We start from the raw sequence: 112360 nt of genomic DNA, 5'->3' as shown, positions 1-112360 counted from the left end.
GACGTCCAGCTTGAGGGCGTCGGTGTACTTGCGGCCCAGCTGGAAGATGTGGCCGATCTCGATGGCGCGGTCCAGCTTCAGGCCGGTGCCGCACTTGGGGCAGGGGTCGCCCTCCTGGACCACGACGACGTCCACGTACGCGTCGACCTCGAAGTCACGGCCGGCGACGACGTTCCTGGCGTGCGTGTGCTCCTTGTTGGCGCCGGTGATCCAGGCGGTGCCGGGGGCCACGCGCGGGTCGGCGATGTACGTCACCTTCTCGCCCAGGCCCTGCGGGCCGACGTAGCCGCGGACCAGGTCGGGGCGGCCGGTGAAGTCCGCCTCGGTGACCATCTCGACGACGGCCGGGGCGAAGTGCGCCTCGACCTTGTCCAGGTCCACCTCGCGGTCGCCGGGCACGCCGACGGCGACGATCTCGCCGTCCACCTTGACCAGCAGGTTCTTCAGCGTGGCGGAGGCCGGGACGCCGAGGGAGGCGGCCAGGGTCTCGATGGTGGGGGTGTCGGGGGTCGGGATCTCCTCCAGGGCCGGGACGGCCGAGCCGTCCACCGGCTGGAGCGGGTAGGTGATCGCCTCGGTGTTGGCGGCGAAGTCGCAGTTCGGGCAGTCGGCGAAGGTGTCCTCGCCGGCCTCGGCGGGGGCGAGGAACTCCTCCGACTTCGAGCCGCCCATGGCGCCGGCGGTGGCCGCGCAGATGCGGTAGTCCAGGCCGAGGCGCTCGAAGACGCGCTGGTAGGCCTGGCGGTGCAGGGCGTAGGACTGGGCGAGGCCCTCGTCCTCCAGGTCGAAGGAGTACGAGTCCTTCATCAGGAACTCGCGGCCGCGCAGGATGCCGGCGCGGGGGCGGGCCTCGTCCCGGAACTTGGTCTGGATCTGGTAGAGGATCACCGGCATGTCCTTGTAGGACGTGCACTGGTCCTTGACCAGGAGGGTGAAGATCTCCTCGTGGGTGGGGCCGAGGAGGTAGTCGCCGCCCTTGCGGTCCTTGAGCCGGAACAGCTCCTGGCCGTACTCGTCCCAGCGGCCGGTCGCCTCGTAGGGCTCACGGGGCAGCAGGGCGGGGAGGGTGACCTCCTGGGCGCCGATGGCGTCCATCTCCTCGCGGACGATCCGCTCGACGTTGGAGAGGACCTTCTTGCCGAGCGGCAGCCAGCTCCAGATGCCGGCGGCCGTGCGGCGGACGTAACCGGCGCGGACGAGGAGCTTGTGGCTGAGGACCTCGGCGTCCGCCGGGTCGTCGCGCAGCGTCTTCGCCATCAACTGGGACATGCGCTGGACCGGTGCGTTCGCCATGGTTCTCGTACTCCTGCCGGGTAAGGGTGATGGCATAGGAGGTTAGCCGGGCCGACTGTGCCGGTGGAAATCGGATATGACCCCGGCTTTGTCTGCGTTTATCTGCGCCGCAGCGGCAGGGGGGCGCCCATCACCACGTACGGCCGTGGCGCGCTCGGGAAGTGGACCTGGCGGGCGAGGTCCGTGTAGCCGAGGGAGTAGTAGAGGCCGCGGGCCGGGCTGTCGGTGTCGATCGCGGAGAGGATCGAGCGGGGTTCGGTGGCGGTGTCGGTGATCGTGGTGATCAGGCGGCGGCCGATGCCGCGGTTCTGGTGGTCGGGGTGGACGTGCAGCTCCGTGATCACAAAGGAGTCGTCCAGCCAGAAATCGTTTCCGCCCGCGCGGAGGTAGGGCTCCACGACGGTGGACCACCAGTGGGTGCGGGAGTTCGGCATGCCGTAGACGAACCCCACGAGGTGACCGCCCACGGTGGCTCCGAGGGCCCTCGCGCCCTGGTACTGCATGTGGCGCTGGACGATCTGACGGCGTACGGCGACTTCGTCGGGGCCGAGGCCGAAGGCGACGGCCTGGACGGCGAGGGCCTCGTCGACGTGGGCTGCGAGGTCCAGGGGGCCGATCACGAGGTCCATGACGGGAGCGTACAGGGGTGTACAGGGCTTCAGAACAGCACGCTCATGAAGGCGCCGACCTCCTGGAAGCCCACCCTGCGGTACGTCCTTCTCGCCGCCGTGTTGAAGTCGTTCACGTACAGGCTGACGACCGGGGCCACGTCGGCGAGCGCATACCGCAGGACGGCCGCCATGCCGGGGGCGGCGAGCCCCCTCCCCCGGTACTCGGGGGCCACCCACACACCCTGGATCTGGCAGGCCTGGCGGGTCGCCGCGCCGATCTCCGCCTTGAAGACGACCTTGCCGTGCTCGTCCAGGCGTGCGAAGGAGCGGCCGGCGCCGACCAGTTCGGCGACGCGGGCCTGGTACAGCAGCCCACCGTCACCCGCCATCGGCGACACGCCGACCTCTTCGGTGAACATCGCCACGCACGCCGGCATGATCGTCTCCATCTCGTCCTTGCGGACGCGGCGGACGTAGGGGTCCGGGGCGATGTCGGCGGGCATGCGGTCGGTGACCATCAGGGGCTGGTGGGCGCGGACCTCGCGGGCGGGGCCCCAGTGGGGCTCCAGCAGGCGCCACAGCGCGGTGGTGGGTTCGGCGGGGCCGACGATCGAGGAGCAGCGCCGGCCGGTTCTTCTCGCCCGGTCCGCGAAGGCGCGTACGGCGCGCGGGGTGGCGCAGACCGGGACCAGGTTGGCGCCCGCGTAGCACAGTGACGTGAGCATGCCGTCCTCGTACCAGCCCCACATCTCGCCGCCCAGGCGCCACGGGTCCAGCCCGGCGACCTGGACCCGGGCGGCCACGAAGGCGTTCGCCACCGGCTCGCGGTCGAGGACGGCGAGCGCGGCGTCGAGGTCACTCGGTTCGAGCACCCGAGAGGTGGTCTGGGTCAACACGTACGGGGCCTCACCCTGGGGTTCTGCTGGTCTCGGAACTGTACCCCGAGGGCTTGCGGAACGCTTCCGGGTGAGAACGGCTGCGGCGCCGGGCCGGTGCAGGTCCCGGCCGGCCGCGGGCATCCGGCGAGCGCGTCCTCGCCCGTCTCGCACAAGGGTGGATCTTCCAAGCTCGGCCGGAGGGTCACCGCCGACCACGCCGTCGAGACCGCCCGGCGATCAGGGTGCCGCCCGAGGAGCAAGCCCCCCAGTTCCGAGCCTTCTTCCCCTTGCCGTGCGCTGACGCGTCGGCAGTTGGTCAAGAACGTAAATAAGTTGGCCATAAGATGGCGCCTCCCCAACTCGTTTGAACTAAGGAAACAGATGGGCAGACAGATACGGCGCTTGGCGGCACTCCTCGCCCCTCTCGCCCTCGGTGCGGCAGTGCTCGCTCCGGCCACCGCTCAGGCGGAGACCGTCGTCTCCGGGAACTACACCGCGGTGTTCAACTACCCCACGCCCACGACGTACGACTCCTCGATCAACACCTCGGTCGGTGACCTGATCGATCTCGCGGCGCCCAACTCGACGCTGTACATGGGCATGTACTGGTTCAACAGCTCGACTCTGCAGGCGAAGCTCTCCGCCGCCCAGAGCCGCGGCGTCACGCTGCGCATCATCTCCGAGTCGGCGAACCGGCCCAGCAGCAACCTGGACGGTCTGACGCTGACGGGCAACTCCAGCCTCACCTGGTGCTCCCGCGGCTGCCTGGGCAACGGCTCGGGCGACACGAACGCGATCGACCACGACAAGTACATCGTGTTCGACGCGCTCACCGACGGACGCACGAACGTCGTCTGGCAGAGCTCGCAGAACCTCGCGGGCGGTCAGGACGGCGAGATCAACAACGCGGTCGTCGTGTCCAACAACGCGACCCTCGCCTCCCGGTACCGCGCGCACTTCAACGACCAGATCAAGCATGCCGGCGACAGCCTGCACACGACGTACAACTACACCACGGGCGACCCGAGTTCTCCCGTCGAGGCGTTCTTCTTCCCCCGCGACACCGCCTCGGACGCCACTCACTACGGCAACGCCGACATCCTCGCCTCGTTCATCGACAAGGTCGACTGCTCGATCGACGGAAAGATCAGGATCTCGGCGGCCGAGCTCGACCAGCGGTCCACCCGCCCGGCCGTCTACGACGCCCTGCAGGCCAAGCGGTCCCAGGGGTGCAGCGTCGACGCGAACATCCGCGATCTCAGCAACGGCGGCGGCAACAACGGCGTCAACGACCTGACCGCCCTCGACATCGCGGCCTACGGCAACCGCCCCGGCGGGTGCCGCTACAAGTCCTCGGCGACCGCCTCCTGCAACCACGGCACCACCCACTCCAAGTACCTGCTGACGGAGTGGACGAAAGCCGACGGCAGCAAGGTCCAGCATGTGTACACGGGCTCCCACAACTGGACCTCGGGCTCGCTGAAGACGAACGACGAGACGCTGCTGCGTATCGACGACCCGGCGGTCTACCAGGCCTACGTCGCCAACTTCACCAAGGTGCACTCGGGCGCCGTCGACATCGACGCCTCGAAGTACGGCTCGACGTCCCAGCACTACTCGCGGGTCAACGTGCAGGCCGACGGCGACCAGCACTACAGCGCCATCGCCTCCGGCGGCACCTCGTCCGTCTACACCGCCGTGGTGTACGAGCAGGGCGACCGGCACGACTCCTCGGACACCGAGCTGGGCACCGACGTGTACATCCGCATGTACAAGGACGGCGTCGCGCTGTGGAACGAGAAGCTGCTGAGCAACAGCGGCACCGCCGGCAACACGACCTGGTCGCACCAGAAGCCCGACGTCGGCGTGGACGACCAGGGCAACGCGATCGTCGCGTGGGCCAAGGACGACGACGGCAACAAGTTCGCCGACATCGCGGTGGTCAAGGTGGCCCCCGACGGCACGGTGACCGCGCTGCCGCGCCCGCACGCCTCCGGCAGCGGGGACCAGCTGCGGCCGACGGTCGCGGTGGCCGGCGACGGCTCCTACACCGTCGCCTGGGAGAGCACGGCCGACGGCTCCACGCTCAACCAGATCTACGCGAGCAGCTGGTCCGGGACCGGTGCGCTGCGCTACCAGGACGTCCAGGTCAGCACGATCAACTCGGGTGCAGCCGGGTCGAACCGCCGCCCCGACGCGGCGATCGACGACGCCGGTAACACCGCGATCGTCTGGGAAGAGGACGCGGACGGCAACGGCGGCATCAACATCGGTCTCGCGAAGCTGAACGCCTCCGGCGGCTTCGCCGTGGCCCGCAAGGTGGCCAACTCCCTCACCGACGGGCAGCAGACCGTTCCCGCGGTGGCGTCGGCCGGCGACGGCCGGTTCGTCGTGGCGTGGACGGACGAGTACACCACTGGCACCGGCACGCTGGTGCGGCCGCAGCGGATCTACGACCGCGTCTTCTCCGCGACCGGCAGCGCCGCGGCGGCCGAGCAGCGGACCACCGAGGACGCCACCAGCAGCGGCCCGTACGTCGACAGCGAGCGGCCGATCTCCGACCAGGACACCGCCGATGTCGCGGTCGCCGACGACGGCAGCTTCGTCGTCGCGTGGAAGGAGGCCTTCGACGTGAACGTCGGCGGGACCCTGTACGCGGGCAAGGACGACGTGTGGGCCCGCGGCTTCAACGCCGACGGCACGACCACCGGTCGGCTCCCCGCCTACCGGATGAACGTGGTGACCGGCGGCGGCCAGGGCGGCCCGGCCGTGACCCTCGCCTCCACCGGCCGGCTCGCGCTGACGTACTCGGACGACTACGACGGCAACGGCTTCAATGAGATGCGCCTGCGGGACGCGTTCAGCAACTCCTGAGCGCCCGAGGGCGGCACCCTGCAAGGGGTACCGCCCTCGGTAGCTGCACTCCTCCGCGCATGGATTTCAGACTTCGTTCACATACGCCGACAGTTTTGAGACGAATGCAGTGGCTGCGACGGCTCGGATGCGAGTCCCGGACGAGATGACGTTGACAAGGATGCCCTTGCCGTCACCTTCCCCGCCGAGAGAAACATCTGCCGCGATGTGAGTTCCGAAGCCCTCCAGAGTGACCGTTTCGAGGCCGCTCAGGGAAAGCTCAAGCTGCACCGTGTTGAAACCCTGCGCGGTCCACTTGCGCGGAGGCCGGTCCGGGTAACGCGGGAGATCCAAGCGCAGCCGCAGCGTCGGTCCGTCCTCCTGCAGAGCCACCTCGTGCAGATGAACACCGACGAGATTCGGGGGGACGCCTTCATAAAGAGAGGCAATTCCCTCCGGATTGCGCAGCAGCGAGGTCCATGACATGTCGACTCACTCTTCACTGAAACAGTAGACGTGACCGTCCGATCCTCCTCTGACGGCCGCCTCGATATCGCCAAGCGCGGCGAACCGGGAGCGCACGGGCCGGCGTACATCCCGCGCCCGGCCTAGACGGAGTAGGGGTAAACCTCGATCCGGGGTGTCGTGAATTCGATGAAGTCACCGACTCCCGGCCTGCGGGCCTGATCGGGCTGCGTGGAGTTCAAGGGGTCCGCGAACTCCACGAGAACGATGTCGGCGCCGACCCGGACAGCCGTCACGGAGTCCTCGTCCACAGCGGCCACGGCACCCCTGATCCGGACCGGGGATCCCGGTGCGTCCGATGCCACCACGGCCGGTCCGTCGACGACGGCCCACTGGGCGATCTCATCCGGAATCTCGATCTCGACATCCACAGGCGTGCCCACCCGTGGCATCTCGGACCCACACCACTGGGCCCATGCTCGTCCGCAGGCGCTGCTGAAGGCGACCATGGGTCCTTTCTCGGTCTCCCCGCCGGGTGAAAAGTTCAGAATCTCAATGTGCACTACTTCAGCCCCAGTGGTACTCGAACCATGGTGTTGTCCACAATCCACGTGTTGGTAGGCGCTTCGAACGTCCAGGTTTCCATATGGAAGTGGAATTTCGTCGGCTTGCTGTTCATTTCGTGTGGTCCCAGTCGAATGCTGCGCCGACCGTCGGCGGAGACCAGACGATCCGGATCCGGTAGTCCAGTGCGCGGGTGGACGTTCGTATAGGGGCCGTCGCCCAAAAACTTCTCCCACTCGTCCAACACCTGGTGCGGCTTGAGGGGTTTGGGTGCGACGACCTCCGGGGTCTGGACAACTTGTTGTTGCGGAGGGTAGGGCGCGAGCCCGAAGGGGTCCGACCAGGTGTGTGGATTGTCGACGTACGCAGAGGGATTGGGCGCCGGTGCGAGACCGAGGGGGTCGGGGCTGAGATACCGGGCGGCTTCGGCGTCGTAGTGGCGGAAGTAGTTGTAGTGGAGGCCGGTCTCGGGGTCGTAGTACTGGCCCGGGAAGCGCAGGGGTGTGTAGGTCGTGCTGTTTGCCGCCCATGCCGTGGTGCCCCAGAGGGTGCTGCGGGTGCGCCAGGCGATGTCGCCGTGTTCGTCTATGAGTTCGTTGGGGGTGCCGACGAGGTCGGTGACTATCGCGAAGAAACGGGAGTCGATCTCGTCCTGGGGTGCATCGGCCGCGGTGATGCGTTCCGTCTGGGCCAGGGGGCGCAGGCCTTCGTGGTCCCAGGTGAGGGTGACCGGGTTGGGGAGGGCAGGAGAGGTGGTCGTCTGCTCGCAGAGAGTGGTGCCGTCCCAGGTGAAGTCCACCCGTTCCAAGACCGTTTCGCCGTCTTCCGCCAGGCGGAGTTTCGCGGTGCGGCGGCCCAGGGGGTCGTAGGTGTAGCGCCAGCGGGTGCCGTCCGGCGTGGTCACCGAGGTGAGGCGGTCTTCGGCGTCCCATTCGTAGTGCCAGGTGTCCGGCTTTCTGGACAGGCGGGTCTTCTGGCGGAGGGTGATGCGGCCGAGGGCGTCGTGTTCGTAGCGGACGTTGCCGGCTCGGGTGATCCGGGTGCCCGTGTAGGTGCGGGGGCCGGTTGCCTCCGCGCCCGGGTGGTTCGCCGGCCAGACGGCCTCTGTCTGGTTGCCCGCCTGGTCGTAGGCGTAGCGTTCCGTCCAGCCCGCCGCGTGGACCGCCGTCACCCGGCCCGTCGCGTCCAGGTCGAAGCGGCGGGTGCCGGAGAGGTGGTCCGCTACGGCGGTCAGATTGCCGTCGGCGCGGTAGGTGTACGCCCGGCTCTGCAGCGTGCGGCCCTCTGCACCGGTCACCGACTGGGTGGTCAGGCGGCCGAGCGGGTCGAAGGTGTGCTGCAGGGTGATCGTTTCGGCTATGTGGCGGGTCAGTTCGCGGCCCGCCTCGTCGTAGGCGAAGTCGATCGTGCGGCCGTTGGTGGTCAGCCGGGTGCGGTTGCCCGCCGCGTCGTACGACCACGTGGAAACGGCACCGGTGGGTGTCGTGCGGCCGGTGCGGCGGCCCAGGGAGTCGTAGGCGTACGTCAGCGTGCGGCCGTCGACCGTTTCCGAGTGCAGGCGGCCGTAGCGGTCGCGCAGCAGTGTCAGGGTCGTGCCGTCCGGGCCCGTGGCCTGGGCCAGCTGGTCGGTGAAGTCGTAGGCGTACGTGGTGACGGCGCCCGCGGCGTTCTTCGCGGTGATCCGCCCCAGCGCGTCACGCTCGAAGGACGTCACCTCACCGAGGGCGTTCCGGCATGAGGTCAGGTGGCCCGCCGGGTCGTACTCGTACGTCAGCGTGCGGTCGTCGAAGTCCGTCTCCGACAGCAGGCGGCCTGCGGGGTCGTAGGCGTACTCCCACGTCAGGCCCTGCGGGTTCGTGACCTTCGTCAGGTGCAGTTCGGTGTCGTGGGCGAATTCGTAGCGGACGCCGTCCGGGCCCGTGCGGGCCGACAGGAGGTCGAAGTGGGTGTACTCGAAGTGGGTGACGCCGCCCAGGGGGTCGGTGTGGCTGGTGCAGTTGCCCTCGCCGTCGTACGTCCAGCTCTCCGTCGTGCCGTCGGGGGCCGTGCGGCGGGCCAGGTGGCCTTCCACCGTCCATTCCAGGTGGGTTGTCGCGCCGGTCGGGTCCGTGATCGCGACCGGACGGCCGAAGGCGTCCCTGTTGTAGCGGGTGACCGCGCCCAGGGGGTCGGTGACCTCGACGGGGAGGCCCGCGCGGTTGCAGATCACCGTCGTCGTGTTGCCCAGCGGGTCCGTCACCGAGGTCAGGTGACCGGCCTGCGAGTAGGTGAAGCGGGTGGCCTGGGACGCGGGGTCCGTCACCGATGTGCGGTTGCCCCGCTCGTCGTAGGTACGGCGGTGGGTGTTTCCGTCCGTGCCGGTCACCTTCACCGGCAGGCCCAGGTCGTTGTACTCCGCCCTCGCCTCACGGCCGTCCGGGCGGATGACCGAGACGAGGTTGCCCTCGTCGTCGTAGCGGAACGTCGTCGTGTGGCCCAGGGGGTCGGTGTGCGACAGCAGGCGGTTGTAGCGGTCGCGGGTGAAGTGGGTGGCCGCGCCCAGGGGGTCGATCTCGGTGACGACCTGGCTGTTGGCGTTGATGAGGTAGCGGCGGGTGTGGCCCTCGCCCGTCACCGTGGTGGTGATCCGGTGGCCGGTCGCCGGGTCCGTGTCGTCGTACGACAGGCGCAGGGCCATGTGGCCGTGTGAGCCGCTCTCGGCGATGCAGCGGTCCCGGTCGTCGTACTCGTAGGTGTAACTGCGGTCGTTCGTGTCCGTCCAGGACACCACCCGGCCGCGGTCGTCGTAGCCGAAGCGCAACGGGAGACCCGAGGCATTGAAGACCTCTGTCAGGTGGCCCTCGGCGGAGTAGCCGTAGCGCTTGATCTCGACATCGGTGCCGTCCGGGGCCGCGCCCGCCAGATGCAGGGCCGTGATCCGGTCACCCGCTGTCGTGATCTTCAGGCGGTAGCCGGCGGAGGAGGCGATCGCGAGCGGGGTGCCGTCGGTGTCGTACTCGAAGGTCAGCCAGTTGCCATTGCGGTCGTCCATCTGCTCCAGGACCGCCCTCGTCCCGGACTGGTCGGCGAAGTGCCGGACCCGCCCGGTGCGGGGATCGCTGATCGTGTAGCCGCCGTCCACCCTGTGCAGGGGCCAGCGGTTGCTGCCGTGTGTGGGGAGCGACGGGGCGCCCGGCTGCGGGTGGGGATAGGTGAGGAGGCGGCCGTCCTCCGTGACGAAGATGATTCCCTCGGCGTCGATCGCCAGGTGCTGGTCGACGGTGGAGGACCAGGACGGGCCGAACCAGTGGCCCAGGTGGTAGCCGGACTCCACGCGGCGGGTGAAGGTCAGCGGGAGAGTGCCGGGGAGTACGACATCCGTCTGCGGCAGGTACATCTTGCCGGTGACCAGGTCGACCGGGTCGGTGTTGTCGTCCTGGACCTTGTTCTTCGGGTTCTCCGCCACGCCCTCCGGGTCCTCGCCCGCGGCCCGGCGGGCGTCGCCTGCCGCGGCCCGCTCACCCGCGCTCAGGTCGGAGCCGAGGCCGTCGAGTTCGCTGGGCAGGGCGCGGGCGCCGGGGATGGAGATGCCGTCGAAGAGGGCGCGGAAGCCGCCCGCCTCGCCCGCCGCCTTGGCGAGGGCTCCCCCGCCGCCGAACATGCCGCCGAACACCATGCCGGTCGTCGCCGCGTCGCTCGCCTCGTCCAGGCTGAAGCCCTTGCTCTCGCCGGTGGCGATGGCGACCGGCTGGGTGACGGCCAGGTCGACGGCGACCGACTCGACACCGCCGAACGCGGCCGTGGCCAGGGTGGTGCCCGCGATCGTGGCGACCTCGGCGGAGACCTCGATACCCAGCGTCCCGGCGAGTTCCACGATGCTCGCCGTGGCCGCCGCCGCCGCGCCTTCGGAGATACCGGCCGTGAAGATGGCGAGCGCGGTGCCCGCGACGATGGTCGCGCCGACGATCTCCAGCTCGTGTTCCAGCTTCTTGACCGCCTTGTGCACGACGTCGGCGTACTTGTCGAGCGCCTTGGCCATGCCCCGGGCGGCGTCGGCCATGTCCTTGAGCCAGCCATGGCCGTTGTAGTAGTAGCGGCGCCAGTACGGGTCGTCGAAGGCGGAGATCGCCTCGCCCTTGTTGTTGTCGATGATGCCGCGGGCCGACTTGTTCGCCGCGGACAGTACGTCTTCGATGTCGTCGGCGAACTGCCGCCAGGCCTTCGCCGCGTCCCGCAGTCCGTCCTCGTCGGCGTCCGGCCACCACATGCCGGTGAGGTCCTGGACGATCTGCTTCGCCTTGTCGGCCGCGCTCACTTCGGCTGGCCCCCGCCCTCGCCGTGGCCGTCGTGCTTCACCTGGATCCGGCTGAACATCGAGCGGACGAGCTGCTCGTTGTCGATGTGGCCGTCCGCCATGTCGGTCATCGCCTGCTCGATGCTGGCGAGTCCCTGAGCGAGGATGGTCGCGGCCTTCTCGATCTTCGTGACGTTCGGGCCGTAGACCTTGTGGAACTCCTTGCCCTGCTTGTCGTCGCCCCACGGCGAACCGGCCGCCGCGAGCGCCGTCTTGAGCTTGGTGAGCGCCTTGGTGAGATCAGTGCTGTGCGTGTGGAAATGCGGAGCCGTCTGCTTCAGATCGGCCATCTTGATGTCGAGTATCTTGCCGTCGCCGCCGCTGCCGCCCTGGTCACCCATGGTGCCGCGCTCCTCCCCGTCAGTCTGCTCACCAGCCCGAAGACCCTAGTGGGCAGGACGAGTTCGCAATCGGAAGCCGAACCAAAGGGACGGTAAAGTTCCGTTCAGGATTGCGCAATCCTGAGGAACGTCTGCTCGGACTCCCCCTCCGCCTCCGGCACTTCTTGCTCTGCCTGTACTTCCTCGCTCACGTACACCCCCAATGCCCTCGCGCCACCGTCGGTCACGGCGCGCCCGCGTACAGCGGCACCCCACACTCGTACAACGCATGGACAGTCATGGTGCTGCCGCTGTTCAGCGTTACTGAGCGTGCGGAGGCGTAAGCGGCAGGAAGCCAGAAATCTCCACCCGCGAGTTCGCCATGCGCTTCACCTCCACCCCCCGCGGCGCACGCCTCACCCGGCGGCTCGTCTCGCACCGGCTGGACGAATCCGTCTGGGCGGAGGTGCACGTGAGTCCCGCCACCAAACGGTGACGGGACTCACAGGACAGTGTCGAAGGGATCAGCCCGCGACCGACACCGACGGCTCGCCCGACTCCACGCCCTCGTCCTGCATCTGCTCGGCCAGCTTCATGGCCTCCTCGATGAGGGTCTCGACGATCTTGGACTCGGGGACCGTCTTGATGACCTCGCCCTTGACGAAGATCTGGCCCTTGCCGTTGCCGGAGGCGACGCCGAGGTCGGCCTCGCGGGCCTCGCCGGGGCCGTTGACGACGCAGCCCATGACGGCCACGCGGAGGGGTACGTCCATGCCCGTCAGGCCCGCGGTGACCTCCTCCGCCAGCTTGTAGACATCGACCTGGGCGCGACCGCAGGACGGGCAGGAGACGATCTCCAGGCCGCGCTGGCGCAGGCCCAGCGACTGGAGGATCTGGAGGCCGACCTTGACCTCCTCGGCGGGGGGCGCTGACAGGGACACGCGGATCGTGTCGCCGATGCCCTGGCTCAGCAGCGCGCCGAACGCCACCGCCGACTTGATCGTGCCCTGGAAGGCGGGACCGGCCTCCGTCACACCGAGGTGGAGCGGGTAGTCGCACTGCGCCGCGAGCTGCTTGTACGCCTCGATCATGATCACCGGGTCGTTGTGCTTCACCGAGATCTTGATGTCGCGGAAGTCGTGCTCCTCGAAGAGGGACGCCTCCCACAGGGCCGACTCGACCAGGGCCTCGGGGGTCGCCTTGCCGTACTTCTGGAGGAGGCGCCTGTCCAGGGAGCCCGCGTTGACGCCGATGCGGATCGGGGTGCCGTGGTCCTTGGCGGCCTTGGCGATCTCCCTGACCTTGTCGTCGAACTGCTTGATGTTGCCGGGGTTGACGCGGACGGCGGCGCAGCCGGCCTCGATGGCGGCGAAGACGTACTTGGGCTGGAAGTGGATGTCCGCGATGACCGGGATCTGGGACTTGCGCGCGATGGTCGCGAGGGCGTCGGCGTCGTCCTGGGTGGGACAGGCCACACGGACGATCTGGCAGCCGGAGGCGGTCAGCTCGGCGATCTGCTGGAGGGTGGCGCCGATGTCGGACGTACGGGTCGTGGTCATCGACTGGACCGAGACGGGCGCGTCTCCGCCGACCGCCACGCTTCCGACCTGGATCTGCCGGCTCTTCCGGCGCTCGGCAAGCTTGGTCGGAACGGACGGCATGCCGAGAGAAATCGCAGTCATCTGCTGTGCAACCCCAAGTCGTTGATCAAGGTCCGGGCCCGTCAGCAGCGGGCTCCGGGCTTCGAGATTACGGCACGGACGTGAACGGAGGCACGTGGCGTCCCAGCAGTCCACCCGATGGCGTCGCGTCACAGGGGGCCTGGCATGGTGCGAGGCCCGGAGGAGCAGGGTTTCCGGTTGATCGCCGTGCCCGGCCCGCGACACGGCCTGCGCCGCTGAGCAGGGCCGGGTTAGGGTCGGATGATGATCTCCCTCCGTGAGCCCGTCTTCTTCACCCGCCTGCGCACGGCGGGCCGGGTCCTCGTCGCCGGGGCGGGTGGGGGTTTCGATGTCTACGCCGGGCTGCCGCTGGCCCTCGCGCTGCGGTCGGCCGGTGCCGAGGTGCACCTGGCCAGCCTGTCCTTTTCCGACCTGTTCGGCCTGGACCTGGACTCATGGGTCGCGGAGGACGTCGCCGCCATACGCCCGGACACCCCGCTGCGGGGCGACTACTTCCCCGAGCGCGCCCTCGCCCGCTGGCTGCAGTCGCAGGACCTGCCCGACACCGTGTACGCCTTCCCCCGCACGGGTGTCCGGCCGTTGCGCGCCGCCTACCGGGCGCTGCTGGAGCACCTGGGCGGGGTGGACGCGGTCGTACTGGTGGACGGCGGGACCGACATCCTGATGCGCGGTGACGAGCACGGGCTCGGCACCCCGGAGGAGGACATGGCCAGCCTGGCGGCCGTCGCCGGGCTGGACGAGGTCACGCACCGGCTCGTGGCCTGCGTGGGCTTCGGCGTGGACGCCTATCACGGCGTCAACCACTCGCTCGCGCTGGAGAATCTGGCCGCTCTGGACCGCGTCGGCGGATATCTGGGGGCGTTCTCGCTGCCTCGCGAGAGCGTCGAGGGTGCCGCCTATCTCGACGCGGTGGCCCATGCTCAGCGCAGCCATGCGAGTCATCCGAGCATCGTCCACGGGTCCATCGCCGCTGCCGTGCGAGGGGAGTTCGGCGACGTACGGTTCACCGAGCGCACCCGTGGCAGCGAGCTGTTCGTCAACCCGCTGATGACGCTCTACTTCTGTGTCGACCTGCCCGCCCTGGCGCGCGCGAACCTCTACCTCGACCGGCTGGAGGACACGGTTCTGATGCGCCAGATCAGCTCCGCCATCTCCGGTTTCCGCGAGGAGCTGCCCCGGCAGCGGCCACCCCGGGCTTTTCCGCACTGAGCCCTCTCCCGCACTGAGCCCGGCAGCAGCGCGAAGGCTCCTGCGCCGAGGTGCGAGGTCACGATCCTCACCCGCAACGGCGCAGGAGCCCTACGTGTGCTGCACGGTCTCAGCGGTGGGCGTCGACCTGCTGGAGCATCAGCTGATCTTGACGGGGTTGACGATGTCGGCCACCAGCACGAGCACGGTGAAGCAGACGAAGATTCCGGCCACCACATACGCCACCGGCATCAGCTTCGCCACGTCGAACGGACCGGGGTCCGGGCGGCGCAGCACCCTGGCCACATTTCGCCGCAGGGCCTCCCACAGGGCGCCCGCGATGTGCCCGCCGTCGAGCGGGAGCAGCGGGAGCATGTTGAACAGGAACAGGGAGAGGTTGAAGCCGGCGAGGAGCATCACGAACCCTGCGACCTGCTGGGAGGCGGGGATGTCGAGGGTGGCGATCTCGCCGGTGACCCGGGCCGCGCCGACGATGCCCATCGGGGAGTCCGGTTCGCGCGGGCCGTCGCCGAAGGCGGCGTCCCACAGGGCGGGGATCTTGCCGGGCAGGGCGGCGAGGGAGTCGACGGCGTCGCTGACCCGGTCGGTCATCCAGGTCACGGACTGGCCGAAGTCCTGGTGGACGACGCCGGTGGCGGCGCTGAAGCCGAGGAAGCCGGCCTCGACGTACTTGCCCTGGACGTACTGGCCGCTGGAGTCCTTCTTGGCGACCCTGTTCGACGCGATCGTCGTGTGCAGGGTCAGCTCCTGGCCCTTGCGGTCGACGACGATCGCGACGTTCTTGCCGGCGCTGTCGCGGATGAGGTCCGAGAGCGTGTTCCAGTCCTTGGTCGGCACGCCGTCGAAGGAGACGATCCTGTCGTGCGGCTTCATGCCGGCCTGCGCCGCAGGGGACACCGGGTCGGACTTCTTGCAGGTGTCGCGGTGCTGGCTCTGGTCGATGGAGCACGGCGAGACCGAGGCGACCGTGGTGGTCTGCTGCTGGATGCCGAAGCCCATGAGCACGGTGAAGAACAGGCCGATCGCCAGGATCAGGTTCATGAAGGGGCCCGCGAACATGACGATGACGCGCTTCCACGGCTTGCGCGTGTAGAACATGCGCGTCTCGTCACCGGGCTGCAGCTCCTCGAAGGCGGCCGAGCGGGCGTCCTCGATCATGCCGCGCCACGGCGAGGTGGAGCGGGCGGAGACCCGGCCCTGTTCGTCGGGCGGGAACATACCGATCATGCGGATGTAGCCGCCGAGCGGGATGCCCTTGATGCCGTACTCGGTCTCGCCCTTCTTCCGCGACCAGATGGTCGGGCCGAAGCCGACCATGTACTGCGGGACTCGGATGCCGAAGAGCTTGGCCGTGGACAGGTGCCCCAGCTCGTGCCACGCGATCGAGACCAGCAGGCCGACCACGAAGACCACTATGCCGAGGATGAACATCAAGGTCGTCATGCACGCGCCTCCGCGGTCGCCGTCGTGGCAGTCAGTTCACGGGCCCGGGCTCGCGCCCAGGTCTCCGCTTCGAGGACGTCCGACACAGTGAGTGAAGTTCCCGTGTCCGGGGTGCCGTGCTCCTCGACGACCCTGGTGACGGTTTCCATGATCCCGTTGAAGGGCAGTGCGCCGCTGCGGAAGGCCTCGACGCACTCCTCGTTGGCCGCATTGAACACCGCCGGAGCGGTCCCCGCGAGCTGCCCCACGTGCCGGGCGAGGTTCACCGAGGGGAAGGCCTCGTTGTCCAGCGGGAAGAACTCCCAGGTGGAGGCCCTGCTCCAGTCGAAGGCGGGCGCGGCGTCGGGGACGCGTTCGGGCCAGCCCAGACCGATGGCGATGGGCCCGCGCATGTCGGGCGGCGTCGCCTGGGCGATCGTGGATCCGTCGGTGAACTCGACCATCGAGTGAACATACGACTGGGGATGCACGACCACCTCAATGCGGTCGAACGGAATGTCGTAGAGGAGGTGGGCCTCGATGACCTCCAGACCCTTGTTGACGAGGGTCGCGGAGTTGATCGTGATGACCGGGCCCATGGCCCAGGTGGGGTGGGCGAGGGCGTCCTCGACGGTGACGTGCGCCAGCTCGGCCTTGGTACGGCCGCGGAAGGGGCCGCCGGACGCGGTGACGACCAGCCTGCGGACGTCGGCCCGCGTCCCCGACGCCAGCGCCTGGAAGAGGGCGGCGTGCTCGGAGTCGACCGGGATGATCTGGCCGGGCTTGGCGAGCGCCTTGACCAACGGCCCGCCGACGATCAGGGACTCCTTGTTGGCGAGGGCGAGGGTGCGGCCGGCCTCCAGGGCGGCGAGGGTGGGGGCGAGGCCGATGGAGCCGGTGATGCCGTTCAGCACCGTGTGGCAGGGGGAGGCGGCGACCTGGGTGGCGGCGTCCGGTCCGGCGAGGATCTCGGGGAGTGGCTCGCCGGTGCCGTACTCGGCGGCGAGCGCCTCGCGCAGGGCGGGCACGACGTCCTCGCGGGCGACCGCGACGGTGCGCACCCGCAGCCGGTGCGCCTGCTCGGCGAGGAGGGCGATGCGGCCGCCGTTCGCGGACAGGGCGGTGACCCGGAAGCGGTCGGGGTGGCGCAGCACGAGGTCGATGGCCTGGGTGCCGATGGATCCGGTGGAGCCGAGGATCACCACGTCCTTGGGGCCGTCGCCCGCGAGGGGGTCGTAGACGAGGTGCGGGTCGGCGAGGGGTGCCGGATGGGCGGGGCTGTCGGTCATCCCTCCATTGTTGCCGCAAGCGGTGACGGTCAGGACAGGGCGTCCCCCGGGCGGGTGCGTGAACAGGTTTCATCGCCGGATGGAGTGATTTTCCCCTTGTGAAGTATCGGTGAAGATCATGTGATAACACTTTGGCGGTATCACTTTCGCGGACGACATCCTTGGGGGGATCTCTCCATGCGTACTGTGCGCATTCGCGCCGCCCTGCCCGCCCTCGCCGGCGCGGCCCTGCTGACCGGCACCCTGCTCAGCACCCCGGCCCAGGCGGCCGGCGGCGTGCAGATCCACCACGTCTGGTTCGACAGCCCGGGCAGCGACAACCGCTCCAACGCGAGCCTGAACGCCGAGTGGGTGCAGATCAGGAACACCGGCGGCACGGCCGTCTCGCTCCGGGGCTGGGTGCTGAAGGATGCCTCCAACCACCGGTACGTCTTCCCGAACGTCAAGATCGGCGCCGGGAAGTACATGAAGATCCACACCGGTCGCGGCTCGGACACCGCGTCGGACAAGTACCAGGACCGCCGCGCCTACGTCTGGAACAACGACAGGGACACGGCCACCCTCACCAGGGCGAGCGGCTCCAAGGTGGACTCCTGCTCGTGGACCACGCGGGACCCCAGCGACAAGTACTGCTGAACAAGTCCTGCTTAAATTGCGCACGTCGGGCCCCGGGAGATGGCATCCTTCTCTGTCGGGGCCCAGTCAAGAAGGGCCAAAGGGGGGAGTACCACCATGAACAGCAAGCGTGCGACCGCGGCCGTCCTGGCCACCGCCGGAGTTCTGACCGCCACTCAGCTCGGACTCGCCGGAGCGGCATCGGCCGCCACCCGGACGTCGACCAGCGCCGGTTGCCCGATCAACATCGTCTACCCGAGCCGCTTCTACGTCGACTCGCACGGCTGGGTCACGAACGGGGGCCTGTACTTCGGCATCAAGAGCAAGACGTCCCAGAGCTTCAAGAGGGTCACGTTCAACGTCACGAACGTCAAGAACCTCCGCTTCGGCAAGGCGAAGCCGACCGGCGGCCGGATCACCCGCAACTCGTCGACGTCGGTGTCCGTCTACACGGGGACGTTCAAGGGCAAGGCCAGCCTGGGCTTCCGGGTGCCCTCGCACCTGCTCAACACGCACTCCTACCAGCTGAAGTTCAGCCTGTACGGCTCGGGCTGGAACTGCGCCGTGAAGCAGGGCACCTGGGGGGCGTGACCCCAGGCGCCCTGCCGGCCGACACAGGAGCGGCTCAGTCGCTGTAGGAGCGACTCAGTCGCCGTAGGGGCGGCGCTCACTCGGCCGGGTGGCCGGTCCGGGGGTCGCGTCGGCGATCCACGGACCGTCCCCGGACGGGTCGACGATCCCCTCCTCCAGCCAGGTGTAGGCACCGCCGAGCACGCCCTTGACCACACTGCGGTCGAGGGCGTCGGTGTTGGTCCACAGCCGGTCGAAGAGTTCCTCGACCCGGATGCGGGCCTGCCGGCAGAAGGCGTCGGCCAACTGGTAGGCCTCACGGCCGTGTTCGTCGCGGGTGCGCAGCAGTTCGGCGCGGACACAGGCCGCGCTCATCGCGAACAGTTCGGCGCCGATGTCCACGATCCGGCCGAGGAAGCCCTGCTTGGTCTCCATGCGGCCCTGCCAGCGGGACATGGCGTAGAAGGTGGAACGGGCCAGTTTGCGGGCGGTGCGTTCGACATAGCGCAGATGCCCGGACAGGTCGACTCCGTGCCTGAATTCGCCGTAGGACCGGGGCAGTTGTCCTGGTCCGGCGACCAGCTTGGGCAGCCACTTGGCGTAGAAGAGGCCCGCGTTCGCGCCCGCCTTCGCCTTGTCGGACAGGGACTTGTCGGGGTCGATGAGGTCGCCGGCGACCGCGAGGTGGGCGTCGACGGCCTCGCGGGCGATCAGCAGGTGCATGATCTCCGTCGAGCCCTCGAAGATGCGGTTGATGCGCAGGTCGCGCAGCATCTGCTCGGCCGGGACCGCCCGTTCGCCGCGCGCCCTGAGGGACTCGGCGGTCTCGTAACCGCGTCCGCCGCGGATCTGGACCAGCTCGTCGGCCATCTTCCAGGCCATCTCGGAGCCGTAGAGCTTGGCGAGGGCGGCCTCGATGCGGATGTCGTTGCGGTCCTCGTCGGCCATTTGCGAGGACAGGTCGAGGACGGCCTCCAGGGCGAAGGTGGTCGCCGCGATAAAGCTGATCTTGGAGCCGACGGCCTCGTGCAGCGCGACCGGCTTGCCCCACTGCTCGCGCTCCGCCGACCATTCCCGGGCGATCTTCAGGCACCACTTGCCGGACCCGGCGCACATCGCGGGCAGGGACAGCCGGCCGGTGTTGAGGGTGGTGAGCGCGATCTTCAGGCCCGCGCCCTCCGGGCCGATGCGGTTGGCGGCCGGTACGCGGACCTGGTGGAAGCGAGTGACGCCGTTCTCGATGCCACGCAGGCCCATGAAGGCGTTGCGGTTCTCGACGGTGACGCCCTCCGAGGTGGCCTCCACGACGAACGCGGTGATGCCGCCCTTGTGCCCCTCGGACTTCGGTACGCGCGCCATGACGACGAGCAGGTCGGCGACCACGCCGTTGGTGGTCCACAGTTTCACCCCGTCGAGGACGTAGTCGTCCCCGTCCGGTACGGCCGTGGTGGCGAGCCGCGCCGGGTCGGAGCCGACGTCCGGCTCGGTGAGCAGGAAGGCGGAGATGTCGGTGCGGGCGCAGCGGGGCAGGAAGGCGTCCTTCTGCTCCTGGGTGCCGAAGAGCTTCAGCGGCTGCGGTACGCCGATCGACTGGTGGGCGGAGAGCAGGGCGCCGACGGCGGGGCTCGCGGAGCCTGCCAGGGCGAGGGCCTTGTTGTAGTACAACTGGGTGAGGCCGAGACCGCCGTACTTGGGGTCGATCTTCATGCCGAGGGCGCCGAGTTCCTTCAGGCCCGCCACGACCTCGTCGGGGATGCGGGCCTCGCGCTCGATGCGGGCGGAGTCGATCGTGGACTCGCAGAACGCGCGCAGCTTGCCGAGGAACTCCTCGCCGCGCCGGACGCTGTCGGGGTCCGGGAGTGGGTGGGGATGGATGAGGTCGAGCCGGAAGCGCCCGAGGAACAGTTCCTTGGCGAAGCTGGGCTTGTGCCAGTCCTGCTGCCGGGCGGCCTCCGCCACCTGGCGTGCCTCGCGTTCGGTGACGGTGGTGCGTGACTGGGTGGGGGCGGACATGAGGCTCACCTCGCCGCGAAGAGGGATGATTGCGGACCGTTCGTTACCGACCAGTGCTACTGGATCGTTGGTACCCGAAACGGGCCGACCCCACCACCCCTCGCGCGTCCGAACGGCCGAAAGGTCTGCCGCAGCCGGGCTCCGGGGTGCGTACTGCTCCCCGTGGCTCGTTCGGCATCGCGACCGCGCCCACCCGTCCAGGAGAGCTGCCGAGCCTGCGGCCGGGCCCCCCGGGGGCGGGCCCGGCCGGACGCGTCCGGGTCAGGCCCGGCAGACGGATGCCACGGAACGCACGAGCGCGCCCGTGTGCAGCAGGTCGGGGTGCTTCTCGTGGTGGACCTCGACGACGGCTACGACGAGCTCGGGCCCGCAGGCCGGGGTGGTGCGCTCCGCGGTGGTGTCGGCGAGGGTGCGGACGAGGTCCGTGTTGATGCGGTTGATCGTCTGCCGTACGACGTTCAGGTCCGGCCTGATGGTCGGGGCCTGCTCGGGATGGGCCGTCCACCGGGCGAACAGGCCGCGCTGGACGATCTTGTTGGCTGCTATCTGGTCGCGGAAGACACGCCGGGCGTCGTCCGGATCGGCGCCGAGCTGCTCGGCCTGCGCGGCCACGGAGTCGAGGACCTGCTGTTCCCGGGCCGGGTCGTCGATGGGGCTGTCGGTGCCCCACTTGGCGGCGGCGACCAGGTCGGCGGTGGCGAGCCGTTCGGCGGCGAGCGAGGCCATGGGGCGGAGGGGCGAGGACGTGGGAGCCGCGGCCGCGGTGCCCGGCACGGCGAGCAGCGCGCCGGCGGCGGTCAGGGTGCAGATGAGGGGGGTGGAGATTCGCATGGAGTACATGGAACCCCATCCCCCGGCTTCTCAACTGCTGTTGACGGTCTCGTGGTTGCTCCTTCCCCGGGGACTAGTACCTCTGGAACCAGTGGGCGCGGAAGTGACGGGCGGTCGAGAAGGGCTGCTTCGGATCGGTGAGCAGGCGATGGACGTACTCCCCGGTCGACCCGTCGAACCGGTAGGCGGTGCCGTCGTCCTCGTACGCCAGGACGGGCCATCTGTCGGGGTCGGGGCCCTCGGTGAGCCAGTAGAACGAGTCGGCCTGCACGCTGTCCGCCCATTTCAGCAGCCCGCCCGGAGCGGGGTACGGCCAGTGCGGTTCCCACAGCCGGTTGCCGTGCACCTCGGCCCACCGGGCCAGCCACTCGCTGTGCTCGACGAGGTCGGAGTGCCGGTCGCCGGGCAGGTAGAACTGGAGGTAGCCGTCGAAGGCGCCGCGCCCGAACAGCTCGGCCAGCCGCTTGTAGTCGCGTGGCAGCGCGGTTCCCAGCCGGGCCTCTGCCGCTGCCCAGTCGACGGTGTGCGGTCGGTCCGCCACCCATCCCGTGACGGCGACGACCCGGTCCACCCAGGAGGCGTCCTCCGGCAGGTCCGCCGACGACGGTACGACCCGCTCCGCGATGACGACGACGGGGCGTATGCCGTCGCGGGTCCGGGCGGTACCGCAGCCGGCCCACCGCCCGCCGACGGCCCATGCGCACATCTCGATCACGTCGTCGCCGAACGGAGCGAGCAGCGGCAGCCCGGTCCGCTCGCAGGCCACCGGATCGACACGCCCGTCCGTGACCAGCGTGCGCGGCTCTCCGTACCGGTCGCTCAACTGTTCGCGCAGCGCGGGCAGACCGGTCCCGGCGGACGCCGTCAGGCACACATGTCCCTTCGGGTGCCCGGCCTCCCCGCACGCCAACTCCTTCGTGTCCGGCCAGACCAGGGAGTGGATGGCCGCGAGCAGTTCGTGTGTGTCCATGGCGGGGAAGTGAAGCACATGCGTACTGCGGGGCGGAGTGCCGTACCGGAAAGCCCTCCGGCCCCGCTTCGTCACGCGCCACGACGTCCGCGGCGCCGCCCAGCACCGGCTCGACCAGGTCCGTACGGCCGGTGATCCCAGGACGATTCCGCCGAAGTGACGCCATGCTTCGAGGAGTACGGGGACGTTCCCGGCCGTGCCGCTGCAGAGCGTCGGGGCCGGCTCGTCGTCCGAGGGCCTGGTCGTCCGGGTGAGGCCTGCGGAGGAGGTTTCCCGCGCCGCAGGTCCCTCTGCTCGCCGTGTGCGGCACGCGCCGACGGCCCGGGTCGGGGACCCGGGCCGTCTGGGGCTTCCCCCGGTGAGTGGCGGGGCGTCAGCTGTGGTGGGCTGCCTTCGCCAGGGCCGGGACGAAGCGGAGGGCGTCCAGCGTGCCCACGCCGGTGGCCATGTCGTAGCCGTTGACGGCCTTGTAGCCCTTGACACCCTGGTAGGTGTTGTCGGTGCCGTCGTTGACGTCGACGACGCCCGGGTTCTTCTGCTTGAGAAGGGTGTAGAGGGCCCCGTTGATGTCACCCAGGCGGTGGCCGGCCACCTGGTCGGCGAGGGCGACGATGCCCGAGAAGAGCGGGCTGGCCTCGCTGGTGCCGCCGCTGACGTCCCAGCCGGTGGCGGTCGGGTCGTAGCTGGAGTACACCCAGGCACCGCCGTTGACCGCGGCGGCCATCGAGATGTCCGGGGTGCCGCGCCGGGTGCCCACGACGTTCTTCACGCCGTCCTGGAAGGACGGACGCGTGAACACGTGGGACTGGCCGCCGCCGCCCGCGCCGTAGTCGTTGTAGACGCTGTCCGGCTTGACGCGCTCACCCTTGTCGTTCAGGTGGAGCTGGGTGCCGCCGATGGAGGTGACCAGCGGGTCCGAGGAGGGCCAGGAGTTGACCCGCTTGTTGTAGTACGTCTTGCCGTCCAGCTTCATGTCCGTGGCGCCGCCGTCGCCGGAGGAGGCGAGGACGGTCACGTTCTTGCGCCGGGCGTCCTCGAAGGCGTACCGCAGCTTCTTGATGCTGGAGAAGTCGCCCTTGCCGAAGCCCGGGAAGGTGTTCTCGGTGGCGCCGAAGCTCTGGGTGATGACATCGCCGACGCCCTGGTCGATCAGGTGCTTCTCGGCGGACATCATCTCCGGCAGACCGGTGGTGCCCTCGGTCTCCGCGACCGCCGTCTCCACCAGGACGATCTTGGCGCCGGGCGCGACGGCGTGGGCCATCTCGACGTCCAGGGTGGTCTCGCCGGCCCAGCCGGTCATGTCGGAGTTCTTGGGGTCGAACTTGGGGACGTGGCCCCACTTGACGACCTTGACCTTGGTGCTGGGCAGCCCGAACTGCTTGCTGTAGACGTCCAGGTCGTGCTGGACGGTCGGGGAACCGAAGGAGTCGACGATGACGATCGTGCGGCCCTTGCCGGTGATCCCCTTCTTGTACAGGGGGTTCAGGTTGTACGCGGTGCGGTACTGCAGCGGGTTGTAGCAGTTGATGTGCCACTTGGCCTGGCACTGCGCGATGGGCAGCGGGCTGGCCACGCCGTGGACCAGGGTGTGCCCCGCGATGGCCGGTGCCGCGAAGGTGTGCGGTACGCCGGCGGGCGCGGCGGTGGTGGCGCCGGCCTGGGAGGTGGCCGCCAGTGCGGCGGCGGCGAGTGCGACGGTGGCGGCGGACGCCGCGACGCCGCGCCCGGTACGGGCTATGTGCATGTGGTCCCCTGAGAGATCCTGGGACGTCCCGAGTTGGGCGAACCAACTGGACGAAGTGGTCAGGCGCATCTCATCGGGAGAGTCATGGACAGAACAAGACTCTTGAACCGCCGATATCAAATCCTTTACCAGCAGGCAGAAAACGGGTGAGCGTTCTCCTCGGATCTCGGCCGGATGGTGATCGGCGGCACCGTGCCGGGTCACGAGGCCGGACGGAGGGTCATCGAGCAGACGGGGCGGTCCGGCGGGCCCATCGTGGTGTCGACGCGGCGCAGCGACCGGCGGCCCGGGTCGGCAAACTGCTCGGCGACGGCGGCGGGCAGGTCGGTGCGGCCGGAGACGGAGAGTTTGCGGTACACGCGGCTGAGGTGGAGTTCGACGGTACGCCGGGTGACGTACAGGCGGTCGGCGATCTCCTTGTTGGTCAGGCCCTCGGCGGCCAGCAGCGCGGTGCGGTGCTCGGCCGGGGTGAGGGCGTCGAGGCCGGTCTCGGCGCCGCGCCGGGGACGGGCGCCCGCCGAGGCCAGGTCGTCGCGCAGCGCGGCGACGAGGGCCCAGGCGCCGCACTTCTCGGCCAGAGCGAGAGCGGCGCGCAGTTGTTCGCGGGCCTGGCGGTTCTTGCGCAGCAGCCGCAGTTCGTGGCCCAGGGAGCGCAGCACACGGGCCTGTTCCAGCCACGCCCCGGAGTCCTGGAGCAATTCGGCCGCCTCGTTCAGGAGGGGGGCGCGCCGGCCGCCCCGGGTGACGAGGGCGAGCGTGTGCAGGGCGGCGGCGACGGCGTGCGGAGCGCCCCAGGCGCGGGCCAGTTCGAGTTCCTCGCGGGCCAGCCGTTCCGCGGTGGCAGTGTCGCCCGCCTCGGCGTAGAGGGCGGCGGCGGCCGAGCGCCACGGACAGCGGGCCTGGTGGTACATGCCGTCCGGCAGCTTGCGCCCGCATTCCTCCAGGTCGGCGAGTGCGGCCTGGGTGCGGCCGAGCGTCCCGTTCAGCCGCCCCCGGTGGAACAGCAGGTCGGGCAGCGCCGTCGCGGGCAGTTCGATGAGCGCCAGGTCGTCCAGCAGCAGCCGGCGCGCCCCGTCCAGGTCCCCGGTCTCCAGGAGGATGCCACCGAGCCGGCAGCGGGCCATGCCGCTGCCCACCCAGATCCCGGGCGGCCCTTCCGCGAGGGCCGTGCGGGCCGCCCGGGCGGCCTCGCTCAGCCGCCCGGCCTTGTAGCCGCACGCGGCCAGGACGGTCTGGGCGAGGGCCGCCATGGTGTGGGCGCCCTCCTCGCGGGCCTCGGCGGCCAACACCCGGCAGGCGTCCAGGGCCTCGTCGTGGTGCCCCGCATCGCACAGCAGTTGGGCGAGCAGCAGCCGGAGCGGGGTGGTGGGCACGTCGGAAGGGTCGTCGGGTTCGCTCAGCCCGGTGCGGGCGTACCGGACGACCTCCTCGCGGCGTCCCCCGTGCGCCCAGGCGGCGAGCGCCGACAGCGTCGCCTGGGCACAGCGCACCCATGGGGTGCGGACGGCGGTGGGGTCGACCGGGACGGGCAGCGGCGTGCCGTTGCCACCGGTGATCAGGGTGAGGACGCCGAGGAGAGCACGGGCGCCGGCGGCCGGTTCCTGGGCCGGGTCGAGTGGGCCCAGGTCCGCGAGCGCGGTCCGCAGGGCGTGACGGGCGCCGTTCAGGTCGCCGTCCAGGGCGGTGGCCTGGACGAGGTTGACGAGGGTGGCGAGGGCGGCGGTGTCGCCGCCGTTGCGGGGCCGGGGCAGGGCGCGCAGCCGGCTGACGGCGGTGGCGGGCGCGTCGGCGGAGAGCAGGACCCGGCTGAGCCGGCGCAGCAGTTCGGGCTGGTCGCCCGCTTCCCCTTCCTGGAAGCAGCGCTCCAGCAGGGTGCGGGCCTCGCCCAGGTCGTGCCGGGACAGGGCGGCGCAGGCGGAGTCGAACAGCAGCCGGTAGGCCCAGCGTTCGCCGATGCGTGTGGCGTGCCGCAGGTGGTGGACCACCTCGCGGGCGGGGGCGGCGGAGGCGTGCAGGGCATGGGCCGCCGCCGTGTGCAGCCGGGCGTGTTCGCTGGGCGGCAGCGCGGCGAGGAAGGAGACCCGCATCATCGGCTGGGCGAAGGCCACGCCCTCGCGGGTCCGCTGGAGCACACCGCAGAGCACGAGGGTATGGAGCATGTCGGCGGCTTCGGTGCGGGAGATACCGACGAGGTCGGCGACCAGGGCGGCGGTGCCCGCCCGCACGCTGACGGCGACGGAGTCCAGGGCCCGGCCGACACCGGGGAAACGTTCCTCGAACCGGGCGGCGACGGTCTGCGCGACCTCCACCGAACCGAGCGAGCCGATCTGCTCGCAGGTCGGTTCGGTGACGGTGCCGGCGCGTCTGAGTTCGCGCAGCAGGGCGTGCACCAGAAGCGGGTTGCCGCCGGTGGCCCGGTGGCAGGCCTGCACCAGGGCATCGGCGACGGGGCGGCCGAAGAAGGAGTTCAGCAGGTAGCCGACGGCGTCGAGGTCCAGGCCGGACAGCACGGTGCGCTGGTGGAAGTCGGAGACGACGCGGGCGAGGGCAGTCGTGCCGTCATCGCCGCGCGCGGGGTCGTCGCCGCGTGCCGTGGCGGCGCGGCGCGGGGCCAGGCCGGGGGCGATCGTGGCCAGCAGCGCCACCGGCAGCCCCTCCAGACGAGCCATCAGACGTTCCAGCCAGCACAGCGAACGCCGGTCGGCCCAGTGCAGGTCGTCCACCGCGATCAGCAGCGGAGTGCGTGGGGTGAGCGCGCCGATGAGCTGGTCGAGCCGGCCGGCGGCGGCATCGGGGGTGTCCGGTTCCCCGGCAGGCGGCCCGGCCGACGCGCCTTCCGCTGTCTTCAGTTGGCGCAGTACGTCGCAGGTGAGGGCGGGGCCGGACGGGCGGGCGCGGAGGGAGATCGTGTCGAATCCGGCGGCGCGCGCGGTTCTGACGGCGACGCGCATCAGATAGGACTTGCCGGACCCGATGCCCCCTTCCAGCAGGAGGCTGGCCCCCGCGCTGGACGCCGCCGACGCCAGAAGCCTTTGTAAACCGGACGCTTCACAATCGCGGCTCAGCACATCAATCCCTTCTTCGTACCGTTCGCCCTGGACTCCGTGTCACCCGGTGCGGTGTCAGACGCCGTCCACGGCCTGGTGCTGGCTGCGCCACTGCGGCGTGGCCACGCCGGTGAGGACCAGCTCCACCACGTCCTCGGCCAGAGTGGGCGTGAGCGGCAGATGCCCGAAGAGCACCCGGTAGTAGACGGTGGCGCCGAGCATGTCCAGCAGCAGGTCGATGTCGGCGTCGGGTCGGATGTCACCGCGCCGGATACCCCGGCGCAGGGCGGCGGCCGTGGCGGCCCGGCGCGGGTGGAACAGCCCGTTCAGGAACTCCGACTCCAGTTCCTCGTCGTCGGCGAGGTCCGCGATCAGCGCGGGCAGCGCGCGCCGCCCGACGGTGGTGGTGAACGCATGACTCAGGGTGCGGATCCCGGCGATCAGGTCGCAGTGGGTGCAGCCGGTGTCCGGGGTCGGTGAGGTGCCCATCGTGTGTACGAGCGCGCTGACCACGAGGTGCTGCCTGGAGCGCCAGCGGCGGCGCAGGGTGGGCTTGCTGGTGCCGGCCCGGGCGGCGACCGCCTCCAGCGTCAGCCGGCCGTAGCCGACCTCGTTGAGGATCTCCACCACGGCGCGCCGTACCGCGCCGTCGATGCGTTCGTCGCGCGGGCGGCCTCGCGACCGCTGATGCGCCGTCATGGGGGAGGCGCCCGCGGCGCCTTGTGGCGTGCTCACCATGCTCCTAGTATATTTATAATTCCGTTCCGGATCGGAACGTAATTCTCACACGAGGAGACCTGATGTCTCAACACGCCGACGAGTTACCGGAAGCACCGGGGCGGCCCGCGACCGTCGCCGAGCCCGCGCAACCGGCGCAGGCCGAGAGCGTCTTCTCCGGCCCGTACCGCGCGCTGAGTCTCGGCGTGATCCTTTCGGTGAGCATGGTCGCGTTCGAGTCCCTGGGCGTGGCCACGGTGCTGCCCGACATCGCCCGCAGTCTGGACGGCCTGGGCGCCTACGGGTGGGGCCTGTCGGCACTGATGCTCGCCAATATCATCGGCACCGTGCTCGCGGGCCGGGCCGCCGACCGCCGGGGTCCGGGGGGGCCGGTGGCCGTGGGGATGGCCGTCTTCGCGGTGGGCTGCGTGGTGGCCGGCGCGGCCGGCTCCTGGCCGCTGTTCCTGGTGGGCCGCTTCCTCCAGGGCCTGGGCGTGGGCGCCGTGATGGCCATGGCCTACACGGTGATCGGTCTGGCCTACCCGGAGCACCTGCGGGCCCGGATGTTCGCCCTGCTCTCCTCGGCGTGGACGATCCCGTCGCTGATCGGCCCGGTCATCGCGGGCACGCTGGCGGACAGTGTCAGCTGGCGGGCGGTGTTCCTCCTGATGCTGCCGATCGTGGCGATCGCGGCGCTGCTCACGCTGCCCGGTCTGCGCCGCCTGGAGCGCCCGCGGGCCGAGGAGTCGGCGGCCCCGCCCGAGCCGTGGTGGAAGGGCCCGCTGGCCAGTGCCGTGCTGCTGACGGTGGGCACCGGAGTGCTGCTCCAGGCGCTGCTGCTGAAGAACATGGTCCTGCTGGTCGTGTTCGCGGTGGTCGGCATCACCGTCGCCCTGCCGGCGCTGCGCCGGGTCACCCCGGAGGGGACCCTGACGGCGCGCGCGGGGCTGGGTGCCGGTGTGGTCATCCGGGGCCTGCTGTGCGGGGTGTACTTCGGGAGTGAGGCGTATCTGCCGCTGGGCCTGCAGGAGTTGCGCGGGCAGAGCGCGTGGGCGGCCGGCCTCGGCCTGTCGGCGGGTGCCATCGCCTGGGTGGTGGGCTCGGCCTGGCAGGCCAAGCGGGACGCCCGGGCGGGCGGGCGGACCGGCAGCGTGGTCCTCGGCTTCGTCGTCCTGCTGCTGGGCGTGGCCGTGATCGCCCTGTCGATCCTGACCGAGTCGGTCCCGGCGTGGCTCGCGGTCGTGGGCTGGGCCGTCGGCGGCATCGGCATGGGTGTGGCGTTCAACGCCGCCACGACCGACACACTGGAGCAGACTCCGGCGGAGCGGCAGGGCGAGATGAGCGGGGCGCTCCAGCTCGCCCAGACCCTCGCCACCGGTGTGGTCGCCGGGCTCGGCGGCGCGGCGCTGGCCATCGCCGAGCACTACGACTCGACGACGCGTACGGCGCTGGGCGGCCTGTTCGCCTTCACGGCGCTGCTGGCCGTGATCGGCGTCCTGCTCTCCCGGCGCCTGCGGCCCGCGGCCACGGCGCAGTGAGGTTTCCCGGCCGGGCCCCCGGGTCCGGCCGGGAAACGGCCGGTGCCGGTCTTTGGGGATCGCCGGCACCGCGCCGAAGGGTGCTCCACTGCTTGGGCTGCGGTGGAAGCATCGCTGTTACAAGGCGTCCGGCACGGGGACGGCTCACCGTGCCGGACGCCGAACGGCCCGCCGCATGCACCGTGTCGACGGGCAGGCGGGCCGGGTGTCCCTCCCCCAAGCTGCCGTCGGGGTGATCCGGGCGGACGGTCGGCGTATCCATTCCCCCGTCGCGCCACACCGGACCGAGCCGGACACCCCGGCGGCACAAAGGAGTCCTCGTCCAGCCGTTCAGCACGGCCGGACGAGGACTCCCGTCCTTCCCGCTCCCCGGATGCGCGCGGTCAGGCCCGGCAGTGGAACATGGTCAGCGGCGGGTTGGCGAGGAAGTCCGCCCAGTAGTCGGCGCCCCGGTCCCGCAGGCCGTCCTCCGGCACGTGCAGCGGCACCCACGTGAGGTCGTGGAAGCCGGCCTTGCGCAGGCTCTGCTCGTACACCTCGCGCCGCGGGTACGACGTCACGAACTCCACCGGCGGGTCGAGCAGCGCGGTGATACGCACCCGGGGGCCGATCGGGCCCTCCCCGACCGGCTCGTACGTGAAGCCGTACTTGGCCATGTCCGGGCCGTCGAAGCGGTAGGCGGGCGCCTGGGTCAGCACACAGAAGCGGGCGCCGGGCCTCAGGCTGCGGTGCACCGACTCGCACATGCGCTCCATCGCCGCGGCGTCCTCGGCGTAGTTGAGCAGGTACACGGCGCTCGCCACGTCGAACGGGCGCTCCGGCTCGGGCAGTTCGGCGATGTCGGCGACGTCGTACCGCACGCCGAGCGGGGCGCGCTCCTCCATCGCGCGGGCAGCGGCGACCATCTCGGTGGAGATGTCGACGCCCAGCACGTCGGCGGCGCCCAGGCGTTTGATCTGCCGGGTGTAGAAGCCGGTGCCGCAGGCCAGGTCCAGCACCGACGCGCCGCGGACGTCCCCGAGCATCGCGAGGAAGCTCGCGGACTCCGCGTAGTGGGCCATCGGCAGCGACTTGAAGCCCTCGTAGGTCTCGCCGATCTCGTCGTACTGCTGCACGCTCATGCCGTGCTCCTTCCAGTGGTGCGGGTGACAAACCGCTCGGGGTCGGTGCGCACGGTGTCCTGCCGTACCGTGCGGCGCGGGCGCGGGGCGCGGCGGAGCAGGTCGCCCGCGAGGGCGGTGCGCCGGCCCTGGTGGGCCACGGCGGCCCTGGCCTGCGGAGTGGGCACGTCGCCCGCGGTCCGGGGGTGGCAGGTGCCGTAGGGGTTGCCGCCCGCCGCCTCGACGGCCGGGTCGGTATAGCCGGGCGGGACCAGCACCGCGCCGGCGTGCAGCAGCATGTGGCCGAGGCCGAGGACGGCCGTCTCCGAACCGGCGTGCGTCGCCGGGCTGGTGGCGAAGCCGCTCGCCGGTTTGCCCCAGAGCGGGCTCCGGCCGCCCTCGGCCGGCTCCAGCGCCTGTACGAAGTCCAGCAGCGGCGCGGCCAGGGCGCCCAGCCGGACCGGCGCGCCGAACAGCACCGCGTCGGCCCAGGCGATGTCCTCGGGGGTGGCGGGCACGGCCCAGGGCCCCAGCCATGTCGCGGGACGGCCCCCGCGCCCGCCCGGCACCCGCCGCAGCCGCACCCGTGAGCCGAGGGCCCGCCCTGCCGCGGCGGCCTCCTGAGCGAGGATCCGGGTGGCGGCGTCCTCACCGTGGTAGACGACGGCGAGTCGGACGGGACGGGGCGTGGCGTCGAGTCGGCCGGAGCGCGCGCGACGGGCAACACCGTCCACCCGACCACCGGCCGGCGCCCCGCCCGGCCCCACTCCGCCAGCGACCCCGGAACACGCGGGGCGGACAACGCTGTCCGTCCGGCCTTCGGGCAGCGCTCCGTGCGGCCCGGCTCCGGGGGCGGGCTCGCCCGGGGCGGTGGCGTCGGCTTGCCCCGCCGGTGCCGGCCGCCGGGCGGGGACGGTGGTCAGCAGGGGTGACATGGCGGGTGTGGCGCGGGCCCGGGCCGTGAGGTGGGCCAGGCGGCGGCCCAGGGCTCGGGCAGCCGCGCGCTCGTGCGGGGCCGGGTCGCCCCGGTGGTTGTCGGCGGCCAGCCCGTACGGTGTGCCGCCCGCCGCGCGGGTGACCGGGTCGGCCGGGTCGGCCCCGGCCACCCAGCAGCCCCAGTGGTAGAGGGTGTGCTGAAGGGCCGTCAATGTCGCCTCCCGGCCGCCGTGCCGCTGGGTGGAGACGGTGATGCCGGTCGCCACCCGGTCGGCCAGCAGTCCCTGCCGCCACAGCGGTGACGTGGACTCCAGGAACCGTTTGAACGGCGAGGACACATTGCCGTAGTACGTGGGACAGGCCAGCACCAGTCCGTCCGCCCACAGGACGTCCTCCGGTTCGGCCGGCCGCTCGGGCCATCCCGGATCTGCGGCTCCGTCGTCCGCGACGCGCAGCAGCCGCACCTCGGCGCCGGCCTCCCGCGCCCCCTCGGCGGCGAGCGCGGCCAGCGCGCGCACGGTGCCGTGCCGGCTGTGGTACACCACCGCGATCCGGTGGCTCATGCCCCGCCTCCCTCCGCCGTACGGCTCTCCGCGCGCTCCGGATCCGGTCCCGTGCGGCTCCCGGCGGCGGCTGCCGTCGCGCCGGCCGGCAGGTCCCGCGTGCGCAGCAGCAGCCGTACGTCGTCGCCGAGGCGGGTCACCTCGCCCAGCCGCAGCCGCAGGCCCGCCAGGAGGGTGCCGGCGCCGAAGTCGCCGAGGACGGGGCGGGCGGGGGCGCCCAGCACCACGGGCGCCACGTACGCCACGACCCGGTCCAAAAGGCCCTGGGCGACGCAGGACGCGGCGAGTCGGGCGCCGCCCTCCAGCAGGACCGAGCGCACGCCCCGGCCCCACAGATGTCCGAGCAGGGCGGCGAGGTCGAGCGCACCCTCGGTGACCGGCACCCGCAGCACCTCGTGCCGGCCGGGCAGCGTCGGCCCGGGCGTGTGCGGCCCGGTGACCACGAGGGTGGGGGCCGTGTCGTCGAGCACGCGCGCGTGCCGCGCGATGGTGCCGTCGCGGTCCAGGACGACACGCAGCGGAGGCGCGCCCGCCACACCGTGCCGCAGGCCCAGGTGCGGGTCGTCGGTGCGCAGGGTGCCGGAGCCGACCAGCACCGCGTCGTGCTCGGCGCGCAGGGTGTGCGCGTCCTGCCGCGACTCGGGGCCGGTGATCCACCGGGAGGTGCCGTCCGGCGCCGCCGCCCGGCCGTCCAGGGTGCCGCCGAACTTCCATGTCACGCACGGCCGTCCCCGGCGGACGGCGGTCAGCCACAGCTCGTTGCCGCGCTCGGCCTCGGCACGCAGCACCCCGCCGGTCACCTCGACCCCGGCGTCCCGCAGCCGCCGCGCGCCGCCCGCCGCCGTCGGGTCGGGGTCCGGCACCGCGTACACCACGCGGGCGATGCCGGCCCGCAGCAGCGCCTCGGTGCAGGGCCCGGTGCGGCCCTGGTGCGAACAGGGCTCCAGGGTGACCACAGCGGTCCCGCCGCGCGCCCGGTCCCCGGCCGCGGCCAGCGCCTCGACCTCGGCGTGGGGCCGGCCGGCACCCCGGTGGAAACCCTCCCCCACCGGGGTGCCGTCCGCGCCGAGGACCACGCAGCCGACGACGGGGTTGGGGCTGGTCCGGCCCAGCGCCGTCGCGGCCAGCTCGACGGCCCGGCGCATGGCGGATTCCTCGGCCGAGGACGCCGGCGGCGGGGTCGGCTCCTCGGCCGAGGAGCCGGGTGCCGGGACCGGCTCGTCGGACGGGTACGGACTCCGAGTGGCCGTCACCCGCCCCGTCACGGCGTCTCCGCGAGCCGGAAGCCCATGGCGTAGATGTCGCGGTCGTACCAGCCGTGGCGGCGTCGGGTGCGGGCCAGGTCGCCGAAGCGGGTGAAGCTGCCGCCCCGGGCGATGCGGTACCTGCCCCGGGTGACGGCCAGATCGTCGGCGACGGCGCTGCCGCCGGGGTAGGGCCGGTAGTCGTCGGCGGTGTACTCCTCGACGTTGCCCGCCATGTCGTGCACTCCGAACGGGGAGCGTCCGGCCGGATGCACGCCGATCGGGGTGGTGGACAGCGGCCCGGCCTCCACGGTGTTGGCACGGTCCCGCTCGAACGACTCGCCCCAGGGGAACTCCCGCCCCTCGGGACCGGCAGCGGCGTACTCCCACTCCGCCTCGGTCGGCAGCCGGAAGGCGCGGCCGGTACGGGCCGAGAGCCAGGCGGCGTAGGCGTCGGCGGCCTCGGGCGACACGGTCCACACCGGGTGGTTGCCGAGTCCCTCGGGGTAGCCGCCGAACCGCCAGGAGGTCGGCAGCGCCGTGCGGCCGGTGTCCTCCAGGAAGCGCCGGTACTCGGCGTTGGTGACCGGGTGCAGCGCGATACGGAACGCCGGGAGCTCCACCTCGTGCACGGGGCACTCCTTGGCGATCCAGTCCTCGATCACCCCGGCGTGCCGCCAGCGCGCGGTGACCCGGCCGACCTCGTCGGGGTCCAGGCCGAGCCGGACGCGGGCGGCGGGGACGTCCGCCATCGGCGGGTCGTCGGGACGGATGCGGGGGTCGCCGATCAGGCCGAGCACCCAACCGGCCGCGTAGCGGCGCGGAAAGGACAGCTCGGGGTCCTCCGCGACCGCGACGAGGGTGTCGGCGGGCGCGCCCAGCAGGTCACGGTGGTCCCGCAGCAGCCAGGGGCCGGTGCGTGCCACGAAGGAGTCGGGCAGACCCATCGCGGCCCGGTCGGACAGGGTGTTGGGGTTGGCCATCGCCGGGGCGCCGGTCACGGGTGCCTCCCATCGGTGTGCGCTACGGAGTCCGCCGGGGCACCGGCGGTGAGCAGGTCGGTCGGCACGGCGCCGGCCACCGCCCGGTAGCCGGCGTCGTTGAGGTGGATGTGGTCTCCGGAGTCGTAACCGGAGCGCACCCGCTGCGGGTCGGCGGGGTCGCGCACGACCGCGTCGAAGTCGGCGACGGCGTCGAAGTCCCGGGAGGTGCGCAGCGCCGCGTTCAGCGCGACCCGCTGCCGCTCGGCGTCGGCCGTCCACAGCGCCGAGTCCCTGAACGGCGTGAGGGTGCCCACGATGACCGGTATGCCGCGCGCGTGCAGCCGGTCGGCGAGAGTGCGCAGCCCGGCCAGGACCTCATCGGCGCTCGCGCCGGGGGTGAGCTGGAGGTCGTTGATGCCTTCGTAGAGGACGGTGGCACGCACCCCGGACTGGTTCAGCACGTCCCGGTCGAGCCGGCCGAGTGCGCTGGTGCCGCGCTGCGGACGGTCGGTCTCGGCGCCGTCGCGCAGCACCCGGTTGCCGCCGATGCCCTTGTTGAGCACGCCGAGGCCCCGGGTGGCGGGGACGGCGGCGAGCCGGCGGGCGAAGGCGTCGGTCCAGCGGCCGTTGCCGTTGTCGGTGGAACCGCCGCCGTCCGTCTGCGAGTCGCCGAGCGCGACGACGGTGCCGCGCGTGGCCGGGCCGCGCACGTCGACGCCGGTCAGGAAGAACCAGGAGGTGGCGGCGTCGGTGAAGGCAGCCGCGCCCTGGTCACCGGTGTGGTCGCCGGGCTCGGAGAGGTAGTTGGTCTGGTGGGCGAGCCAGTGCCAGGTGGTGGGGCCGGTCGCCTCGGGCAGGTGGACGCTGACCAGCAGGTCGGCGTCGGCGGGCACGTCGTAGGGCAGCGGGTCGCTGACGGTCTCCGTCCCGGCGGGCACGACGGTGCCCGGTGCGCCGCCGAAGGTGACCGGGCGAAGACTGCCGGGGACGGCTGCCGCCGAGGCGGGCGACTCGGCACGGCCCACCGTGACCCGGCCGAGCACCAGGTCCCGGGTGCCGTGGACGGCGGACAGCCGCAGCCGCAGCGCACCGCCGCCGACCGAGGTGTGCACGATCATGCGTACGGTGCGGTCCTCGATGCCGGTCTGCGAGACGCCGTCCGGTGCGGCGGGTGCCGGTGCGGTGCCCCAGGTGCCGGACCAGGTGCCCCCGGCGGCGCCCGCGGTGGGACGGGCGGCGGCCGAGGGGGCGGTGCCCAGCAGGGAGCCGCCCAGCAGCGCGGCCGTGGTCAGCGCCGCGAGCACGCCGGACAGCCGGCCGCCGCGTCGGCGGGCCGGCACCGGCTCGCCCTCGGTGCGGACCGCGCTCATCGCTCCCCGTCCCCGGAGGTGCCCGAGCCCGTTCCCGTGCTCGCGTCGGCGGCGCGGTAGGTGCCCACCAGGTAGTGCAGCCCGCCCGTCCCGCGCGGCACCAGCCGCACCTCGGCGGGACTGAAGCCGTGCGCGGTGACCAGCTCGGTCAGCTCCGCCTCGGTGAACTCCCGGTACAGGCGCCGCGCCCCGTTGGCGAAGAGCCGGCCCGGGCCGTCCGCCGACTGGAACACGGACACCGTGAACAGGCCTCCGGGGCGCAGCAGTTCGTGGATCCGGCCGAGGTAGCGGCCGTAGCCGTCGGGGTGCTGGTGGTGCAGGCAGCCGTTGTCGAGGACGGCGTCGTAGACGGCCGTGCCGTCCAGGTCGGGCAGCGAGGACACCTCGAACCGCGCCCGCCCCTGGCTGCGGGCGGTGATCTCGGCCCACTCGGGGGACTCGACGAGGTCGATGCCGGTGACCCGGCAGCCCGCGGCGCTCAGGACGGCGGCGTCGCGGCCGTGTCCGGTGCCGATGTCGAGGATGTGCGCGTCGGCACGGTCGCCGAGGGCGCGCAGCAGCAGGCGGGGGGCCTCGCGCATGGCCTCCTCCGCGGTCCACACGTCGCGCCCGTTGACGTAGTGGTCCTGGAAGTCGGAGCGCAGCACGTCCGCGTACGCCGTCTCGTCGAGCGGCGGAGCAGGCGTGGGAGAGACGGAGTAACGGTCGGCTATCCGGTGGCTGGGCATGGGTCATTCAGTCCTGTCGTGTGGGGCGGACGAGGGCGGCCGCGAGCAGGAGGGGGCCGCACGCACGGACGGTGCCGCGCGGACGCGCTGCCGCGACACCGCTCGTGTCGGGCGCCGGGCGCCGCGTCGGGTGGGGCCCCGCTCCCGCTGCCGTTCAGCCGGCGACCGTGTAGACCTGCCCGTCGTAGGAACCGGCGACGAAGAGCTTGCGTGCCGCGTCGTAGGCGAGGGAGGAGATGCCGGAGGTGGTGGGCCGCTCGGTCACGGACCAGCGGTCGTCGGTCCGGTCGTAGACCGCGATACGGCCGTCGTAGCTGCCGGTGGCGATCAGGCGGCCGTCGGTGTCGGCGGCGACGCACTTGACGGAGTGCGTGTGCGGCGTCGACAGGACCTGCACGGTGCGGTCGGGGCGCCAGATGCGCAGCTTCAGATCGCGGCTGACGCTGGCGAACCAGCCGTCGCCGAGGCCCGTGCACCCGTTGGCGATCTTGTCGTGGGCGTCCTCGACGGTGGCGACCTTCTCCAGCGTGGAGATGCGGTACCAGGTCGCGGAGGCGTCGGCGGCGACGGAGAACAGCAGGTCGCCGGAGACCGCGACGTCCTTGACGGCGTTGACGTTCAGCGCCAGGTCCGTGATGTGCTCGACGGTGTCGCCGGTCAGCTTCAGCAGCAGCCCCTCGCCGGTGTAGGCGCCGACCACGGCGTAGCTCAGGCCGTCTCGTTCGAAGGCGACGCCGCAGTTGAGCGGCGAGCGGTGCTGGTGGAGCTCGCGGCCGGTGAGCGCGTCGAAGACCTTGCCGAGCTGGCCGCCGGAGAGCACCAGACCACCCAGCGGGGTGAGGAAGTTGCACAGACTGCCGGTCTCGGCCACCGGCTCGCCGCCGCGCCGCACCACGCCCGCGTCGCCGACGGTGAGCGTCGAACCGCCGCGCTCCGGCAGCACCGCGTTGACGCCGCCGGTGACCGGTACGACAGCCGTGTCCCAGGTGCGCGCCTGGTAGTCGTAGCCTCGGTACGTGGCGCCGAAGGTGGCGAACACCAGGCGGGTGCCGCCCGCGAAGGCACAGGAGCGGGGCCAGACGTCGTCGGGCAGAGCGGTGGTGTCCCGGGCCTCGGGCGCGCCGGAGGAGACGTCCCACAGCCGCATCGTGCGGTCGTAGGAGAGGCTGACCAGCAGGTTGCGGGCGTCGTCGAGGACGAGGCGCTTGATGCCCGCGTCGTGCGCGGGGACCGTGGTGCGTCCGGCGGGGTCGACCACGATGATCTGGCCCTCGTCGTTGCCGGCGAAGATGGTGCCGGAGGAGGAGATGGCGACGGTGTCGGTCTCCACGCCGTCCATGTCCAGGTCGGCGATCATGCCGCCGGTCTGCAGGGACCAGCGCTTGATGGTGCCGTCGTCGCTGGAGGAGATCAACTCGTCGGCGTCGCGGGCCCATTCGACGGAGATGACGTCGGCCGTGTGCCCCTCGAAACGGTGCAGCAGCCGGCCGGTGAAGTCGTAGACCCGCACCCGGTGGTCCCGGGAGGCAGTGGCGATGAGTTCCTCGCGCGGGTGGAAGACGGACATCTCCACGTCGTCCTCGTGATCCCCGAGGACCGCCACCAGCCGCAGGTCGGGCACGGTCCACAGGCGGGCGGTGTAGTCGCTGGAGGAGGTCAGCAGATGTGTGCCGTCCGGCGCGAACTGGCACTGGTTGGCCAGGTGGTCGTGGAACGAGCGGGCCACCGCGCGACCGGTCCGCTGGTCCCAGCAGATGACCTGGTTGTCGTAGCCGGCCGTGGCCACGTACTCGTCCCCCCAGGCGGCGATGCCGCTGATGGGTCCACGGTGCTGGATCATATGGACTCCCCCAGAAGCTCTATGGTGTGTCCGCCCTGTTCGGCCTTGACCCGCAGATAGTCGTGGTTGCGTTCGGTCCGGTGGATGCCCGTGGGGATGACCTCTTCCACACCGATGCCGTAGCCCCGTAACTGGCCGACCTTGTCGGGGTTGTTGGTGCGCAGCCGGATGCGCGGCACGTCCAGGGCGCGCAGCATCTGCGCGGCGACGAGGTAGTCGCGCAAGTCGTCCGAGAAGTTCAGCTCACGGTTCGCGGCGAAGGTGTCCAGGCCCTGGTCGTCCTGGACCCGGTAGGCGTCCAGCTTGTTGTACAGCCCGATGCCGCGCCCTTCCTGGCGCAGGTACAGCAGGATTCCGCCGGACTCGGCGAACAGGTCGACCACCTCGGTGAGCTGCGGTCCGCAGTCGCAACGGGCGGAACCGAACACGTCACCTGTGAGGCATTCCGAATGCACACGCACCAGGGGTACGGACCGTGCGGACGGGAACACTACGGCGATGTGCTCCCGTCCGTCGGCGAGTCCGGAGAAGCTGATCATTTCGGCGGTGCGCCAGGAACCGTCGCTGAGATTCACCGGTACCTCGACCCGGGTGCGGATCGCGGCTTCGGTGGTGAGCGGGCTGGTCCCCGCTGGCGGCATCTTGCTGCCGGACGTACTCAACATGGATCGTCCCTCCGCTTGTAAGGGTGCCCTTACGTAATCACACCGTTACCGCAGCGCACAGTACGGTCCGACCGAGACACCCTCCGAAATGTTTTGCGTCCGCTACCGAAACAAGAACGATCACCGTGAACGGTCGGAAGCGCAGGGGCAGCGGCGAGGAGAGCACGCGGCAACCGCGAGAGCGGAGAAGAGGAGAAGAAGGGGGAAACAGAAACGGCCGGAGCCCCCGCACAGTGGGCTCCGGCCGTTTCGTCCGACCTGTCCGTGGCAGGTCAGAGCGCGAGTCCGGTGAGAACCAGCACGCGCTCGTAGGTGTAGTCCTCCATCGCGAACCGCACGCCTTCGCGGCCCACGCCGGACTGCTTGGCGCCGCCGTACGGCATCTGGTCGGCGCGGTAGGACGGGACGTCGCCGATCACCACGCCGCCGACCTCCAGGGCGCGGTGGGCGCGGAAGGCGACCTGCAGGTCGTGGGTGAACACGCCCGCCTGGAGGCCGTACTTGGAGTCGTTGACCGCGGCGAAGGCCTCGGCCTCGCCGTCCACCTTCTGCACGGTGAGGACGGGCCCGAAGACCTCCTCGCAGGCGAGGGTGGTGTCCGCGGGCACGTCGGTGAGGACGGTCGGCGCGTAGGAGGCGCCGTCGCGGTCGCCACCGGTGAGGAGCGTGGCACCGGCCTCGACGGCCTCCTTGACCCACGCCTCGACGCGCTTGGCGGCGTCCTCGCTGACCAGCGGGCCGACGTCCGTCTTGGCGTCGCTCGGGTCACCGGTGACCTGGGCCTCCACGGCGGCGACGATGCGCGGCAGCAGACGGTCGTAGACGGAGGCGTCCGCGATGACCCGCTGCACGGAGATGCAGGACTGGCCGCCCTGGTAGTTGGAGAAGGTCGCGATGCGGGTCGCGGCCCAGTCCAGGTCGGCGTCGGAGGCGAAGTCGCCGAGCACGACCGCCGCTCCGTTGCCGCCCAGCTCCAGCGTGCAGTGCTTGCGCGGCACCGAGTCCATGATCGCGTAGCCGACCTTCTCGGAACCGGTGAAGGAGATGACCGGCAGGCGCTCGTCCTGGACGAGGGCGGGCATCTTGTCGTTGGCGACCGGGAGGATCGACCAGGAGCCGGCGGGCAGGTCGGTCTCGGCGAGCAGGTCGCCGAGGATCAGGCCGGACAGCGGGGTGGCCGGGGCCGGCTTGAGGATGATCGGGGCACCGGCGGCGATCGCCGGGGCGACCTTGTGGGCGCACAGGTTCAGCGGGAAGTTGAACGGCGCGATGCCGAGCACGACGCCCTTCGGGAAGCGGCGGGTGAGCGCCAGCCGGCCCTGGCCGCCGGCGTCGGTGTCGAGGCGCTGGGCCTCGCCGCCGTTGAACCGCCGGGCCTCTTCGGCGGCGAACCGGAACACGGAGACGGCGCGGCCGACTTCGCCGCGGGCCCACTTGATCGGCTTGCCGTTCTCGGCGGAGATCAGCTGGGCGATCTCCTCGGTGCGCTCGGCCAGCCGCTTGCTGACGTGGTCCAGCGCGGCGGCGCGCACGTGCGCCGGGGTGGCGGCGAACTCGTCCCGCACGGCGTACGCGGCGGCCACGGCCTCCTCGACCTGGGCGTCGGTCGGCACACTGACCTTGCCGACGAGCCGGCCGTCCCACGGGGAGGTGACGTCGAAGGTGTCCTCGCCGGTGACCTGGCGGCCGGCGAGCCAGAAGGCGTGGGTGGCCCCCACATTCTTTTCCTGGGGCATGTCGTGAGTCCCGGCCCTTCCGCGTTGGGGGGTGTTCTTTCGGTCCGCTGTCCACGGTAGGGCGGGGGCGGCCGGGGGTCGTTTGTCCGAGTCGTAGCAGTCGGGGTGGGGGGTGTGCCGGAATGGCGGGGTCACTGCCGGCGCTCGGGCAGTGCGGGCGCCCCCGGGGTGGTCACTCCGTCGACGTCGCCTTCAGGGCGAGCCACAGCTCCATCCGCACGTCGGGGTCGTCCAGGGAACGGCCCAGGATCTCCTCGACCCGCCGCATCCGGTAGCGCAGGGTGTGCCGGTGGACACCGAGGTCCGCCGCGGCCGCGTCCCACTGCCCGTGCCGCGACAGCCACGCCCGCAGGGAGGCGACCAGATCGCCCCGCCCCGTCGCATCATGCTCGTGCAGCGCCCGCAGCAGCCCGTCGGCGAACGCCTTCACCGCGTCGTCGGCCAGCAGCGGCAGTACGGACCCGGCGGCCAGCTGCTCGTGTTCCACCAGCACGCGCCCCCGCCGCCGGGCCACGGACAGCGCCTGCTCGGCCTGCTTGTAGGCGGCCGCCGCGGCGATCGGCCCGGCCGGCGCGGACAGTCCGACGACCAGCTCGTCCTCGTCGGCCGCGGACTGCTCGGGCACCGCTCGCGCCGCCTCCAGCGCCGCCGCGTACCGCGTACAGGCGGCCACCGCCGCGCCGCCGTCGGCGGCCAGCACCACGAGCCGCTCACCTTCGGGCACGATCAGCACGGCCTCGCCGGATCGTGCGGCGGCTGACTCCACGGTCTCCGTCAGCCCGCCCAGCGGGTCACCGCCGGTGCCGGCGGCGGCGAGAGCGGCGGCCGGGGACGCCTGCTGGGCGGCACCGGGCACTCGCGGGTGAGCGTGAGCATGGGCGTGTGCGTGTGCGTCCGCGTGCGCCCGTGCGGCCGAGCCGGACACCGACTCGGCGACGATCATCCGGAACGGCGCGTCGAGCAACCCGCCGTACAGGTCCCCGGCGACGGCCCGGGCGTGGTCGGGCTGCCCGGCGAGCAGCATGCGCAGCACCGCCGTACCGATGCGCTGCTCGGCCGCGTGCAGGGAGCGGGAGCGTTCGGTAACGAGAGTGAGCAGGGCGATGGCGGAGTGGACGGCGTACCGTTCGGCGGTGCCGAGGGCTGCGGCCGTACCGACGGCGAGCGCGGCGCGCGGCCGCCGCCCGGTGCCCAGGGAGTGCAGCTCGACCCGGTCCTCGTGATCGGGCCCGCCGACCACGGAGGAGGCCGGGGCCGGCCGCTCCCGCAGCCGCTCGACCTCGGCGGTCAGCCGGGCGGCCCGCCGGCCGGCCCACTCGGGCGCGGCGGCGACGACGGCGCCGGAGGCGTCGTACAGCGCCGCCCAGCCGTCGACCTGCCCGGCGAGCGCGCCGAGCAGCCCCTCGGGCCCGGCGTTGAGGGCCTGCTTCGTCAGCTCGCGCTGCGCGGCGAACCCTGCCGTGACGGCCCGGTACTGGTCGGCGGCGATGGCGGCGGACACGGCCTTGCTGATGGCGAGGAAGGGGGTGCGGCGGGGTACCTCCAGCAGGGGCAGCCCTTCCGCCCGCGCGGCCTCGACGAGCGCCTCGGGAATCTCTTCGTAGTTCACCCCGACGGCGAACCCGAGCCCGACGACACCGGCCCCCACCAGGCGCTTCACATACCGCCGCATGGCCTCCGGGTTCTCCGCGTCCAGCTTGAGCGCGGTGATCAGCAGCAGCTCGCCGCCCTCCATGTACGGCACGGGGTCGGCCAGCTCGCTGACGTGGGCCCAGCGGACGGGCACGTCGAGTCGGTCCTCGCCCGCGCGTACGGTCAGTTTGAGCGCGGAGTGGTGGACGAGCGAGGCGAGGGTCGGGGGCATGGGGCCTTCACGGTGAGGAGATCGGGTGCTCTTTCGATGATCTTTCGCTGATCTCTTGGCCGCAACGTATGAACGGCCTACGCCGATTCTGCCTCACCGTACGGTCCCCCGGTGCCCCCTCACCCCCGCAGATCCACCAACAACGGCGGCGCATGCTCCCCGCGCACACTCGTCAACGACAACACGGCATGCCCCGCAGGCACCCCATGAGCCAACTCGGAAGCCGACCAGCGCTCCCGCTCCACCTGGCGGACGGTGACGGCCTCGGTGGTCACCGCCTTGCCGGTCACCAGCTTGCGCAGGGCATGGATGGCGCGTGTCATCGGTTGATCCGCGAACACGGTATGCCGGGCCACGTCCCGGGTCTCCACCCACTCTGTGCCCCAGGCTTCCGCGAACCTGCCACCGTCCCATGTGGTCACCCCGGAGAACGCCATACGGCAGCCGACGGCCGCGTACAGCGGCCCGTGCAGTGCCTCGGGCACGTCGCCGACCGTTCGCAGGGTGAGCACCACGGCCGCGTTGCAGGAACGCAAGCGCTGGATGCGGCGGACGGAATCAGCCGTCACCGCACCGGTGGCGTCGTCCAGGACGAGGCAGGCGAAGTGGGCCCGCTCGCCTGCCGACACCACAGCGCCGAACTGGGCGAGCAGCAGCCGGGTGACGATCCGGGACGCCTCTTCGTGTCCGCGGTCGGGCAGGTCGATACGAACGCGGAGCGGGTGATGGGCGACGGCGCGCAGGGAGAACGGCCGAGCGCTCCCGCCGTCCCCGCCGAAGAACTCGGCGAACGCCGGCCGGTCGAGCACCGCGAGCCGGTCGGCGAGGACCGGTCCGGGATCGCCCGCAGTGCCCGACTGCCGGGCTCGTGCGTCGAGTTCCCGGCGCATCGCGGTGTGCTCGTCCCCGGCGAGTGCACCGCGCAGCGCCATAAGGGCCGAGGATTCGCCCTCCAGCAGTTCCCGGAGCACGGGCAGCGTCGGGAAGCGTCCGTGGACCGCCCGATAGGGGCCGAGGAGCTGGGCGAGCGCGGTGACCGCCCGCTGACCGCTGACGGAGTCCAGGTCGCCGGCCAGCCCCTCCGCCAGAAAGACGGCCGCCTCGTCGGGGTCGTCGGAGTCCGCGTACGGGTCGAGGTCGTGCACGGACGCCGGGTCGCCGAGGCGTACGACCACGTCGTAGGCCGAGTCGGGGCCGAGCGGGGTGCCGGCCGCACACACGGCGACCACGGCGCACCGCCCGGCGAGCGCCTGCAGGCCGAGCGACTCGACGACGGGCCGGATCAGGTGGCGCGTCTTGCCGGAGCCCGAGGGCCCGACGGCCAGCAGTGAGGTGCCCAGGGTGTCCGGCGCGAGAGCAGCTCCGGCGCCGCCGTAGGCGAGCGGGGTGCGGTCCCCCGCTACCCACTGCCCGATGCGCACCTGTCCGGCGAGCAGATCATGCCGAGCGGCCCGGCCGGGCAGGTCACGGTGGCCGGACGGGTGTGTCCAGGCGGCGGCGCCCTCGCGCAGCACTGTGTCGGCGAACGAGGAAACGCGAGCCCGGGCCCGTGCCACGCTCCACATGTGACCGATCCTGGCGCAATCCACGTCGTTCATCCGGCCGGCGTCGACCTCGGCGGCGAGCACGTCCGCAGCCTGGTGCTGGCCGGCCTCACGCAGGTCCGGCCACTGCGACGGCCGCCGGTCGACGGCCGGCTGCGGGGCCTCGGCCGTCCTGGCCCGCGCCCGCGCGGCCAGCGCCTCCTTCGCGAGGGGCCACCAGCCGCCGACCCGGGCGAACGGCCACAGCACCAGCAGGGTGATGAGCGCGTAGAGCCCGTCCGTGACCGGCTGCGACGCGAACACTCCGTAGTCGCCGCCGTTGACCAGGACGATCAGGGAGAACAACGGATCCTGAACAGGCAGGGCATTCCAGCCGAGGCCGAACCAGCTCGGGAAGACGAACGCCAGCGCAACCAGCGCACCGAGGGCGGCGGCGAGAGCGCGAGCGGGTTGCTCGCGCCGGGTGACGACATGCCGGATGATCTCGGGCCAGCTGCCCAGGCGCGCCATGGCGTAGATGAGGATCCCGAAGAACACACCGTCGGCAACCGTCTTGACCTCGGCGCCCTGGTAGCCCTTGGGGGACGTGGTGCCACTCCACCACCAGTCGTCGGGGGTGAGCAGCTTGAGAACGGTCCACTGATAGGGGAGCGTGCCGTGCCGCCACAGTGACCACAGAAGCAGTCCTGCCGCCAGGGGGACGACGAAGCCGACGATGGTCACGGGGGCCAGTCGCTGCCCCTGACGGGCCGCCTTGGGCAGACGGTAGCCGTAGCGCCAGATGCCGGGCTCGACGGCCGGGCGCGGCTCGTCGAGCCACTCGGCGACGGGCGAGCGGGGTTGCGTCGGGTGGGGAGCGGGCCCAGGTGGCATGGCCGGCGGCAGGTCCGGTGCATGCGCCGGCCGTGGCGGCACGGCGGGGACATCGTATGGCGGAGCCGCGCCGTCGTACGGCGTCGCGGGCCCGTTCCGGGGTGTCCCCGGTACATCCCTCGGGTCCGCCGGGCGAGGTACCGGATGCGCATGCGTGCCGCGTGCGTCCCGTGTGCCGTCGCTGTCCATCGCCCTTGCCCCCTGACCAGCCGCTCCGTCCACCATCAGCGAGCCAATCTAATGCCACGGCAAGGGGAGTTCACCGCTTACGCGGCCGGGAGTGCCCGCCGACCGGGCGTACCCGGGCCACGCGGCTATGTCCACGGCGGACAACCGGAGCGGCCGACAACGCCCACATGGAGCATGCCCACCCCCCACTCCCGGCCCTAGCCTGCGAAGAAAGATAGGTAAGCGGCTGAAAACGCACCGCCCGGAATCGTCCGGGACCGCCCGGTACGCAGATCAACGCAAGATCAATCAGGGAGCCCCCCATGACCGCACTTCCGCAGGAGCGCCGCGTCGTCACCGCCATCCCCGGCCCGAAGTCGCAGGAGCTGCAGGCCCGCCGTACCGCCGTGGTCGCGCAGGGTGTGGGCTCCGTGCTGCCCGTCTTCACCGCGCGCGCGGGCGGCGGGATCATCGAGGACGTCGACGGCAACCGGCTCATCGACTTCGGGTCCGGTATCGCCGTGACCAGCGTCGGCGCGTCCGCCGAGGCCGTGGTGCGGCGGGCCTCCGCCCAGCTCGCGGACTTCACCCACACCTGTTTCATGGTCACCCCCTACGAGGGCTACGTGGAGGTCGCGGAGGCGCTGGCCGAGCTGACCCCGGGTGACCACGCCAAGAAGTCCGCGCTGTTCAACTCCGGCGCCGAGGCCGTCGAGAACGCCGTCAAGATCGCTCGCGCCTACACCAAGCGGCAGGCCGTCGTCGTGTTCGACCACGGATACCACGGTCGGACCAACCTGACGATGGCGCTGACGGCGAAGAACATGCCGTACAAGCACGGCTTCGGGCCGTTCGCGCCCGAGGTGTACCGGGTGCCGGTGGCGTACGGCTACCGCTGGCCGACCGGGGCGGAGAACGCCGGTCCCGAGGCCGCCAAGCAGGCCATCGACCAGATGTCCAAGCAGGTCGGCGCGGACAACATCGCCGCGATCATCATCGAGCCGGTGCTCGGTGAGGGCGGCTTCATCGAGCCGGCCAAGGGCTTCCTGCCGGAGATCGTGAAGTTCGCCAACGACAACGGCATCGTGTTCGTGGCCGATGAGATCCAGTCCGGGTTCTGCCGGACCGGTCAGTGGTTCGCCTGTGAGGACGAGGGCATCGTCCCCGACCTCATCACCACCGCCAAGGGCATCGCCGGTGGCCTTCCGCTCGCCGCCGTCACCGGGCGCGCCGAGATCATGGACGCCGCGCACGCCGGTGGCCTGGGTGGTACGTACGGCGGCAACCCCGTCGCCTGTGCGGGTGCGCTCGGTGCCATCGAGACCATGAAGGAGCTCGACCTCAACGGCAAGGCCAAGCGCATCGAGGAGATCATGAAGGGTCGCCTCACCGCCATGGCCGAGAAGTTCGACGTCATCGGTGACGTGCGTGGGCGTGGCGCGATGATCGCCATCGAGCTGGTCAAGGACCGCGCCACCAAGGAGCCGAACCCCGAGGCCACCGCCGCGCTCGCCAAGGCCTGCCACGCCGAGGGCCTGCTGGTCCTGACCTGTGGCACCTACGGCAACGTGCTGCGCTTCCTGCCCCCGCTGGTGATCGGCGAGGACCTCCTGAGCGAGGGTCTCGACATCATCGAGCAGGCCTTTTCGCGCATCTGAGCGAGAGGTCCGCACGGGTGACGGGGTCCTACGGCAGGCCGTGTGAAGAAGGTGTGCGAGGTGGATGACGGGACGCGATTCCGTCTGCCCAAGCGCCTTCGCCTGCCGTAGGTTCTACCCAGATGAGAGATACACCCCGCCCACAGGGGACTGTGGGCGATTTCAGGCCGAGGCCTCCCCAGCTTCGACCTGGTCGTGCCCTCGCGCACACAACCGGCGCCTGACGGCTCCGGGATCTCCTCACCGATCGGACGGTCGCCGCCCCAAACCCCCCGGGGCGCGCGACGTTCCGATCCGGACGGCCGCCTCGGAACGCCCCCCCCTGTTCCGGGGCGGCCGACCTCCTTCTCGCCGAGCCCGTCTGTCAAGCTGAGCGTCGTGTCGACCGCAGTCCGCCGCGCCCCGCTCCTCGGCCTCCCGGCCGTCCTCTTCGCAATCATCACCTGGCAGGTGGCCGGCCACGGCCCGCTGCTGCACCTGGACGCCCTCCTCAGCCGGGCCCTCGTCCATCCGGACCGGTCCTCCGAGCTTCTCTCGGACCTCGGGAACATCCAGGTCGCCGTCCCGGCGCTGGTCCTGGCCCTCGGGTTCGCGGCCTGGCGGGGGCGTGCCGCCGGTGCGGGCCGGTGGTGGCTGCCGCCGCTCGCCGCGGCCCTCCTGATGGCACTGGTCCCCGCGGTCGTCGTACCGCTCAAGGACTGGACCGCACGGCCGGGGACCCCGGCGATGCCCCCCGGGGCGGGGTACTTCCCCTCCGGTCACACGGCCACGGCGGCCGTCGCCTACGGCTCCGCGACCCTGCTCCTGCTCCCCTGGCTGCGCTCCGCGGCCGCCCGCCGCACCATGGTGGCCGGCTGCGCGGCCCTCGTCCTCGGGGTGTCGTACGGCCTGGTCCGCCGCGGCTATCACTGGCCGCTGGACGTGGTGGCCAGCTGGTGCCTGTCCACCGTGCTGCTGACCGCCCTCGCCCTGTTCGCCGGCCTCGCCGGCCCGGGCAGGACGACGGCCGGGTCCCGTGGGGCGCGCACGAGCCGCGGTCCGTCCACGCCGTCAGGAGGTCACGGGTCCTGCGACCCCGGCGAACTCGGTGCCGGGACACCTCCCGTGCCCTGACCGTCCCGCTCCCCGCCCCTGACCTGCCCTGCCGCCGCCTCGTGCATCGCCAGCTCCAGCAGCGCCGGGTCGGTCAGCGTGCCCGAGCCGTCCGGCGGCACCAGCCAGCGCACGCCCTGGGCGGCCCGGCCCGGATACGGCACGACGATCCAGGTGCCGGGTCCCGCGGTGCGGATGCCGGTGCCGAGCCAGCGGGCCGCGGTGCCCGGGGGTACGAAGAACCCGACCCGGTTGTCACCGAAGTCGGCGAGCACCGGGCCGGGCTGGTCGAGGACCCGGGTGAGCACGTCCAGGGTCGGACAGCCGAGGTCACCCGGCAGGATCAGCACGTCCCAGGCCCTGCCGGCGGGCAGCAGCGCGACACCGAGGGGATGGCGCTCCCATGCCCAGCGGCAGGCCTCGGGATCCGGCGCGACCGATACCAGCCACTCGACGGCCGTCTTCGCCCCAGTCATGAGAAGGCCTCCCTCTTCTCTCGCCCGACCGTCGTCGTGCGGTCGTGTCAGGAGGAGAGAGGGAAGCCTCCCGGGAGCATTACGCGGGTTTCGCGACCCCCTTCAAGTGATCTGGATCACATGTGACGGGGCTCAGCTGTCGAAGCCCAGGCCCAGCCGGTCCATCGTCCGCAGCCACAGGTTGCGTCGGCCGCCGTGCGCGTCCGCGCGGGCCAGGGACCACTTGGTGAGCGCGATCCCGGTCCAGGCGAACGGCTCGGGCGGGAACGGCAGCGGCTTCCTGCGCACCATCTCCAGCTCCGTCCGCTCCGTGCGCTCCCCGTCGAGCAGGTCCAGCATCACGTCCGCGCCGAAGCGGGTCGCCCCCACGCCCAGGCCCGTGTAGCCCGCCGCGTAGGCGACCCTCCCCTGGTGTGCCGTGCCGAAGAACGCCGAGAAGCGCGAGCAGGTGTCGATCGCGCCGCCCCAGGCGTGGGTGAAGCGGACGCCCTCCAGCTGCGGGAAACAGGTGAAGAAGTGGCCCGCGAGCTTGGCGTACGTCTCCGGCCGGTCGTCGTACTCGGCGCGGACCCGGCCGCCGTAGTGGTGGATCGCGTCGTAGCCGCCCCAGAGGATGCGGTTGTCGGCGGACAGGCGGAAGTAGTGGAACTGGTTGGCCGAGTCGCCGAGGCCCTGTCTGTTCTTCCAGCCGATCTCGGAGAGCTGGTCGGCGGTCAGCGGCTCGGTCATCAGCGCGTAGTCGTAGACCGGGACGGTGTACGAGCGCACGCGGCGCAGCAGGCTCGGGAAGATGTTGGTGCCCAGGGCGACCCGTCGGGCGCGGACCGCGCCGTACGGGGTGCGTACGGCCATCCCGGCGCCGTACTGCTTCAGGGTCAGGGCGGGTGTGTGCTCGTAGATCCGCACCCCGAGCTTCAGGCAGGCCTTCTTCAGGCCCCAGACGAGCTTCGCGGGGTGCAGCATGGCCACGCCCCGGCGGTCCCACAGGCCGGCCTCGAAGGTGGGCGAGTTCACCTGCTCGCGTACGGCGTCGGCGTCCAGGAACTCGATGCCGTCGGCGAGGCCCTTCTCCTCCAGTTCCCGGTGCCAGTCCTTCAGTTCCCAGGCCTGGTAGGTCTCGGTGGCGACATCGATCTCGCCGGTGCGCTCGAAGTCGCAGTCGATGCCGTGCCGGGCGATCGCGGCCTCGATCTCGTCGAGGTTGCGCCGGCCCAGCTCCTCCAGTGTGTGGATCTCGTCGGGCCAGCGGGTGAGGCCGTTGGGCAGGCCGTGCGTGAGGGAGGCGGCGCAGAAGCCGCCGTTGCGGCCGGAGGCGGCCCAGCCCACCTCGCGGCCTTCCAGCAGCACCACATCGCGCTGCGGGTCGCGCTCCTTGGCGTTCAGCGCGGTCCACAGCCCGCTGTAGCCGCCGCCGACGACCAGCAGGTCGCAGGTGTCGGTGCCGGTGAGGGCGGGCTCGGCGTGGGGCTTGCCGGGGTCTTCCAGCCAGTACGGGACCGGCTGGGCTTCGGAGAGAGAGGAGATCCAGTTGTCTTTGCCACGGCTCATGGCGCTTGGGGCCATGATTTCAACTCCCTACAGAGGACGTGCTGAAAAGGCCTATGCCTTTTGCTTGTTCCGGCGATTGCTGATGACCATCGAGGTCAGGACGAAGAGCACGGCCACCAGGAACATGGCCGTACCGATGACGTTGATCTGGACGGGCGTGCCGCGCTGCGCCGAACCCCACACGAACATCGGGAAGGTGACGGTCGAGCCCGCGTTGAAGTTCGTGATGATGAAGTCGTCGAAGGAGAGCGCGAACGACAGCAGCGCGCCCGCGGCGATGCCCGGTGCCGCGATCGGCAGGGTGACCCGCAGGAAGGTCTGCACGGGGCCGGCGTACAGGTCCCGGGCGGCCTCCTCCAGACGCGGGTCCATCGACATCACGCGCGCCTTGACCGCGGTGACGACGAAGCTGAGGCAGAACATGATGTGCGCGATCAGGATCGTGTAGAAGCCGAGTTGCGCACCCATGTTGAGGAACAGGGTGAGCAGCGAGGCGGCCATGACGACCTCGGGCATCGCCATCGGCAGGAAGATCAGCGAGTTCACGGCGCCGCGGGCGCGGAAGCGGTAGCGGACCAGCGCGAAGGCGATCATCGTGCCGAGCAGGGTGGCGCCGATGGTCGCCCACACGGCGATCTGGAGGCTGATGGACAGCGAGCCGCACATGTCGGCGACGCCGCACGGCTGCTTCCAGGCGTCCAGCGAGAACTGCTGCCACTCGTAGTTGAAGCGTCCCTTCGGCTTGTTGAAGGAGAACACCGTGACGATGACGTTCGGCAGCAGCAGGTACGCGAGCGTGAGAAGTCCCGCGATGACGACGAGTTGGCGCTTGAGCCAGGTGACGAAGGGCATTTAGACCAGATCCTCCGTCCCGGACCGGCGGATGTAGATCGTGACCATGGCCAGGATGGCGGCCATGAGGATGAAGGACAGGGCCGCGGCCGTCGGGTAGTCCAGGATCCGCAGGAACTGCGTCTGGATGACGTTGCCGATCATGCGGGTGTCGGTGGAGCCGAGGAGTTCGGCGTTGACGTAGTCACCGGCCGCGGGAATGAAGGTCAGCAGGGTGCCGGAGACCACACCCGGCATCGACAGCGGGAAGGTGACCTTGCGGAAGGTGGTCCACGGCCTGGCGTACAGGTCGCCGGCCGCCTCGTGCAGCCGTCCGTCGATCCGCTCCAGCGAGGTGTAGAGGGGGAGGATCATGAACGGGAGGAAGTTGTACGTCAGGCCGCAGACGACGGCCAGTGGCGTGGCCAGGACGCGGTCGCCGGCCGTCCAGCCGAGCCAGTTGGTGAGGTCCAGGACGTGCAGCGAGTTCAGGGCGTGCACGACCGGGCTGTCGTCGGCGAGGATCGTCTTCCAGGCCAGGGTGCGGATCAGGAAGCTGGTGAAGAACGGCGCGATCACCAGGATCATGATCAGGTTCCGCCAGCGGCCCGCGCGGAAGGCGATCAGGTAGGCCAGCGGGTAGCCGAGCAGCAGGCAGCCCACGGTCGCGGCGGCGGCGTAGAGGACGGACCGCAGGAACTGCGGCCAGTATTCGCTGAGCGCGTCCCAGTAGGTCACGAAGTGCCAGGTGACCTTGTAGCCGCTCTCCAGGGAGCCGGTCTGCACGGACGTGGAGGCCTGGTAGATCATCGGCAGCGCGAAGAAGACGATCAGCCAGAGCATGCCCGGCAGCAGCAGCCAGTACGGGGTGAACCGGCCGCGCTTGCGCGGGGGCTTCTTCTCCGGCGCGGTGGGCGCGAGAGGCGGGGGCGCCTCGGTGAGGGTGGACATCAGGCGGCCGCCTCTTCCTCGGTGCCCGCGTCGATGTCCTGAGCGGCGTCCAGGCCGAAGGTGTGCGCCGGGCTCCAGTGCAGGACGACGTCGGCGCCGGGCACGAGCCGGCCGTCGCGCTCGACGTTCTGGACGTACACCGACAGTTCGTCGCAGACCGGGCTGTCGATCACGTACTGGGTGGAGACGCCGATGAAGCTGGCGTCGGCGATCTTGCCGGTGAGGCGGTTGCGGCCCACCGGGATCTGCCCCGCGTCGTCGGCGTGCGTGAGGGAGATCTTCTCGGGGCGGATGCCGACCAGCACCTTGCCGCCGGCCGTCGTCGGGGCGGAACATCGCGCCTCGGGCAGCACCAGCTTGCCGCCGGCCGCCTTGAGCACGATGTCGTCGCCGTTCTTGGTGTCGACCTCGGCCTCGATGAGGTTGGAGGTGCCGAGGAAGTTCGCGACGAAGGTGGTCTTCGGGTTCTCGTAGAGGTCGGTCGGCGAGCCGAGCTGTTCGACGCGGCCGGCGTTCATCACGGCGACGGTGTCGGCCATGGTCATGGCCTCCTCCTGGTCGTGCGTGACGTGCACGAAGGTGATGCCGACCTCGGTCTGGATGCGCTTGAGCTCCAGTTGCATCTGGCGGCGCAGCTTGAGGTCGAGGGCGCCGAGCGGCTCGTCGAGCAGGAGCACCTTGGGGTGGTTGATGAGCGCGCGGGCGACGGCCACACGCTGCTGCTGGCCGCCCGAGAGCTGGTGCGGCTTCTTGCGGGCCTGCTCGCCGAGCTGGACCAGCTCCAGCATCTCCTCGACCTGCTTCTTCACGCTCTTGATGCCGCGCCGGCGCAGACCGAAGGCGACGTTCTCGAAGATGTCGAGGTGCGGGAAGAGGGCGTAGGACTGGAAGACCGTGTTGACCGGCCGTTTGTACGGCGGCAGGTGGGTGACGTCCTGGTCGCCGAGGCGCACGGTCCCGGAGGAAGGTTCCTCCAGGCCGGCGATCATGCGCAGGGTGGTGGTCTTGCCGCAGCCGGAGGCGCCGAGCAGGGCGAAGAAGGAGCCCTGCGGCACGGTCAGGTCCAGCGGGTGTACGGCGGTGAAGCCGTTGTCGTAGGTCTTGGAGATACCGGAGAGGCGGACGTCGCCGCTGTTGTCTGGTGTCGTCATCGTCGTCACGCCCCTGTGAGCTTCGAGAACTTCTGCTGGTAGGCCGTCTCTTCCTTCGAGCTCAGGGAGCGGAAGGCATGGGACCTGGCCTGCATCGCCTTGTCGGGAATGATCAGTGCGTTGTTCGCCGCCGACTTGTCGATCTTCGCAAGGTAGGGCTTCACATCCGCGACGGGGCTCACGTAGTTGATGTACGCGGCGAGCTCGGCGGCCGGCTCCGGCTCGTAGAAGTAGTCGATGAGCCGCTCGGCGTTCGTCTTGTGACGTGCCTTGTTCGGGATCAGCATGTTGTCGGTCGACGTCATGTAGCCGCTGTCGGGGACGACATAGCCGACGTCCGGGCTGTCCGCCTGGAGCTGGACGACGTCACCGGCCCAGGCGATACAGGCCGCGAAGTCGCCCTTGGTGAGGTCGGAGGTGTAGTCGTTGCCGGTGAACCGGCGGATCTGGCCCTTGTCGACGGCCTTCTGGAGGCGGGCGACGACCGCGTCGAAGTCGTCGTCGGTGAACTTCGCCGGGTCCTTGCCCATGTCGAGCATGGTCATGCCGATGCTGTCGCGCATCTCGGTGAGGAAACCGACGCGGCCCTTGAGCCTGGGGTTGTCGAGCAGGTCGGAGACCGACTTCACCTCGATGCCGTCGAGTGCCTTCTTGTTGTAGGCGATGACGGTGGAGATGCCCTGCCAGGGGTACGAGTAGGCGCGGCCCGGGTCCCAGTCGGGGGCGCGGAACTGGTCCGACAGGTTGGCGAAGGCATGCGGCAGGTTGGCCGGGTCCAGTTTCTGGACGTACCCGAGGCGGATCATGCGGGCGGCCAGCCAGTCGGTGAGGACGATGAGGTCACGGCCGGTGTCCTGGCCCGCGGCGAGCTGCGGCTGGATCTTGCCGAAGAACTCGTCGTTGTCGTTGATGTCCTCGGTGTACCTGACCTGGATGCCGGTCCGCCGGGCGAACCCGTCGAGCGTGGGATGGCGCTTGCCCTTGTCGTCCACGTCGATGTACTCGGGCCAGTTGGAGAAGTTGACGACCTTCTCCTTGGCCGAGTGGTCGTCGGCGGGGACACCGCCCTGCGTCTTGGTCGCCGCGGGGATGCCGCAGGCGCTCAGCGCGCCGAGTCCGCCGGCCGCGAGCGCACCGCCCGCGGAGGCCCGCAACAGCGACCGGCGGGTCATCGCGGCCCGGCCGTCGCGCAGACTGCGCCGCATCGCGGCGACTTCGACCGGTGTCAGGCGGTCGGGCTCGTACTGCTCCATGCGCGTGGTGCCCTTTCCGAGGGTTGGGGTGGTCGGCCTGGTCGGGGCCGGGTCGTCACACCCGGCAGCAGCCGGCTGCGTGTGGGGTGCCCGGCTCGCGCCGGGCGACGGCTGCTACCGGTCCCCGAAGATCGTGCGGTGCCAGTCCTTGCGGGCGACCGCCGTGTTGTCGAACATTACGTGCTTGACCTGGGTGTACTCCTCGAAGGAGTACGCCGACATGTCCTTGCCGAAGCCGGACGCCTTGAAGCCGCCGTGCGGCATCTCGCTGATGATCGGGATGTGGTCGTTGATCCACACGCAGCCCGCCTTGATCTCACGGGTGCAGCGGTTGGCGCGGTAGACGTTCGTGCTCCACGCGGAGGCGGCGAGGCCGTAGGGGGTGTCGTTGGCCAGCCGGATGCCCTCATCATCACTGTCGAACGGCAGCACGACCAGCACGGGGCCGAAGATCTCGGACTGCACGATCTCGCTGTCCTGGGCCGCGTCCGCGATCAGGGTCGGCCGGTAGTAGGCGCCGTTCTCCAGATCGCCCTTAGGCGCCTCACCGCCGGTCACCACGCGCGCGTAGGCACGCGCACGGTCCACGAAGGCGGCGACCCGGTCCCGCTGGGCGTGCGAGATGAGCGGACCGAGGTCGGTGCCGGCGGCGAACGGGTCGCCGAGCCGCACCGTCTCCATCAGGGCCGCCGTCTGCTCCACGAACGCCTCGTACAGCGGTCGCTGCACATAGGCGCGCGTGGCGGCCGTGCAGTCCTGTCCGGTGTTGATGAGCGCACCGGCGACGGCCCCGTGGACGGCTGCCTCCAGGTCGGCGTCGTCGAAGACCACGAAGGGCGCCTTGCCGCCCAGCTCCAGATGGAGCCGCTTGACGGTGGCGGTGGCGACCTCGGCGACGCGCTTGCCGACGGCGGTGGACCCGGTGAAGGAGGTCATGGCGACGTCGGGGTGGCCGACCAGGTGCTCCCCCGCCTCCCTGCCGGTCCCGGTGACGATATTGATCACACCGTCGGGGATGCCGGCGTCCGTGGCGGCCTCGGCGAAGAGCAGCGAGGTGAGCGGGGTCAGCTCGGCCGGCTTCAGCACGACGGTGTTGCCGGCGGCGATCGCCGGCAGGATCTTCCAGGCGGCCATCTGGAGCGGGTAGTTCCAGGGTGCGATGGACCCGACGACGCCGATCGGCTCGCGCCGGACGTACGACGTGTGGTCGCCCGAGTACTCGCCGGCGGACTGTCCCTGCAGGTGCCGGGCGGCGCCCGCGAAGAAGGCGGTGTTGTCGATGGTCCCCGGTACGTCGAACTCGCGGGTCAGCTTGAGGGGCTTGCCGCACTGCAGCGACTCGGCGCGGGCGAAGTCCTCGGCGCGCTCGGCGAGCACGGCGGCGAACCGGTGCAGGGCGTCGGAGCGTTCGCCCGGGGTCGCCGAGGACCAGGCCGGGAACGCCTCGCGGGCGGCGGCGACGGCCGCGTCGACGTCGTCGGGGCCGGCCAGCTCGTAGGTGTACACCTCCTCGCCGGTGGCGGGGTCGATCACGGCGTGGGTGCGGCCCGAAGTGCCCTTGGTCAGCCGGCCGGCGATGAACTGCGCGCCGGCGGCGAATCGCTCCTCGGCGGGAAATCGTTCCGGGGTGGCGGTGCCCGGGTTGTGCATGTCGCTCTCCTCCGCCGTTCGCCCCGTCCCGGGGGGCGGGTGGCGTAGCTCCAGCTCGATTTGAGTGCCGATCCTGACAGAGGAGGTGGACTCCAACAAGTGATTCCGTTGTTGCCTTTTGGTTACGCGACGGAATCTGTCGACCAGGTGTCGAGTCCGGAGGGAAAAGGGCGGACGGAGTGTCAGTGGCGCGTGCCAGACTCGGGTGCATGGGGAAGATCGACGGGGTGGAAGCCCTGATCAGGGAGGTCCGGGCAGGGGCCCGGATCAAGTATCTGCACTTCTGGGGGCACCGGCCGCGGCCGGACGGCCGGATCGGCCCGAGCTGTCTGAGTCAGTGGTGGCCGTCACCTTTCACGGTGGACGGGGTGGAATACGCGACGGCCGAGCACTGGATGATGGCCGGCAAGGCGCGGCTGTTCGGGGACGCGGAGGCGGAGCGCCGGGTGCTGGCCGCGGAGCATCCTGCTCAGGCCAAGAAGGCGGGGCGGCTGGTCCGTGGCTTCGACGAGGCGCTGTGGGAGCGGGAGCGCTTCCGGATCGTGGTCGAGGGCAGTGTCCACAAGTTCGCGTCGGACGACGACCTGCGCATGTTCCTGCTGGGCACGGGCGAGCGGGTGCTGGTGGAGGCGAGCCCCCTGGACCGCATATGGGGCATCGGTCTCGCGGCGGACGACGAGGCGGCCTCGGATCCGGAGCGGTGGCGGGGGCCGAACCTGCTGGGCTTTGCGCTGATGGAGGCGCGTGAGCGGTTGTCGGGAGCGGGGGCCTGAGCGGGAAAAGCCGAGGGGCTCTGCGCGGGCGGGAGCCGAGGGGGTCTGCGCGGGCGGGAGCCGAGGGATGTGAGAGGGCGGAAGCCGAGGGGGCCGGCCCGATGCCCAGCCCCCTGTGCCGCCTCCTGGTCCGCCGGGACGCCAGGGCCTTCGTCAGAAGGTGCTGGCGGTGCCCAGGACGCTCGCGAAGAACACGAACACCAGCACCGGCAGGAGCACGGTGGCGATGATCCCGCAGACGAGACCGGCGGTCGCCGCGCCCTTGTTGGTGGCCTCACCCCGGTTGGCCTTGCCCCGGCCGATGGCACCGAAGATGATCGCCAGGATGCCCAGGATCATCCCGAGGATCTCCATGAACACGGTGACGCTGCAGACCACCCCGATGATGCCCAGCACCAGGCCCGTGGTGCCCATGCCGTTGCTCGGCTGCATCGGCATCGCATAACCGGGACCCTGCGGATAGGCCGCGGGCGGCGCGGCCGGATAGGACGGCCCCGACTGGGGGTAGCCGTAGCCGGGCCCGGACTGCTGCGGGTATCCGTACCCCGGCGGCTGCTGCGGAGCCGGCGGACCGAAACCCCCGGCTTCGGGGTTGATGTTGGACATGAAGTGGTTTCCCCTCCGTTGACGATCAGGGCATCGTAATGGCCGCACGCAACAGGAGGGAGCGAGTTCCGGCCGACGGGTGCCGTAAGAGCCACGGCCCCGACGGATTCAGCGGTCGGCGGACACCGTCACCGAGACGCTGCGCGCGGAGTCGTCGTCGTACGGGTCGGAGTGGGTGCGGCCGTCATGGATGGCGGCGGTGATGCCGATCGCGAGCAGGGCGATCACGACGATGCCGAGCACGATGCCGATGACCCCCATGATCAGGCCCGCCTGGGCCTGGCCGTGGTTGGTGGCCTCGCCGCGATCGGCCCGCCGGCGGCCCTTGATGCCGAAGACCACCGCGAGGATGCCCAGCACCACCGAGACGACGCCGTACATGCAGAACAGACACAGGGACAGGATGCCGAGCACCATCGCGGCGGTGCCCATGCCGTTCTGCGGGGCCATCGGCATGCCGGGCCAGCCGTAGCCCGCGGGGTAGCCGGGGTAGCCGTAGCCGCCGGAAGCCGGCGGTGCGGGTATGCCGGGGCCCGAGGGAGCGATCGGCGGGGGCGGTACCGCCTCGCCGCCCACCGGGGCCGTGCCCGGCACGCCGAATCCGGACGCGGCGGCCGGCGGTGCGAAGCCGGGAGGAGAGGCGGGCGGAGCGAAGCCAGGGGCAGACGCGGGCGGTGCGAAGCCGTCGGTCGGCAGGGAGGTCATGGTCGCCTGGTCGTGCACGGACGGCGGCTGCGCGGGCGGCTGAGCCTCCGCATGGGACGGCTTCTTCTCCAGCGAAGTCCGCTGCTCGGGCGGCGCCCACGGGTTGTAGTCGCCTCCCGAGGTGCCGCTCGCCTGCGCTCCGTCACTCACGGGCATGTCCCCCTCGGTCGTTCGTCCCGCCATGCTACGGCCTCGCCTCCGCACCCCTGCGGCCCGGTCCCGCCGCTTTCCAGCAGGCGAACGGCCGGTCGCCGTACGCCCAGTGACAGACGGCGGGGGAAGCAGTCCGCGAGGCGCCGGGTGTCCACGAGCACCGCCGTGACGAGCACCACCGCGCCGATCGCGCCACGCCGTCGCGCCGGACCTCGTGCGGGCGCCGCGGCCGCACCGCTCCTCCACCGGCCGGTCAGCACGCGCCGCCCGCCTACGATGTCGTCCGTACCGCCGATCAGCCGATCACCCGCGCCTCGCCCGCACCGGGCCGCCGGCGCCCTGCCCGGGGAGGACCCCATGACCGACAGCAGCTCCGTACCCGCCACCGGCACCGCCGACCGCGACCTGCGGACCTTCATCGCCGGGCTGCCCAAGGCCGAACTGCACGTCCACCACGTCGGCTCCGCCTCCCCGCGCATCGTCTCGGAACTGGCCGCCCGCCACCCCGACTCCAAGGTGCCCGCCGACCCCGAGGCCCTGGCCGACTTCTTCACCTTCACCGACTTCGCGCACTTCATCGACGTGTATCTGTCGGTCGTCGACCTGATCCGCACCCCGGAGGACGTCCGGCTGCTCACCTACGAGGTGGCCCGCGACCTGGCCCGGCAGCAGGTGCGGTACGCCGAGCTGACCATCACGCCCTTCTCCTCGACCCGGCGCGGCGTCGACGAGGCGGCGTTCATGGCGGCGATCGAGGACGCCCGCAAGGCGGCCGAGGCCGAGTTCGGGACCGTGCTGCGGTGGTGCTTCGACATCCCCGGTGAGGCCGGGCTGGAATCCGCCGAGGAGACGGCACGGCTCGCCACCGACGACCGGATCCGCCCGGAGGGGCTCGTGTCGTTCGGGCTGGGCGGGCCCGAGATCGGCGTACCCCGGCCGCAGTTCAAGCCGTACTTCGACCGGGCCATCGCCGCCGGCCTGCACTCCGTGCCGCACGCCGGCGAGACGACCGGCCCGGAGACGGTGTGGGACGCCCTGCACGAGCTGCGCGCCGAGCGCATCGGGCACGGCACCAGCTCCGCGCAGGACCCGGAGCTGCTCGCGCATCTCGCCGAGCACCGCATCCCGCTGGAGGTCTGCCCGACCTCCAACATCGCCACCCGCGCGGTCCGCACCCTGGACGAACACCCGATCAAGGAGTTCGTGCACGCGGGGGTGCTGGTCACGATCAACTCCGACGACCCGCCGATGTTCGGCACCGACCTCAACAACGAGTACGCGGTGGCCGCGCGGCTGCTGGACCTGGACGAGCGGGGCCTGGCCGGCCTCGCCAAGAACGCCGTGGAGGCCTCGTTCCTGGACTCCGCGGGCAAGGCCCGGATCGCGGCGGAGATCGACACGTACACCAGCACCTGGCTGGCCTCCTGACGCCCACCACAATGGGGGGCATGCAGACCGTGACCGCCGTGGCGCACCGCGGCGACCCCTACCGCTTCCGCGAGAACACCGTCGACTCACTGCGTTCCGCGCTCGACCAGGGCGCGGACGCGGTCGAGATCGACGTACGGCTCACCCGCGACGGCGTCCCCGTGCTACTGCACGACGAGACGCTCGCGCGGCTGTGGGAAGTCGACCGGCCGCTCGGCGCGCTGTCCGCGGAGGAACTGCGCGGGCTCACGGCGGGCGGGGTGCCGACGCTCGCGGAGGCGCTGGCGGCGACCGGTGACTGCCGGGTGATGGTGGATCTGTGCGGGCGGCCCGACCGGCGGACGGTGGACCGGGTCATGGACGTGGTCCGGCAGAGCGCGGCCCGGGAGCGCGTCTACTACTGTGCGGGCGCCGAGGCGATGCTCGCCGTGCGCGCCGCCGACCCGGCCGCGGAGATCGCCCTGACCTGGACGACCCTCGCCCCGCCCCGGCCCGCGCTGCTGGACGTGGTCCGCCCGCGCTGGCTCAACTACCGTTTCCCGCTGGTGAGCCGGGAGCTGGCGGCCCGTGTCCACCACGACGGACACCTGCTGTCCGTGTGGACCCCGGACACCCGCCGCTCGATGAGCCGCCTGCTGGACCTGGGCGTCGACTCGATCACCACGAACCGGATCGACGCCCTGCACGCGCTGCGCAACGGCGGCGGCATCGGCCGTTAGGGGGTGTCGTTTGGATCATCCCGGCGTCGCGGGCCGGCACCGCTCGTCACGGCCGGCCTGATCCAAACGACCCCTAGCCCCCGGCGAACTCCAGCGGGGGCGCGATGGCCTGGGCGTCCGCGCCCTCCCCCACCCACAGCCCGATCAGGAGTGCCGCCGTCGCCTCCAGCAACCCGGCCCGGTCCAGTCCTCCGGCGTTCAGCGGCTCGCAGCCCAGGTCCCGCACCAGCCGTCGTACGACCGTGAGCGCGTCCTCGTCGTCCCCGCACAGCGGGACGGCGAGCGGGTGGCCGGCGAACACCGGTGGGGTCAGGCGCCAGACGCTCTCGTGGCAGAGGTTGAACGCCTTGACCACACGGGCGCCGGGCGCGGCGGCGGCGATGCGCTCGGCCGCCGCCGGGCCGCCGGCCGTGAGCAGTGCGAAGTCCGGACCGCCCACCGGATTGGTGCAGTCGACCAACACCCGGCCGTTCAGGTCGAGTTCAGCGACCACGTCCACGACCGCCGGGTACGGCAGGGCCAGCAGCACCGCGTCGGCGCCGTGCTCCACCGCCGCCCGCACATCGCCGCGCGACCGGCTGCCCGCGACCACCTGGTGGCCGGCCCGCCGCCACTGCCCGCCCAGTGCGTCCGCCATCGCACCGGTACCGAGAATCCCTATGTGCACAACTGCCTCCCCTTGCAGGTGGGTTGGATACGGGCACGACAGTAGGAGGCGGCTCGGGCACCATTCGGTGTGTGACCGACGACCACCCCTTCCTCGCCGACTGCCGGGCCCGGCTCGCCTTCGACCTGCTCGCCAACACCTGGAACGCGGTGGTGCTGTGGGCGCTCAGGGACGGCCCGTGCCGGCCGGGCGCGCTGCGCGACCGCATCGGCGGGATCAGCCAGAAGGTGCTCACCGAGACGCTGCGCCGGCTGCAGTTCAACGGCCTGGTGGAGCGACGGGCCCATGGCGGCTCTCCGCCCCGCGTGGAGTACGGGCTCACCGCGCTGGGGCGGACGCTGCTGGGGCCGATCGACGCCTTCGGCGCCTGGGCGTTCGAGCACGGCGACGAGGTCATGGCCGCGCAGGAGCACTACACGCGCGAGCGCTGAGCCACCGCCGCCGGATCGGCCGGGGTGGCGGGGGCGACGTGCTGCGGGACCGGGGTGTCGCCCTTGCCGGTGCCACGGACCAGGCGGTAGCGCCGCGCGACCGGGGCCGGTGCGGGCCCCGTAGGGGATGTCCCGGAGAACTCCCCCAGTGCGGGCGTCCGTTACTCGGGGACAGGGGCCGGGTCGGGCGTCCTCCTCGATGAGGATCCGTGCCGCGGCACGGCAGCGGAGGATGATCACGAACCGTTCACCGGCAGGCCCCCACCGACCGGACCCGCCCGGAAACCGCCCCTGGAGCAGCAGCCATGCGTCCGCGTACTCGTGTCACCGTCCTCACCACGTCCGCCGTGGTCCTGGCCCTGTCCGCCACTCCCCTGGCGGCTCCCGCCTTCGCCTCCCCCGCGGCGAACACCGTCTGTGACACGAAGCCCACGACCGTCACGAAGACCGCCCCCGCCACGACGGCGGCCCACCCGGCGGCGGACCACCGCCCCACGGCGGACCACCGGACGGCCGGCCCGGATGCCAAGGCGCTGCGTGCCGCTCTCGGCGGTCTGCCCGACACCGATGCGACCGCCGCGCTGGTCCGGGTCGGCGGCCGTGACGGCAGCTGGCGGGGCAGCGCGGGCGTGCACGATCTGACGAGCGGTCGGGCGGCGGACCCGGACGCCCGCTTCCGGGCCGGTTCGACCACGAAGGTGGTGACGGCGGCGACCGTACTGCGGCTGGCGGCCGACGGCCGGATCGACCTGGACGCACCGGTCCAGCACTACCTCCCCGGGCTCCTCACTGCGGCCTTCCAGCCCATCTCCGTACGGCAGTTGCTCAATCACACCAGCGGCATCCAGGCGGGTGACGGCTGGGGCGACGACTTCGAGGACCAGTACGCGCACCGCTTCGACACCGTCACCCCGCAGCAGCTGGTGGCGTCAGCCGTGGCGAAGGGCCCGGAGTTCTGCCCCGGCAGGGGCCAGGACTACCTGAACATCAACTACACGGTCCTCGGGATGCTGATCGAGAAGGTGACCGGGCACTCGTACGCCGAGGAGGCGACCCGGCTGGTGCTGCGCCCGGCCGGCATGCGGCACACGTACTTCCCGGGGACCGACCCGCGTATCCACGGCCCGCACAACCACGGCTACCAGAAGGTGACCCGCCCCGACGGGACGGCTCGGTTCGTGGACGTCACGGAGTGGAACCAGGCCGCCAACTGGGCCGCCGGCGACATGATCTCCACGACGGCCGACCTTGAGCGGCTGATCACGGCGCTGTTCGGGGGCCGGATCGTGCCGCAGCCGCAGCTGCAGGAGATGTTCACGGTGCCGGCGGGCATCAAGGACGCCACGTACAGCGCCGGGCTCCGGCAGTTGACGTACAAGGGCACGGTCTACTGGACGAAGTCCGGCGCCCGCTACGGCTACAGCACGGGAATCGTCGCGACCCAGAACCTGAGCCGCACCCTCGTCTACTCGGTGAACTCCACCGACGCCAAGGGCGACGGAATGAACCCGGTGGCCCAGCGGATCGTGCTCGCGGCCGTCAAGCAGCAGCCGGAGCAGCAAGCGGCGCGCTGAGCGCCTCCAGGCGCTTGATCTTCTTCCGTACGACGTACAGCGGGACGACTCCGAACACCCCGAAGGACATGTCGATCAGACTCCACCAGAAGGGAATCCCGCGGATCGGACCGCAGACGAGGGCGAGCGGGATGATGCCGGCGCAGGCGATCATCCCGAACTCGACCACCCAGATGTTGCGGACGGGGTCGCGGTACGGGCCGTAGAAGGCGACCGCGATGACGAGGTGGGCGAAGGCCAGCCAGTCGGTGCCGTAGAGCAGGAACGGGTAGTCGGCGTCGGCGGTGTCGAGTCCGTCCCGCACCCGCGTGATCCACGCCATGAGTCCGGGCAGGTGCTCCGGCACGGACAGGGCGCGCAACGCGCTGTCGGTCCAGCGCAGTTCGTGCACCAGGGGGAAGGCGGTGGCCCCGCTGAGCACGAGGCACACGACGAAGAGGACCAACCAGACGCGAATGCCCTTGAGCAGGGCGGCTCTGTCGCTCATGGGAGTGAGCGTACGCCCCCATTTGAACGCGTTCAAAACCGCCCTGCTCCCTGCTCACCCCAGCCGGTCGTCCAGCGGCACCTGCCACACGCCCGGCAGATGCCCGTCCAGCTCCCCCGGCTCGAAGCGGCACATGCCGACCGCGTGCCAGAACTCGCCGGTGACGTCCCCCTCGTACTTGTAGCCGCCGGACGGGGACAGCGCCGCCCAGCCGCCGGGCATGCCGACCAGGGTGACCCGCAGGGTGGCCGGGGCGTCGGCGGCGACGTTCCACAGCCGTACCGTGCCGTCCTCGCCGCCACTGGCCAGCAGGGAGCCGTCGGGGCTGAACGCCACCGCGAGGATCCGGCCGGTGTGACCCGTCAGAACAGCCGTCTGCTCGCCGGTGTCCGGGTTCCACAGACGGACGTTCCGGTCGTCGCCCGCCGTCGCCAGCAGCGGGCGCAGCGGGTGGACGGCCGCCGTCCAGAGCTTGCCGGTGTGGCCCGTCAGCCGGTGGTCGATCTCGCCGTCCCTCCAGATCACCGCCGTACCGTCCCAGGAGGCGCTGGCCAGCCAGGAGCCGTCGGGGGCGAAGGCCACGGCGTACACCCGGTCGGTGTGGCCGTCGAATTCGCCGGTGACCCGGTGGCCGTCCACGTCCCAGATCCGCACCTTGCGGTCGTCGCAGCCGGTGGCCAGGACCGCGCCGTCGGACCTGAAGTCGATCGCGCGGACCCGCCCGTAGTGCTCGCCGATGGTGGCGACATGCGCTCCGGTGGCCCGGTACCACAGCCGTACCGTGTCGTCGTCGTTCGCGGTGGCCAGCAGTTCGCCGTCGGCGCTGAACGCCTCCGCCCACACGTGGTCGGTCTCGACGTCCAGTTCGCGCTGGTACTCACCGGTGGCCGCATTCCACAGATAGACGTCGCCGTCGCTGCTCGCGGTGGCCAGCAGCGGACCCACGGGTCCGAACACCGCGGAGACCAGGCGGTCGCTCTGCCCGGTCAGTTCGCGCAGCCGCCGCCCCGAGGCGGAGTGCCACACCCGCACGACACCGTCGTTGCCGCCGGCCGCCAGCATCGAGCCGTCGGCGCTGAAGGACAGGGTGCCGATGCGCCGCCCGTGGCCGCGCAGGATGCGCCGGCCCTGGCCGGTGGCCGGCTCCCACAGCCGTACGACACCGTCGTTGCCGCCGGTCACCAGCAGGGTGCCGGGGCCCTGGGCGGGTGTGTCGCCGTGCGGGCGGAACTTGCACACCCACACCGAGCCGCGGTGCTCGGCGGGCTGCCGGCTCAGGGGCGCCGCGACCGGGTCGGCCGCCGGGTCGATCCGCCACAGCCGGACCGCCCCGGCGCTGTCCCCGGCGGCGAGCAGGGTCCCGTCGGGGTCGAACAGCACCTGGTACACGGCCCCGCGGCAGCCGCCGAGCAGCCCGGCCGAGCGTCCCGCCGCCAGGTCCCACAGCCGTACCTCCCCGTTGGTGTCGCCGCTGACCAGCAGGGCGCCGCCGGGGTGGAAGTCGAGGGTGTAGACGCGGCCGGAGTGCCCGGTGAACGTGTGGCGCGGCGTCCCGGTGGCGAAGTCCCACACCCGCACGGTGCCGCCGTGCCCCTCGTCGCCGCGGTCGGCGGTGGCCAGCAGGGTGCCGTCCGGGCTGAACCGCGCCCGGTACACCACGCCGTGGTGACCGGGCAGCTCCCCGGTCTGCCGCCCGGTGGCCAGGTCCCACAGCCGTACGACGGTGGAGGCGTCCCCGGTGACCAGGGTGGCGCCGTCGGGCCCGAACGCCACGGTGTAGACGGGCGCCGCGTGTCCGGGCAGCCGGTGCAGCGGGGCGCCGGAGGCGGTGTCCCAGAGGGTGACCACGCCGTCGGCGTCGCCGGTGGCCAGGCGTGAGCCGTCGGCGTCCAGGGCGAGCGGCCACACGCCGTTCGCGTGGATCTCCAGCCGGTGCAGACAGCGGCCGGAGACCGGGTCCCACAGCCGTACCGTGCCGTCGGAGCTGCCGGTGGCCAGCACGCGTTCGCGGAACTTGACGGCGTAGACCCGGCCGGTGTGGCCCTGCAGGGTGCGCAGGGCGATGCCGGTGGCGGCGTCGCAGACCAGGACGCCGCCGTCCTCGCTGCCCACGGCGAGCAGTTCGCCGTCGGGGCTGTAGGAGATGGGCTCGGGCAGCCGGATGCGGGCCTCGTAGCCGTACGGCACCCCGACCGTGGAGGGCCGGAAGCCGGAGTCGACGGCCATGCCGGGCGCGATCGCGGCGCCCTGGAGTTCCGGCGTCCGAGCCAGGGGCCCGGTGGTCGCGGAGATCAGTGCCGCCCGCCGCCACCGGCCGCCGTCCACCCGGGCGCCGGTCAGGTCGGTGCCGATGAGCCGGGCCCGTCTGAGGTCGGCGCCGCGCAGGTCGGCGCCCGTCAGATCGGCCCCGTCCAGCCGGGCACCGGTCAGCCGGGCGCCGCGCAGAACGGCGCCGGAGAGGTTGGCGCCGACCAGCCGGGCGTCGGTGAGGTCGGCGCGGGTCAGGTCGACGCCGGAGAAGTCGCGGTGGGACAGGTCCTCGCCGGCCAGGGCGGCGCCGCGCAGATCGGTGTGGGCGGGCACCCGGAGCCGGCTGAGGATCTTCACGGCGTTGGCGTGACCGGCGTCCGAGGAGGCGTCCCCGGGAGTGCCGGACAGCTCCCGCTCGGCCCACGCCTGACAGATCCGGTGGTCGGCGAGGTCGCACAGGAACTCGACGGCGAGCTGGCTCAGTTGGCGCCGCCCCAGCAGGGCGCTGTCGCCCTCGGTGAGCCCGCGGGCGCACTCCCGGGCGACGAGCCACTCCACCACCGAGCCGTGGATGAACCGGAACACACCGTCGTCGCTGCGCACCAGCAGACTGCCGGAGCCGATGGCGTGCGCGGTCTGCGGCACCGACAGCCGGGCTTCCGCGAGCCCGCTCAGGGTCTCGGCGACATCGGTCAGCTCGTCCAGCCGCAGCGAGTCCTGCCCGCTCTCCCACAGCCGCAGGGCGAGCGCGGTGACCGCGTCCCACAGCTGGTCCAGGGAGAGCCCGGGGGCCCGGCCGGGGCTGCCGCTGCCGCGCTCGACCTCGAAGTTCAGCCAGGCCGTGAGCACCTCCTCGTACAGTCCGGCGGGGCTGAGGGCGCGCCCGGCGCCGGCGACCGCGCGCAGCCGGTCGTCGTCGAGGTCGGCGACGAAGCCGAGCAGGCGGGGGTTGCGGCACAGGGCGAGCAGGTCGGGGATGGCGTCGAGCAGCCGCAGCCGGTGGTCGGCGGCGCGTTCGTCGCCGTCGTAGCGGTTGACCAGGTAGGCACGGATCTGCTGCGGAGAGAACTCCTGGACGGCCAGGACCCGGCGGTGCGGAAGCAGGCCGACGCGTTCGCCGAGCGCGGTCAGCACCTGGCCCTGGGAGCGGAAGTGCTGGGTGCGGCTGGAGACCACGATCTTGGCGCTGTCCACGGCGGAGTCCAGCAGCACCTGCAGGCGTTCGGCGGCGCGGTCGTAGGTGACCTGGTTGACGAGTTCGTCGAAGCCGTCGAAGAGCAGCACGATCCGCCCCTGCTGGAGCATGTACCGGAAGGCCCGCAGGTCGATGTTGTCGACGCCGTGGGCGGCGAGGTGTGCGGCGACCAGTCCCTCGAAGGAGTACGCCCGGTCCAGCGCGTGCAGCTCCACCAACAGCGGGACCAGGTGCGGCAGTTCGGCGGGGACACGGCGGGCCAGCTCGCGCAGCGCGAAGGTCTTGCCGTGCCCGAAGTCGCCGAGCAGCAGCAGGAAGCGGCCCTGGTCGGAGTCGAGCAGCCGGAGCATCTCGTCGACGAGCCCGTCGCGGTCCTCGGCGTCGAGGCGCTCCACCTCCCGGTACCGCTGCGGCAGGTACATGCCCGGGGGATAGCGCGGGTCGGTGCGCAGCCGCTCGCTCTGCGCGCCGACGTATCCGCGCAGGTCCAGCAGCCCCTGGAACTCGGTGAAGCTGCGCACCCTGACCCCCCGGCGACGGGCGGCGTCCCGCAGCTCGCGGGCGGGCGGCGGGCCGTCGTGGACGAGTTCGGCCTCGCTCTCGGCGTCGGCGGCGTGCACGAGGGCCACGAACCGGTCGACGTCCTGCGCGGTCGGGGTGCCGGTGTGCACGGCCACGCGCTGCTGCCGGACGAAGCCGGACTGGGTCCAGGTGACCAGCAGTTGCGGCAGCGGCCCGTCGACCTGGCGGATCTGGGCGCCCTCGTGGCGGGTGCGGCACACCTCGGCGACCCGGGCGAGCAGTATCTCCGCCGGGCTCGTCAGGGCGCGCGGCTCCGGCTCGGGCTCGGGGAGGCCGTTTCGGCCGGCCGGGGTCACGGGGTCGGTGCGGGGCATCCCGCCCGCACGGTCCCCGGGATCCTCGGGCCCGAAGGCGCGGTGGGCCCGGTGCCACCGGACCGGCCGCCGCTGCGGATCCCGCGGCCCGTCCCAGACGGCCAGTCCCTCCCGGCCCACCCGCAGCAGCTGGTGCCGGCCGGGCCCGACGGCGCCGACCACCGGCACCTCGCCGGAGGCGGTGGTGAGGACGGGCAGCGCACCGGCGTCGGCCGGGCCGTGCAGCAGCAGGTGCAGCCGGGGAGCGGTCAGCCGGGTCAGCACATCGGTGTCCCGCAGCGGCCCGGCGCCGTCCAGGGCGGCCGTACCCGGCGCACCGCCCCGGCGCACACCGGAGGGGACGGCCCGGGCGGCGCCCGGCGCATGCCGCACGACCCCGATCCGCAGCCATCCCTCCGTCTCGTGCGGCCGCAGCGCCTGCGCGAACCAGGCGGCCTGCTCACGCCCGACCATCCCGTACTGGTCGTCACGCCGGTGGCTGTAGGCCATGGACGAGTTCAGTCCCGCGACCACGGTGTGCAGCTCCGGCACGGGAAAGAGGGTCCACGGCTGATCACTGTCGAAGACGACGTCCAGCCCCTGGTACAGCTCCTGGAACAGCCGGGCGAAGTGCCGCCACTTGGGCCAGTACGGCGGCCGGGGAGGCATCTCGTCCGCCTCGCAGGTGCTGAAGTAGGCCTGACAGGCGGCCTGGTTGACGTCCTGCCCGCCCGGGACGAGGGCGACCCGGTGCGGTTCGAGCCCGAGCAGGGCCCGCATCCCGGTGAGGAAGGCGAGGGCCTGTTCGAACTCGCGCCGGCTGCCGGAGGCGGTCAGATCACCGGTGACGACCAGCAGGTCCGGGGAGGGCGCCCCGGCATCCGCCAGCTCGACCAGGTCGCCCCAGATCGCCGCCTGCAACTCGGCGGGGTCCTGCCCCCGGCCGAAGGCGGGTCCGGCCAGCTGGAGCACGGTGACCGCCTCCTGCTCGCCGGCCGCCGCGGACAGGCGCGGATACGACGGCGGCGCGGCGGGCCTGCGCCGCCCCGCCCACCCCGGTCCGCCGAGCGGCCGGCCGGGACCCGGGGCGGACGGGGCGGACGGTACGGCGTGGCCGTTCGCCCCCGGGTAACCGGGCGGCAGGCTGGGCCGGGCCCGCCCGTCGAGGGCCTGCCGCACCCGGGCGAGCAGCAGCTCCCGCGCCGCCCCCGCATCGGCGACCGGCACCAGATCCACATAGGTGATGGTGGCCAGCAGCCCCTCCACCGGGATGTCCTCGACCCGCACGGTGATCAGCCGGCGTTCCGGCGCATCCGGATCCGCCCGCAATGCGGCCTGCCACTCCATGCGCCCGTACCGGGACCGCTCGTAGTTCCGCGACAGTACGGCGATGACGGCGGCGGACTCGCTCACCCCCCGGTCCATGAAGTCCACGAAGTTCGTGCCCGGCACGAAGTCCCAGGCCTGCAGGACCGTGCGGTATCCGGCCTCCTCCAGGGTCCAGGCGATCCAGGACGCCCAGCGTTCGTCGGCGGGTGAGTAACTGATGAAGAAGTCCAATGGCCCGGTGCTGTCCCCCGGGGCGTTCTGACGAGCCACCATGTATTGATAATGCCGTGAAAAGAGAGGTTGATACCGGTCGTTTCCAGGCGTTCGACGACGCCCTGGTCACAGGAACGCACAAACGTGCGACCCTTCCAACCGTGCGTGCCTTATTGCTGCGTCTGCATGTCCTCGACCGGGTGGCGATCGGTCTGCTGGTGACCGGACTGCTCTGCGTGGCCACGGGGTTGCTGCCGACGGATTCCGCATCCGATGCGATGCAGCGCATCGCCCCGCTCCTCGCCTTCCTCGGCACGGTCATCGTGCTGGCCGAACTGACCAGCAGGGCCGAGGTGTTCGACGTGGTGGCGGCGCGCGTCGCGCGGGCCGGGCGGGGCAGCTATGCGCTGCTGTTCCTGCTGTGCGTGCTCTTCGCCTCCGTCACGACGATCGCCCTCAACCTGGACACGACGGCCGTCCTGCTGACCCCGGTGATGCTGGCGCTCGCCTCCCGGGTGGGCATCGCGCCGGTGCCGCTGGCGATGACCACGGTGTGGCTCGCCAACACCGCGAGCCTGCTGCTGCCGGTGTCCAACCTGACGAACCTGCTGGCCGCCAACCGGGTCGCGCTGTCCCCGCTGGGCCTGGCGGGACGGATGTGGGCCCCGCAACTCGCCGCGCTGGCGGTGACGATGGCTTGTTTGTGGCTGTTCTTCTGGCGGCGGGGCAGGCGTGGGGGTCCTGTTGCGGAGGAGTCCGGCCTGGTCGCCGTACCGGTGTCGGGGCCGGGTGCGGCCCGCGCCGACGACGTGCGCGTGGACGCCGCCGACCGCTATGTGCCGCCCGCCGTGCACCGCCCCGCCGACCCGGTGCTCTTCCGCGCCTGCGCGCTCGCGTGCGCCGGCTTCCTGCTCGCCATCCTGGTGGCCGACGTACCGCTGTGGACGGCGTCCGCGACAGCGGCGCTCGTCGCCGTGGCGGCGTTCGGGGTACGGCAGCGCTCCGCACTGCGACTGTCGCTCATCCCCTGGCGGCTGCTGGTGATGGTGCCCGGCATGTTCCTGGTGGTCGAGACGTTCGACGCGCACGGGCTGCACCATCTGCTGGCCTCGGCGGTCGGCACCGACGGCGGCGCGCTGGGCCTGTTCCGCGCGGCGGCGGTCGGCGGCGGCCTGTCCAACGCGCTCAACAACCTCCCGGTGTACCTGGCGGGCGAGGCGGCCGTTCCCCCGGGCAACCACGACCAGCTCCTCGCCCTGCTGATCGGCACCAACGCCGGTCCGGTGGTCACGCCGTGGGCGTCCCTCGCGACGCTGCTCTGGTACGAGCGCTGCGTGTCGTACGGGGTACGGGTGCCGTTGGCACGGCTGATGGGGACGGGGGCGGTGCTGGCCGCCTCGGCGGTGGTGGCCTCGGTGAGCGCGCTGGCGCTGACACGCTGGTAGACCGGTCCGGCGATGGACCCCACTCAGCTCCTCCCTCAGCGGGTGGGGCCCTCCGCCGCATGGGGGAGACGGTCTGCCACACCGGACGAAGCGCGGCCGCCACGTCCGCGGCCAGCATGTACGTCATGACCACGGAAACCGCTCCCCTCCCCGCTCCCGCGCCCGTCTGGGCCCGGCGCGCCGCCCACTCCATCGCCCTGTGCGCCGTCCCCTCCGGCCTGTGGCGCATCGCCATGGCATCCGGTGTCTACGTCGGCTACAGCGACCGCGTGCTGCGGGACGTCTTCGACATCCCGGGCTGGGGTGTCGCGTACGTCGTCGGCCTCTCCGTCCTCACCGAACTGGCCGCCCTGCTCCCGCTGCTCCTCGTGAGCGACCGGTGGCGGCCGCTGCGGCCCCGGACCCTCGCCACGCTGGCCTGGACCGCCTCGGCCGTCCTGGTTCTGGTGGCCCTGTGGCAAGTCGTGGTCGCCTTGACGGTCGAGAGCCGGACATACATGTCCAGCGGTACGGCCCAGACCGTCTGGGCCTGCGCCTACGCCCCACTGCTCGCCGTCCCGGCCCTCATGACGGCGGTGACCTGGTCGTACACGAAGCGGCTGCGCTAGGGCGTGTATCGAAAGCGGATCCTTACCGAGCTGCAGGCCCGTGCCGACGCCCAGGACCTGATCACCTGGGACCTCAATGTCGACTCCACCATCGTCCGGGCCCACCAGCACGCGGCCGGGGCAAGGAAAAGGGGGACCTGCAAAAGGAACCGCCCGGCGGCATCGTCATCGAGCCGGACGACCATGGGCTCGGGCGCTCCCGCGGCGGCCTGACCACCAAGCTGCACCTGGCTGTCGAGCAGGGGCAGAAGCCCATGTCCATCGTGGTCACAGCCGGACAGCGCAGCGACTCTCCGCAGTTCGAGCCCGTCCGCGCTTACCTGCGCAGACGTAGAATCCGCTGCACCATCCCTGACAAGGTCGACCAGGCCCGCAACCGAAAGAAGCTCGGCTCCTGCGGCGGCCGTCCGCCGAAGTTCGACCCGGAGGACTACAAGGCCCGGCATGCCGTCGAGTGCGGCATCAACCGGCTGAAGCGGCACCGGGCCGTCGCCACGCGATACGACAAACTTGCTGTCCGTTACGAAGCGACATTGCTGGTCGCCGCCATCAACGAATGGCTGTGACCGGCACGCGACCACGTCTCAAGCCCACACCGCCCTGACCACGGCGTGGCCTGCTGCAGCCGCCCGCTCATAGAACCCTTGGAGGCCCCTGTGATAGTCGAGGAACTCCTGCCTGACCTGCGCCTCGTCCCAGCCGGCCCAGACGAGCTTGGCACCAGCGACGTTCCACAGCTCGTCGAACGAGACACGTGCGAGGAAGCCTGCGGCCTGTGACACCCCAGGCGGCTCCAGAATCCCCAGGGGCGGGTTGGAGGGGTCGGCATCGGTGCTGTGTGCCACTGGCCGCCCGCCGTAAATCGGCAGCTCCCAGGAGTCGTCGGCATCCGCATCGAGGACATGGGCAGCGGCATAGAGGTCATTGACGGAGCCCCAGACCTTGTCGATCGACTCGGCGATGCCCGCTGCGTACTCGTCGGGGTGGTTCTCCCAAGCCTCCCACATGAACGCCGCAAGCCAGGTGTGGTCGTCCCGGATCTCGGATTCCGCGACGGAGCGCATGTGCATGTGGATGCTCACGGCGACGAGTCCTCCCAGTTCGGCGGCCCGCCTGTCGGGCCGAACGGAGAGAACCTACTCGACGGCACTGACGGCGCGATGCCCGTCTCTCAACGCCGGGATGCCCGGCTCTGCCAGGACGCCCTCCGACACCCGAGCGCCGCGTGGATGAGGTCCTGGCCGAAGACCAGAACGTAGTCGTAGTAAAGGGGGTCACCTTCCTCGTCCACGGGGCATTCGAAGCCGCTGTCGTTCGCAAAGCGCACGGGCGCCCCCCTTCGGGGAGTTCGCGCTCGGTCATCTACCGCTGAGGATCTCCCGGGACCGGGGCCGGACCTGGCGGGGCGGCTTCCGCCCTGTGAATGTGCGCGGTGCCCGGAGGCGAAGAGCTGACGAGGTCCAGTAGGTGCGGCAGCATGTCCGGGCGGCCGGCGACGAAGGAGCGTGCGGTGTCGGGGCCGGCGTACCCGCCGGTGAACTCGGCGCCGTCCAGGTGCCGCAGGGCGATGCCGGCCTCGCGGGCGAGCAGCGCACCGGCGGGCAGGTCGATCGCCTCCGCGCGGTAGCCGACGAAGCCGTCGATGTCGCCGCGGGCCAGCATCGCCCAGGCCACCAGGGGCGCCCAGAGCTGGAGCAGGCGGCGGGAGCGCAGTTCGAGGGTGTGCCGGAGGGAGCAGGCCACCGGGTCGTCGCGGGAGACGCCGTGGCCCTGGGTCCAGGCCAGCAGGGGTCCGGCGGCCGGAAGCGGGCGGCCCGGCGCGGCCACGGCGAGCCGCCCGTCCGGACCCCGCGCACCATCGCCGCGCAGGGCGGACCACGTACGGCCGGTCATCGGGTCATGGACGACCCCCACCACGGGCGTGTCATCGACGCACAGCGCGATGCCGACGACGTAGACCGCCAGCCCGATGACGACGTTGTTGCTGCCGTCGAGGGGATCGATGAGCCAGGTGCGGCCGCCGCCGTCGCCGGCGAGTTCACCGGACTCCTCGGCCAGGATGCGGTCGTGCGGGAAACACTCCCTGATCCGCCCGATCACGAGCTTCTCGGCGGCTACGTCCAAGTCGGTGACGACGTCACCGAGTTCACCCTTCTGCCGCGCGGCGAAGCCGTCGGGGAAGCGGGACCGCAGCAGTGCCCCGGCCTCCTCGGCGGCGCTCACGGCCGTCCGGTGCTCGCTGCGGTAGCCGGGGTCAGGGTTCGGGCTCATGGATCCTCCTGAGGGCGGCCCGAGCGATCCGGGCGGTCTGGGGCGCGTCGCACGTGCTGCGGACCATGCGGTGCCCCGGCGCGGACAGCGGGCCCAGCGAGAGGTCCACCCGGCCGGGCAGGGTCCGCCCCAGTACCAGGGTGGCGGTGGGGCGGCCGTCCGGCACCACGGTGGTGTGGAATTCACCCGCCGGCAGGGCATAGGTCTGGCCGGGTGCGCTGGTGTGTTCGGCGCCGGGCCGGCAGCGCACCAGCCGCTCGGTGGGCCGCAGTTCGTCGACGCCCGAGGGATCGCTGAACACCTCGAAGACCCGGTGGGTGGGTGCGCCGGCGTCCTCCTCGATGTGCATGCGCCGGTTGCCGAGCCGCCCGTACAGCACGGTGCTGGTCAGGTCCCAGCTGTGGCAGTGGATTTGAGGGGCGGCGCGGTCCGGTTCCGCCTCCGGTGTGCGGAAGACGTGGACGCAGACGCCGTCGCCGCCGTCACGCAGGACGGGGAAGCAGACGAACCCCAGCGGATGGCGCACCGCGCGCAGGGCGCGGCGGCCCGAGGCGATCCGGTCCAGTTCCGCTGTGGCGTGCCGTATCAGCTCGGCGGTGGCGTGCCGCCGGGCGGCCCGTTCCAGGGCCGGATAGTCCATGTTCCATCCCCCTTGGCCGGAACACGACGCTCACCTGCGGTACGGGTTCTCCGCGCGCAGCGCCTTGTCGATGATGTCGCCGACGTCACGATCGGTGAAGCTCGGCGGAAGTGGCAGGCCGAGCCGGTCGAGCAGGCGTCTGACCTCGTCGACGGTCGGCTCCTCGGCGAGGGGGACGGCCTCGCGCAGATCGAGCTTGACCGCCTGTTCGCGGCTCTGGTGCAGCTCGGTGACGTAGTAGTCGTAGAGCGGCCGGTCCCGCTCCACGTACAGGCTGACCCGGCTCGGGTCGTCCTGGGTGATGATGAGGCAGGTGTCCGAGAGGTCGAACCGCAGGGCCGGTGCCACCGACGACAGGTGGACGTCGATCTCCAGCGTGTCCAGCCGCTGCCGGTGCCAGCTGGCGGCGACGACGGTGGCGTACGCCTCCTTGCGGGTGCGCTCGACGGTCCACTCGCCGAAGCCGCCGCCGAACGTGCTCCGGAAGCGGGCATACGCGGTGCAGACCTGGTCGTCGGCCGGGTTGATGATGTCGATCTTCATGCTGAGGGAGCGCCGCTGACGTTGTGCCTCCAGCACGCACTCGGGCAGCGTGACGGCGCGCAGATAGGTGCCGGTGCCGCCCTTGAACACCCAGCGGGTGGTGGCGCGCCGGGCCCGCTCGTGCGCGAGCGCGACCTCGGCGCCGGACAGCGTGCGGACCATCGCCAGGTCCTCGATGGCCCGGCTGGTCCCGGCCGCCGCGGCCCGGATGTCGGCCAGCCGCCGGCGGCGCTCGGTGAGCCCGCCGTACACCAGCGCCGCCAGGACGAGCAGCGTGGCGCCGGAGACGATGTTGGTGTCCATGTTCTGGTTGAGGACGTCCATGAGCCCGACGACCAGGGCGACGCCGATGGCGACGATCCCGTCCGCGTTCCGGACCGCCCAGGCGATCCCGTCCTCCAGCCGGCGCCCGGCCCCCTGCGGCGTACTGCGCGTCACGTCCACCCTCCCCCGACGGTGGCTTCCATCGTAGGAGCAAGGACACCTCGTCAACCATGCAGCAATCAGCCGTGCACCCTGCGTGGTCGAGACTCCCCGGCGACCTTATATCCCAAATACGCCGTATGTGGCAATATTGTCGTGTGTGGTTTTTGGCACTGAAGACAGGCGAGAGGAGTGCATCATGATCGCCAAGCTGCTCGCCAAGCTGTCCTTCACCCGCCACTACGGTGCGTACGGAGCCCATGAATGGGATGCGTACGCCGGCGACGACTAGGACTCACCGCACTGCCGGCGGGCGCTTCTGGGCGCCCGCCACTTCCCAGCCACGCTGCCGACGGCATCGGCCTGGACAGGTACCAGAGCCAGGGACGATCTCATGGGCCGAAGGAATGAGCCGCCGCGGTTGCCCGGAGGCAGCTTCGCGGCCTGGAGCCGCGACCGGCTGGCGCTGGCGCGCCGTGGCGCTGAAGAGTGTGGGGACGTCTGGCAGCTGGAGCCGCGTGTCTACGTAGCCGCTGCGGCCGGGCCGTGTGAAGCAGTCCTGCACCGCTCGCAGGACTTCCCCAAGGCATCCTCGCCTCTCTTCCCGCCGCTGAAGCGGTCGAGCGGAGCACCGACACCCGAGGAGCGTGCGTACGCTCACGCCGCTCGCATGCGCGGACTACGTGCGCAGGCGGTCGCAGCCCGGATCGGTGAGATCGCGCCCCGGACCGCTCGATTTGCCGACGAGTGGCCGACGGGCCAGGACGTCGAGATTCTGCCTCTGGTCCGGCACGCCCTGGCAGAGATCGGCGTGAGCTACCTCTTCTCCGAAGACGCACCCACGCTGCTGCCCCATGCCTCACAGCTCTTCCTGGCCCGGGAGGCGCTGGTACGCCCCTCGCGTTGGGTATGGCCGCCCTGGATCCCCACACCGGCACGGCGGTTCCGCACACGGCAGCAAGTCGCCTTCACCGACGCCTTGCGGCCCATCGTCCGCCGGCGTCGTTCATCGGGCCGGCTCGGTGACGACATGCTGGGACAGATGCTCCGGCCCTCCCCCCACTACGGCCTGCTGCCGGAAGAGGCCATCCTCGACACTCTCCCCGGAATCACCGTCGCCACCTTCGAGACCCCTTCCCGGGCAGCCGGATGGATCCTGCTCCACCTGGCCCGGCACCCCCAGGCAGCGGGCCGCGTCGCGGCCGAAGCCGCCTCGCTGCCCGCGGACCCGGCCGCGACGACCAGCAGCCACCTCGCCAGCCTGCAATACACCCGGGCACTGGTGAGTGAGGTGCTCCGGCTGTACCCCCCGAGCTGGCTGCTGACCCGGCGCGCCCCGCGGCAGACCCAGCTCGCCGACTACACCATCGACGCCGGGTCCACCGTTCTCGTCTGCCCTTACACCGCCCACCGCGACGCACGGGAATACTCCGAGCCGGACGAGTTCCGGCCCGAGCGCTGGCTCGACGATTCGGGTTCGCCGGCGAAACCCGGGGTCTTCCTCTCTTTCGGTACCGGGCCGCATGGCTGCGAGGGAGCCGCTCTGGCCATGGCGATGCTGACGCTCCTGACCGCGCAGACCGCCCGCTGCCACCACTTGAGCGAGCCGCCCGGACCGGAACCCGGCTACCAGGTCACCACCCTCGAGGGTCTCGCAACGGTGGGCTTGCGCCTGCGGGCCACCTTGCGCGGCTGAGGCCGGTCCTGCTTTCGGCGACAGGCCGCCTCCACTCATGGTTCGCTCATCGTGTGCCGCTGGTCGAATTCGTCGGCGAGCATGCTCATCATGACGAGGTCGTGGTGCCGGCCGGCGAAGAAAACGTGTTCCCGCAAGCGCCCCTCCTCGGTGAAGCCGAGCCGACGGAAAAGTCCCAGTGATGCCTCGTTGTGGGAAAAGATCGCTGCCAGGCATTTGTGATAGCGCCGCTCGGCGAACATGAAGCGCAGCAGCAGCACCACGGCTTCCGCCGCGTAGCCCTTGCGCCGGTGGTCAGCGCCGATCATGACATCACACTCGAACCAGCCTGAACGAGGGCCGGTGCGATGTGAGCCGACTGTGCCCACCAGCTCCCCCGTGGCCGTCGCTTCAACCGCCAGCCCGAAGCGGTCGTCATGGCACTTGGCAACGGCCTGCTCCTTCGCCCAGGCACGGTGGCTCTCGGCGGACCGCGGCAGATCCAGCCGGCTCCCTCGCCGCCCGTCGTCGTCGGCGAAGCGCATGAACGCTGTCCAGTCGTCAGGCTCGATGGCGCGCAGGCGTACCCGATGACCAGTCCAGGACGATGCCATGCCCCATTTGATCACGCTGCCGGGCGCGCGAGGCGGAGAGGCACACCGAGGCAGTGCTGGTGCGCGCAGGAGTGGCGCCGGCTTGAGGGTCTGCAGCGCGCCCTCGCCGCCGGGCCCTCCCGCGTTCTGGTCATCGGTGCGGGATTCACCGGCTCCGAGATCGCCTCCATCTGCCGCGAGCGGGACATCCCGGTGGCCGTCGCCGTACTCGCGCCGGCCCCGCTGGTCGGGGCGCTCGGCGCCATGATCGGCGAGGTTGCGGCCGTCATTCCCTGGCGGGCGGCGTACAGCGACATCACCGTCGCCGGCACCGTAACCCGGATCGGCGTGACAACCAGCACCTGGGGTTCGGCAGCGGCAGCCGGGGGCAGTGACCAGGGCGCGCCGCGGACGGCGCCCCCTCCATCCCGGTGCCGGCCGATCCCCCGCCGGAGGAAGCCCTGGTCACAGGCCCACGATCGTGTTCCAGCGCTTGGCGAACTCCGTCCGTTCCGTGGCGGTGATGTCGCGGGCGATGGCGAGGCGCCCGCGCATCCCGGCGTCGGGGAAGATCAGCGGGTTGCCGGCGAGGGCGGCGGTGTCCTTGTCCTTCGATGCCGCCAGGACTTCCTTGGCGGCCGGGACCGGGCAGACGTAGTTGACCCAGGCGGCGAGCTTCGCGGCGGTCTCGGGGGCGTAGTAGTAGTCGATCAGCCGCTCGGCATTGGCCTTGTGGCGGGCCCGGTCGGGGATCATCAGGGAGTCCGACCACAGCTCGGCGCCCTCCTCGGGCACGACGAAGCGGATGTCGGGGTTGTCCGCCTGCAGCTGGATGACGTCGCCGGAGTACGCCTGGCAGGCCAGCACGTCCCCGCTGACCAGGTCCTTGGTGTAGTCGTTGCCGGTGAAGCGGCGTATCTGGCCGCGGTGGACCTCGCGCTCCACCTGGTCGCAGACGGTGTGGAAGTCGTCCGCCGTCCACTTGGTGATGTCCACGCCGTTGCCCTGCATCAGCAGCGCGAAGGACTCGTCCAGACCGGACAGGAGCGTCACGCGGCCCTTCAGATCGCTCGCCCAGAGGTCCTTGACGTGCCGTATCTCGCGGCCCAGCCTCTTGCGGTCGTAGGCGATGCCGGTGATGCCCGACTGCCAGGGCACGGAGAACCTGCGGCCCTTGTCGAAGGCGGGCGAACGGAGCAGCGGGTCGAGGTACTTCGCCACGTTCGGCTGGCGGGCGCGGTCCATCTCCTGGACCCATCCCAGCCGGACGAACCGGGCGCACATCCAGTCGCTGATGACGATCAGGTCGCGGCCGGTGGACTGGTGGTTCATCAGGGCGGGGCTGATCTTGCCGAAGAACTCGTCGTTGTCGTTGATCTCCTCGGCGTAGTCCACCCGGATCCCGGTGCGCCTCCCGAACGCCTCCAGCGTGGGCCGCCGGTTGGGGTTGTCGTCGTCGGTGTCGATGTACAGCGGCCAGTTCGCCCAGGTCAGCTTCTTGTCGGCCGCGGACTGGTCGGCGACGGCCCGGTCACCGGGCGCGACGCGGGCGGCGGGCACCCCGCAGTCGGCGAGGGCACCGATCGCGGCGGTGCCGCCGAGGGCGCGCAGCAGGGAACGGCGGGACGGCGCGGATGTACGAGAAGAAGTCTGGGGCACCCAGGAAGAATGCCGCCCGGCATGGATGAGGGACAATCGACGCTGCGTCGAGCATGCCCGCGCCGGTCCGACAGGTTGTCGATCAAGGCTGTTCACGCATCGGTCAGGCCCCAGCTCCCCACCAGCCCCAGCGCCTCGGCCGCGTCCTGTTCCGGCGCCGGCAGGTAACTGACCAGGACCTGGCCCGGTTCGGGAAGGTGCAGCACCTCGAAGTCCAGGGTGAGCGGGCCGACCAGCGGGTGGTGCAGGGTGTAGCGGCCGGGGCCCTTGTCCGCCACGTCCTGCCTGGCCCACAGCGCGGCGAACTCCTCGCTCCGCATGGCGAGCGTGCCGATGAGCGAGGCCAGCGCCGGGTCGTCGGGGTAACGGCCCACGCTCACCCGCAGAAAGGCCACGGTCGCCTCGGCCTTCGACCGCCAGCTGTCCGCGAACAGCTCGCGGTAGCGGGCGTCGAAGAAGACCAGATGCGCGAACGTCCGCCGCTCGCAGGGCAGTTCGCCGAAGTCGCCGAAGACGGCGGCGGCGAGCGGGTTCCAGGCGAGCACCTGGGTGAGGTGACCGCAGACGTAGGCGGGTCCGGGCTGGGCGTCGATCAGCCGGCGCAGGGAGGGCCGTACGGTCTCGGTGGCCGGTGCCGCGTCCGGCAGGGCGCGGTCGGGGCGGGCCAGGTTGCGCAGGTGCGCGCGCTCGGCCGGGTCCAGGCGCAGCGCCCGGCCAACGGCCTCCAGCACGGCGTCCGACACATGCGGATTGCGGCCCTGCTCCAGGCGTACGTAGTACTCGACGCTCACCCCGGCCAGCTGCGCCAGTTCCTCGCGCCGCAGCCCGGGCACGCGCCGGGGGCCGTACGCCGTCAGCCCCACGTCGGCCGGGGTGAGCCGGGCCCGCCGGGACCTGAGGAACTGGCTGAGTTCGGTGCGCCGTTCTCCGGGTGTCGTCATGTCCACGAGTATCCGGGAGACACGCGGAAGAAGGGTGGGCAAGTCTTTCCCCCCTATAAAACGTGCCTGTCGAGGGGGGTTCCGGGGGTCGCACAGTGGTGGACGTCAGCGAACGACGAGTGCGACAAGGACGTACGACGATGACTCTTCCCCTCCGCCCCCTCGGCGCCTCCGGCCTCGACATCTCCGTGATCGGGCTCGGCGCCTGGACGTTCGGCGGCGACGGCTGGCGCTTCACATGGGGTGCGCAGGACGACCGCCGGTCCATCGAGACCGTGCACCGGGCGGTCGAGCTGGGCGTCAACTGGATCGACACCGCCGCCGTGTACGGGCTCGGCCACTCCGAGGAGGTGGTCGGCAAGGCGCTGGCCGGACTGCCCGAAGCCGACCGGCCGTACGTCTTCACGAAGGTGGGCCTAGTCTGGGATCCGGAGAACCCGGCCGCGGCACCCCGCCGGATCATGCGGCCCGACAGCGTGCGGCGCGAGGTCGAGGACTCGCTGCGCCGGCTCGGCGTGGAGGCGATCGACCTGTACCAGGTGCACTGGCCGGACACCGGCGCGTCCCTGAACTGGGACGGCACCGAGCCCCCCGAGGACGCGCAGGCCACTCCGCTGGAGGAGTACTGGCAGGTGATGGCCGACCTGAAGGCGGAGGGCAAGGTGCGGGCGATCGGGCTGTCCAACCACTCGCCCGAGCAGCTGGCGGCGGCGCACCGCATCGCCCCGGTCGACGCGATCCAGCCCCCGCTGTCCCTGCTCAACCGCTCCGCCGAAGCGGAGATCGACTGGGCCGCCGACCACGGCACCGGTGTGATTCCCTACCAGCCGCTCCACTCGGGCCTGCTCAGCGGCACCTTCACCCGGGAGCGCCTGGCCCTGCTGGACCCGTCCGACTGGCGCCGCACCCACCCCGACTTCACGACGCACCTGGACACCAACCTCCGTACGGTGGACCGGCTGCGGTCGGTCGCGCAGGCGCACGGTACGACGGTGGGAGCGGTGGCGATCGCCTGGGTGCTGGCCCGCAGGGGCGTCACCGGGGCGATCGCAGGAGCGCGGCGACCGGAGCAGATGGCGGACTGGGGGCGGGCGGCGACGCTGCGGCTGAGCGAGCAGGAGCTGGAGTTCGTCGCGGGGAAATGAGACAGCGCGGCCCCGGGCAGGGAAGTGCCCCTGCCCGGGGCCGCGCTTTGGGTGCCGGTTGCCGAAGAGCGGCCGAACCCGGCGGAGCGCTACTCGCCGAGGGACGTCATCACGTGCTTGATCCGCGTGTAGTCCTCGAAGCCGTACGCCGACAGGTCCTTGCCGTAACCGGACTTCTTGAAGCCACCGTGCGGCATCTCCGCGACCAGCGGAATGTGCGTGTTGATCCACACGCAGCCGAAGTCGAGCTTCTTGGACATGCGCATCGCGCGGGCGTGGTCCTTGGTCCACACCGAGGAGGCGAGGGCGTACTCGACGCCGTTGGCCCACTCGACGGCCTGGTCCTCGTCGGCGAAGGACTGGACGGTGATGACCGGGCCGAAGACCTCGTTCTGGATGATCTCGTCGTCCTGCTTCAGCCCGGAGACGACGGTCGGGGCGTAGAAGTAGCCCTTGTCGCCGACCTGGTGGCCGCCCGCCTCGACCTTGGCGTGCGCGGGCAGGCGGTCGATGAAGCCGGAGACCTGCTTGAGCTGGTTGGGGTTGTTCAGCGGGCCGAAGAGGACGTCCTCGTCGTCCGGCTGGCCGGTCTTGGTCTCGGACGCGGCCTTGGCGAGCGCCGACACGAACTCGTCGTGGATGGACTCGTGGACGAGGACGCGGGTCGCGGCCGTACAGTCCTGGCCGGCGTTGAAGAAGCCCGCGACGGAGATGTCCTCGACGGCCTTGGCGATGTCGGTGTCCTCGAAGACGACGACCGGGGCCTTGCCGCCCAGCTCCAGGTGGACCCGCTTGAGGTCCTTGGACGCCGACTCGGCCACCGACATGCCGGCGCGGACCGAGCCGGTGATGGAGGCCATGGCCGGGATGTCGTGCTCCACCATCAGGCGGCCGGTGTCACGGTCGCCGCAGATGACGTTGAAGACGCCCTTGGGCAGGATCGAGCCGATGATGTCGGCGATCAGCACGGTGGAGGCCGGGGTGGTGTCCGAGGGCTTGAGGACCACGGTGTTGCCGGCCGCGATCGCCGGGGCGAACTTCCACACCGCCATCATCATCGGGTAGTTCCAGGGGGCGACCTGGGCGCAGACGCCGACCGGCTCACGGCGGATGATCGAGGTCATCCCCTCCATGTACTCGCCGGCCGAGCGGCCCTCCAGCAGTCGCGCCGCACCCGCGAAGAAGCGGATCTGGTCGACCATCGGCGGGATCTCCTCGGAGCGGGTGAGCCCCGTCGGCTTGCCCGTGTTCTCCACCTCGGCCGCGATCAGTTCCTCGGCGCGCTCCTCGAACGCGTCGGCGATCTTCAGGAGGGCCTTCTGCCGCTCGGCGGGGGTGGTGTCCCGCCAGGCCGGGAAGGCGCGGGCGGCGGCCTCCATGGCGGCGTTGACGTCCGCCTCGCCGGACAGCGGCGCGGTCGCGTACGCCTCGCCCGTCGCGGGGTTGACCACCTCGGTGGTCCGTCCGTCGGCGGCGTCCCGGAACTCACCGTCGATGTAGTTGCGCAGACGACGCAGCTCGGTGCTCACTGCCGGCCTCCTGATCAGGTTCTTTGCGTCCACTGACTGAGACACCCACCCTAGCCGCCGGACCCACGTTTTCAACACCCCCGTCGCCCACCGTTCTGCGAAATCCGCAAGACACGGAGTCCCAAACAACGGATTTCATCGATCGGGCCTTGCGAAACTGTCGAGACGTCGTGCACAGTGAGGTCGTGGCCAGTCGAAGCGCAGACCAGAGGGACTCCTCCCGCGAGTCCAGGAACGGCACCCCTCAGCTGGATGCCGTCTCCCTCGCCATCATCCAGCAGCTCCAGGAGGACGGCCGCCGGCCGTACGCCGCGATCGGCAAGGCCGTCGGCCTGTCCGAGGCGGCCGTGCGCCAGCGCGTGCAGAAGCTGCTGGACCAGGGCGTGATGCAGATCGTCGCCGTCACGGACCCGCTCACCGTGGGCTTCCGCCGGCAGGCGATGGTCGGGATCAACGTCGAGGGCGATGTCGAGTCGATCGCGGACGCGCTGACCGGCATGTCGGAAGTCGAGTACGTGGTGATGACCGCGGGCTCGTTCGACATCCTCGCCGAGATCGTCTGCGAGGACGACGACCACCTGCTGGACGTCATCAACAAACGCATCCGGTCCCTGCCCGGAGTGCGCTCCACCGAAAGCTTCGTCTACCTGAAGCTGAAGAAGCAGACCTACATGTGGGGAACCCGATAACCGTGAGGACCCGATAACCGTGAGCACCAAGGACCTCAGCCGCACCGCGTACGACCACCTGTGGATGCACTTCACCCGCATGTCCTCGTACGAGAACTCCCCGGTCCCGACCATCGTCCGGGGTGAGGGCACCTACATCTACGACGACAAGGGCAAGCGCTACCTCGACGGTCTCGCGGGTCTGTTCGTGGTCCAGGCCGGTCACGGCCGTACGGAACTCGCCGAGACCGCCTTCAAGCAGGCCCAGGAGCTCGCCTTCTTCCCGGTGTGGTCCTACGCCCACCCCAAGGCCGTCGAGCTGGCCGAGCGCCTGGCCGACCACGCCCCGGGCGACCTGAACAAGGTCTTCTTCACCACCGGCGGCGGCGAGGCCGTCGAGACCGCCTGGAAGCTCGCCAAGCAGTACTTCAAGCTGCAGGGCAAGCCGACCAAGTACAAGGTCATCTCCCGTGCGGTCGCCTACCACGGCACCCCGCAGGGCGCCCTGTCCATCACGGGTCTGCCCGGTCTGAAGGCGCCGTTCGAGCCGCTCGTCCCGGGCGCGCACAAGGTGCCGAACACCAACATCTACCGTGCCCCGATCTTCGGTGACGACCCGGTCGCCTTCGGCCGCTGGGCCGCCGACCAGATCGAGCAGCAGATCCTCTTCGAGGGCCCGGACACCGTCGCCGCGGTCTTCCTGGAGCCGGTGCAGAACGCCGGCGGCTGCTTCCCGCCGCCGCCCGGCTACTTCCAGCGCGTGCGCGAGATCTGCGACAAGTACGACGTGCTGCTCGTGTCGGACGAGGTCATCTGCGCCTTCGGCCGCCTGGGCACGATGTTCGCCTGCGACAAGTTCGGCTACGTCCCGGACATGATCACCTGCGCCAAGGGCATGACCTCGGGCTACTCCCCGATCGGCGCCTGCATCGTCTCCGACAAGCTCGCCGAGCCGTTCTACAAGGGTGACAACACCTTCCTGCACGGCTACACCTTCGGCGGCCACCCCGTGTCGGCCGCGGTGGGTCTCGCCAACCTCGACCTGTTCGAGCGCGAGAACCTCAACCAGCACGTCCTGGACAACGAGGGCGCCTTCCTGCAGACCCTGCAGAAGCTGCACGACCTGCCGATCGTCGGCGACGTCCGCGGCAACGGCTTCTTCTACGGCATCGAGCTGGTGAAGGACAAGCACACCAAGGAGTCCTTCAACGAGGAGGAGACCGAGCGCGTCCTGTACGGCTTCCTCTCCAAGGCGCTGTTCGACAACGGCCTGTACTGCCGTGCCGACGACCGCGGCGACCCGGTGATCCAGCTCGCCCCGCCGCTGATCTCCAACCAGGAGACCTTCGACGAGATCGAGCAGATCCTGCGCGCCACCCTCACGGAGGCATGGACGAAGCTCTGAGCCTTCCGTGGAAGGTCCGATCATCCGACCGGCTGATCGGCACCGGCCCCGGTGCCTCCGTTCGAGTGGGAACGGCGGCCCGGGGCCGTGTGCTGTCCGGGCTGCCGCAAGGGATCTGCCTAGCGTTCAGTGACCGATCGGCCCAGCCTTCGTTCCCCCGCACGAGGGACCAGGCAGGGAAAACGGATCAGAACCGAGGTGTACGCGCATGGAGGCCCCGCCGGACAACGACGTGCTCTGGGCACGCTCCCTGCACTTCAGGTACCCGGACGGATCGCCCGGGCTCGCCGGGGTCGCGCTCGCGGTGCGCGAGGGCGAGATCGTGGCCGTCACCGGCCCGCGCGGCAGCGGCAAGACCACCCTGCTGCGCTGTCTGTCCGGCCTGCTGCCGGTGCGGCACGGCGAGGTGTGGTTCAACAGCACGCCCCTGCACACCCTCGGCCCGATGCGCCGGGAGCGGCTGCGCCGGGACCGCTTCGGCTGGATCGACTCCGCGCCCGTCCTGGTCCCCGAACTGAACGCCTGGGAGAACGTCGCGCTCCCGCTGATGCTGCGCGGTGCCGGCCGCCGCAGGGCCAAGGTCGCCGCGCTGGAGTGGCTGGAACGGCTCGACGTCGGCGAAAAGGCCCGCAACCGCCCGCACGCGCTCCAGCAGGCCGAACGCCAGCGGGTGTCGATCGCCCGGGCGCTGGCCGCGGCCCCCATGATCCTCTTCGCCGACGAGCCGACCGCGCCGCTGCACCGCTCCGACCGCATCCAGGTCCTGCGCACCCTCATCACGGCCGCCCGCTCGCACGGCATCACCGTGGTCCTCGCCACGCACGACCCCGAGACCGCCGCCCTCGCCGACCGCGCCGTGGGCCTGCTGGACGGCCGGAGCGTGCGCACCGTACACCTGCCGGAGGCACCCGACACGGAAGGGCGCGCCGCGTGGTCGCTCTCCGTCTGACCCGTGCGGGACGTCCCGCCGTCCAGCTGCGCCGCCTGCTGGTGGCCGCGGCCTCGGCGGGCACCGGTTTCCTGCTCCTGTCCTGCCTCGGCTACGCCCTGCACCACCCCGAGTCGGCGGGCGCCGCCACGCTGCGCCTGGCCTGGTGCACGGTGCCGCTCGCCGCCACGGTGTACCTCGCGCTCGCCGTCGCCCGCACCGACCCCGGCACCCGGCCACGCCCCGGCCTGTCCGCCGTGGGCCTCGGCCCGGCACACCTGATGGCCGTCTCCGCGCTGACGACGGCGCTGTCCTGCGCCCTGGGCTCGGTGCTGGCGCTGCTGGTCTTCCTGCACCTGCGCGGCGACCTGACGGGCATGCCCTTCGACGGTGCGGCGGCGGACGTCCTGGCAGCGGACCAGCCCCTCCCCGCCCCGGCGACCCTGACCCTGCTGACCCTGCCCCCCGCCCTCGCCTCGGCAACGGTGGCCCTGGCCCTGCGCCCCAAGGACCCGCACCCCACCACCCCGGCCCACCACAGGTACGGCCGCTTCGGGGCGTACGGCTCGATGGCCCGGGAGACATTCGGCACGTACGCACGGTTCGGGGCGCGGTTGCTGCCGGGGGCCGATGGCGCCCGCGCCCCGCGCGGCCGGGACGAGCACGAACCAGCCGACGCCGGCACACAACCGCACCGGCACCCCGCGGACAACCACGCCACCACAGCAGCCGACCACAGCACACAGCCGCAGCGGCATCCCACGCACCACAGCGTCACCGGCACGGCCGGCCACGGCACACAACCCCATCCGCACCCCACGAGCAACCACACCACCGGCACCGCCGACCACAGCGCACAACCCCCTCCGCACCCCACGGACAACGACACCACCACGACAGCCGACCACCTCGCGCAGCCCCATCCGCACACCGCGCACCACGGCGTCACCGGCACAGCCGACGACGGCGCACAGGCCCTTCCGCATCCCGCGGGCAGTCGTGCCGCCGGGGCGGCTCCCGGCCCGCAGCAGGGCGGCAACGGCACAGCGCCGGGCAGCGTGGCCGGCCCCGAACCGCGGACCCCGGACGCGGACTGGGCCGACCTCGGCGAACACCCGCCCACGGACGCCCCCGTCGGCTTTCCCTGGGGCGTCGCCCTCCTCGCCACCGGCCTGACAGCCCAGGCATACGCAGACCGGTCCGCCCTCGCCGTACTCACCGGCTGGCTCCTCACCACGACCGGCCTCGTCCTTGCCGCTCCCGGCCTCACCCACCTGTGCGGTCGCCTCCTGCAGTCCACCCGTCCCGGCGCCCTCCGCCTCCTCGCCGGCCGGGTCCTCATGACGGAGGCCACCCGCATCGGCCGGCCCCTGGGCGTCGTCTGCGCGGTCGCCTCCGCCGGCCTCGCCAGGACCACCCCGTACGCCGGCTCGGCACCGGCGTTCGGCCCCCTGACCACCTTCGGCACCCTGCTCGTCGCCGGCTGCACGGTCGCCACCCTCCTCACCGCGGCCGTGGAGACCCGCCAGTGCCGGGCCGGCACGACCGCCGCGCTCCTCCGCCTCGGCGCTCCGGCCTCGATGCTGCGTACGGCCGCGGCCCTCCGCGCGGCGGCCCTGCTCGCGTTCTTCGGCCCGCTGACCCTCGGCGTGGCCGCCCTGACGGCGCTCCCCGTGACCCGCTGAGCGGCCCGCCGAAAAAAATCTCCTGCGACCGATGAGTTCTCCCGGGGCCCGGGGTCTACCCCGCCGAACACGCTGTACCCAAGGCGAACCACGGAAGCGAGAACCCCATGTACCAGCAGATGATCTTCGTCAACCTGCCCGTGAACGACCTCGACGCCTCGAAGAAGTTCTTCACGGAGCTCGGCTACACGATCAACCCGCAGTTCAGCGACGAGAACGCCGCCTCCGTGGTGATCAGCGACACGATCTTCGCGATGCTGCTCACCAAGCCGTTCTACGCGACCTTCACCAAGAAGGAGATCGCCGACGCGACCACCACCAGCGAGGTGCTGGTCTGTCTGAGCGCCGAGAGCCGCGAGAAGGTCGACGAGCTGGTCGACAGGGCGATCGCGGCGGGCGGCACGGCGAGCGGCCCGACCCAGGACCACGGCTTCATGTACGGCCGCGCCTTCGACGACCTCGACGGCCACACCTGGGAGGTCATGTGGATGGACCCGGCCGCGGTCGAGCGTCAGGACTGAACCGGGATCAAACGTAACGGCAGTTAATAAGCAGGTAAAGCCAACTGCCCTGGGCGGCATATGCATTGACACTGCTTACGGAGCGCTTATAGACCTGTGAGCCTCCTGGGGGTGATGGGGCCTCACCTCATCCGTAGCTCCAACGCCCCCACAGCCCCCCGCAGTTATGCACCTGTAAAGGACAAACGTGTCCATAACTCGCCGCAGTGCACGCCGTTCCGTGCGCATTCTGGGTGTCGCCTCCGCCTCGGCCGCCGTGGTGCTGGGTCTGTCCAGCTCCGCGCTCGCGTGCACCATCCGTGACTTCAAGGCCGAAGCCAAGTGCGACGGCGAAAAGGGCGTCATCGTCGTCACCGACAGTGACGCCGCCCGTACCCCCGCCACCATCTCGGTGTTCCTCAAGAGCAACGGCGGCGTCGAGACCCAGGTGGGCAAGGAGGAGGTCAAGGGCTCGGCGCAGGGCACTCCGGTCAGCTTCCCGGAGGACTGGAAGCCGAACGCGACCTACCGCGTCCACATCAAGGCGGCCAACCTCGTCGACGAGGACATCCAGCCCGACCTGCTGGCCCCGTCCACCGCCTGCAAGACCGAGAGCAGCACCCCCACCCCTACAGCCAAGCCGAAGCCGAAACCGAAGCCGTCGAAGTCCGCCCCGGCCGAGTCGGCGACCCCCACTCCGTCGGCCTCCGCGTCCAGCTCCGCCCCGGCGGCCGCGCCGAGCAACGCGCCGTCCCCGGCGGCCGGTAACTCGAACCTCGCCGAGACCGGCGCCGGCTCCAACACCGGCCTGATCGCCGGTATCGCGGGCGCGCTGGTCGTCGTCGGCGGCGGCGCGGTCTTCTTCGGCATGCGCCGTCGTGGGACGCGCGGCAACGGCTGACGCCCCGCCCTCCGTACACCGCCGCGGCCCGTCCTCCTATCCCCAGGGGACGGGCCGCGGTCGTTCTTCCGCCCGCCTCAGCCGAAGTCGCCCGCTCCAGCCAGAACTCCAGCGCCTCCCGCTCACCGAGGACTTCGAGGCCGGGGCCGTCCCGCGGCAGCCGGCGACAGAAGGCCGGCAGCACGGAGGTGAGCGGGCCGCGCAGGGCGACCGTGGCCTTCCCATGGCCGCGCCGGCGCACACCGTCCGGGCCGAACTCCACCAGCCACTCGGCGTTCAGCGCCGGGCCGGCGCGGAGTCCGGACCGGCCTCGCGCAGCGTCGCGACGACCAGCTCACCTGGTCGCGGGGGACGCTCTCCTGGTCCGGGTGCGCACCGGGGTCTCCACCCACCGCCGGGCGCCTCCCACATGCCGTACGAGGTCTCCCAGCGACCAGTCGGGGCAGGTCGGCACGGCCCCCAAGGGGCCCGTTGATCAGCCGAGCACGACGATTTCGGCCGCGTCGAACTCCACGCCGACCCCGTCCCCGGCCTCCGGCGCCTCCCGCAGCGCGCAGGCCGCCTCCAGGCGCGGCCCGTCCTCGGGCTGGAGCTGGACGGCCACATGGGTGCCCTTGAAGGTGCGGGCGGTCACCGTGCACGGCAGGCCGGTGTGGGCGGCCACGAGCCGTACCCCGGCGGGCCGCACCAGTACGCTGTGGGCGCCCTGGGGAGAGCCCTCGGGTACCGGCAGCTTGCCCCAGGGGCTGTCGGCGGCCGTCCCCGCGACGGTCGCCGGGACCACGTTGTCGAAGCCGAGGAAGCGGGCGACGAACGCGTCGGCGGGCCGCTGCCACACCTCAAGCGGCGTACCGGACTGCGCGATCCGCCCGTCCCGCATCACCACCACCCGGTCGGCCAGCGCGAACGCCTCACCCTGGTCGTGGGTCACCGCGAGCACGGTGGTGCCCAGCCGGCCGAACAGCTCGCGCAGTTCGACCACCAGCCGTTCCCTGAGCGAGCGGTCGAGCTGGCCGAGCGGCTCGTCGAGCATGAGCAGCCGGGGCCGCGGCGCGAGCGCCCGGGCGAGGGCCACACGCTGCTGCTCGCCGCCGGACAGCGAGGCCACGGCCCGCCGGGCGGCTCCCGGCAGCCCGACCAGCTCCAGCAACTGCCCGACCTCGGCGTCGCGTTCACTCCTGGCCACGCCGTGCATCCGCAGCCCGAACGCCACGTTCGCGCCGACGTCCCGCTGCGGGAAGAGCTGGTGGTCCTGGAACATCAGACCGACACCGCGTTTGTGCGCGGGCACGCCCGACTGGTCACGGCCGTCGAGCAACACCCTTCCGCCGGACAGGGGTTGCAGCCCGGCCACCACCCGCAGCAGCGTGGACTTCCCGCTCCCGCTGGGCCCGAGCACGCACACCACCTCGTGCTCGGCGACGTCGAGGCCGACCGCGTCGAGCACGGCCCGCCCGCCGAAGCGCACGGTCGCGGCGTCGAGGCTCAGCAGCATCGAGAACTCCCCCGTCGGGCCGGCAGCATCTAGAACTCTCCCGTCCGGTCGGTGCGCAGCCGCTCCAGGACCAGCAGCGCGGCGGCGCACACCACCATCAGAATGGTCGAAAGGGCCATCGCCTGGCCGTAGTTGAGGTCCCCGGGGCGGCTGAGCAGCCGGGCCACGGCGACCGGGAGGGTCGGGTTGTCGGGCCGGGCGATGAACACGGTCGCCCCGAACTCGCCCAGCGAGACGGCGAACGCGAACCCGGCCGCGACCAGCAGTGCCCGTCGCACCAGCGGCAGGTCCACCTCCCGCCACACCCGCCAGGGCGAGGCGCCGAGCACGGCGGCGGCCTCCCTCAGCCGTGCGTCGACCGCGCGCAGCACCGGCAGCATCGTCCGTACGACGAAGGGGGCGCCGACCAGCGCCTGGGCGAGCGGGACGAGCATCCAGGACTGTCTGAGGTCCAGCGGCGGCTTGTCGAGAGCGATCAGGAAACCGAAGCCCACGGTCACGGCGGACACGCCGAGCGGCAGCATCAGCAGCGCGTCGAAGCCCCGCACCAGTCGTCCGGCGTCCCGGCGGGCCAGCGCGGCGGCGGCGAGACCTCCGATCAGGACGGCGACGGCGGTGGCGGCGACCGCGTACTGCAGCGAGGTCCACACCGCGTGCACCGGCGCCACCAGGAACGTACCGCCGTCGGAGTGCGCGAGCGCCCGGTAGTAGCCGAAGCCGGGCGCGTCGAGGGAACGGCGGACGAGCACGGCGAGCGGCAGGACGAGGAGCAGCGCGATGGTCGCGAGGACGCCGGCGAGCAGGGCCCACTGCCCGGCGCCGCGCGGCCGGCGGGCGGTCGCCCTCGGGTCGACGAGCCGCAGGGCGGCCTCCCGGCGCCGTACCGTCCAGGCGTGCACGGCGAGGATCGCGCCGACGGCGGCGAACTGGACGAGCGTGAGGACGGCGGCCGTGGCGAGGTCGAAGACCTCGGAGGTCTGCCGGTAGATCTCCACTTCGAGGGTGGAGAAGGTGGGACCGCCGAGGATCTGGACGACACCGAAGGAGGTGAAGGTGAACAGGAACACCATCAGCGCGGCGGCGGCCACGGCGGGCGCGAGGGCGGGCAGCGTCACCTTCCGCCAGGCGTGCCACGGGGAGGCGCCCAGCATCCGGGCGGCCTCCTCCTGCCGGGGGTCGAGCTGGGACCACAGGCCGCCGACGGTCCGTACGACGACCGCGTAGTTGAAGAAGACGTGGGCCAGCAGGATCGCCCACACCGTGGTGTCCAGCCGTACGCCCCACAGCTCGTCCAGCAGCCCGCCGTGCCCGACGAGGGCCAGGAACGCGCTGCCGGCGACGACGGTCGGCAGCACGAACGGCACGGTGACCACGGCCCGCAGCAGCTGCTTGCCCGGGAAGTCGAAACGGGCGAAGACATGGGCGGCGGGCAGCGCGAGCAGCAGTGTGAGCGCGGTGGAGGCCAGCGCCTGCCAGGTGGTGAACCACAGCACGTGCCGGATGTCCGGCCGCATGACCACGTCCGTGAGCCGCCCGAACTGCCAGGCGCCGTCCACCTTCAGCCCGCGCGCGACGATCGCGGCCACGGGCCAGGCGAAGAACAGCGCGAAGAACGCGACGGGCAGGGCCATGAGCCCGAGCCGCGCCGCGCTCCCCGCGCGGTCCTTCCGAGGGGCTACTTCAGTACGAGCGAGGTCCACGACTTGACCCACTGGTCACGGTTGGCGGCGATCTTGCCGGGGGCCATGGTCTCGGGATGCTGGGCGGCCTTGCCGTACTCGGTGAACTCGGCGGGGACCTTCGCCCCCTGCACCACCGGGTAGACGTACATGTTCAGCGGCATGTCCTCCTGGAACTCCTTGGAGACCAGGAAGTCGATGAACGCCTTGGCGCCCTTGGGGTTCTTGGCGTTGCCGAGCAGTCCGGCGAACTCGATCTGCCGGAAGCAGGTGCCGTACGCCACGCCGGTCGGGGCGGTGCTGGGCCGCTTCTTGGCGTAGATCACCTCGGCGGGCGGGGAGGAGGCGTACGTCACCACCAGCGGCCGGTCGCCGCCGGCCTTCTTGCCCTCGGACGATCCCGAGAACTCCTGGTAGTAGGCCTGCTCCCAGCCGTCGACGACCTTGACGCCGTTGGCCTTCAGCTTCTTCCAGTAGTCCGGCCAGCCGTTGTCCCCGAACCGGGCGGCGCTGCCGAGCAGGAAGCCGAGGCCGGGCGAGGAGGTGGCGGCGTTCTCGGTGACGAGGAGGTCCTTGTACGCCGGCTTCGTCAGGTCGGCGAAGGACTGCGGCGGGGTGAGGTGGTGGTCTGCGAAGTACTTCTTGTCGTAGTTGACGCAGATGTCGCCGTAGTCGACGGGCGTGACCCGGTGCTTGGCCTGGTCGAGTTGGTAGGCGGCGCCGACCTTGTCGAGGCCCTTGGCGGTGTACGGCTGGAAGAGGCCGTTGTCCAGGGCCCGGGACAGCAGCGTGTTGTCGACGCCGAAGAAGACGTCGCCCTGCGGGTTGTCCTTGGTCAGGACGGCCTTGTTGACGGCCTGCCCGGCGTCGCCGTCCTTGAGCACGTGGACCTTGTACCCGGTCTTCTTCTCGAAGTCCTGGAGCACGTTCTTGGACACGGCCCACGAGTCGTGGCTGACGAGGGTCACGGACGTGGAGTCCGCGGACGACGTGCCCTCGCCGGAACCGCACGCGGACAGGCTGATCAGGCCGAGCCCGACCGCCACGGCCACGAAGGTCTTGTTCTGCACTGGATGTCCTCCTGGGGTTGGCCAGGAAGAGACGCGGCCCTGCCCGGGCTTCGCGAGGAAGACCCGGGCAGGGCGCAACAGCTTGAGTGATGACCGAACTCCCTACCCAGAATGACCTGGGCGAGGTTCAGAGGGTCTGCGGCCCTGTCCGCCGCACTCTCAGCGCTGTGGCGCTCCCCTGTCGGAATATGAAGATGTGTGGACCCGGCCAGATTACCGCTCGGTGGCCGCCAGCTGACCACAGGCTCCGTCGATCTCCTGGCCCCGGGTGTCCCGGATCGTCACCGGCACACCATGAGCGGCGATGGCCTCGACGAAGGCCTTCTCGTCCTCCGGCCGGGAGGCGGTCCACTTCGACCCCGGCGTCGGGTTCAGCGGAATGAGATTGACGTGCACGGGCTTGCCCTTGAGCAGCCGCCCGAGCCGGTCACCGCGCCACGCCTGGTCGTTGATGTCCCGGATGAGGGCGTACTCGATGGACAGCCGGCGCCCGCTCTTCTCCACGTACTCGAACCCGGCGTCCAGCACCTCGCGCACCTTCCACCGCGTGTTCACGGGGACGAGGGTGTCACGCAGCTCGTCGTCGGGGGCGTGCAGGGAGATCGCGAGCCGGCACTTGAAGCCCTCGTCGGCGAACCGGTGGATGGCCGGCACGAGCCCGACGGTGGACACGGTGATCCCGCGCTGCGACAGCCCCAGCCCGTCCGGGGCGGGATCGGTCAGCGCCCGGATGGCACCCACGACCCGCTTGTAGTTGGCGAGCGGCTCGCCCATGCCCATGAAGACGATGTTGGACAGCCGGGCCGGGCCGCCCGGCACCTCGCCGTCCCTGAGCGCCCGCATCCCGTCGACGATCTGGTGGACGATCTCGGCCGTGGACAGGTTCCGGTCCAGCCCCGCCTGCCCGGTGGCACAGAACGGACAGTTCATGCCGCAGCCCGCCTGCGAGCTGATGCACATGGTGACCCGGTCCGGATACCGCATCAGCACGGACTCGACGAGGGTCCCGTCGAACAACCGCCACAGCGTCTTGCGTGTGGTTCCCTGGTCGGTCGACAGATGCCGGACGACGGTCATCAGCTCGGGGAACAGTGCTTCCTGGAGCTTGGCGCGCGCCCCGGCGGGGATGTCGGTCCACTGCTCCGGATCGTGCGCGTACCGCGCGAAGTAGTGCTGCGAGAGCTGCTTGGCACGGAACGGCTTCTCACCGATCTCGGCCACGGCGTCCTTGCGCTCGGCGGGCGTGAGGTCGGCGAGATGCCGCGGCGGCTTCTTGGCTCCGCGGGGGGCGACGAAAGTGAGTTCTCCGGGCTTAGGCATGGCTGTACCAGTGTCGCAGATCCAATTGGGTGACCTGGGGCTGTTGCTCAACGACCGAGTCAAGGCGACGGGCGCCGGCCGATGCCGTGGCCGGCGCCCGTACAGGCCAAGGCTTTGAAACCGACCGCTCGCGTCCGCACCTGTTGGTGTCAGGCAGTGGTGTCAGCCGGCAGGGGCAGTCCTCTACAAGTGGGAGTGCAGAAATGACATGAAAGCAGGGATCGGTCGACTGTCTACGTGCTTACAGCAGTCGGCGCAGGTCCGGCTCTTCGGTGACGGCTGGATCAGGAGAGGGCGGCGTCGTCCACGGTCTCTCGTATCTCCAGCACGGCGTCGGCTCCGGTGATCACAAACAGGCGCTGAAGCTGCCTTGGCGGCGCTGCCACGCGCACGGTGCCCGTCTGGTGGGCACGGATCAACAGGTTGAGGAACGACGAGTCCGCGAAGTCGACCCCCGAGGCGTCCAGGACCACCTTCGCATGCTTCCTGACAGCGGCGTTCAGTGCCTCCGCCAGAGGCGGGATCGAGTGGATGTCATAGGAGCCGTGAGCGGCGATCACCCAGGCGCCGCCGCATTCGTACTGGTGCAACGCAGCCACTGGTCCGGGCCCGCCGACGTGGCCCGACCCCTCCATGGCACCAGCGCTACTCATGAGCTTTGGCATGACGGCCTCATTTCAGGACACCTTCGACGCCCCTTACCGCTGCGCGCAGCGCGGAGCACGCCATCAGTTACCGGAAAAGTATGTCATGTATCTGGCTTCGTCAATGAGGGTCCCCTAAAATGCTGGGCATGGTTGGAGTGCCCGAACCTCACAGCGGATGGACGTTCATCACCAACCACGCGCGCGTACTGGCGGCCATCGCCGACAACCCGAACGTCCGTATCCGCGACATCGCCGCCCGCTGCCGGCTCACGGAGCGCGCCGTCCAGCGCATCATCTCCGATCTTGAGCAGGACGGTTACCTCTCCCACACTCGGGACGGGCGCACGAACACCTACCGCATCGAGCCCGACAAGGTGCTGCGCCATCCGGCAGAAGCCGGCCTCTCCGTAGCCTCCCTGCTGTCCCTCCTCGTACAGGATGAGACCGATCGGGGCAAAGAGCTGAGGCCGACCATGGCGCATACCCCCTAAACCCACCACTGACCCCAGCGCCCATCCCGTACGCCGTCGACCCACACACCGAGCTCCCTTACCAACACGTCCCACAAGGTGGCTTCACCTCTTGCCTCAAGGGGCACACGGCCAGTGAGATCCACGGAGGTACCGAGATGAGCGCCGGAGAACGGGCCAAGGCAAAGGCCGAACAGATCGTCGGAAAGACCGTGCGGACGGCGGCCCACGCGATGCACAAAGAAACCCTCGCGGCGAAGGGAGCCGCTCTCGAAGCACGAGGCAGGATGCGGGGCGCGAAGGAACAGGCCAAGGGCTCCTTCAAGCGCTGAGCGCGCTGCCGCAGGCTTGAACCCGTCCGGGGAACGGCTGGAGGCCCGGGGAGAGGGGAACAACCTCTTGCCCGGGCCTTCGGCGTTCGGAGCGGGCGGCACGCCGGATCGGGCGCAAGACGGTCACGTATGCCCTCACCGGACGAAGTGTCGATGAGAGCGCCGGGACCAGCGCACACCGAACAGGACCAGGTCCGCCACGAAGACCACGATGCCGATGATCAGGAGGTAGGACAGCCCCGCCGCCACCGTACCGATGAGTCCCAGGACGACGGCCACGAGGATCAGGAACAGGAAAAGCGCCATGGTGAGCACATCCTCAGCCTCTGCTGCGGGCGATGAGTCGCCGCTGTGACCAGCGATTTGGTCGGGCTTCGGCACTCTTGGGAGGGAGGCCGGTCAGCGGCGTGCGAGGCGGCGCCCCTTACCGCGCTCGTAAGGCCTCTCGTAGTGTTTGAAGACCTCTTCTTCCCGCTCGACCGGCAGGACGTCATCCATGCCTATGGACGGAGCCTTCCTCACCAGCCCTCTCCCGTGCGCCACCTTTACGTACCCGGGGCCCAGCGTTGCTTCGTCGAGGGGCACGAAGACCAGTCGGTGCCGAGTCGGCAGGCCGGTACGGACAGTGGCCATGGTCGGCGCGTCGGTGGTGGTGTCCACGTAGACCGCTTCCAGGGCTCCGATCTTGCGTCCCTTGGGATCGATCACGTCCCGGTTGCGCCACTCGCGGATATCGGCTGAATGGATCATGCCTTGCTCCCTGCGGCCTGCGCCTCCCGAAGGCATTGCATCCGATAGGAGGAGTGGCTACGGAAGGTTTACCGCCTCTTCATCGTACTCTGACCGCTTGTGAATGCCGTCGAAAAAGCCTGATCGCAGGCCGTCGCCTCCCCGCCTCCCGCCCGCGCCGTTCGTACGCTTCGGTCACATCGTCCGGTACTTGCCGGCTGATCGGCTGTGCGTGTGTGACGGTCCGGGTGCGGGCGGTGAGCTGTGAAGTTCTGCCGACGAACGGTCGGGTTTCCTGGTCGGTCCTTGTCCCCGCCCCGCGGCCTGCCGTAACCACATGGGCCATGAACCTATTCGGCCGCAACTCCTTCCAGCGGCGCGCGCAGCCGTCCCCCACCCCCGTGACGAGCGCGGCCCCGGTGGCCAGAGCCACCGCCGTACTGCCCGATCCCGAGCTGGCGGGTCTCACCGGCGAGTGGCTGATCGATCCGGCGCACAGCAGGATCGGGTTCTCCGTGCGGCACGCGATGGTGACGACGGTGCGGGGCTCGTTCGCGGAGTACGAGAGCCGGCTGTACTTCGACGGACGCGACCCTGCCCGCTCCCGGGCCGACATCGTGCTGTACACCGCCAGCGTCGACACCGGTGTCGAGCAGCGCGACGCCCATGTGGTCGGCCGCCAGTTCCTGGACTCGGCGACGTACCCGCGGATGACCTTCACGAGCACCGCCGTGCGGCTCGCCGGCAAGGACGTCTACCTCATGACCGGCGACCTCACCATCAAGGGCACCACCCGCCCGGTCGACCTGGAGCTCACGTACATCGGCCATGTGACCGACGCGTTCGGTGACGAGCGGGTCGGCTTCGACGGCACCACCACCGTCAACCGCTCCGACTGGGGCCTGTCCTACGACGCCAGGCTGGCCCAGGGCGGCTCCATGGTGAGCGACAAGGTCCGCCTCCAGTTCGACATCGCCGCCATCCGCGCCACGCCGTCGGCCTGAGAGGCTGAGGAACCTGCCGTACGCGACGGGCCCCCGCCCTGTACCAGGACGGGGGCCCGTGAGCCGTACGGCGCGGGACTCACGACTCATGCGGACGACTCATGCGGAGCCGACGAAGAGCACCAGCAGCAGCCACACCACAGGGGCCGTCGGCAGGAGTGAGTCGAGGCGGTCCATGATGCCGCCGTGGCCCGGGAGCAGGGTGCCCATGTCCTTGATCCCCAGATCCCGCTTGATCATGGACTCGCCGAGGTCGCCCAGCGTGGCGCTGGCCGCCACCGCGAGGCCCAGCAGCAGGCCCTGCCACCAGGTGCCGTGGTCGATCAGGAACTGCATGCACAGGGCGCCCGCCACCATCGCGAACAGCACCGCGCCGAGCAGGCCCTCGCGGGTCTTGCCGGGGCTGATGCGCGGGGCCAGCTTGTTCCTGCCGAACCGCCAGCCGACCGCGTACGCGCCGGTGTCGCTGACGACCGTGAGGAGGAGGAAGACCAGGACGCGCCACGGCCCGTCCTTCGCCGTCAGCATCATGGCGACGAACGTGGCCAGGAACGGCACGTAGAAGGCCGCGAAGACGCCCGCCGTGACGTCCTTGAGATAGCCCTCCGGCGACTCCGTCATGCGCCAGACCAGGACCGCCAGGGCCGTGAGGGCCATGGCGACCCAAGCGCTCTCGGCGCCGCGGACGTACCCGGCGACGACCATCGCCGCACCGCCGACCGCGAGCGGCGCCAACGGCGCCTTGATGCCCTTGCGTTCCCGCAGCCTGCTGGTCAGCTCCCACAGGCCGACGACCACGGCGACCGCGATGACACCGACGAACACGGCCTTCCAGACGAACAGGGAGGCGACGATGACCACACCGAGCCCGACGCCGACCCCTATGGCCGCGCTCAGGTCACGGCCCGCGCTCTTCTTCTGCGGCGCTGGCGCCGGCTGGTGGGCGTCGGGCATGGGCTCCGGATTCTGGTTCTCGGCCGGGACTGTCCGGGTCGACGCGGGCTCGGAGCGGAACTCGTCCTGGAACAAGGAGCCGCTCACCCGAGCGGCCCCCCGGTCGTCGGCTCCGCCCTGGGCGGATTCGTCGGGCACGATGGGCATGGGGCGAGTGTGCTGCGCCTCAGGCGCATCGTACGCGGGACCCGCCGGGGCGGCCCCCTGGACAGGCCCACCCGCGGTGGGCCCCCAGTAGCGGGCCTGCCCCGCCGGTGGCGGCGCCCCCCAGGAAGAGTCGCTCATCAGACTTCGAGCAGCTCCGCTTCCTTGTGCTTGAGGAGCTCGTCCACCTGGGCGACGTACTTCGCCGTGGTGTCGTCCAGCTCCTTCTCCGCACGGCGGCCCTCGTCCTCGCCGACCTCGCCGTCCTTGATCAGCTTGTCGATGGCGTCCTTGGCCTTGCGGCGCACGGAGCGGATCGAGACCTTCGCGTCCTCGCCCTTGCCCTTGGCGACCTTGATGTACTCGCGGCGGCGCTCCTCGGTCAGCTCGGGGAACACCACCCGGATGATGTTGCCGTCGTTGCTGGGGTTGACGCCCAGGTCGGAGTCGCGGATCGCCTGCTCGATGTTGCGCAGCGCGCTCTTGTCGAACGGGGTCACGACCGCCATGCGCGGCTCCGGCACGGAGAACGAGGCCAGCTGGTTGATCGGCGTCGGGGCACCGTAGTAGTCGGCCACGATCTTGTTGAACATCGCCGGGTGCGCACGGCCGGTGCGGATCGCGGCGAAGTCCTCCTTGGCGACCACGACGGCCTTCTCCATCTTCTCCTCGGCCTCGAGGAGGGTCTCTTCGATCACCACTTGCTCCTGCGTGTCTTGAGTAAGGCCCGGCTGCGGTTCCTGAAGTCGGTCGGCGGCCGGCTGCGTCGCGTCTTCTTCCTGCACGGTTCCCGACCGGCAGGACATTGTCCATCCCCCGGCCGGGGTCCGGTCCCCTTACGGGGCCGCGCGCCACCGGCCGGGTTGCTGCCGGGTCAGTCCCGGCTGCCCTGGTCACCCACCAGCGTGCCGATCTTCTCACCCTTGACGGCGCGGGCGATATTGCCCTCCGCGAGAAGCTCGAAGACGAGGATCGGAAGCTTGTTGTCGCGGCACAGCGTGATGGCGGTGGCGTCGGCGACCTTGAGGTCGCGGGTGATGACCTCGCCGTAGCCGAGGGCGTCGAACTTGACGGCGTCCGGGTTGGTCTTGGGGTCCGAGTCGTAGACCCCGTCCACGCCGTTCTTGCCCATGAGCAGCGCCTCGGCGTCGATCTCCAGGGCGCGCTGGGCGGCAGTGGTGTCGGTGGAGAAGTACGGCATGCCCATACCGGCGCCGAAGATGACCACGCGGCCCTTCTCCAGGTGGCGCACGGCGCGCAGCGGGATGTACGGCTCGGCGACCTGGCCCATGGTGATGGCGGTCTGCACCCGGCTGTCGATGCCCTCCTTCTCCAGGAAGTCCTGGAGGGCGAGGCAGTTCATCACGGTGCCGAGCATGCCCATGTAGTCGGAGCGGGCGCGGTCCATGCCGCGCTGCTGGAGTTCGGCGCCGCGGAAGAAGTTGCCGCCTCCGATGACGACCGCGATCTCGGCGCCGTCCCGGACGACGGCCGCGACCTCGCGGGCGATCTTGTGCACCACGTCCGGGTCCACGCCCAGGCCCCCGCCACCGGAGAAGGCCTCTCCGGACAGCTTCAGCAGAAACCGGCCGCGTACTTTGCCGTCGTCGCTCTTCTGGGCCTTGGTGGTCATGGGGATCCCGCCTCTTTCACGTGTTGCACATACGAAGAAGACCATTGCCGGTGGGGTCGCTTTTCGCTCCCATGCGCGGCAATGGCCTCCTCGTCAGATCTGCTGCCGTCCGCCCCACGCCGGGGTGTGGCGGTGTGCGCGGACGACTGCTTACGACCCTATCGGGATTCCTCCCGGGATTGTTCCCGGAATCTCCCCGTGGGTCGTGCGTCGATCGCGGTACGGACTCAGATGCCGACCTTGATGCGCGAGAAGCGCTTCAGGGTGACACCGGCCTCGTCCAGCACCTTCTGGACCGACTTCTTGTTGTCGAGCGCGTACGGCTGGCCGAGCAGCGTGGCGTCCTTGAAGAAGCCGTTGAGGCGACCCTCGACGATCTTGGCGATCGCGGCCTCGGGCTTGCCCTCGGCGCGGGTGGTCTCCTCGGCGATACGACGCTCGGACTCGACGACGTCGGCCGGGACCTCGTCCTTGGACAGGTACTTCGGCGCGAAGGCGGCGATGTGCTGGGCGACGCCCTTGGCGACCTCGGCGTTCGGCTTGTCCAGCTCGACCAGGACACCGATCTGCGGGGGCAGGTCGGGCATGGTGCGGTGCATGTAGGCGAGCACGAAACCGTCGGAGAACTGCGCGAAGCGGTCCAGGACGATCTTCTCGCCGAGGTTGGCGTTGGCCTCGTCCACGAACGCCTGGACGGTCTTGCCGGCCTCGATCTCGGAGGCGAGCAGGGCCTCCAGGTCGGCCGGGGAGGTCTTGGCGACGTGCTCGGCGATGGCCTTGGCCACGGCCTGGAACTTCTCGCCCTTGGCGACGAAGTCCGTCTCGCACTTCAGCTCGACCAGAACGCCGGAGGAGTTGTCGTCGGCGATGATGGAGACGACGGCGCCGTTCTCGGCGGAGCGGCCCTCGCGCTTGGCGACGCCCTTCTGGCCCTTGATGCGCAGCGCCTCGACGGCCTTCTCGACGTTGCCCTCGGCCTCGTCCAGCGCCTTCTTGCAGTCCATCATGCCGGCGCCGGTGAGCTCACGGAGCTTCTTGACGTCGGCGGCGGTGTAGTTCGCCATGAGTCTGTGAGTCTTTCTCGAAGTCTGGAGATCTTGAGATCCGCACGGTGTGCGTTCCACATGTAGCCGCGGAGCGCGTACGTCGTGCCGACCTACGGGTGAACAGCGGGGGCGGACTTCACCGCGCCAGGGGTGCTGCCGGATGCAGTGCCGCCCCCGCCGTCGAACGCTGAACGGACCGGCGTCAGGCCTGCTCGCCCTCGGCGGCCTTCTCCTCGGCCGGAGCGGCCTCGGCGGCCGGAGCGGCCTCGGCGGCCGGAGCGGCGTCGGCAGCCGGCGCCTCCTCCTTCTTCTCACCCTCGAGCAGGTCGCGCTCCCACTCGGCGAGCGGCTCGCCCGCGGCCTTCTCGCCCTTCTCACCGGCGGCGACGCCGGAACGGGCGATGAGGCCCTCGGCGACGGCGTCGGCGATCACACGGGTGAGCAGGGTGACGGAGCGGATCGCGTCGTCGTTGCCCGGGATCTTGTAGTCGACCTCGTCGGGGTCGCAGTTGGTGTCGAGGATCGCGACGACCGGGATGTTCAGCTTCCGGGCCTCACCAACGGCGATGTGCTCCTTCTTGGTGTCCACGATCCAGACGGCGCTGGGCACCTTCTGCATCTCGCGGATACCACCGAGGGTCTTCTCCAGCTTGGCCTTCTCGCGCGAGAGCACGAGAAGCTCCTTCTTGGTCAGACCCGAAGCGGCGACGTCCTCGAAGTCGATCTGCTCCAGCTCCTTGAGGCGCTGCAGACGCTTGTAGACGGTCGAGAAGTTGGTGAGCATGCCGCCCAGCCAGCGCTGGTTGACGTAGGGCATGCCGACGCGGGTGGCCTGCTCGGCGATGGCCTCCTGCGCCTGCTTCTTGGTGCCGACGAACATGACCGTGCCGCCGTGGGCGACGGTCTCCTTGACGAACTCGTAGGCGCGGTCGATGTACGACAGCGACTGGAGCAGGTCGATGATGTAGATGCCGTTGCGCTCGGTGAAGATGAAGCGCTTCATCTTCGGGTTCCAGCGACGGGTCTGGTGACCGAAGTGGACGCCGCTCTCCAGCAGCTCCCGCATCGTGACGACGGCCATGGCCGTTTCTCCTTGTTGTTCTCGGTTGTGCCGCGTCCGCCGGACGGCGGCCGCGCCTGACGCCCGCAATGCGCCTTGCCGCGAAGGACCGAGGGGCGCTGACAGGGACCGTTGCCGGCCGCCGTGTCGGGGCGTGCGAAGTCGACCCGGTGACCCGGATCGCCAGAAGAAGTGTACGGGACCGCCGGGGCACCGGGTGACGCCGCTGTCCACAACCGGGCAGCTGTCCACAGACTCCGGCCATGGCCGGTGGGGATGCGGGACGGTTGTCGCATGCGACGAGCGATGCGATACGTGTCTGTGCGGGCGGTTCTGCTGCCGGCCCTGACGGTGGCGGTGCTCACCCCGCCGGCCTGGGCGGATCGCCCTGTCCCGGCGCCCGGCCCGACCCCTGCGTCCCCGGTGCCGGCCGTCGCCCGCACCTGGCCCGTGGGCGTGCACCCGTTGGTGTTGCGGGGCTGGGAACCCCCGGCGACGGTGTACGGCCCCGGCCACCGGGGAGTCGACCTGTCGGCGCCGGCCGGTGCACCCGTCCGTGCCGTCGCGGCCGGCCGGGTGACCTTCGCGGGCCGGGTGGCGGGGAGAGGGGTGGTCTCGGTCGACCTGTCGGGCACGGATCTTCGTACGACGTATGAACCGGTGACTCCGTCGGTTCGGAAGGGAGACGAAGTGGGGCCCGGCGACGTCGTGGGGACGGTGGAGCGGACGGGTTCCCACTGCGGCACGGCGACGTGCGTCCACTGGGGCTTGCGGAGAGGCGGGACCTACCTGAACCCCCTCTCCCTCCTCCCGCCCTGGCTCCTGCACCGGGGCCCACCAAGACTGCTGCCGGTGCTGGAGGTGCCCCTGCCGTCCTAGCTGCGCAGCCTCGCAGCGGCGGCCGAGGTCAGCCCTTCACGCCGTGCAGCACCATGGCCACGGCCGCGTCCGTCACGACGGAAGGATCCTCGGCGACACCGAGCTCGATGCGCCGGACCGCCGCGTCCACAACGCCCTGCAGCAGCATCGCGGCCAGCCGAGGCTGCTCGTGCCCCATCTCCCCGAGCGCCTCCGCGATCATCGCGACCAGCTCCCCGTGCGCCGCCCGGATCTTCTCCCGGGCCCCGGCGTCCAGCTCGCTCGCGGAGATGGCGACGACCGCCCGGTGCCGCCGGTCCCCGACCAGCGCCAGCTGCTGCCGTACATACGCCTCGACCTTGCCCTCGGCGGACTCGGCCCGCTCCATCGCGGCGGCCACCTCCGCCGCCCACAACGGAAAGTCGACCTCGCACAGCTCCTCGACCACGGCGGCCCGCGACCGGAAGTACTCGTACACGGACGACCGCGCCAGCCCCGTCCGCTCGGCCAGCGCGGGAAAGGTCAGCGCTTCGGTCCCGCCCTCGGACAGCAGAGAGCGAGCCGCGTCCAGCAGGGCGGCTCGCTGCATCGACCGGTGCTCGGCCACGGAGGCCGCTCGAATCCTTGGCACGTCAACCACTTTACGGAGGAGGCCACCCGAACGGGAGCCTCTCACCGCCGCGCCGCCGGTTCGCACCAACCGCGCCGCCGGCGTCAGCGCCCGAAGCTCGCCAGCTTGGCCCGCAGCTGCAGCACCGACTTGGTGTGGATCTGACTGACCCGGCTCTCGGTGACTCCGAGCACATTGCCGATCTCGGCGAGGGTGAGCCCTTCGTAGTAGTACAGCGTGACCACGGTCTTCTCCCGCTCGGGCAGCGTGTTGATCGCCCGGGCGAGAAACCTCCGCAGTTCCCGGTCCTCGGCCACCTCGACCGGGTTGTCCGCGGCGGTGTCCTCCAGCGTGTCCATGAGGCTGAGCCGGTCCCCGCCCTCGCTGCCGACGTGCAGCAGCTCCTCCAGCGCGACCACGTTGGCCAGCGACAGCTGGCTGAACACCGCATGCAGCTCATCGACCTCCATGCCCAGTTCCGCGGCGACCTCGCCCTCGGTCGGGGTGCGCCGCAGCCGGGCCTCCAGGGTGGCGTAGGCCCGCTCCACGTTCCGCGCCTTCTGCCGCACCGACCGTGGGATCCAGTCCAGCGCCCGCAGCTCGTCGATCATCGCGCCCCGGATCCGGGTGATCGCGTACGTCTCGAACTTGATCTCCCGGTCGATGTCGAACTTCTCGATCGCGTCGATCAGCCCGAAGACACCCGAGGAGACGAAGTCGGCCTGCTCCACATTGGGCGGCAGCCCGACGCTCACCCGCCCCGCCACGTATTTCACGAGCGGCGAGTAGTGCAGGATCAGCTGCTCCCGCAGCCGCTCGTCCCCCGTCGCCTTGTACGACCGCCACAGCTCGTCGAGCGTCGAGGGAGCGGGCGGCCGCACGCTGCCACCGTCGCGGGCGGCTGGGGGGATCGCCGCCCGGTCGGACCCGGAGGTGTGCTGGGGCATTCGTCGCCTTGTGCCGTTCTGCCGTGAAGTGCCGTGAAGTGCTGCGAAGTGTGCGGGGTGGGACTGACTGGGGTGAGGTGGGCTGCCTGGGTGAGCTGTCGGTCTGGTGTCGAGTTGGCGCGATCTGTGTGGCCGCCTTCGTGAGCGTAGCGTGACTGAGCTGTCGCGGTGTGCGAACAGCGAGGCGCCACCCGTGCGCGGGGCGCTCCAGCCGGTCTCGCGCGCGCCTGCCACGGCTCGCTCTGCGTGACCGGCCGGAACGCCAACTCCGGGAAACTTCAAGGGCGTCGGCGGTTCCCCCGGACGGCCGAACACGCTCGGTCAACACGGACCGCGACCCGTGCGGACCGACATCACCGCCTGGCGTGTCAACTTCCAGCCGTCGCCGTGTCGTTCGACGTAACCAAGTGCTCGGAGTTCGTACAACCTCGCGATCGCCTCGTCCCGCGTGGTCGGCGCGCCGAGCGCGATCTCGTCGACGGGGGCCGCGCGGTTGCCGGGCAGGGCGGCGAGGACCGCCCGGGCGGCGGGTTCCAGCAGGTCACGTGGGAGGACGGGGCCCCGGCGGGCCGGGGCCAGCTCACCCATGTCACCCACGAGTTCCACGACTTCCGCGGCATCGGTGACCAGCGTGGCCTCTCCGCACAGCAGTTCGTGCACGCCTGCGGAGAGAGCGCTGGTGGCGGGGCCGGGCACGCCCATGGTGAACCGTCCGAGGCGCGCTGCGGCCCGCGCGGTGGCCAGCGAGCCGCTGCGGGCGGCGGCCTCCACGACGACGGTGCCCCTGGTCAGTGCGGCGATGACGCGGTTGCGCTGGATGAACCGGCTCGGCGTCGGATGGTCCCCCGGCGGCAGCTCTCCGACCACCAGTCCCTGTTCCGCGATCCGGCCGATCAGGGCGGCGTGGCCGCGGGGGTAGGGCCGGTCGACGCCGCAGGCCAGGACGGCGGCGGTGGCTCCGCGGGCGGCGAGGGCGCCCCGGTGGGCGGCGCCGTCGACGCCGTACGCGCCGCCCGAGACCACGACCCAGCCCCGCTCGGCGAGCCCTGCGGCGAGGGTGGCGGCCATATGGGTGCCGTACTCGGTGCAGGCGCGTGCCCCCACGACGGCCACGGATCTGAGCGCCCACATCCGCAGACGGGGCCGGCCCCGCACCCACAGCCCGATGGGCCGGGCGTCCCCGAGATCGTCGAGCTGCCGGGGCCACTCCGCGTCGTCGGGCCCCACGAACCGCGCCCCGGCGGCCCGCGCCACGGCAAGATCCCGCTCCGGTTCGGCCCGCCGGGCCCGCGCGACCAGCCCGGCCCACCGCACGTCACTCACCCCGGGCAGGGCCCGCACGCCCTCCTTCAGCCGCCGCACCACCTGCCCCACCCCGAACTCCCGAACCCACCGCCCGCCCACCTCGTCCCCCGGCTCGACGACCCGACAGAGAAACACCCGCCCGAGCAGCTCGTCGTCCGCGTCCTCGTCCGTGGTCATGTCAGCGCCCCGATGGCCATCGGCACCCCTCGGGGGACTCCGGTGCGCAGCTGCAGGGCCAGGGCGACGTCGGTCGCGTCCGGACGGTCGTGCCCGACGAGGTCGGCGACGGTCCAGGCGACGCGCAGGACACGGTCGATCCCGCGGGCGGTGAGGACACCCCGCTCAAGGTTGCGTTCGGCCTCGTCCATGGCGCCGGCGACGGGGTGGTGGCGGCTGCGCAGTTCCCGCCCCGGTACTTCGCTGTTGGTGCGCCATGGTGTGCCGGCCAGGCGGGCCGCCGTACGGTCGCGGGCCTGTCGCACCCGCTCGGCCACGGTCGCCGTGGACTCGCCCCGGGCCTCGGGCTGGGTGAGCTGGGCGCGCGTGACCGGGTCGACCTCGACCCGTAGGTCCACCCGGTCCAGCAGGGGGCCGGAGAGCCGGGACTGGTAGCGGCGGATCGCCGACGGCGGGCACTCGCACAGGGAGTCGCGTTGCGAGAAGCGTCCACAGGGGCAGGGATTGGCCGCCAGCACCATGAGAAAGCGTGCCGGGAACCGGACGACGCCCGCGCTGCGTGCGATCACCACGTGCCCGGACTCCAGCGGCTGCCGCAGGGCGTCGAGGGTCTGGCTGTGGAACTCGGGCGCCTCGTCCAGGAACAGCACGCCACGGTGGGCGAGGGAGACCGCACCGGGCCGGGCGATGCCGGGGCCTCCGCCGACGAGTGACTGCATCGTGGCCGAGTGGTGCGGGGCGCAGTAAGGAGCGACGTCGATGAGCGGCTTGCCCGGTGGCAGCAGTCCAGCCACCGAGTGCACCGCCGTGACCTCCAGCGACTCCGCCCGGGTGAGCCGGGGAAGGACGGCGGGCAGCCGCTCGGCGAGCATGGTCTTGCCCGCGCCGGGCGGTCCCTCCAGGAACAGGTGGTGTCCTCCGGCGGCGGCCACTTCCACGGCCGTGCGGGCCGAGGTCTGGCCGACGACGTCCGCCAGGTCGTGATCGTGGTCGTGCTGAGCGGCGCCGACGCTGTGCATACCGGTGGCCGCGCCGGTGCCGGGCATGCGCAGCCCGGCCAGCAGGGGGTCGGGGCGCCCCTGCTCGTCCGGTTCCTCGTCGAGGACGGGCTCTTCGGTGAGGACCGCGATGAGCTGCCGCAGACTGCGGACGCCGAGCACCGATACGCCGGGGACCAGCGAGGCCTCGGCGGCGGCGCACTCGGGCACGACCACCTGCTCGTAGCCGGCGTCGGCCGCGGCGAGGACGGCCGGGAGGATGCCGCGGACCGGTCGGACCCGGCCGTCCAGGCCCAGCTCCCCGATCATGACGATGTCCGCGAGGACGCGCGGGTCGATCCGTTCGGCGGCGCCGAGCACCGCGCAGGCGACGGCGAGATCGAAGCCGGAGCCGGCTTTGGGCACCGACGCGGGGCTGAGTCCGACGGTGAGCTTCTTCTGCGGCCATTCGCCGCCCGAGTTCACCACCGCCGCCCTGACCCTGTCGCGGCTTTCCGTCAGGCTCTTGTCCGGGAGGCCGACCAGGGTGAAGGCGGCGACGCCGGGTTCCAGGTCGGCCTGGACCTCGACGACGACTCCCTCGACACCGACCAGGGCCACGGAGCATGTGCGGGCGAATCCCATTCAGGCCACCCCCCGTGCGTGCTCGACGGACGGGCCGCCACGGTGCGGCAGCAGGACGCCGATCAGGTCGATGCGGACGCCTCCCGGCGGGGCTCCTCCGTGGGCCTGGATCCAGCGTTCCGCCAGGCCGCGCAGGCGTTCGGCCTTCCGGGGTGTGATCGCGGCCATCGGATGCTGGAAGGCCCCGCCCCTGCGGGTCTTCACCTCGCAGACGACCAGGGCATCTCCGTCCCTGGCCACGATGTCGATCTCGCCGGACCTGCCGGAACGCCAGTTGCGCTCCAGGATCGTCATGCCGGCCTCGGCGAGTCGCCGGGCGGCCAGGTCCTCGCCGTACTTGCCGAGTCCACTGCGTGTCTTGCTCATGTCGGCACCACCTCCGGCGCCAACGGTCACGCATCCCGGCTTCAGTTGTTGATCTTGGTGCGCTACCCGGCGGTTGTGGAAAACTCCGTCACCCGCACAGGTGAGGCGGGATCACCCGCCCGGCAGCTCCAGGTCGCTCTTGTTGAGCTCCTCGATGTTCACGTCCTTGAACGTAAGGACCCTGACCTGCTTCACGAAGCGGGCCGGCCGGTACATGTCCCAGACCCAGGCGTCGGCCATCGACACCTCGAAGAACACCTCGCCCTGAACCGAGTGCACCTGCATCTCGTAGTCATTGGTGAGGTAGAAGCGCCGCTCGGTCTCGATCACGTATTTGAACAGACCGACGACATCTCGGTACTCCCGGTAGAGCTTCAGCTCCATCTCGGTCTCGTACTTCTCGAGGTCCTCGGCGCTCATGGCATGTTCCCCTTCAGCCGTGCGATCCCCCCATTGTGCGCCAGTCCGACGGGCCCTCAGACGATTTCCGGGTCGAGGGTCACGGGACTGGCCGGGGGACCCTCGTCGAGCAGCGTGCGCAGCAGCTCGGCGAGTCTGGTCGGATACACCGTCTCATGTGCCCGGGTCAGTTCCTGACACGTCCACCAGCGTGCTCCGGCGACACTGCGCCGCTCCAGTTCCGTGAGCCCCTGCGCCGCGGTGGCCGTCTGTGTCGTACGGGCCAGGTAGTACCACTCGTCCTGGTTCCAGCGGCGGCCCGCGAACGGGAAGGAGCACCTGCGCCGCCACAGCACCGGCCCGAGGTCGACGTCGGTGATTCCGGTCTCCTCGGCGAGTTCCCTGAGTGCGGCCTCCTCGCGCGTCTCGGCGCCCTCCAGACCGCCGCCCGGGGTGAACCACCAGTCGTCGGCCTTGTCGTCCGGCTCATGGCCGTGCAGGAGGAGGATGCGGTCCTGGGGGTCCAGGAGGACCACTCGGGCCACCTTGCGCGGGGCGCCCTCGCCCCCGTCCCCGCCCCCGTCCTCGCCCGTCCGCGTGGGCTCAGCGGACACCGGCCGTCTCCGTGCGGGCGGTACGGGCGCGGGAACGGCTCATGCGCCCCGCGATCGGGCCGTAGGCACCGCCGGCCAGGACCAGGACGGCACCGGCGACGATCAGCAGCTCGATCGTGCTCAGCGGGCCGGGCTGCGAGAGGGCACCGAGCGTCTGGAAACCGGTGGGGCGCTTGAGGGGGCCCTTCCAGGGCCATATGACGGCGTCCACGCGGGCGGTCACGGCGTCCCGGGAGACCGTGCCCTTGGCGGCGTCGGTGAGGTGGGCCGTGGAGTCCAGGGAACCCTGGCGCTCGTCACCGAGGAGGAACAGGCGGCCCTGGGGGACGGTCACCGTCGGGATGGTCTTGGTCTCGGCGAGGCTGCCCTTGGGCAGATACGGCTCGTCGATCTGCTTGCCGTTGACGGTCAGCTTGCCGTCGGTGCAGCAGGAGACGGTGTCGCCGCCGACCGCGACCACGCGCTTGACCACCTTGGAGCCTGCGACCCAGCTCCGGTCCTCGAAGACGACGACGTCGCCGCGCTTGACCTCGCTGCCGTCGACCTTCTGCGCCAGCACACGGTCACCGACGTCGATCGTGGGGGTCATGGAGCTGGTGGGCACGGTGTACGGCCGGTAGCTCACCGCTGCCCAGCCGAACCCGCCGAGGAACAGCACCAGCCCCAGCGCCACCGCGACTCCGGACAACCGCTGTCCGAGCCCCTGCCTGCTCTCACCAGTCATGGACCCGGACCCTACCCGGCGGTACCCGGGCTTGCCCACCCACCTGGGTGACTTCGGCGGGCGGGCCCGATCGCCCGTTGTGTCGCGGCCCGCTTGTCAGCCGCGCTTCGTCTTCACCGCACGCCGGCGCCGCCACACCGCCACCGGCAGCACCGCTCCGACGGCCATGCCCTGCGGGGCCACCGTCAGGGCGGCGGACGCCGAGGTCTGCTGCCCGATGCCGGGCTGGTCGAAGGTGTCCGGGACCGGCAGGGTGCCCCAGCGGTTGATCGGCCAGGCCTTGACGATCGCGCGGCCGACGACCTTGCCGACGGGGACCATGCCGTGGTTCTTGTCGGACTGGTTGTAGCGGGAGTCCTTGGAGTTCTGGCGGTGGTCGCCCATCACCCAGATGTAGCCCTTGGGGACCTTCACCTTGAACTGGCCACCGACCTGGTCGTCGGTGCAGGGCGTGTTGCCGGGGTAGACGTACGGCTCGTTCAGCGCCTTGCCGTTGACCAGCAGCGGGCCGGTGCCCTTGCACTGGACGGTGTCGCCGCCGACGCCGATCACGCGCTTGATGAGGTCCTTCTCGTTGGCGGACGGCATCAGGCCGATCCAGCTGAGGACCTGCTGCACGGCGTTCGGGGTCGGCGCCGGTTCGCCCGCCAGCCAGTCGTCCGGGTCGTGGAAGACGACGACCTCACCGCGCTCGGGCTGGGAGCCGAACCACGGGGTGAGCTTGTCGACCAGGACGCGGTCACCCACCTGGAGGGTGTTCTGCATCGAGGCGGAGGGGATCGAGAACGCCTGCACCAGGAACGTCTTGATCAGCAGCGCCAGGACCAGCGCGATGACGACGAGGATCGGCAGCTCCTTCCAGAAGGAGCGCGGCTGCTTCTTCGGCCGGCCGGCCGCCTCGCCCGCACCCTCGCCCTGGGTCCTCGGCCGCTGCCCGTGCTCCGGCGTGCCCTCGCCGCCGGCTGGTTCATTCTCTGAGGTCATGGCGCTGTCCGGTGCGGGGGCGTTCGCTTCCACGGGGTGCCCGCGGTGCTCCTCGCCGTCGTGCCCCGACCGTGCGCCAACCGCCACATCCCCCACGCCAACTCCTTACTCTGTGCCGCCGCCTGCCCCACATACGACGCAGGCCCACCACTCCCATAACGAGCGGGAGTTCCGCAGGGGTCGGGAGCTCGGTCATTCCGTTCGGATTCTCGGAGGCAACCCTATGCGACGCCCGGGGACCGGCGGTCGCCCCCGACACGGAGTCGGCGACGCTTGCGAAGGTTTTAGGTTCCCGCAGACGTGCCCAGTGGCCCATCGGCCAGCCGATGACGATGGCCCGGCCGACGACGGAGTCCTCGGAGACCGTGCCGCCGTAGGGAGTGTTCTGGTGGGCGCGGGAGTCGGCGGAGTCCTCCCGGTGGTCGCCCATCACCCACAGGCGGCCCTTGGGCACGGTGATGTCGAAGGGTGTGGAGGCGGGCGACGTGCCCGGGTAGAGGTAGTCCCCTTCGGTGAGCGGCACACCGTTGACGGTCACGCGGCCCTGCGCGTCACAGCACTTGACGTGGTCGCCGCCGACCCCGATGACCCGTTTGATCAGGTCTTTCTCGTTGTCCGACGGAAGCAGGCCGATGAAGGTGAGGCCTTCCTTGAGCTGTTTGACGACGACCGGGTCGTGCTTCTTGGCCGTCTGCTCGTCGGCCAGCCAGCCGCCCGGGTCGTGGAAGACGACGACGTCCCCGCGCTGCGGCGTGGAGCCGAACCACGGGGTGAGCTTGTCGACCAGGACGCGGTCGCCGATCCGGATGGTCTGCTCCATCGAGCCGGACGGGATCACGAACGCCTGGACGAGGAAGGTCTTCAGGACCAGCGCTATCAGGACGGCCACACCGACCAGAAGCGGGATCTCCCGCACGGCCGAACGACGGCGCTTGCGTTTGACCTTGCGCTGGAGTTTCCGGCGCTCCGCGCGCGTACGGCCGCCGCCGGGCGCGGAGGCGCGGCGCGACCCGGTGGGCAGCAGTTCGTCGGCGGGGCTGCTGGGCACCCCGCGCCGTTTTCCGCGGTTACCCATGGGCGCCCTCCGGCGAAGCGGCGGGCACGCGCGCGTAGGCGGACGGCCGCGTCAGATGCGTCCAGTGGGCGTACGGCCACAGGATCCAGTCGGCGCGGCCGATGACGTCGCCGACCGGGATCATGCCGCCGCCGGGCGAGCCGAGATGGTCCCGGGAGTCGCTGGAGTCGCTGCGGTGGTCGCCGAGGACGAACAGACGGCCGGCGGGCACGGCGACGTCGAAGGGCACGCCGGAGGCGCTGTCCCCCGGATAGAGGAACGCCGACTCGTCGACCGCGCGGCCGTTCACCTCGATCCTTCCCTTCTTGTCGCAGCAGACGACATGGTCTCCCCCCACCCCCACGACGCGCTTGACGTAGTCCGCGTCCCCGAAATACCCGGTGCCGTCGAAGACGATCACATCACCGCGGCGTGGCTGAGCACCGAAACGGTACGCCAACTTATTTACGAGAACGCGGTCCCCGATCCTCAAACGCTGTTCCATGGATCCGCTCGGAATCTGGAACGGTTGCACCACGAAAGCGTTGAGGACCAGCAAAAACGCCAGGCAGGCGAAGAGGGTGAGGGTGATCCGGCCGCCCGGCAGCCAGTCGGCGATCCGTGCCACCAACGCGAAACGCGACCGCTCCTCCGGACCCGGGGAATCCGGGTGGGAGGAACGGTCGCGTTCCGTCGGCTGTGCTTCGGTGTCCATCGGAGCCAGATGCTATCCGGCTCCGCTGTGAGCCCGGTGCGGGCCGGGACACCGGGAAAGCGCTCAGCTCTCGCGCTTCTCCTTGATCTTCGCGGCCTTGCCGCGCAGGTCACGGAGGTAGTACAGCTTGGCGCGGCGCACGTCACCACGGGTGACCAGCTCGATCTTCTCGACGATCGGGGTGTGCACCGGGAAGGTGCGCTCGACGCCGACGGAGAACGAGACCTTGCGGACCGTGAAGGTCTCGCGG

Annotated in this window: 99 protein-coding genes, 2 pseudogenes and 1 riboswitch (2 of these 102 cut by a window edge); of the genes and pseudogenes, 28 read left to right on the top strand and 73 right to left on the bottom strand. The window is 71.1% G+C overall.

Going from position 1 to position 112360, the window contains the following annotated elements:
• The 3 genes from ACIGXP_RS22955 to ACIGXP_RS22945 form a co-directional block, all read right to left on the bottom strand.
• Positions 1–1293 carry the 5' portion of a proline--tRNA ligase gene (locus ACIGXP_RS22955; RefSeq protein WP_399770966.1) on the bottom strand. The gene continues 411 nt to the left of window position 1, outside the view, so 1293 of the gene's 1704 nt are visible here — the first part of the coding sequence; its start codon is at positions 1291–1293; its stop codon lies beyond the left edge, outside the window.
• 98 nt (positions 1294–1391) lie between these two features.
• Positions 1392–1922 carry a GNAT family N-acetyltransferase gene (locus ACIGXP_RS22950; RefSeq protein ID WP_363217617.1) on the bottom strand — a complete coding sequence of 177 codons (531 nt, stop codon included), beginning with the start codon at positions 1920–1922 and terminating at the stop codon, positions 1392–1394.
• Positions 1923–1951: 29 nt separating this feature from the next.
• Positions 1952–2800, bottom strand: coding sequence for a GNAT family N-acetyltransferase (locus ACIGXP_RS22945; RefSeq protein WP_363217616.1), 849 nt, complete (start codon positions 2798–2800; stop codon positions 1952–1954).
• A 363-nt stretch (positions 2801–3163) separates the two neighbouring features.
• On the opposite strand from ACIGXP_RS22945, the gene ACIGXP_RS22940 reads away from it, so the two are divergent.
• Positions 3164–5656: a phosphatidylserine/phosphatidylglycerophosphate/cardiolipin synthase family protein gene (locus tag ACIGXP_RS22940; RefSeq protein ID WP_399770962.1), complete on the top strand. Its 2493-nt coding sequence runs from the start codon at positions 3164–3166 to the stop codon at positions 5654–5656.
• A gap of 66 nt (positions 5657–5722) precedes the next feature.
• Here ACIGXP_RS22940 and ACIGXP_RS22935 read toward each other — a convergent pair whose 3' ends face one another.
• From ACIGXP_RS22935 to ACIGXP_RS22920, 4 genes are all read right to left on the bottom strand, one after another.
• Entirely contained in the window at positions 5723–6121 is a 399-nt protein-coding gene (locus ACIGXP_RS22935; RefSeq protein WP_399770960.1) for an Imm50 family immunity protein, read from the bottom strand.
• Positions 6122–6243: 122 nt separating this feature from the next.
• Positions 6244–6543: a hypothetical protein gene (locus ACIGXP_RS22930; protein ID WP_399770958.1), complete on the bottom strand. Its 300-nt coding sequence runs from the start codon at positions 6541–6543 to the stop codon at positions 6244–6246.
• 119 nt (positions 6544–6662) lie between these two features.
• The gene (locus tag ACIGXP_RS22925; protein WP_399770956.1) at positions 6663–10958 is read right to left on the bottom strand and encodes a DUF6531 domain-containing protein; all 4296 of its coding nucleotides are present in this window, start codon (positions 10956–10958) and stop codon (positions 6663–6665) included.
• Positions 10955–11338 carry a hypothetical protein gene (locus ACIGXP_RS22920; RefSeq protein WP_363217611.1) on the bottom strand — a complete coding sequence of 128 codons (384 nt, stop codon included), beginning with the start codon at positions 11336–11338 and terminating at the stop codon, positions 10955–10957. The genes ACIGXP_RS22925 and ACIGXP_RS22920 overlap by 4 nt, the downstream gene beginning before the upstream one ends.
• A 361-nt stretch (positions 11339–11699) precedes the next feature.
• Between ACIGXP_RS22920 and ACIGXP_RS22915 the strand changes: the two are divergent.
• A pseudogene (locus ACIGXP_RS22915) lies at positions 11700–11768 on the top strand (ATP-binding protein); the annotation flags it as partial.
• A gap of 73 nt (positions 11769–11841) precedes the next feature.
• Here the strand turns inward: ACIGXP_RS22915 and ispG are convergent.
• Positions 11842–12999, bottom strand: coding sequence for a flavodoxin-dependent (E)-4-hydroxy-3-methylbut-2-enyl-diphosphate synthase (gene ispG / locus ACIGXP_RS22910; protein ID WP_363217610.1), 1158 nt, complete (start codon positions 12997–12999; stop codon positions 11842–11844).
• 243 nt (positions 13000–13242) lie between these two features.
• Here ispG and ACIGXP_RS22905 point away from each other — a divergent pair, with 243 nt between their 5' ends.
• Complete coding sequence (locus ACIGXP_RS22905; protein WP_399770952.1) at positions 13243–14208, top strand: DUF1152 domain-containing protein; 966 nt, start codon at positions 13243–13245, stop codon at positions 14206–14208.
• 138 nt (positions 14209–14346) lie between these two features.
• Here the strand turns inward: ACIGXP_RS22905 and ACIGXP_RS22900 are convergent, their stop codons facing one another.
• Positions 14347–15639 (bottom strand): M50 family metallopeptidase, encoded by a 1293-nt coding sequence (locus ACIGXP_RS22900; protein ID WP_399771081.1) that lies wholly within the window; start codon positions 15637–15639, stop codon positions 14347–14349.
• Between the two features lie 8 nt (positions 15640–15647).
• Positions 15648–16919 (bottom strand): 1-deoxy-D-xylulose-5-phosphate reductoisomerase, encoded by a 1272-nt coding sequence (gene dxr, locus ACIGXP_RS22895; RefSeq protein WP_399770949.1) that lies wholly within the window; start codon positions 16917–16919, stop codon positions 15648–15650.
• A 177-nt stretch (positions 16920–17096) separates the two neighbouring features.
• Between dxr and ACIGXP_RS22890 the strand changes: the two genes are divergently transcribed.
• Complete coding sequence (locus tag ACIGXP_RS22890; RefSeq protein WP_363217606.1) at positions 17097–17555, top strand: lamin tail domain-containing protein; 459 nt, start codon at positions 17097–17099, stop codon at positions 17553–17555.
• A 96-nt stretch (positions 17556–17651) separates the two neighbouring features.
• Positions 17652–18125 (top strand): hypothetical protein, encoded by a 474-nt coding sequence (locus tag ACIGXP_RS22885; RefSeq protein WP_363217605.1) that lies wholly within the window; start codon positions 17652–17654, stop codon positions 18123–18125.
• 54 nt (positions 18126–18179) lie between these two features.
• Here the strand turns inward: ACIGXP_RS22885 and ACIGXP_RS22880 are convergent, their stop codons facing one another.
• From ACIGXP_RS22880 to ACIGXP_RS22855, 6 genes are all read right to left on the bottom strand, one after another.
• Positions 18180–20117 (bottom strand): acyl-CoA dehydrogenase family protein, encoded by a 1938-nt coding sequence (locus ACIGXP_RS22880; protein WP_399770946.1) that lies wholly within the window; start codon positions 20115–20117, stop codon positions 18180–18182.
• A gap of 261 nt (positions 20118–20378) precedes the next feature.
• A complete protein-coding gene (locus ACIGXP_RS22875) occupies positions 20379–20948 on the bottom strand; it encodes a chorismate mutase (RefSeq protein WP_399770943.1) in 570 nt (189 codons plus the stop codon).
• A gap of 73 nt (positions 20949–21021) precedes the next feature.
• Positions 21022–21918, bottom strand: a complete 897-nt coding sequence (locus tag ACIGXP_RS22870; protein ID WP_399770940.1) for an SMI1/KNR4 family protein — start codon at positions 21916–21918, stop codon at positions 21022–21024.
• 373 nt (positions 21919–22291) lie between these two features.
• Entirely contained in the window at positions 22292–23662 is a 1371-nt protein-coding gene (locus tag ACIGXP_RS22865) for a S8 family serine peptidase (protein WP_399770938.1), read from the bottom strand.
• Between the two features lie 200 nt (positions 23663–23862).
• Positions 23863–26730 (bottom strand): AAA family ATPase, encoded by a 2868-nt coding sequence (locus tag ACIGXP_RS22860; protein ID WP_399770936.1) that lies wholly within the window; start codon positions 26728–26730, stop codon positions 23863–23865.
• Between the two features lie 54 nt (positions 26731–26784).
• A complete protein-coding gene (locus tag ACIGXP_RS22855) occupies positions 26785–27447 on the bottom strand; it encodes a TetR/AcrR family transcriptional regulator (protein WP_363217599.1) in 663 nt (220 codons plus the stop codon).
• A 62-nt stretch (positions 27448–27509) separates the two neighbouring features.
• Here ACIGXP_RS22855 and ACIGXP_RS22850 point away from each other — a divergent pair, with 62 nt between their 5' ends.
• On the top strand, positions 27510–28964 hold the full coding sequence (locus tag ACIGXP_RS22850; RefSeq protein ID WP_399770934.1) for an MFS transporter: 1455 nt from the start codon (positions 27510–27512) through the stop codon (positions 28962–28964).
• 383 nt (positions 28965–29347) lie between these two features.
• Here ACIGXP_RS22850 and ACIGXP_RS22845 read toward each other — a convergent pair whose 3' ends face one another.
• From ACIGXP_RS22845 to ACIGXP_RS22795, 11 genes are all read right to left on the bottom strand, one after another.
• Complete coding sequence (locus ACIGXP_RS22845; RefSeq protein ID WP_399770932.1) at positions 29348–30085, bottom strand: class I SAM-dependent methyltransferase; 738 nt, start codon at positions 30083–30085, stop codon at positions 29348–29350.
• Entirely contained in the window at positions 30082–31563 is a 1482-nt protein-coding gene (locus tag ACIGXP_RS22840; protein ID WP_399770929.1) for a flavodoxin family protein, read from the bottom strand. Before ACIGXP_RS22840 ends, ACIGXP_RS22845 begins: the two co-directional genes overlap by 4 nt.
• Positions 31560–32828, bottom strand: coding sequence for a bifunctional diaminohydroxyphosphoribosylaminopyrimidine deaminase/5-amino-6-(5-phosphoribosylamino)uracil reductase RibD (gene ribD / locus ACIGXP_RS22835; protein WP_399770927.1), 1269 nt, complete (start codon positions 32826–32828; stop codon positions 31560–31562). The genes ACIGXP_RS22840 and ribD overlap by 4 nt, the downstream gene beginning before the upstream one ends.
• Entirely contained in the window at positions 32825–33790 is a 966-nt protein-coding gene (locus tag ACIGXP_RS22830) for a formylglycine-generating enzyme family protein (protein WP_399771078.1), read from the bottom strand. Before ACIGXP_RS22830 ends, ribD begins: the two co-directional genes overlap by 4 nt.
• A gap of 14 nt (positions 33791–33804) precedes the next feature.
• On the bottom strand, positions 33805–35160 hold the full coding sequence (locus ACIGXP_RS22825; protein WP_399770925.1) for an SGNH/GDSL hydrolase family protein: 1356 nt from the start codon (positions 35158–35160) through the stop codon (positions 33805–33807).
• Positions 35157–35888: a class I SAM-dependent methyltransferase gene (locus ACIGXP_RS22820; RefSeq protein WP_363218125.1), complete on the bottom strand. Its 732-nt coding sequence runs from the start codon at positions 35886–35888 to the stop codon at positions 35157–35159. Before ACIGXP_RS22820 ends, ACIGXP_RS22825 begins: the two co-directional genes overlap by 4 nt.
• A gap of 154 nt (positions 35889–36042) precedes the next feature.
• Positions 36043–37728, bottom strand: a complete 1686-nt coding sequence (locus tag ACIGXP_RS22815; RefSeq protein ID WP_399770922.1) for a hypothetical protein — start codon at positions 37726–37728, stop codon at positions 36043–36045.
• On the bottom strand, positions 37725–38393 hold the full coding sequence (gene ribA, locus ACIGXP_RS22810; protein WP_399770920.1) for a GTP cyclohydrolase II: 669 nt from the start codon (positions 38391–38393) through the stop codon (positions 37725–37727). The genes ACIGXP_RS22815 and ribA overlap by 4 nt, the downstream gene beginning before the upstream one ends.
• A 272-nt stretch (positions 38394–38665) precedes the next feature.
• The gene (locus tag ACIGXP_RS22805) at positions 38666–40111 is read right to left on the bottom strand and encodes an aldehyde dehydrogenase family protein (RefSeq protein WP_399770918.1); all 1446 of its coding nucleotides are present in this window, start codon (positions 40109–40111) and stop codon (positions 38666–38668) included.
• A 190-nt stretch (positions 40112–40301) separates the two neighbouring features.
• Positions 40302–41993 carry a PucR family transcriptional regulator gene (locus ACIGXP_RS22800; protein WP_399770916.1) on the bottom strand — a complete coding sequence of 564 codons (1692 nt, stop codon included), beginning with the start codon at positions 41991–41993 and terminating at the stop codon, positions 40302–40304.
• 119 nt (positions 41994–42112) lie between these two features.
• Positions 42113–44599, bottom strand: coding sequence for an ATP/GTP-binding protein (locus ACIGXP_RS22795; RefSeq protein WP_399770913.1), 2487 nt, complete (start codon positions 44597–44599; stop codon positions 42113–42115).
• Between the two features lie 302 nt (positions 44600–44901).
• Between ACIGXP_RS22795 and gabT the strand changes: the two genes are divergently transcribed.
• On the top strand, positions 44902–46236 hold the full coding sequence (gabT, locus tag ACIGXP_RS22790; protein ID WP_363218120.1) for a 4-aminobutyrate--2-oxoglutarate transaminase: 1335 nt from the start codon (positions 44902–44904) through the stop codon (positions 46234–46236).
• A 378-nt stretch (positions 46237–46614) separates the two neighbouring features.
• Positions 46615–47349, top strand: coding sequence for a phosphatase PAP2 family protein (locus ACIGXP_RS22785; protein ID WP_399770910.1), 735 nt, complete (start codon positions 46615–46617; stop codon positions 47347–47349).
• Here the strand turns inward: ACIGXP_RS22785 and ACIGXP_RS22780 are convergent.
• From ACIGXP_RS22780 to ACIGXP_RS22750, 7 genes are all read right to left on the bottom strand, one after another.
• Positions 47295–47804: a hypothetical protein gene (locus ACIGXP_RS22780; RefSeq protein ID WP_399770907.1), complete on the bottom strand. Its 510-nt coding sequence runs from the start codon at positions 47802–47804 to the stop codon at positions 47295–47297. The two genes, ACIGXP_RS22785 and ACIGXP_RS22780, sit on opposite strands and share 55 nt — an antisense overlap.
• 132 nt (positions 47805–47936) lie before the next feature.
• A complete protein-coding gene (locus ACIGXP_RS22775; protein ID WP_399770904.1) occupies positions 47937–49367 on the bottom strand; it encodes an NAD(P)/FAD-dependent oxidoreductase in 1431 nt (476 codons plus the stop codon).
• Positions 49368–49403: 36 nt separating this feature from the next.
• Positions 49404–50204 carry an ABC transporter permease gene (locus ACIGXP_RS22770; protein WP_363218116.1) on the bottom strand — a complete coding sequence of 267 codons (801 nt, stop codon included), beginning with the start codon at positions 50202–50204 and terminating at the stop codon, positions 49404–49406.
• Positions 50205–51134, bottom strand: a complete 930-nt coding sequence (locus ACIGXP_RS22765) for an ABC transporter permease (RefSeq protein ID WP_399770902.1) — start codon at positions 51132–51134, stop codon at positions 50205–50207.
• Complete coding sequence (locus ACIGXP_RS22760) at positions 51134–52285, bottom strand: ABC transporter ATP-binding protein (protein WP_399770899.1); 1152 nt, start codon at positions 52283–52285, stop codon at positions 51134–51136. The genes ACIGXP_RS22765 and ACIGXP_RS22760 overlap by 1 nt, the downstream gene beginning before the upstream one ends.
• A 5-nt stretch (positions 52286–52290) precedes the next feature.
• Positions 52291–53538, bottom strand: coding sequence for a PotD/PotF family extracellular solute-binding protein (locus tag ACIGXP_RS22755; RefSeq protein ID WP_399770895.1), 1248 nt, complete (start codon positions 53536–53538; stop codon positions 52291–52293).
• Between the two features lie 114 nt (positions 53539–53652).
• On the bottom strand, positions 53653–55188 hold the full coding sequence (locus tag ACIGXP_RS22750; RefSeq protein WP_399770893.1) for a gamma-aminobutyraldehyde dehydrogenase: 1536 nt from the start codon (positions 55186–55188) through the stop codon (positions 53653–53655).
• 209 nt (positions 55189–55397) lie between these two features.
• On the opposite strand from ACIGXP_RS22750, the gene ACIGXP_RS22745 reads away from it, so the two are divergent.
• Positions 55398–55961: an NADAR family protein gene (locus ACIGXP_RS22745; RefSeq protein ID WP_363218111.1), complete on the top strand. Its 564-nt coding sequence runs from the start codon at positions 55398–55400 to the stop codon at positions 55959–55961.
• 153 nt (positions 55962–56114) lie between these two features.
• Here ACIGXP_RS22745 and ACIGXP_RS22740 read toward each other — a convergent pair whose 3' ends face one another.
• Both ACIGXP_RS22740 and ACIGXP_RS22735 read right to left on the bottom strand, forming a co-directional pair.
• On the bottom strand, positions 56115–56567 hold the full coding sequence (locus ACIGXP_RS22740) for a DUF4190 domain-containing protein (protein WP_363218110.1): 453 nt from the start codon (positions 56565–56567) through the stop codon (positions 56115–56117).
• Between the two features lie 108 nt (positions 56568–56675).
• Complete coding sequence (locus ACIGXP_RS22735) at positions 56676–57428, bottom strand: DUF4190 domain-containing protein (RefSeq protein WP_399770889.1); 753 nt, start codon at positions 57426–57428, stop codon at positions 56676–56678.
• A 299-nt stretch (positions 57429–57727) separates the two neighbouring features.
• On the opposite strand from ACIGXP_RS22735, the pseudogene ACIGXP_RS22730 reads away from it, so the two are divergent.
• Positions 57728–58853, top strand: a pseudogene (locus ACIGXP_RS22730) (adenosine deaminase).
• A gap of 20 nt (positions 58854–58873) precedes the next feature.
• Complete coding sequence (locus tag ACIGXP_RS22725) at positions 58874–59572, top strand: glycerophosphodiester phosphodiesterase (protein WP_399770886.1); 699 nt, start codon at positions 58874–58876, stop codon at positions 59570–59572.
• Positions 59573–59645: 73 nt separating this feature from the next.
• On the opposite strand, the gene ACIGXP_RS22720 is transcribed toward ACIGXP_RS22725, so the two are convergent.
• A complete protein-coding gene (locus tag ACIGXP_RS22720; protein ID WP_399770884.1) occupies positions 59646–60239 on the bottom strand; it encodes an NADPH-dependent F420 reductase in 594 nt (197 codons plus the stop codon).
• Between the two features lie 71 nt (positions 60240–60310).
• Here ACIGXP_RS22720 and ACIGXP_RS22715 point away from each other — a divergent pair, with 71 nt between their 5' ends.
• Positions 60311–60670: a helix-turn-helix domain-containing protein gene (locus ACIGXP_RS22715; RefSeq protein WP_363218106.1), complete on the top strand. Its 360-nt coding sequence runs from the start codon at positions 60311–60313 to the stop codon at positions 60668–60670.
• Positions 60671–60975: 305 nt separating this feature from the next.
• Positions 60976–62244, top strand: coding sequence for a serine hydrolase domain-containing protein (locus ACIGXP_RS22710; RefSeq protein ID WP_399770882.1), 1269 nt, complete (start codon positions 60976–60978; stop codon positions 62242–62244).
• Here ACIGXP_RS22710 and ACIGXP_RS22705 read toward each other — a convergent pair.
• Together ACIGXP_RS22705 and ACIGXP_RS22700 are read right to left on the bottom strand one after the other, a co-directional pair.
• Positions 62210–62731, bottom strand: a complete 522-nt coding sequence (locus ACIGXP_RS22705; protein ID WP_399770879.1) for a hypothetical protein — start codon at positions 62729–62731, stop codon at positions 62210–62212. The genes ACIGXP_RS22710 and ACIGXP_RS22705 overlap by 35 nt on opposite strands.
• 54 nt (positions 62732–62785) lie before the next feature.
• A complete protein-coding gene (locus tag ACIGXP_RS22700; protein ID WP_399770876.1) occupies positions 62786–68653 on the bottom strand; it encodes a TIR domain-containing protein in 5868 nt (1955 codons plus the stop codon).
• 101 nt (positions 68654–68754) lie between these two features.
• On the opposite strand from ACIGXP_RS22700, the gene ACIGXP_RS22695 reads away from it, so the two are divergent.
• The 3 genes from ACIGXP_RS22695 (at position 68755) to ACIGXP_RS22685 (ending at position 71212) form a co-directional block, all read left to right on the top strand.
• On the top strand, positions 68755–70038 hold the full coding sequence (locus ACIGXP_RS22695) for an SLC13 family permease (RefSeq protein WP_399770873.1): 1284 nt from the start codon (positions 68755–68757) through the stop codon (positions 70036–70038).
• A 116-nt stretch (positions 70039–70154) separates the two neighbouring features.
• On the top strand, positions 70155–70646 hold the full coding sequence (locus tag ACIGXP_RS22690; protein ID WP_399771075.1) for a hypothetical protein: 492 nt from the start codon (positions 70155–70157) through the stop codon (positions 70644–70646).
• A 254-nt stretch (positions 70647–70900) separates the two neighbouring features.
• Positions 70901–71212 carry a hypothetical protein gene (locus tag ACIGXP_RS22685; RefSeq protein ID WP_399770871.1) on the top strand — a complete coding sequence of 104 codons (312 nt, stop codon included), beginning with the start codon at positions 70901–70903 and terminating at the stop codon, positions 71210–71212.
• Positions 71213–71230: 18 nt separating this feature from the next.
• Here ACIGXP_RS22685 and ACIGXP_RS22680 read toward each other — a convergent pair whose 3' ends face one another.
• The 5 genes from ACIGXP_RS22680 to ACIGXP_RS22660 form a co-directional block, all read right to left on the bottom strand.
• On the bottom strand, positions 71231–71728 hold the full coding sequence (locus ACIGXP_RS22680; RefSeq protein WP_399770869.1) for a DUF1877 family protein: 498 nt from the start codon (positions 71726–71728) through the stop codon (positions 71231–71233).
• 89 nt (positions 71729–71817) lie between these two features.
• Complete coding sequence (locus ACIGXP_RS22675; RefSeq protein ID WP_399770866.1) at positions 71818–71973, bottom strand: hypothetical protein; 156 nt, start codon at positions 71971–71973, stop codon at positions 71818–71820.
• A gap of 35 nt (positions 71974–72008) precedes the next feature.
• On the bottom strand, positions 72009–72917 hold the full coding sequence (locus ACIGXP_RS22670) for an inositol monophosphatase (protein ID WP_363219794.1): 909 nt from the start codon (positions 72915–72917) through the stop codon (positions 72009–72011).
• Positions 72901–73557 (bottom strand): hypothetical protein, encoded by a 657-nt coding sequence (locus ACIGXP_RS22665; protein WP_363219793.1) that lies wholly within the window; start codon positions 73555–73557, stop codon positions 72901–72903. The genes ACIGXP_RS22670 and ACIGXP_RS22665 overlap by 17 nt, the downstream gene beginning before the upstream one ends.
• 30 nt (positions 73558–73587) lie before the next feature.
• Positions 73588–74538 (bottom strand): hypothetical protein, encoded by a 951-nt coding sequence (locus ACIGXP_RS22660; protein WP_363219792.1) that lies wholly within the window; start codon positions 74536–74538, stop codon positions 73588–73590.
• A gap of 655 nt (positions 74539–75193) precedes the next feature.
• Between ACIGXP_RS22660 and ACIGXP_RS22655 the strand changes: the two genes are divergently transcribed.
• On the top strand, positions 75194–76219 hold the full coding sequence (locus ACIGXP_RS22655) for a cytochrome P450 (protein WP_399770862.1): 1026 nt from the start codon (positions 75194–75196) through the stop codon (positions 76217–76219).
• 35 nt (positions 76220–76254) lie between these two features.
• Here ACIGXP_RS22655 and ACIGXP_RS22650 read toward each other — a convergent pair whose 3' ends face one another.
• From ACIGXP_RS22650 to ACIGXP_RS22640, 3 genes are all read right to left on the bottom strand, one after another.
• Entirely contained in the window at positions 76255–76812 is a 558-nt protein-coding gene (locus ACIGXP_RS22650) for a GNAT family N-acetyltransferase (protein ID WP_399770859.1), read from the bottom strand.
• A gap of 444 nt (positions 76813–77256) precedes the next feature.
• On the bottom strand, positions 77257–78450 hold the full coding sequence (locus tag ACIGXP_RS22645) for a spermidine/putrescine ABC transporter substrate-binding protein (protein ID WP_399770856.1): 1194 nt from the start codon (positions 78448–78450) through the stop codon (positions 77257–77259).
• Between the two features lie 92 nt (positions 78451–78542).
• On the bottom strand, positions 78543–79391 hold the full coding sequence (locus ACIGXP_RS22640) for a helix-turn-helix transcriptional regulator (protein ID WP_399770853.1): 849 nt from the start codon (positions 79389–79391) through the stop codon (positions 78543–78545).
• A gap of 140 nt (positions 79392–79531) precedes the next feature.
• Here ACIGXP_RS22640 and ACIGXP_RS22635 point away from each other — a divergent pair, with 140 nt between their 5' ends.
• On the top strand, positions 79532–80536 hold the full coding sequence (locus ACIGXP_RS22635; RefSeq protein ID WP_363219787.1) for an aldo/keto reductase: 1005 nt from the start codon (positions 79532–79534) through the stop codon (positions 80534–80536).
• Positions 80537–80625: 89 nt separating this feature from the next.
• Here the strand turns inward: ACIGXP_RS22635 and ACIGXP_RS22630 are convergent, their stop codons facing one another.
• On the bottom strand, positions 80626–82065 hold the full coding sequence (locus ACIGXP_RS22630) for a gamma-aminobutyraldehyde dehydrogenase (protein WP_363220071.1): 1440 nt from the start codon (positions 82063–82065) through the stop codon (positions 80626–80628).
• Between the two features lie 170 nt (positions 82066–82235).
• Between ACIGXP_RS22630 and ACIGXP_RS22625 the strand changes: the two genes are divergently transcribed.
• From ACIGXP_RS22625 to ACIGXP_RS22600, 6 genes are all read left to right on the top strand, one after another.
• Entirely contained in the window at positions 82236–82754 is a 519-nt protein-coding gene (locus ACIGXP_RS22625) for an Lrp/AsnC family transcriptional regulator (RefSeq protein ID WP_360095292.1), read from the top strand.
• 19 nt (positions 82755–82773) lie between these two features.
• Positions 82774–84138 carry an aspartate aminotransferase family protein gene (locus tag ACIGXP_RS22620; protein ID WP_363220070.1) on the top strand — a complete coding sequence of 455 codons (1365 nt, stop codon included), beginning with the start codon at positions 82774–82776 and terminating at the stop codon, positions 84136–84138.
• Positions 84139–84346: 208 nt separating this feature from the next.
• The gene (locus ACIGXP_RS22615; protein ID WP_399770848.1) at positions 84347–85087 is read left to right on the top strand and encodes an ABC transporter ATP-binding protein; all 741 of its coding nucleotides are present in this window, start codon (positions 84347–84349) and stop codon (positions 85085–85087) included.
• On the top strand, positions 85069–86751 hold the full coding sequence (locus ACIGXP_RS22610) for a hypothetical protein (protein ID WP_399770846.1): 1683 nt from the start codon (positions 85069–85071) through the stop codon (positions 86749–86751). The genes ACIGXP_RS22615 and ACIGXP_RS22610 overlap by 19 nt, the downstream gene beginning before the upstream one ends.
• Before the next feature lie 107 nt (positions 86752–86858).
• Positions 86859–87272: a VOC family protein gene (locus ACIGXP_RS22605; RefSeq protein ID WP_363220067.1), complete on the top strand. Its 414-nt coding sequence runs from the start codon at positions 86859–86861 to the stop codon at positions 87270–87272.
• Between the two features lie 187 nt (positions 87273–87459).
• The gene (locus ACIGXP_RS22600; RefSeq protein ID WP_399770843.1) at positions 87460–88152 is read left to right on the top strand and encodes an LAETG motif-containing sortase-dependent surface protein; all 693 of its coding nucleotides are present in this window, start codon (positions 87460–87462) and stop codon (positions 88150–88152) included.
• Positions 88153–88486: 334 nt separating this feature from the next.
• On the opposite strand, the gene ACIGXP_RS22595 is transcribed toward ACIGXP_RS22600, so the two are convergent.
• The 6 genes from ACIGXP_RS22595 to ACIGXP_RS22570 form a co-directional block, all read right to left on the bottom strand.
• Positions 88487–88606, bottom strand: a complete 120-nt coding sequence (locus tag ACIGXP_RS22595; RefSeq protein WP_399770840.1) for a maleylpyruvate isomerase N-terminal domain-containing protein — start codon at positions 88604–88606, stop codon at positions 88487–88489.
• Between the two features lie 21 nt (positions 88607–88627).
• Positions 88628–89647 carry an ABC transporter ATP-binding protein gene (locus tag ACIGXP_RS22590; protein ID WP_399770837.1) on the bottom strand — a complete coding sequence of 340 codons (1020 nt, stop codon included), beginning with the start codon at positions 89645–89647 and terminating at the stop codon, positions 88628–88630.
• Positions 89648–89676: 29 nt separating this feature from the next.
• Positions 89677–91278 carry an ABC transporter permease gene (locus tag ACIGXP_RS22585; RefSeq protein WP_399770834.1) on the bottom strand — a complete coding sequence of 534 codons (1602 nt, stop codon included), beginning with the start codon at positions 91276–91278 and terminating at the stop codon, positions 89677–89679.
• A gap of 44 nt (positions 91279–91322) precedes the next feature.
• A complete protein-coding gene (locus ACIGXP_RS22580) occupies positions 91323–92396 on the bottom strand; it encodes a thiamine ABC transporter substrate binding subunit (protein WP_399770831.1) in 1074 nt (357 codons plus the stop codon).
• A gap of 81 nt (positions 92397–92477) precedes the next feature.
• A riboswitch (TPP riboswitch) is annotated at positions 92478–92586 on the bottom strand.
• A gap of 23 nt (positions 92587–92609) precedes the next feature.
• A complete protein-coding gene (rlmN, locus tag ACIGXP_RS22575; RefSeq protein ID WP_363218151.1) occupies positions 92610–93716 on the bottom strand; it encodes a 23S rRNA (adenine(2503)-C(2))-methyltransferase RlmN in 1107 nt (368 codons plus the stop codon).
• 284 nt (positions 93717–94000) lie between these two features.
• Positions 94001–94369, bottom strand: a complete 369-nt coding sequence (locus ACIGXP_RS22570; RefSeq protein ID WP_399770828.1) for an STAS domain-containing protein — start codon at positions 94367–94369, stop codon at positions 94001–94003.
• Between the two features lie 140 nt (positions 94370–94509).
• Here ACIGXP_RS22570 and ACIGXP_RS22565 point away from each other — a divergent pair, with 140 nt between their 5' ends.
• On the top strand, positions 94510–94854 hold the full coding sequence (locus ACIGXP_RS22565) for a helix-turn-helix domain-containing protein (protein ID WP_363218153.1): 345 nt from the start codon (positions 94510–94512) through the stop codon (positions 94852–94854).
• A gap of 137 nt (positions 94855–94991) precedes the next feature.
• Entirely contained in the window at positions 94992–95165 is a 174-nt protein-coding gene (locus tag ACIGXP_RS22560; protein ID WP_399770824.1) for a hypothetical protein, read from the top strand.
• 135 nt (positions 95166–95300) lie between these two features.
• Here the strand turns inward: ACIGXP_RS22560 and ACIGXP_RS22555 are convergent, their stop codons facing one another.
• Positions 95301–95471: a hypothetical protein gene (locus tag ACIGXP_RS22555; RefSeq protein ID WP_363218155.1), complete on the bottom strand. Its 171-nt coding sequence runs from the start codon at positions 95469–95471 to the stop codon at positions 95301–95303.
• A 93-nt stretch (positions 95472–95564) separates the two neighbouring features.
• Positions 95565–95915 (bottom strand): PRC-barrel domain-containing protein, encoded by a 351-nt coding sequence (locus ACIGXP_RS22550; protein WP_363218156.1) that lies wholly within the window; start codon positions 95913–95915, stop codon positions 95565–95567.
• 323 nt (positions 95916–96238) lie between these two features.
• Between ACIGXP_RS22550 and ACIGXP_RS22545 the strand changes: the two genes are divergently transcribed.
• Complete coding sequence (locus ACIGXP_RS22545; RefSeq protein WP_363218157.1) at positions 96239–96898, top strand: YceI family protein; 660 nt, start codon at positions 96239–96241, stop codon at positions 96896–96898.
• A gap of 99 nt (positions 96899–96997) precedes the next feature.
• Here the strand turns inward: ACIGXP_RS22545 and ACIGXP_RS22540 are convergent, their stop codons facing one another.
• From ACIGXP_RS22540 to rpsB, 5 genes are all read right to left on the bottom strand, one after another.
• Complete coding sequence (locus ACIGXP_RS22540; RefSeq protein WP_399770819.1) at positions 96998–98137, bottom strand: phosphatidate cytidylyltransferase; 1140 nt, start codon at positions 98135–98137, stop codon at positions 96998–97000.
• A complete protein-coding gene (gene frr, locus ACIGXP_RS22535; RefSeq protein WP_014675285.1) occupies positions 98137–98694 on the bottom strand; it encodes a ribosome recycling factor in 558 nt (185 codons plus the stop codon). Before frr ends, ACIGXP_RS22540 begins: the two co-directional genes overlap by 1 nt.
• Positions 98695–98870: 176 nt before the next feature.
• The gene (pyrH, locus tag ACIGXP_RS22530; protein WP_363218159.1) at positions 98871–99629 is read right to left on the bottom strand and encodes a UMP kinase; all 759 of its coding nucleotides are present in this window, start codon (positions 99627–99629) and stop codon (positions 98871–98873) included.
• Positions 99630–99856: 227 nt separating this feature from the next.
• Positions 99857–100693 carry a translation elongation factor Ts gene (gene tsf / locus ACIGXP_RS22525; protein WP_363218160.1) on the bottom strand — a complete coding sequence of 279 codons (837 nt, stop codon included), beginning with the start codon at positions 100691–100693 and terminating at the stop codon, positions 99857–99859.
• Positions 100694–100877: 184 nt separating this feature from the next.
• Positions 100878–101756, bottom strand: a complete 879-nt coding sequence (gene rpsB / locus ACIGXP_RS22520) for a 30S ribosomal protein S2 (RefSeq protein ID WP_399770814.1) — start codon at positions 101754–101756, stop codon at positions 100878–100880.
• 285 nt (positions 101757–102041) lie between these two features.
• Between rpsB and ACIGXP_RS22515 the strand changes: the two genes are divergently transcribed.
• A complete protein-coding gene (locus tag ACIGXP_RS22515; protein ID WP_399770811.1) occupies positions 102042–102614 on the top strand; it encodes a murein hydrolase activator EnvC family protein in 573 nt (190 codons plus the stop codon).
• Between the two features lie 28 nt (positions 102615–102642).
• Here ACIGXP_RS22515 and ACIGXP_RS22510 read toward each other — a convergent pair whose 3' ends face one another.
• The 12 genes from ACIGXP_RS22510 to rplS form a co-directional block, all read right to left on the bottom strand.
• Positions 102643–103200 (bottom strand): TetR/AcrR family transcriptional regulator, encoded by a 558-nt coding sequence (locus ACIGXP_RS22510; protein ID WP_399771073.1) that lies wholly within the window; start codon positions 103198–103200, stop codon positions 102643–102645.
• Between the two features lie 107 nt (positions 103201–103307).
• The gene (whiG, locus tag ACIGXP_RS22505) at positions 103308–104150 is read right to left on the bottom strand and encodes an RNA polymerase sigma factor WhiG (RefSeq protein WP_363218163.1); all 843 of its coding nucleotides are present in this window, start codon (positions 104148–104150) and stop codon (positions 103308–103310) included.
• A 321-nt stretch (positions 104151–104471) separates the two neighbouring features.
• The gene (dprA, locus tag ACIGXP_RS22500; protein WP_399770807.1) at positions 104472–105632 is read right to left on the bottom strand and encodes a DNA-processing protein DprA; all 1161 of its coding nucleotides are present in this window, start codon (positions 105630–105632) and stop codon (positions 104472–104474) included.
• On the bottom strand, positions 105629–107254 hold the full coding sequence (locus ACIGXP_RS22495) for a YifB family Mg chelatase-like AAA ATPase (protein WP_399770805.1): 1626 nt from the start codon (positions 107252–107254) through the stop codon (positions 105629–105631). Before ACIGXP_RS22495 ends, dprA begins: the two co-directional genes overlap by 4 nt.
• Positions 107255–107620: a YraN family protein gene (locus ACIGXP_RS22490; protein WP_399770803.1), complete on the bottom strand. Its 366-nt coding sequence runs from the start codon at positions 107618–107620 to the stop codon at positions 107255–107257.
• Positions 107621–107731: 111 nt separating this feature from the next.
• Positions 107732–108040 carry a DUF2469 domain-containing protein gene (locus ACIGXP_RS22485; RefSeq protein ID WP_003965949.1) on the bottom strand — a complete coding sequence of 103 codons (309 nt, stop codon included), beginning with the start codon at positions 108038–108040 and terminating at the stop codon, positions 107732–107734.
• A 56-nt stretch (positions 108041–108096) separates the two neighbouring features.
• Entirely contained in the window at positions 108097–108633 is a 537-nt protein-coding gene (locus ACIGXP_RS22480) for an NUDIX hydrolase (RefSeq protein ID WP_399770801.1), read from the bottom strand.
• Entirely contained in the window at positions 108623–109357 is a 735-nt protein-coding gene (gene lepB, locus ACIGXP_RS22475; protein WP_399770798.1) for a signal peptidase I, read from the bottom strand. Before lepB (ACIGXP_RS22475) ends, ACIGXP_RS22480 begins: the two co-directional genes overlap by 11 nt.
• 96 nt (positions 109358–109453) lie before the next feature.
• Entirely contained in the window at positions 109454–110437 is a 984-nt protein-coding gene (lepB, locus tag ACIGXP_RS22470) for a signal peptidase I (protein ID WP_399770796.1), read from the bottom strand.
• Positions 110325–111416: a signal peptidase I gene (gene lepB, locus ACIGXP_RS22465; RefSeq protein WP_363218170.1), complete on the bottom strand. Its 1092-nt coding sequence runs from the start codon at positions 111414–111416 to the stop codon at positions 110325–110327. The genes lepB (ACIGXP_RS22470) and lepB (ACIGXP_RS22465) overlap by 113 nt, the downstream gene beginning before the upstream one ends.
• The gene (gene lepB / locus ACIGXP_RS22460; RefSeq protein WP_399770793.1) at positions 111409–112110 is read right to left on the bottom strand and encodes a signal peptidase I; all 702 of its coding nucleotides are present in this window, start codon (positions 112108–112110) and stop codon (positions 111409–111411) included. Before lepB (ACIGXP_RS22460) ends, lepB (ACIGXP_RS22465) begins: the two co-directional genes overlap by 8 nt.
• 63 nt (positions 112111–112173) lie before the next feature.
• Positions 112174–112360, bottom strand: the 3' portion of a protein-coding gene (rplS, locus tag ACIGXP_RS22455; RefSeq protein ID WP_055704359.1) for a 50S ribosomal protein L19. 164 nt of this gene lie beyond the right edge of the window; 187 of the gene's 351 nt are visible here — the last part of the coding sequence; its start codon lies beyond the right edge, outside the window; the stop codon is at positions 112174–112176.

Source organism: Streptomyces sp. NPDC053069 (assembly GCF_044546895.1).
Classification (GTDB): Bacteria; Actinomycetota; Actinomycetes; order Streptomycetales; family Streptomycetaceae; genus Streptomyces.
Note: the sequence above shows the minus strand (reverse complement) of the source record. Positions and strands in the feature narration are given on the sequence as shown.

Excerpts from the sequence above, each read along its gene's own strand:
- ACIGXP_RS22950 (WP_363217617.1), bottom strand. The coding sequence starts at position 1,922 with ATGGACCTCGTGATCGGCCCCCTGGACCTCGCAGCCCACGTCGACGAG.
- ACIGXP_RS22940 (WP_399770962.1), top strand. The coding sequence starts at position 3,164 with ATGGGCAGACAGATACGGCGCTTGGCGGCACTCCTCGCCCCTCTCGCC.
- ACIGXP_RS22935 (WP_399770960.1), bottom strand. The coding sequence starts at position 6,121 with ATGTCATGGACCTCGCTGCTGCGCAATCCGGAGGGAATTGCCTCTCTT.
- ACIGXP_RS22920 (WP_363217611.1), bottom strand. The coding sequence starts at position 11,338 with ATGGGTGACCAGGGCGGCAGCGGCGGCGACGGCAAGATACTCGACATC.
- ispG (WP_363217610.1), bottom strand. The coding sequence starts at position 12,999 with ATGACTGCGATTTCTCTCGGCATGCCGTCCGTTCCGACCAAGCTTGCC.
- ACIGXP_RS22905 (WP_399770952.1), top strand. The coding sequence starts at position 13,243 with ATGATCTCCCTCCGTGAGCCCGTCTTCTTCACCCGCCTGCGCACGGCG.
- ACIGXP_RS22900 (WP_399771081.1), bottom strand. The coding sequence starts at position 15,639 with ATGTTCATCCTCGGCATAGTGGTCTTCGTGGTCGGCCTGCTGGTCTCG.
- dxr (WP_399770949.1), bottom strand. The coding sequence starts at position 16,919 with ATGACCGACAGCCCCGCCCATCCGGCACCCCTCGCCGACCCGCACCTC.
- ACIGXP_RS22890 (WP_363217606.1), top strand. The coding sequence starts at position 17,097 with ATGCGTACTGTGCGCATTCGCGCCGCCCTGCCCGCCCTCGCCGGCGCG.
- ACIGXP_RS22885 (WP_363217605.1), top strand. The coding sequence starts at position 17,652 with ATGAACAGCAAGCGTGCGACCGCGGCCGTCCTGGCCACCGCCGGAGTT.
- ACIGXP_RS22880 (WP_399770946.1), bottom strand. The coding sequence starts at position 20,117 with ATGTCCGCCCCCACCCAGTCACGCACCACCGTCACCGAACGCGAGGCA.
- ACIGXP_RS22875 (WP_399770943.1), bottom strand. The coding sequence starts at position 20,948 with ATGCGAATCTCCACCCCCCTCATCTGCACCCTGACCGCCGCCGGCGCG.
- ACIGXP_RS22870 (WP_399770940.1), bottom strand. The coding sequence starts at position 21,918 with ATGGACACACACGAACTGCTCGCGGCCATCCACTCCCTGGTCTGGCCG.
- ACIGXP_RS22865 (WP_399770938.1), bottom strand. The coding sequence starts at position 23,662 with ATGCACATAGCCCGTACCGGGCGCGGCGTCGCGGCGTCCGCCGCCACC.
- ACIGXP_RS22855 (WP_363217599.1), bottom strand. The coding sequence starts at position 27,447 with ATGGTGAGCACGCCACAAGGCGCCGCGGGCGCCTCCCCCATGACGGCG.
- ACIGXP_RS22850 (WP_399770934.1), top strand. The coding sequence starts at position 27,510 with ATGTCTCAACACGCCGACGAGTTACCGGAAGCACCGGGGCGGCCCGCG.
- ACIGXP_RS22845 (WP_399770932.1), bottom strand. The coding sequence starts at position 30,085 with ATGAGCGTGCAGCAGTACGACGAGATCGGCGAGACCTACGAGGGCTTC.
- ACIGXP_RS22840 (WP_399770929.1), bottom strand. The coding sequence starts at position 31,563 with ATGAGCCACCGGATCGCGGTGGTGTACCACAGCCGGCACGGCACCGTG.
- ACIGXP_RS22830 (WP_399771078.1), bottom strand. The coding sequence starts at position 33,790 with ATGGCCAACCCCAACACCCTGTCCGACCGGGCCGCGATGGGTCTGCCC.
- ACIGXP_RS22825 (WP_399770925.1), bottom strand. The coding sequence starts at position 35,160 with ATGAGCGCGGTCCGCACCGAGGGCGAGCCGGTGCCGGCCCGCCGACGC.
- ACIGXP_RS22820 (WP_363218125.1), bottom strand. The coding sequence starts at position 35,888 with ATGCCCAGCCACCGGATAGCCGACCGTTACTCCGTCTCTCCCACGCCT.
- ACIGXP_RS22815 (WP_399770922.1), bottom strand. The coding sequence starts at position 37,728 with ATGATCCAGCACCGTGGACCCATCAGCGGCATCGCCGCCTGGGGGGAC.
- ribA (WP_399770920.1), bottom strand. The coding sequence starts at position 38,393 with ATGTTGAGTACGTCCGGCAGCAAGATGCCGCCAGCGGGGACCAGCCCG.
- ACIGXP_RS22800 (WP_399770916.1), bottom strand. The coding sequence starts at position 41,993 with ATGCCCCCGACCCTCGCCTCGCTCGTCCACCACTCCGCGCTCAAACTG.
- ACIGXP_RS22795 (WP_399770913.1), bottom strand. The coding sequence starts at position 44,599 with ATGGACAGCGACGGCACACGGGACGCACGCGGCACGCATGCGCATCCG.
- gabT (WP_363218120.1), top strand. The coding sequence starts at position 44,902 with ATGACCGCACTTCCGCAGGAGCGCCGCGTCGTCACCGCCATCCCCGGC.
- ACIGXP_RS22780 (WP_399770907.1), bottom strand. The coding sequence starts at position 47,804 with ATGACTGGGGCGAAGACGGCCGTCGAGTGGCTGGTATCGGTCGCGCCG.
- ACIGXP_RS22775 (WP_399770904.1), bottom strand. The coding sequence starts at position 49,367 with ATGGCCCCAAGCGCCATGAGCCGTGGCAAAGACAACTGGATCTCCTCT.
- ACIGXP_RS22770 (WP_363218116.1), bottom strand. The coding sequence starts at position 50,204 with ATGCCCTTCGTCACCTGGCTCAAGCGCCAACTCGTCGTCATCGCGGGA.
- ACIGXP_RS22765 (WP_399770902.1), bottom strand. The coding sequence starts at position 51,134 with ATGTCCACCCTCACCGAGGCGCCCCCGCCTCTCGCGCCCACCGCGCCG.
- ACIGXP_RS22760 (WP_399770899.1), bottom strand. The coding sequence starts at position 52,285 with ATGACGACACCAGACAACAGCGGCGACGTCCGCCTCTCCGGTATCTCC.
- ACIGXP_RS22755 (WP_399770895.1), bottom strand. The coding sequence starts at position 53,538 with ATGGAGCAGTACGAGCCCGACCGCCTGACACCGGTCGAAGTCGCCGCG.
- ACIGXP_RS22750 (WP_399770893.1), bottom strand. The coding sequence starts at position 55,188 with ATGCACAACCCGGGCACCGCCACCCCGGAACGATTTCCCGCCGAGGAG.
- ACIGXP_RS22745 (WP_363218111.1), top strand. The coding sequence starts at position 55,398 with ATGGGGAAGATCGACGGGGTGGAAGCCCTGATCAGGGAGGTCCGGGCA.
- ACIGXP_RS22740 (WP_363218110.1), bottom strand. The coding sequence starts at position 56,567 with ATGTCCAACATCAACCCCGAAGCCGGGGGTTTCGGTCCGCCGGCTCCG.
- ACIGXP_RS22735 (WP_399770889.1), bottom strand. The coding sequence starts at position 57,428 with ATGCCCGTGAGTGACGGAGCGCAGGCGAGCGGCACCTCGGGAGGCGAC.
- ACIGXP_RS22725 (WP_399770886.1), top strand. The coding sequence starts at position 58,874 with ATGCAGACCGTGACCGCCGTGGCGCACCGCGGCGACCCCTACCGCTTC.
- ACIGXP_RS22710 (WP_399770882.1), top strand. The coding sequence starts at position 60,976 with ATGCGTCCGCGTACTCGTGTCACCGTCCTCACCACGTCCGCCGTGGTC.
- ACIGXP_RS22705 (WP_399770879.1), bottom strand. The coding sequence starts at position 62,731 with ATGAGCGACAGAGCCGCCCTGCTCAAGGGCATTCGCGTCTGGTTGGTC.
- ACIGXP_RS22700 (WP_399770876.1), bottom strand. The coding sequence starts at position 68,653 with ATGGTGGCTCGTCAGAACGCCCCGGGGGACAGCACCGGGCCATTGGAC.
- ACIGXP_RS22690 (WP_399771075.1), top strand. The coding sequence starts at position 70,155 with ATGTACGTCATGACCACGGAAACCGCTCCCCTCCCCGCTCCCGCGCCC.
- ACIGXP_RS22685 (WP_399770871.1), top strand. The coding sequence starts at position 70,901 with ATGTCCATCGTGGTCACAGCCGGACAGCGCAGCGACTCTCCGCAGTTC.
- ACIGXP_RS22670 (WP_363219794.1), bottom strand. The coding sequence starts at position 72,917 with ATGAGCCCGAACCCTGACCCCGGCTACCGCAGCGAGCACCGGACGGCC.
- ACIGXP_RS22665 (WP_363219793.1), bottom strand. The coding sequence starts at position 73,557 with ATGGACTATCCGGCCCTGGAACGGGCCGCCCGGCGGCACGCCACCGCC.
- ACIGXP_RS22655 (WP_399770862.1), top strand. The coding sequence starts at position 75,194 with ATGCGCGGACTACGTGCGCAGGCGGTCGCAGCCCGGATCGGTGAGATC.
- ACIGXP_RS22650 (WP_399770859.1), bottom strand. The coding sequence starts at position 76,812 with ATGGCATCGTCCTGGACTGGTCATCGGGTACGCCTGCGCGCCATCGAG.
- ACIGXP_RS22640 (WP_399770853.1), bottom strand. The coding sequence starts at position 79,391 with ATGACGACACCCGGAGAACGGCGCACCGAACTCAGCCAGTTCCTCAGG.
- ACIGXP_RS22635 (WP_363219787.1), top strand. The coding sequence starts at position 79,532 with ATGACTCTTCCCCTCCGCCCCCTCGGCGCCTCCGGCCTCGACATCTCC.
- ACIGXP_RS22615 (WP_399770848.1), top strand. The coding sequence starts at position 84,347 with ATGGAGGCCCCGCCGGACAACGACGTGCTCTGGGCACGCTCCCTGCAC.
- ACIGXP_RS22605 (WP_363220067.1), top strand. The coding sequence starts at position 86,859 with ATGTACCAGCAGATGATCTTCGTCAACCTGCCCGTGAACGACCTCGAC.
- ACIGXP_RS22590 (WP_399770837.1), bottom strand. The coding sequence starts at position 89,647 with ATGCTGCTGAGCCTCGACGCCGCGACCGTGCGCTTCGGCGGGCGGGCC.
- ACIGXP_RS22585 (WP_399770834.1), bottom strand. The coding sequence starts at position 91,278 with ATGGCCCTGCCCGTCGCGTTCTTCGCGCTGTTCTTCGCCTGGCCCGTG.
- rlmN (WP_363218151.1), bottom strand. The coding sequence starts at position 93,716 with ATGCCTAAGCCCGGAGAACTCACTTTCGTCGCCCCCCGCGGAGCCAAG.
- ACIGXP_RS22570 (WP_399770828.1), bottom strand. The coding sequence starts at position 94,369 with ATGAGTAGCGCTGGTGCCATGGAGGGGTCGGGCCACGTCGGCGGGCCC.
- ACIGXP_RS22565 (WP_363218153.1), top strand. The coding sequence starts at position 94,510 with ATGGTTGGAGTGCCCGAACCTCACAGCGGATGGACGTTCATCACCAAC.
- ACIGXP_RS22560 (WP_399770824.1), top strand. The coding sequence starts at position 94,992 with ATGAGCGCCGGAGAACGGGCCAAGGCAAAGGCCGAACAGATCGTCGGA.
- ACIGXP_RS22555 (WP_363218155.1), bottom strand. The coding sequence starts at position 95,471 with ATGGCGCTTTTCCTGTTCCTGATCCTCGTGGCCGTCGTCCTGGGACTC.
- ACIGXP_RS22550 (WP_363218156.1), bottom strand. The coding sequence starts at position 95,915 with ATGATCCATTCAGCCGATATCCGCGAGTGGCGCAACCGGGACGTGATC.
- ACIGXP_RS22545 (WP_363218157.1), top strand. The coding sequence starts at position 96,239 with ATGAACCTATTCGGCCGCAACTCCTTCCAGCGGCGCGCGCAGCCGTCC.
- ACIGXP_RS22540 (WP_399770819.1), bottom strand. The coding sequence starts at position 98,137 with ATGAGCGACTCTTCCTGGGGGGCGCCGCCACCGGCGGGGCAGGCCCGC.
- pyrH (WP_363218159.1), bottom strand. The coding sequence starts at position 99,629 with ATGACCACCAAGGCCCAGAAGAGCGACGACGGCAAAGTACGCGGCCGG.
- tsf (WP_363218160.1), bottom strand. The coding sequence starts at position 100,693 with ATGGCGAACTACACCGCCGCCGACGTCAAGAAGCTCCGTGAGCTCACC.
- rpsB (WP_399770814.1), bottom strand. The coding sequence starts at position 101,756 with ATGGCCGTCGTCACGATGCGGGAGCTGCTGGAGAGCGGCGTCCACTTC.
- ACIGXP_RS22515 (WP_399770811.1), top strand. The coding sequence starts at position 102,042 with ATGCGATACGTGTCTGTGCGGGCGGTTCTGCTGCCGGCCCTGACGGTG.
- whiG (WP_363218163.1), bottom strand. The coding sequence starts at position 104,150 with ATGCCCCAGCACACCTCCGGGTCCGACCGGGCGGCGATCCCCCCAGCC.
- dprA (WP_399770807.1), bottom strand. The coding sequence starts at position 105,632 with ATGACCACGGACGAGGACGCGGACGACGAGCTGCTCGGGCGGGTGTTT.
- ACIGXP_RS22495 (WP_399770805.1), bottom strand. The coding sequence starts at position 107,254 with ATGGGATTCGCCCGCACATGCTCCGTGGCCCTGGTCGGTGTCGAGGGA.
- ACIGXP_RS22490 (WP_399770803.1), bottom strand. The coding sequence starts at position 107,620 with ATGAGCAAGACACGCAGTGGACTCGGCAAGTACGGCGAGGACCTGGCC.
- ACIGXP_RS22485 (WP_003965949.1), bottom strand. The coding sequence starts at position 108,040 with ATGAGCGCCGAGGACCTCGAGAAGTACGAGACCGAGATGGAGCTGAAG.
- lepB (WP_399770798.1), bottom strand. The coding sequence starts at position 109,357 with ATGACTGGTGAGAGCAGGCAGGGGCTCGGACAGCGGTTGTCCGGAGTC.
- lepB (WP_363218170.1), bottom strand. The coding sequence starts at position 111,416 with ATGGGTAACCGCGGAAAACGGCGCGGGGTGCCCAGCAGCCCCGCCGAC.
- lepB (WP_399770793.1), bottom strand. The coding sequence starts at position 112,110 with ATGGACACCGAAGCACAGCCGACGGAACGCGACCGTTCCTCCCACCCG.